Source organism: Citrobacter sp. Cm038 (assembly GCF_030333105.1).
Lineage (GTDB): Bacteria > Pseudomonadota > Gammaproteobacteria > Enterobacterales > Enterobacteriaceae > Citrobacter > Citrobacter murliniae.
In genome coordinates this window covers 230,687-346,029 of sequence record NZ_JAOWGO010000016.1, presented here as the reverse complement: position 1 = coordinate 346,029, position 115,343 = coordinate 230,687, and the positions used below count along the sequence as shown (strand labels likewise).

The 115,343-nt window shown below is 49.9% G+C and carries 104 protein-coding genes, 1 tRNA gene and 1 riboswitch (2 of these 106 running past the window's edge); of the genes, 53 read left to right on the top strand and 52 right to left on the bottom strand.

Going from position 1 to position 115,343, the window contains the following annotated elements:
* The 9 genes from OGY01_RS03910 to yegS all read left to right on the top strand — a co-directional run.
* A protein-coding gene (locus tag OGY01_RS03910) for a ClbS/DfsB family four-helix bundle protein (RefSeq protein WP_045444819.1) crosses the window boundary here: on the top strand, positions 1 to 77 show its 3' portion. It extends 442 nt beyond the left edge of the window; the window shows 77 of its 519 coding nt (coding positions 443-519); the start codon falls outside the window, past its left edge; the stop codon is at positions 75 to 77.
* Positions 78 to 238: 161 nt separating this feature from the next.
* Positions 239 to 568, top strand: coding sequence for a YkgJ family cysteine cluster protein (locus OGY01_RS03905; RefSeq protein WP_071828981.1), 330 nt, complete (start codon positions 239 to 241; stop codon positions 566 to 568).
* 205 nt (positions 569 to 773) lie between these two features.
* Positions 774 to 1,289, top strand: a complete 516-nt coding sequence (locus OGY01_RS03900; protein ID WP_045444822.1) for a lipoprotein — start codon at positions 774 to 776, stop codon at positions 1,287 to 1,289.
* A 227-nt stretch (positions 1,290 to 1,516) separates the two neighbouring features.
* Positions 1,517 to 2,245 (top strand): arginine ABC transporter ATP-binding protein ArtP, encoded by a 729-nt coding sequence (artP, locus tag OGY01_RS03895; protein ID WP_045444825.1) that lies wholly within the window; start codon positions 1,517 to 1,519, stop codon positions 2,243 to 2,245.
* A gap of 17 nt (positions 2,246 to 2,262) precedes the next feature.
* Positions 2,263 to 2,994 carry an arginine ABC transporter substrate-binding protein ArtI gene (gene artI, locus OGY01_RS03890; RefSeq protein WP_045449691.1) on the top strand — a complete coding sequence of 244 codons (732 nt, stop codon included), beginning with the start codon at positions 2,263 to 2,265 and terminating at the stop codon, positions 2,992 to 2,994.
* Between the two features lie 6 nt (positions 2,995 to 3,000).
* Positions 3,001 to 3,717: an arginine ABC transporter permease ArtQ gene (gene artQ, locus OGY01_RS03885; protein ID WP_045444828.1), complete on the top strand. Its 717-nt coding sequence runs from the start codon at positions 3,001 to 3,003 to the stop codon at positions 3,715 to 3,717.
* Positions 3,717 to 4,385: an arginine ABC transporter permease ArtM gene (artM, locus tag OGY01_RS03880; RefSeq protein ID WP_045444831.1), complete on the top strand. Its 669-nt coding sequence runs from the start codon at positions 3,717 to 3,719 to the stop codon at positions 4,383 to 4,385. The genes artQ and artM overlap by 1 nt, the downstream gene beginning before the upstream one ends.
* A 194-nt stretch (positions 4,386 to 4,579) precedes the next feature.
* On the top strand, positions 4,580 to 5,311 hold the full coding sequence (artJ, locus tag OGY01_RS03875) for an arginine ABC transporter substrate-binding protein ArtJ (RefSeq protein ID WP_045444834.1): 732 nt from the start codon (positions 4,580 to 4,582) through the stop codon (positions 5,309 to 5,311).
* 128 nt (positions 5,312 to 5,439) lie between these two features.
* Positions 5,440 to 6,339: a lipid kinase YegS gene (gene yegS / locus OGY01_RS03870; protein ID WP_200012742.1), complete on the top strand. Its 900-nt coding sequence runs from the start codon at positions 5,440 to 5,442 to the stop codon at positions 6,337 to 6,339.
* 21 nt (positions 6,340 to 6,360) lie between these two features.
* Here yegS and fbaB read toward each other — a convergent pair whose 3' ends face one another.
* Positions 6,361 to 7,413 (bottom strand): class I fructose-bisphosphate aldolase, encoded by a 1,053-nt coding sequence (gene fbaB / locus OGY01_RS03865; protein WP_045444840.1) that lies wholly within the window; start codon positions 7,411 to 7,413, stop codon positions 6,361 to 6,363.
* Between the two features lie 253 nt (positions 7,414 to 7,666).
* Between fbaB and OGY01_RS03860 the strand changes: the two genes are divergently transcribed.
* From OGY01_RS03860 to OGY01_RS03850, 3 genes are read left to right on the top strand one after another with little or no spacing between them, the layout of a single operon-like run.
* On the top strand, positions 7,667 to 8,944 hold the full coding sequence (locus OGY01_RS03860) for a nucleoside permease (protein WP_045444843.1): 1,278 nt from the start codon (positions 7,667 to 7,669) through the stop codon (positions 8,942 to 8,944).
* A complete protein-coding gene (locus tag OGY01_RS03855; RefSeq protein ID WP_286492457.1) occupies positions 8,941 to 9,945 on the top strand; it encodes an ADP-ribosylglycohydrolase family protein in 1,005 nt (334 codons plus the stop codon). Before OGY01_RS03860 ends, OGY01_RS03855 begins: the two co-directional genes overlap by 4 nt.
* Positions 9,942 to 10,907, top strand: coding sequence for a PfkB family carbohydrate kinase (locus tag OGY01_RS03850; protein WP_286492456.1), 966 nt, complete (start codon positions 9,942 to 9,944; stop codon positions 10,905 to 10,907). The genes OGY01_RS03855 and OGY01_RS03850 overlap by 4 nt, the downstream gene beginning before the upstream one ends.
* Here the strand turns inward: OGY01_RS03850 and OGY01_RS03845 are convergent.
* From OGY01_RS03845 to OGY01_RS03820, 6 genes are all read right to left on the bottom strand, one after another.
* Complete coding sequence (locus OGY01_RS03845; RefSeq protein WP_286492455.1) at positions 10,881 to 11,627, bottom strand: GntR family transcriptional regulator; 747 nt, start codon at positions 11,625 to 11,627, stop codon at positions 10,881 to 10,883. The two genes, OGY01_RS03850 and OGY01_RS03845, sit on opposite strands and share 27 nt — an antisense overlap.
* Before the next feature lie 114 nt (positions 11,628 to 11,741).
* Positions 11,742 to 12,542, bottom strand: coding sequence for a bifunctional hydroxymethylpyrimidine kinase/phosphomethylpyrimidine kinase (gene thiD / locus OGY01_RS03840; RefSeq protein ID WP_286492454.1), 801 nt, complete (start codon positions 12,540 to 12,542; stop codon positions 11,742 to 11,744).
* Positions 12,539 to 13,327, bottom strand: coding sequence for a hydroxyethylthiazole kinase (thiM, locus tag OGY01_RS03835; protein WP_286492452.1), 789 nt, complete (start codon positions 13,325 to 13,327; stop codon positions 12,539 to 12,541). The genes thiD and thiM overlap by 4 nt, the downstream gene beginning before the upstream one ends.
* 31 nt (positions 13,328 to 13,358) lie before the next feature.
* Positions 13,359 to 13,455: riboswitch (TPP riboswitch) on the bottom strand.
* Positions 13,456 to 13,651: 196 nt separating this feature from the next.
* Positions 13,652 to 17,041: an autotransporter outer membrane beta-barrel domain-containing protein gene (locus OGY01_RS03830; RefSeq protein ID WP_286492451.1), complete on the bottom strand. Its 3,390-nt coding sequence runs from the start codon at positions 17,039 to 17,041 to the stop codon at positions 13,652 to 13,654.
* A gap of 425 nt (positions 17,042 to 17,466) precedes the next feature.
* Positions 17,467 to 17,985: a helix-turn-helix domain-containing protein gene (locus OGY01_RS03825; protein WP_190284564.1), complete on the bottom strand. Its 519-nt coding sequence runs from the start codon at positions 17,983 to 17,985 to the stop codon at positions 17,467 to 17,469.
* A gap of 953 nt (positions 17,986 to 18,938) precedes the next feature.
* Positions 18,939 to 19,145: a hypothetical protein gene (locus OGY01_RS03820; RefSeq protein WP_045444908.1), complete on the bottom strand. Its 207-nt coding sequence runs from the start codon at positions 19,143 to 19,145 to the stop codon at positions 18,939 to 18,941.
* Between the two features lie 276 nt (positions 19,146 to 19,421).
* On the opposite strand from OGY01_RS03820, the gene OGY01_RS03815 reads away from it, so the two are divergent.
* Positions 19,422 to 20,504: a hypothetical protein gene (locus OGY01_RS03815; protein ID WP_286492450.1), complete on the top strand. Its 1,083-nt coding sequence runs from the start codon at positions 19,422 to 19,424 to the stop codon at positions 20,502 to 20,504.
* 109 nt (positions 20,505 to 20,613) lie between these two features.
* On the opposite strand, the gene OGY01_RS03810 is transcribed toward OGY01_RS03815, so the two are convergent.
* The 3 genes from OGY01_RS03810 to OGY01_RS03800 are packed head-to-tail and all read right to left on the bottom strand — an operon-like array spanning position 20,614 to position 23,069.
* Entirely contained in the window at positions 20,614 to 21,753 is a 1,140-nt protein-coding gene (locus OGY01_RS03810; RefSeq protein WP_048221063.1) for a M20 metallopeptidase family protein, read from the bottom strand.
* Positions 21,754 to 21,771: 18 nt separating this feature from the next.
* Complete coding sequence (locus OGY01_RS03805; RefSeq protein WP_045444921.1) at positions 21,772 to 22,230, bottom strand: hypothetical protein; 459 nt, start codon at positions 22,228 to 22,230, stop codon at positions 21,772 to 21,774.
* Positions 22,231 to 22,232: 2 nt separating this feature from the next.
* Positions 22,233 to 23,069 carry a DUF3100 domain-containing protein gene (locus OGY01_RS03800; protein ID WP_045444924.1) on the bottom strand — a complete coding sequence of 279 codons (837 nt, stop codon included), beginning with the start codon at positions 23,067 to 23,069 and terminating at the stop codon, positions 22,233 to 22,235.
* Between the two features lie 288 nt (positions 23,070 to 23,357).
* Here OGY01_RS03800 and tdcA point away from each other — a divergent pair, with 288 nt between their 5' ends.
* Together tdcA and OGY01_RS03790 are read left to right on the top strand one after the other, a co-directional pair.
* The gene (gene tdcA / locus OGY01_RS03795; protein ID WP_286492449.1) at positions 23,358 to 24,296 is read left to right on the top strand and encodes a transcriptional regulator TdcA; all 939 of its coding nucleotides are present in this window, start codon (positions 23,358 to 23,360) and stop codon (positions 24,294 to 24,296) included.
* Positions 24,297 to 24,466: 170 nt separating this feature from the next.
* Positions 24,467 to 24,799: an RcnB family protein gene (locus OGY01_RS03790; RefSeq protein WP_144243075.1), complete on the top strand. Its 333-nt coding sequence runs from the start codon at positions 24,467 to 24,469 to the stop codon at positions 24,797 to 24,799.
* Positions 24,800 to 24,866: 67 nt separating this feature from the next.
* Here the strand turns inward: OGY01_RS03790 and OGY01_RS03785 are convergent, their stop codons facing one another.
* The 6 genes from OGY01_RS03785 to apbC form a co-directional block, all read right to left on the bottom strand.
* Positions 24,867 to 25,850, bottom strand: coding sequence for a fimbrial protein (locus OGY01_RS03785; protein ID WP_286492448.1), 984 nt, complete (start codon positions 25,848 to 25,850; stop codon positions 24,867 to 24,869).
* Between the two features lie 11 nt (positions 25,851 to 25,861).
* Entirely contained in the window at positions 25,862 to 28,345 is a 2,484-nt protein-coding gene (locus OGY01_RS03780) for a fimbrial biogenesis outer membrane usher protein (protein ID WP_045444936.1), read from the bottom strand.
* Between the two features lie 14 nt (positions 28,346 to 28,359).
* Positions 28,360 to 29,040, bottom strand: coding sequence for a fimbrial assembly chaperone (locus OGY01_RS03775; protein WP_045444939.1), 681 nt, complete (start codon positions 29,038 to 29,040; stop codon positions 28,360 to 28,362).
* A 65-nt stretch (positions 29,041 to 29,105) separates the two neighbouring features.
* Complete coding sequence (yehD, locus tag OGY01_RS03770; protein WP_286492447.1) at positions 29,106 to 29,642, bottom strand: fimbrial protein YehD; 537 nt, start codon at positions 29,640 to 29,642, stop codon at positions 29,106 to 29,108.
* A gap of 274 nt (positions 29,643 to 29,916) precedes the next feature.
* The gene (locus tag OGY01_RS03765; RefSeq protein ID WP_045444945.1) at positions 29,917 to 30,198 is read right to left on the bottom strand and encodes a DUF2574 family protein; all 282 of its coding nucleotides are present in this window, start codon (positions 30,196 to 30,198) and stop codon (positions 29,917 to 29,919) included.
* 261 nt (positions 30,199 to 30,459) lie between these two features.
* Positions 30,460 to 31,569, bottom strand: a complete 1,110-nt coding sequence (apbC, locus tag OGY01_RS03760; RefSeq protein ID WP_200041992.1) for an iron-sulfur cluster carrier protein ApbC — start codon at positions 31,567 to 31,569, stop codon at positions 30,460 to 30,462.
* A gap of 164 nt (positions 31,570 to 31,733) precedes the next feature.
* Here apbC and metG point away from each other — a divergent pair, with 164 nt between their 5' ends.
* Positions 31,734 to 33,767, top strand: a complete 2,034-nt coding sequence (gene metG, locus OGY01_RS03755) for a methionine--tRNA ligase (RefSeq protein WP_045444951.1) — start codon at positions 31,734 to 31,736, stop codon at positions 33,765 to 33,767.
* Between the two features lie 66 nt (positions 33,768 to 33,833).
* On the opposite strand, the gene OGY01_RS03750 is transcribed toward metG, so the two are convergent.
* The 3 genes from OGY01_RS03750 to OGY01_RS03740 are packed head-to-tail and all read right to left on the bottom strand — an operon-like array spanning position 33,834 to position 36,752.
* Positions 33,834 to 34,304, bottom strand: coding sequence for a YehS family protein (locus tag OGY01_RS03750; protein WP_045449699.1), 471 nt, complete (start codon positions 34,302 to 34,304; stop codon positions 33,834 to 33,836).
* Positions 34,305 to 34,350: 46 nt separating this feature from the next.
* Positions 34,351 to 35,070, bottom strand: coding sequence for a two-component system response regulator BtsR (btsR, locus tag OGY01_RS03745; RefSeq protein ID WP_045444954.1), 720 nt, complete (start codon positions 35,068 to 35,070; stop codon positions 34,351 to 34,353).
* Positions 35,067 to 36,752, bottom strand: coding sequence for a sensor histidine kinase (locus OGY01_RS03740; RefSeq protein ID WP_045444957.1), 1,686 nt, complete (start codon positions 36,750 to 36,752; stop codon positions 35,067 to 35,069). The genes btsR and OGY01_RS03740 overlap by 4 nt, the downstream gene beginning before the upstream one ends.
* 225 nt (positions 36,753 to 36,977) lie before the next feature.
* Here OGY01_RS03740 and mlrA point away from each other — a divergent pair, with 225 nt between their 5' ends.
* Complete coding sequence (mlrA, locus tag OGY01_RS03735) at positions 36,978 to 37,709, top strand: HTH-type transcriptional regulator MlrA (RefSeq protein ID WP_045449701.1); 732 nt, start codon at positions 36,978 to 36,980, stop codon at positions 37,707 to 37,709.
* 51 nt (positions 37,710 to 37,760) lie between these two features.
* Entirely contained in the window at positions 37,761 to 37,868 is a 108-nt protein-coding gene (locus OGY01_RS03730; protein WP_003027354.1) for a protein YohO, read from the top strand.
* On the opposite strand, the gene OGY01_RS03725 is transcribed toward OGY01_RS03730, so the two are convergent.
* The 5 genes from OGY01_RS03725 to bglX form a co-directional block, all read right to left on the bottom strand.
* Positions 37,849 to 38,580, bottom strand: a complete 732-nt coding sequence (locus OGY01_RS03725; RefSeq protein ID WP_286492446.1) for an ABC transporter permease — start codon at positions 38,578 to 38,580, stop codon at positions 37,849 to 37,851. The genes OGY01_RS03730 and OGY01_RS03725 overlap by 20 nt on opposite strands.
* Entirely contained in the window at positions 38,564 to 39,511 is a 948-nt protein-coding gene (locus tag OGY01_RS03720) for an ABC transporter ATP-binding protein (protein WP_225761168.1), read from the bottom strand. The genes OGY01_RS03725 and OGY01_RS03720 overlap by 17 nt, the downstream gene beginning before the upstream one ends.
* The gene (locus OGY01_RS03715) at positions 39,504 to 40,670 is read right to left on the bottom strand and encodes an ABC transporter permease (RefSeq protein ID WP_502873404.1); all 1,167 of its coding nucleotides are present in this window, start codon (positions 40,668 to 40,670) and stop codon (positions 39,504 to 39,506) included. The genes OGY01_RS03720 and OGY01_RS03715 overlap by 8 nt, the downstream gene beginning before the upstream one ends.
* Before the next feature lie 15 nt (positions 40,671 to 40,685).
* Positions 40,686 to 41,603, bottom strand: coding sequence for a glycine betaine ABC transporter substrate-binding protein OsmF (gene osmF, locus OGY01_RS03710; protein ID WP_284096289.1), 918 nt, complete (start codon positions 41,601 to 41,603; stop codon positions 40,686 to 40,688).
* A gap of 196 nt (positions 41,604 to 41,799) precedes the next feature.
* Positions 41,800 to 44,097 (bottom strand): beta-glucosidase BglX, encoded by a 2,298-nt coding sequence (bglX, locus tag OGY01_RS03705; protein ID WP_200012772.1) that lies wholly within the window; start codon positions 44,095 to 44,097, stop codon positions 41,800 to 41,802.
* A gap of 231 nt (positions 44,098 to 44,328) precedes the next feature.
* Between bglX and dld the strand changes: the two genes are divergently transcribed.
* A complete protein-coding gene (gene dld, locus OGY01_RS03700) occupies positions 44,329 to 46,068 on the top strand; it encodes a D-lactate dehydrogenase (protein ID WP_045444972.1) in 1,740 nt (579 codons plus the stop codon).
* A gap of 66 nt (positions 46,069 to 46,134) precedes the next feature.
* Here the strand turns inward: dld and pbpG are convergent, their stop codons facing one another.
* Entirely contained in the window at positions 46,135 to 47,082 is a 948-nt protein-coding gene (gene pbpG / locus OGY01_RS03695; RefSeq protein ID WP_045444975.1) for a D-alanyl-D-alanine endopeptidase, read from the bottom strand.
* Between the two features lie 179 nt (positions 47,083 to 47,261).
* A complete protein-coding gene (locus OGY01_RS03690; RefSeq protein WP_045444978.1) occupies positions 47,262 to 47,849 on the bottom strand; it encodes a Yip1 family protein in 588 nt (195 codons plus the stop codon).
* Between the two features lie 163 nt (positions 47,850 to 48,012).
* On the opposite strand from OGY01_RS03690, the gene OGY01_RS03685 reads away from it, so the two are divergent.
* Positions 48,013 to 48,582 (top strand): DedA family protein, encoded by a 570-nt coding sequence (locus OGY01_RS03685; RefSeq protein WP_045444981.1) that lies wholly within the window; start codon positions 48,013 to 48,015, stop codon positions 48,580 to 48,582.
* A gap of 37 nt (positions 48,583 to 48,619) precedes the next feature.
* Here the strand turns inward: OGY01_RS03685 and mdtQ are convergent, their stop codons facing one another.
* Positions 48,620 to 50,059, bottom strand: coding sequence for a multidrug resistance outer membrane protein MdtQ (mdtQ, locus tag OGY01_RS03680; protein ID WP_286492445.1), 1,440 nt, complete (start codon positions 50,057 to 50,059; stop codon positions 48,620 to 48,622).
* 169 nt (positions 50,060 to 50,228) lie between these two features.
* Here mdtQ and OGY01_RS03675 point away from each other — a divergent pair, with 169 nt between their 5' ends.
* Complete coding sequence (locus OGY01_RS03675) at positions 50,229 to 50,963, top strand: class I SAM-dependent methyltransferase (RefSeq protein WP_286492443.1); 735 nt, start codon at positions 50,229 to 50,231, stop codon at positions 50,961 to 50,963.
* Between the two features lie 71 nt (positions 50,964 to 51,034).
* The gene (yohP, locus tag OGY01_RS03670; RefSeq protein ID WP_015572324.1) at positions 51,035 to 51,118 is read left to right on the top strand and encodes a small membrane protein YohP; all 84 of its coding nucleotides are present in this window, start codon (positions 51,035 to 51,037) and stop codon (positions 51,116 to 51,118) included.
* Between the two features lie 122 nt (positions 51,119 to 51,240).
* Here the strand turns inward: yohP and dusC are convergent, their stop codons facing one another.
* A complete protein-coding gene (dusC, locus tag OGY01_RS03665; protein WP_045444989.1) occupies positions 51,241 to 52,179 on the bottom strand; it encodes a tRNA dihydrouridine(16) synthase DusC in 939 nt (312 codons plus the stop codon).
* Positions 52,180 to 52,396: 217 nt separating this feature from the next.
* Here dusC and OGY01_RS03660 point away from each other — a divergent pair, with 217 nt between their 5' ends.
* The 7 genes from OGY01_RS03660 to preA all read left to right on the top strand — a co-directional run bounded on the left by OGY01_RS03660 (position 52,397) and on the right by preA (position 58,328).
* Complete coding sequence (locus tag OGY01_RS03660; protein ID WP_045444991.1) at positions 52,397 to 52,795, top strand: CidA/LrgA family protein; 399 nt, start codon at positions 52,397 to 52,399, stop codon at positions 52,793 to 52,795.
* On the top strand, positions 52,792 to 53,487 hold the full coding sequence (locus tag OGY01_RS03655) for a CidB/LrgB family autolysis modulator (RefSeq protein WP_045444993.1): 696 nt from the start codon (positions 52,792 to 52,794) through the stop codon (positions 53,485 to 53,487). The genes OGY01_RS03660 and OGY01_RS03655 overlap by 4 nt, the downstream gene beginning before the upstream one ends.
* Positions 53,488 to 53,635: 148 nt before the next feature.
* Entirely contained in the window at positions 53,636 to 54,520 is an 885-nt protein-coding gene (cdd, locus tag OGY01_RS03650) for a cytidine deaminase (protein WP_048221050.1), read from the top strand.
* Positions 54,521 to 54,650: 130 nt separating this feature from the next.
* On the top strand, positions 54,651 to 55,370 hold the full coding sequence (sanA, locus tag OGY01_RS03645; RefSeq protein WP_045449709.1) for an outer membrane permeability protein SanA: 720 nt from the start codon (positions 54,651 to 54,653) through the stop codon (positions 55,368 to 55,370).
* Between the two features lie 2 nt (positions 55,371 to 55,372).
* Positions 55,373 to 55,612: a DUF2542 family protein gene (locus OGY01_RS03640; protein WP_048221049.1), complete on the top strand. Its 240-nt coding sequence runs from the start codon at positions 55,373 to 55,375 to the stop codon at positions 55,610 to 55,612.
* 245 nt (positions 55,613 to 55,857) lie between these two features.
* Positions 55,858 to 57,099, top strand: coding sequence for an NAD(P)-dependent oxidoreductase (locus OGY01_RS03635; RefSeq protein WP_286492442.1), 1,242 nt, complete (start codon positions 55,858 to 55,860; stop codon positions 57,097 to 57,099).
* Complete coding sequence (gene preA, locus OGY01_RS03630) at positions 57,093 to 58,328, top strand: NAD-dependent dihydropyrimidine dehydrogenase subunit PreA (RefSeq protein WP_200012777.1); 1,236 nt, start codon at positions 57,093 to 57,095, stop codon at positions 58,326 to 58,328. The genes OGY01_RS03635 and preA overlap by 7 nt, the downstream gene beginning before the upstream one ends.
* Before the next feature lie 59 nt (positions 58,329 to 58,387).
* On the opposite strand, the gene mglC is transcribed toward preA, so the two are convergent.
* From mglC to folE, 6 genes are all read right to left on the bottom strand, one after another.
* Positions 58,388 to 59,398, bottom strand: coding sequence for a galactose/methyl galactoside ABC transporter permease MglC (gene mglC / locus OGY01_RS03625; RefSeq protein ID WP_003027393.1), 1,011 nt, complete (start codon positions 59,396 to 59,398; stop codon positions 58,388 to 58,390).
* Positions 59,399 to 59,413: 15 nt separating this feature from the next.
* Positions 59,414 to 60,934, bottom strand: a complete 1,521-nt coding sequence (gene mglA / locus OGY01_RS03620; protein WP_045445012.1) for a galactose/methyl galactoside ABC transporter ATP-binding protein MglA — start codon at positions 60,932 to 60,934, stop codon at positions 59,414 to 59,416.
* A 195-nt stretch (positions 60,935 to 61,129) separates the two neighbouring features.
* On the bottom strand, positions 61,130 to 62,128 hold the full coding sequence (gene mglB, locus OGY01_RS03615; protein WP_045445015.1) for a galactose/glucose ABC transporter substrate-binding protein MglB: 999 nt from the start codon (positions 62,126 to 62,128) through the stop codon (positions 61,130 to 61,132).
* A gap of 296 nt (positions 62,129 to 62,424) precedes the next feature.
* Positions 62,425 to 63,447 carry an HTH-type transcriptional regulator GalS gene (gene galS, locus OGY01_RS03610; RefSeq protein WP_045445018.1) on the bottom strand — a complete coding sequence of 341 codons (1,023 nt, stop codon included), beginning with the start codon at positions 63,445 to 63,447 and terminating at the stop codon, positions 62,425 to 62,427.
* Between the two features lie 144 nt (positions 63,448 to 63,591).
* Entirely contained in the window at positions 63,592 to 64,749 is a 1,158-nt protein-coding gene (yeiB, locus tag OGY01_RS03605; protein ID WP_286492441.1) for a DUF418 domain-containing protein YeiB, read from the bottom strand.
* 15 nt (positions 64,750 to 64,764) lie between these two features.
* Entirely contained in the window at positions 64,765 to 65,433 is a 669-nt protein-coding gene (gene folE, locus OGY01_RS03600; RefSeq protein WP_043000121.1) for a GTP cyclohydrolase I FolE, read from the bottom strand.
* Between the two features lie 321 nt (positions 65,434 to 65,754).
* Between folE and fghA the strand changes: the two genes are divergently transcribed.
* Both fghA and OGY01_RS03590 read left to right on the top strand, forming a co-directional pair.
* Positions 65,755 to 66,591 carry an S-formylglutathione hydrolase gene (gene fghA, locus OGY01_RS03595; RefSeq protein ID WP_284096298.1) on the top strand — a complete coding sequence of 279 codons (837 nt, stop codon included), beginning with the start codon at positions 65,755 to 65,757 and terminating at the stop codon, positions 66,589 to 66,591.
* A gap of 460 nt (positions 66,592 to 67,051) precedes the next feature.
* Positions 67,052 to 69,037, top strand: coding sequence for a ligand-gated channel protein (locus tag OGY01_RS03590; RefSeq protein WP_048221043.1), 1,986 nt, complete (start codon positions 67,052 to 67,054; stop codon positions 69,035 to 69,037).
* 106 nt (positions 69,038 to 69,143) lie between these two features.
* Here OGY01_RS03590 and lysP read toward each other — a convergent pair whose 3' ends face one another.
* On the bottom strand, positions 69,144 to 70,613 hold the full coding sequence (lysP, locus tag OGY01_RS03585; protein WP_045445033.1) for a lysine-specific permease: 1,470 nt from the start codon (positions 70,611 to 70,613) through the stop codon (positions 69,144 to 69,146).
* A 207-nt stretch (positions 70,614 to 70,820) separates the two neighbouring features.
* Positions 70,821 to 71,702, bottom strand: coding sequence for a DNA-binding transcriptional regulator YeiE (yieE, locus tag OGY01_RS03580; RefSeq protein WP_045445036.1), 882 nt, complete (start codon positions 71,700 to 71,702; stop codon positions 70,821 to 70,823).
* Between the two features lie 131 nt (positions 71,703 to 71,833).
* Here yieE and OGY01_RS03575 point away from each other — a divergent pair, with 131 nt between their 5' ends.
* Positions 71,834 to 72,883, top strand: coding sequence for a YeiH family protein (locus OGY01_RS03575; RefSeq protein ID WP_048221042.1), 1,050 nt, complete (start codon positions 71,834 to 71,836; stop codon positions 72,881 to 72,883).
* A 65-nt stretch (positions 72,884 to 72,948) separates the two neighbouring features.
* Positions 72,949 to 73,806: a deoxyribonuclease IV gene (nfo, locus tag OGY01_RS03570; protein ID WP_286492438.1), complete on the top strand. Its 858-nt coding sequence runs from the start codon at positions 72,949 to 72,951 to the stop codon at positions 73,804 to 73,806.
* Between the two features lie 47 nt (positions 73,807 to 73,853).
* On the opposite strand, the gene hypT is transcribed toward nfo, so the two are convergent.
* A complete protein-coding gene (gene hypT / locus OGY01_RS03565; RefSeq protein WP_286492437.1) occupies positions 73,854 to 74,759 on the bottom strand; it encodes a hypochlorite stress DNA-binding transcriptional regulator HypT in 906 nt (301 codons plus the stop codon).
* A gap of 339 nt (positions 74,760 to 75,098) precedes the next feature.
* Here hypT and cuyB point away from each other — a divergent pair, with 339 nt between their 5' ends.
* On the top strand, positions 75,099 to 75,818 hold the full coding sequence (gene cuyB, locus OGY01_RS03560; protein WP_045445049.1) for a cysteate racemase: 720 nt from the start codon (positions 75,099 to 75,101) through the stop codon (positions 75,816 to 75,818).
* A gap of 77 nt (positions 75,819 to 75,895) precedes the next feature.
* Positions 75,896 to 77,194 carry an anaerobic C4-dicarboxylate transporter gene (locus OGY01_RS03555; RefSeq protein WP_045445052.1) on the top strand — a complete coding sequence of 433 codons (1,299 nt, stop codon included), beginning with the start codon at positions 75,896 to 75,898 and terminating at the stop codon, positions 77,192 to 77,194.
* Positions 77,195 to 77,303: 109 nt separating this feature from the next.
* Here the strand turns inward: OGY01_RS03555 and fruA are convergent, their stop codons facing one another.
* The 3 genes from fruA to fruB are packed head-to-tail and all read right to left on the bottom strand — an operon-like array spanning position 77,304 to position 81,077.
* Entirely contained in the window at positions 77,304 to 78,992 is a 1,689-nt protein-coding gene (fruA, locus tag OGY01_RS03550) for a PTS fructose transporter subunit IIBC (protein WP_045445055.1), read from the bottom strand.
* Positions 78,993 to 79,008: 16 nt separating this feature from the next.
* Entirely contained in the window at positions 79,009 to 79,947 is a 939-nt protein-coding gene (fruK, locus tag OGY01_RS03545) for a 1-phosphofructokinase (protein WP_003027446.1), read from the bottom strand.
* Complete coding sequence (gene fruB, locus OGY01_RS03540) at positions 79,947 to 81,077, bottom strand: fused PTS fructose transporter subunit IIA/HPr protein (RefSeq protein WP_286492435.1); 1,131 nt, start codon at positions 81,075 to 81,077, stop codon at positions 79,947 to 79,949. Before fruB ends, fruK begins: the two co-directional genes overlap by 1 nt.
* A 368-nt stretch (positions 81,078 to 81,445) precedes the next feature.
* On the opposite strand from fruB, the gene setB reads away from it, so the two are divergent.
* The gene (setB, locus tag OGY01_RS03535; RefSeq protein ID WP_200010120.1) at positions 81,446 to 82,627 is read left to right on the top strand and encodes a sugar efflux transporter SetB; all 1,182 of its coding nucleotides are present in this window, start codon (positions 81,446 to 81,448) and stop codon (positions 82,625 to 82,627) included.
* Positions 82,628 to 82,646: 19 nt separating this feature from the next.
* On the opposite strand, the gene OGY01_RS03530 is transcribed toward setB, so the two are convergent.
* Positions 82,647 to 82,901: a YkgJ family cysteine cluster protein gene (locus OGY01_RS03530; protein WP_045445064.1), complete on the bottom strand. Its 255-nt coding sequence runs from the start codon at positions 82,899 to 82,901 to the stop codon at positions 82,647 to 82,649.
* A 281-nt stretch (positions 82,902 to 83,182) separates the two neighbouring features.
* Between OGY01_RS03530 and yeiP the strand changes: the two genes are divergently transcribed.
* A complete protein-coding gene (yeiP, locus tag OGY01_RS03525; protein ID WP_045445067.1) occupies positions 83,183 to 83,755 on the top strand; it encodes an elongation factor P-like protein YeiP in 573 nt (190 codons plus the stop codon).
* A gap of 55 nt (positions 83,756 to 83,810) precedes the next feature.
* Here yeiP and torD read toward each other — a convergent pair whose 3' ends face one another.
* The 3 genes from torD to torC are packed head-to-tail and all read right to left on the bottom strand — an operon-like array spanning position 83,811 to position 88,074.
* A complete protein-coding gene (torD, locus tag OGY01_RS03520; RefSeq protein WP_286492434.1) occupies positions 83,811 to 84,443 on the bottom strand; it encodes a molecular chaperone TorD in 633 nt (210 codons plus the stop codon).
* Positions 84,433 to 86,931, bottom strand: a complete 2,499-nt coding sequence (torA, locus tag OGY01_RS03515) for a trimethylamine-N-oxide reductase TorA (RefSeq protein WP_286492432.1) — start codon at positions 86,929 to 86,931, stop codon at positions 84,433 to 84,435. Before torA ends, torD begins: the two co-directional genes overlap by 11 nt.
* 3 nt (positions 86,932 to 86,934) lie before the next feature.
* Positions 86,935 to 88,074 carry a pentaheme c-type cytochrome TorC gene (gene torC / locus OGY01_RS03510; protein ID WP_286492430.1) on the bottom strand — a complete coding sequence of 380 codons (1,140 nt, stop codon included), beginning with the start codon at positions 88,072 to 88,074 and terminating at the stop codon, positions 86,935 to 86,937.
* A 166-nt stretch (positions 88,075 to 88,240) separates the two neighbouring features.
* Between torC and pdxR the strand changes: the two genes are divergently transcribed.
* Positions 88,241 to 89,713 (top strand): MocR-like pyridoxine biosynthesis transcription factor PdxR, encoded by a 1,473-nt coding sequence (gene pdxR, locus OGY01_RS03505; RefSeq protein ID WP_286492429.1) that lies wholly within the window; start codon positions 88,241 to 88,243, stop codon positions 89,711 to 89,713.
* A 45-nt stretch (positions 89,714 to 89,758) separates the two neighbouring features.
* Here the strand turns inward: pdxR and uxuA are convergent, their stop codons facing one another.
* Complete coding sequence (gene uxuA / locus OGY01_RS03500; RefSeq protein ID WP_048221030.1) at positions 89,759 to 90,949, bottom strand: mannonate dehydratase; 1,191 nt, start codon at positions 90,947 to 90,949, stop codon at positions 89,759 to 89,761.
* Between the two features lie 202 nt (positions 90,950 to 91,151).
* On the opposite strand from uxuA, the gene OGY01_RS03495 reads away from it, so the two are divergent.
* From OGY01_RS03495 to yejF, 9 genes are all read left to right on the top strand, one after another.
* Entirely contained in the window at positions 91,152 to 92,618 is a 1,467-nt protein-coding gene (locus OGY01_RS03495) for a mannitol dehydrogenase family protein (protein ID WP_286492428.1), read from the top strand.
* A gap of 267 nt (positions 92,619 to 92,885) precedes the next feature.
* Complete coding sequence (locus OGY01_RS03490; protein ID WP_286492427.1) at positions 92,886 to 93,872, top strand: CobW family GTP-binding protein; 987 nt, start codon at positions 92,886 to 92,888, stop codon at positions 93,870 to 93,872.
* Positions 93,873 to 93,905: 33 nt separating this feature from the next.
* Complete coding sequence (locus OGY01_RS03485; RefSeq protein WP_045445099.1) at positions 93,906 to 94,619, top strand: phosphatase PAP2 family protein; 714 nt, start codon at positions 93,906 to 93,908, stop codon at positions 94,617 to 94,619.
* A gap of 413 nt (positions 94,620 to 95,032) precedes the next feature.
* The gene (gene mepS, locus OGY01_RS03480; protein ID WP_045445102.1) at positions 95,033 to 95,602 is read left to right on the top strand and encodes a bifunctional murein DD-endopeptidase/murein LD-carboxypeptidase; all 570 of its coding nucleotides are present in this window, start codon (positions 95,033 to 95,035) and stop codon (positions 95,600 to 95,602) included.
* 184 nt (positions 95,603 to 95,786) lie between these two features.
* Positions 95,787 to 97,343: a cyclic di-GMP phosphodiesterase gene (locus OGY01_RS03475; protein ID WP_045445105.1), complete on the top strand. Its 1,557-nt coding sequence runs from the start codon at positions 95,787 to 95,789 to the stop codon at positions 97,341 to 97,343.
* A gap of 112 nt (positions 97,344 to 97,455) precedes the next feature.
* Entirely contained in the window at positions 97,456 to 99,270 is a 1,815-nt protein-coding gene (locus OGY01_RS03470) for an extracellular solute-binding protein (protein ID WP_286492425.1), read from the top strand.
* A complete protein-coding gene (locus OGY01_RS03465) occupies positions 99,271 to 100,365 on the top strand; it encodes a microcin C ABC transporter permease YejB (protein WP_045445111.1) in 1,095 nt (364 codons plus the stop codon). It begins immediately after the preceding gene.
* Positions 100,365 to 101,390, top strand: coding sequence for an ABC transporter permease (locus OGY01_RS03460; RefSeq protein ID WP_045445114.1), 1,026 nt, complete (start codon positions 100,365 to 100,367; stop codon positions 101,388 to 101,390). Before OGY01_RS03465 ends, OGY01_RS03460 begins: the two co-directional genes overlap by 1 nt.
* Before the next feature lies 1 nt (position 101,391).
* Positions 101,392 to 102,981, top strand: coding sequence for a microcin C ABC transporter ATP-binding protein YejF (yejF, locus tag OGY01_RS03455; RefSeq protein ID WP_286492423.1), 1,590 nt, complete (start codon positions 101,392 to 101,394; stop codon positions 102,979 to 102,981).
* Between the two features lie 3 nt (positions 102,982 to 102,984).
* Here the strand turns inward: yejF and OGY01_RS03450 are convergent, their stop codons facing one another.
* The 3 genes from OGY01_RS03450 to rsuA form a co-directional block, all read right to left on the bottom strand.
* A complete protein-coding gene (locus tag OGY01_RS03450) occupies positions 102,985 to 103,329 on the bottom strand; it encodes a YejG family protein (protein WP_045445119.1) in 345 nt (114 codons plus the stop codon).
* A gap of 328 nt (positions 103,330 to 103,657) precedes the next feature.
* On the bottom strand, positions 103,658 to 104,854 hold the full coding sequence (locus tag OGY01_RS03445) for a Bcr/CflA family multidrug efflux MFS transporter (RefSeq protein ID WP_045445122.1): 1,197 nt from the start codon (positions 104,852 to 104,854) through the stop codon (positions 103,658 to 103,660).
* Between the two features lie 15 nt (positions 104,855 to 104,869).
* The gene (rsuA, locus tag OGY01_RS03440) at positions 104,870 to 105,577 is read right to left on the bottom strand and encodes a 16S rRNA pseudouridine(516) synthase RsuA (protein ID WP_045445126.1); all 708 of its coding nucleotides are present in this window, start codon (positions 105,575 to 105,577) and stop codon (positions 104,870 to 104,872) included.
* A gap of 152 nt (positions 105,578 to 105,729) precedes the next feature.
* On the opposite strand from rsuA, the gene radD reads away from it, so the two are divergent.
* Complete coding sequence (radD, locus tag OGY01_RS03435) at positions 105,730 to 107,490, top strand: DNA repair helicase RadD (RefSeq protein WP_045445129.1); 1,761 nt, start codon at positions 105,730 to 105,732, stop codon at positions 107,488 to 107,490.
* Positions 107,491 to 107,614: 124 nt separating this feature from the next.
* A complete protein-coding gene (gene rplY, locus OGY01_RS03430; protein ID WP_045445132.1) occupies positions 107,615 to 107,899 on the top strand; it encodes a 50S ribosomal protein L25 in 285 nt (94 codons plus the stop codon).
* 110 nt (positions 107,900 to 108,009) lie between these two features.
* On the opposite strand, the gene yejK is transcribed toward rplY, so the two are convergent.
* Positions 108,010 to 109,017: a nucleoid-associated protein YejK gene (gene yejK / locus OGY01_RS03425; RefSeq protein ID WP_005129293.1), complete on the bottom strand. Its 1,008-nt coding sequence runs from the start codon at positions 109,015 to 109,017 to the stop codon at positions 108,010 to 108,012.
* A 134-nt stretch (positions 109,018 to 109,151) separates the two neighbouring features.
* Between yejK and OGY01_RS03420 the strand changes: the two genes are divergently transcribed.
* The 4 genes from OGY01_RS03420 (at position 109,152) to OGY01_RS03405 (ending at position 112,763) form a co-directional block, all read left to right on the top strand.
* Entirely contained in the window at positions 109,152 to 109,379 is a 228-nt protein-coding gene (locus OGY01_RS03420) for a YejL family protein (protein WP_003027506.1), read from the top strand.
* 31 nt (positions 109,380 to 109,410) lie between these two features.
* Entirely contained in the window at positions 109,411 to 111,171 is a 1,761-nt protein-coding gene (gene yejM / locus OGY01_RS03415) for an LPS biosynthesis-modulating metalloenzyme YejM (RefSeq protein ID WP_045445137.1), read from the top strand.
* Between the two features lie 74 nt (positions 111,172 to 111,245).
* Positions 111,246 to 111,322, top strand: a tRNA-Pro gene (locus OGY01_RS03410).
* 208 nt (positions 111,323 to 111,530) lie between these two features.
* Complete coding sequence (locus tag OGY01_RS03405) at positions 111,531 to 112,763, top strand: integrase domain-containing protein (RefSeq protein WP_286492421.1); 1,233 nt, start codon at positions 111,531 to 111,533, stop codon at positions 112,761 to 112,763.
* 140 nt (positions 112,764 to 112,903) lie between these two features.
* Here OGY01_RS03405 and OGY01_RS03400 read toward each other — a convergent pair whose 3' ends face one another.
* The 3 genes from OGY01_RS03400 to OGY01_RS03390 all read right to left on the bottom strand — a co-directional run.
* Positions 112,904 to 113,779 (bottom strand): integrase domain-containing protein, encoded by an 876-nt coding sequence (locus tag OGY01_RS03400; RefSeq protein ID WP_286492814.1) that lies wholly within the window; start codon positions 113,777 to 113,779, stop codon positions 112,904 to 112,906.
* An 847-nt stretch (positions 113,780 to 114,626) separates the two neighbouring features.
* On the bottom strand, positions 114,627 to 114,827 hold the full coding sequence (locus tag OGY01_RS03395; RefSeq protein ID WP_004900171.1) for a hypothetical protein: 201 nt from the start codon (positions 114,825 to 114,827) through the stop codon (positions 114,627 to 114,629).
* A 10-nt stretch (positions 114,828 to 114,837) separates the two neighbouring features.
* On the bottom strand, positions 114,838 to 115,343 hold the 3' portion of the coding sequence (locus tag OGY01_RS03390) for a hypothetical protein (RefSeq protein ID WP_286492420.1). It continues 178 nt past the right edge of the window; 506 of the gene's 684 nt are visible here — the last part of the coding sequence; its start codon lies off the right edge, out of view; it ends in the stop codon at positions 114,838 to 114,840.

The window sequence follows — 115,343 nt, the reverse complement described above, 5'->3', positions numbered from 1 at the left end:
ATACATCTTCACCTTATGCCAATGCTAATGGAAGATTAAGAAAATGGGCCAAAAATAAGAATATCAGCTTAAAGTAAACATCTGCGCAAAATAGCATGGATGAAAAATTATCCTGCCCCCCTATTTACAAATACCCAACTGGATGCAATATCAGTAACGTACACTTGCCCGGGTACCAAAGGCTGACATAATTTATATGTCGATTTAATTGATATGTAATGTTGTAACAGGTGAAGTAATGAGCAATCTGAACCCATGCATGACATGTGGCGCGTGTTGTGCATTTTTTCGTGTTTCTTTCTACTGGTCTGAAGGTGATGATGCTGATGGTGTAGTGCCAGCCCAATTAACCGAACAGGTATCCCCTTTCCTGCGCTGTATGACAGGCACTAACCAACCCCGCCCCCGCTGCGTTGCCCTTTGCGGAACGCCAGGACAATCTGCCCACTGTACTATTTATGAAAACAGGCCTACTACATGTAGAGAGTTTGCCATGACTGGTGAAAATGGTGGTGTGAATGAAGCGTGTAATCGTGCAAGGACATATTACGGACTCCCCCCACTTTGAACGTGGCTCCCCAGGGAGCGAGCAAAAACAATGCCTTAATCAATTATGCTATCATTGAAAAGATATGATTCATTATCGCTGTTGTAGAACGCTCATACTCTGAACCGTTCGAGCGCCGGTCACGCTGCTACGCAGTGACCGGGATGAGCGAGTATAGCCAACGCATCAGCAACTTGAAATATAACGAGTATATAAGGAAATCATTATGCGCTACTCAAAACTCTCTCTGCTGGTTCCATGTGCACTACTTCTCAGCGCCTGTACGACGGTGACTCCGGCCTATAAAGACAATGGTCCGCGTAGCGGCGCATGTGTGGAAGGTGGGCCGGACAGCGTGGCACAGCAATTCTATGATTACCGCATTCAGCATCGTAACAATGATATGACCGCCCTTCGTCCGTACCTGAGCGACAATCTGGCGAAACTGCTGACCGATGCCAGCCGCGACAACACGCACCGCGAACTGTTTAACAGCGATCTTTTCTCCAGCCGCACCACATTACCGGATAGCGCCAGCGTTGCCAGTGCATCGACCATTCCGAATAGTGATGCACGCAACATTCCACTGCGCGTAGAGCTTAAACAAGGGAATCAGACCTGGCGTGATGAAGTGCTGATGATCCGTGAAGGCCAGTGCTGGGTTGTGGACGATGTACGCTATCTCGGAGGCAGCGTACACGCGCCAGCCGGGACGCTGCGCCAGTCCATCGAAAATCGCTAATTACCACCATTCAACAGCTTAAATCATAACCCCCATAAATTGTCTGGCATTCTGCATAGAATGCCGACAATTATTCTTGCCCACTGGTGACCCCGCTATTTTGTGCTATGTTTAGATAAGAATGCGGTTTACATTTAACTTTTAACGCATAAATATTGCATAACTATTCTGTCAAAGGTAGTATCTGCGGCTTCAATAGCTATCAGACTGCCAGTATACGAGTGTCAATGAGTATTCAATTAAACGGCATTAACTGCTTCTACGGCGCCCATCAGGCGCTGTTCGATATCACGCTGGATTGCCCTCAGGGTGAAACACTGGTGTTACTTGGCCCAAGTGGAGCCGGGAAAAGCTCGCTACTGCGCGTACTCAATCTGCTTGAGATGCCGCGCTCGGGCACGCTCTCTATTGCGGGCAACCGTTTCGACTTCACGAAAACCCCTTCCGATAAAGCCATTCGTGAGCTGCGTCAGAACGTGGGTATGGTTTTCCAGCAATACAATCTTTGGCCGCATCTCACAGTGCAGCAAAACCTGATTGAAGCGCCCTGCCGCGTACTCGGTCTGACGAAAGAAAAAGCGCTGGCACGTGCCGAGAAACTGCTGGAACGTCTGCGCCTCAAGCCTTACAGCGATCGTTACCCACTGCATCTTTCCGGCGGTCAGCAACAGCGTGTGGCCATTGCTCGTGCGTTGATGATGGAGCCGCAGGTACTGCTGTTTGATGAGCCTACCGCGGCGCTTGATCCGGAAATTACGGCACAAATCGTCAGCATCATCCGTGAGCTGGCTGAAACCAACATTACTCAGGTGATCGTCACCCATGAAGTGGAAGTTGCACGTAAAACTGCCAGTCGTGTGGTGTATATGGAAAACGGTCATATCGTAGAGTTTGGGGATGCGAGCTGCTTTGCCAACCCGCAAACCGAAGCGTTTAAAAACTATCTCTCTCACTAAGATTCGGGACAATGACAATGAAAAAAGTTCTGATTGCCGCGCTAATCGCAGGTTTTAGCCTTTCCGCTACCGCAGCCCAAACTATTCGTTTTGCTACAGAAGCGTCTTATCCTCCGTTTGAATCCATCGATGCTAATAATAAGATCGTGGGCTTTGACGTTGATCTGGCGAATGCGCTGTGTAAAGAGATTGACGCTACCTGTACGTTCACTAACCAGGCGTTCGACAGCCTGATCCCAAGCCTGAAATTCCGTCGTTTTGACGCGGTAATGGCCGGCATGGACATCACTCCGGAGCGTGAAAAACAGGTACTGTTCACTACTCCTTATTACGACAACTCTGCGTTGTTTGTTGGTCAGCAAGGTAAATTTACCAGTATTGACCAGCTGAAAGGCAAAAAAGTCGGCGTGCAAAACGGCACCACGCACCAGAAATTCATCATGGATAAACATCCGGAAGTGACCACCGTTCCGTATGACAGCTACCAGAATGCCAAACTTGATCTGCAAAACGGTCGTATTGATGGCGTCTTTGGTGATACTGCAGTCGTGACTGAATGGCTGAAAGACAATCCGAAACTGGCCGCCGTCGGCGATAAAGTCACGGATAAAGATTACTTCGGCACCGGCCTGGGCATTGCTGTGCGCCAGGGTAATACCGAGCTGCAGCAGAAATTTAACGCTGCGCTGGAAAAAGTGAAGAAAGATGGGACTTACGAGACCATCTACAACAAATGGTTCCAGAAGTAATACTTAATGAATGAATTTTTTCCTTTAGCAAGCGCCGCCGGGATGACCGTCGGCCTTGCGGTTTGTGCGCTGATCATCGGCCTTGCGCTCGCCATGCTTTTTGCCGTCTGGGAGTCTGTAAAATGGCGTCCGGTGGCCTGGACGGGCTCAGCTCTGGTCACTATCCTGCGTGGGCTACCAGAAATTCTGGTCGTTCTGTTTATCTATTTTGGTTCCTCTCAACTTCTGCTGACGCTGGCCGATGGCTTTACGATCAATCTTGGGTTCGTACAGATCCCCGTTCAGATGCAGATCGAAAACTTCGACGTCAGCCCGTTCCTGTGCGGCGTCATTGCATTGTCATTGCTGTACGCGGCCTATGCCTCGCAAACGCTGCGCGGTGCGCTGAAGGCCGTTCCGCTCGGACAATGGGAGTCGGGTCAGGCGCTGGGGTTGTCTAAGACCGCCATCTTCTTTCGTCTGGTGATGCCGCAAATGTGGCGCCATGCTCTGCCAGGTCTGGGTAACCAGTGGCTGGTACTCCTGAAAGATACCGCATTAGTTAGCCTGATTAGCGTGAATGATCTGATGCTGCAAACCAAAAGCATTGCTACCCGTACTCAGGAGCCATTTACCTGGTACATCGTTGCAGCCGCTATTTACCTGGTGATTACGCTGGTGAGTCAGTACATTCTCAAACGCATTGACCTGCGCGCAACACGTTTTGAGCGGAGACCGGGCTGATGCTTGAGTATTTACCTGAATTGATGAAAGGGCTGCATACCAGCCTGACACTCACGGTCGCATCCATCGTTGTGGCTCTGGTTCTGGCGCTAATTTTCACCGTCATCCTGACGCTGAAAACCCCCGTGCTGGTCTGGCTGGTTCGCGCCTATATCACGCTGTTTACCGGTACGCCGCTGCTGGTGCAAATCTTCCTCATCTACTACGGGCCAGGACAATTTCCCGCGTTGCAGGAATACCCGGTACTCTGGCATCTGCTGTCAGAACCGTGGTTGTGCGCCCTGATTGCGTTGTCATTAAACAGCGCGGCCTATACCACGCAACTGTTCTACGGCGCTATCCGTGCGATACCGGAGGGCCAGTGGCAATCATGTGGTGCGCTGGGGATGAGCAAAAAGGATACGCTGGCAATACTGCTACCTTACGCCTTTAAACGCGCCCTATCCTCTTATTCAAACGAAGTGGTGTTGGTGTTCAAAAGCACCTCGCTGGCCTACACCATTACGTTGATGGAAGTCATGGGCTACAGCCAGTTGTTGTACGGTCGCACTTATGACGTGATGGTCTTCGGTGCAGCAGGCGTCATTTACCTGATCGTAAACGGGCTGTTGACGTTAATGATGCGCTTAATCGAGCGCAAGGCACTGGCGTTTGAACACAGAAATTAACCATATAATCCAGACCGTATAAACTGCATAAGACAATAACATCAAGACGGACAAGTCTCTCAACTGTCCGTCTTTTTTTATCCTATAAAAAATATTTAATCATTTTTATTGCATACAAATTCATTAAGTGGCATTGTAAATCTATGCCGCAGACACGGTAAATAATCATAAGATTGACAGACGGGAGTTCCACCATGAAAAAGTTAGTACTGGCCGCATTACTTGCTACTTTCGCCACCGGCGCCTCAGCTGCTGATAAAATTAATTTCGGTGTATCAGCGACCTACCCGCCATTTGAATCGCTGGATGCGAGCAATAAAATTGTCGGTTTTGACATCGACCTGGCAACAGCATTGTGCAAACAAATGCAGGCTGACTGTACTTTTACCAATCATGCTTTCGACAGTCTGATCCCCGCGCTAAAATTCAAAAAATATGATGCGGTGATTTCCGGTATGGATATCACCCCAGAGCGTAGTAAGCAGGTCTCCTTTACTCAGCCATACTATGCAAACTCTGCGCTGGTGATTGCGAAAAAAGATACCTATAAAACTTTTGCCGATCTAAAAGGCAAACGTATCGGAATGGAAAACGGCACCACACACCAGAAATACCTGCAGGACAAACATCCTGAAGTAAAAACTGTAGCCTATGACAGCTACCAGAATGCGATCATCGACCTGAAAAATGGACGTATTGATGGCGTATTTGGTGACACCGCGGTGGTTAATGAGTGGCTGAAAACCAACCCTCAGTTAGGTACGGCAACGGCAAAAGTAACTGACCCTGAATATTTCGGAACCGGCCTTGGTATCGCAGTTCGCCCGGATAACAAAGCCCTGCTGGAAAAATTGAATAATGCGCTGGCCGCCATCAAAGCTGACGGTACTTATCAAAAAATCAGCGACCAGTGGTTCCCGCAATAATCTCCCCTTGTCAGAAAAGCCGCAATCGCGGCTTTTTTTCTCTTTACGCTTCCGCTTTCAGTCTGTTCCTGGGTCATATCCCGATTCCTGGCATACACTTGTTAAAACGATAAAAGTGAGGCGAAAGGATGATAGCGTTCCCTGCCAGCTTACTGATCCTGAATGGAAAAAGTGCTGATAATCTCCCTCTACGTGATGCAGTCGCCCTGCTTCGCGATGAAGGCGTGGAAATTCATGTTCGCGTTACCTGGGAAAAAGGTGATGCCCGGCGCTACGTTGATGAAGCCCGTCAACTGGGTGTCGCAACGGTGATTGCCGGCGGGGGTGACGGCACCATCAATGAAGTCTCCACCGCGTTAATTCAGTCGGAGGATAGCCACGCTATCGCACTGGGTATTCTGCCGTTGGGAACAGCGAATGACTTCGCCACCAGCGCAGGCATCCCGGAGGCGCTGGATAAAGCGTTAAAGCTTGCTATCGCCGGGAATACGGTAGAGATCGATATGGTACAGGTGAACGATAAAACCTATTTTATCAATATGGCGACGGGGGGTTTTGGAACCCGGATCACCACCGAGACACCGGAAAAACTCAAAGCCGCACTGGGAGGCGTGTCGTACTTTATCCATGGACTAATGCGAATGGATACCCTCAAACCCGACAGTTGCGAAATTCGCGGTGAGGGCTTTCACTGGCAGGGCGACGCGCTGGTGATTGGCATCGGCAACGGGCGCCAGGCTGGTGGCGGACAGCAGCTTTGCCCAACAGCACTGATTAATGACGGTTTGCTACAGTTGCGGATATTTACCGGAGAAGAACTGCTTCCGGCACTGCTTTCGACGTTAACGCAATCCGATGACAACCCTAACATCATTGATGGAGCATCGGCATGGTTTGACATACGTGCGCCACATGAAATCACCTTTAATCTCGATGGTGAACCGCTCAGCGGACAGGAGTTTCATATTGAAATCCTGCCCGCAGCGTTGCGTTGCCGGTTACCACCAGATTGCCCGCTGTTACGTTAGTACAAAGCAATCCGCAATGATTCAGGCAATTGTGACTTTGCTATCCAGATAAACATCCTGCACGGCGTTAATCAGCTTAACGCCGTCTGCCATAGTTTTCTTGAAGGCTTTACGACCAAGAATTAATCCCATCCCACCGGCACGTTTATTAATCACCGCTGTGCGCACCGCATCGCTGAGATCGGTTTCGCCCCCGGCGGCCCCGCCTGAGTTAATTAATCCAGCCCGGCCCATGTAGCAGTTCGCTAGCTGATAGCGCACCAGATCGATAGGGTTGTCAGTCGTCAATTTGCTATAGACGCGATCGTCGGTGTAGCCGAAATTAACCGCTTTATACCCACCATTGTTTTCTGCCATTTTCTGCTTAACGATATCTGCACCGATAGTGGCAGCCAGGTGGTTAGCCTGCCCTGTCAGATCGGCGGAAACATGGTAATCCACGCCGTCTTTTTTAAATGCCGAATTACGCAGATAGGCCCACAGAACCGTCACCATCCCCAGTTCATGAGCACGCTCAAATGCCGCAGAAATCTCTTCAATCTGGCGACGCGACTCCTCTGAACCAAAATAGATGGTCGCTCCAACCGCTACCGCCCCCATGTTGAACGCCTGCTCCACGCTGGCATACAGCGTCTGATCAAAGGTATTAGGGTAACTGAGCGTTTCATTGTGGTTAATTTTCACAAGGAATGGGATACGGTGCGCGTAGCGGCGAGAAACGGAAGCCAGCACACCATAGGTCGATGCCACGCAGTTACAGCCCGCTTCGATAGCCAGCTCAACGATATTCTTTGGATCAAAGTACAACGGATTAGCAGCAAACGATGCCCCGGCGGAATGCTCCACGCCCTGGTCCACCGGCAAAATAGACAGATATCCCGTCCCGGCGAGTCGGCCTGTGTTGTACAGCGTCTGCATATTACGCAGCACGGCAGGCGGACGGTTATTATCCACCATCACTCGGTCGACGTAGTCATGTCCAGGCAGGTAAAGTTGATCAGAAGGAATGGTCATACAACGATGCTGTAAAAGGTTGTCGGCGTCTTTGCCAAGCAACTGCGCAATATCAGTCATAGCTATGCTCCCGTAAGTTCCGGCCAGATACCGGAATATGGATTGTCCTGACCCGCCTTGTTGCGGGCAGCAATAAGTCTGGTACTGACTGCGCATTTTTTCCATCTTTAGCGCACTTTTCAGCGGTTTCCGCTGGCTCGATTCAGGCAGAAAAAAATGTTACAGCGGTCAAATTTAAGCCACAAAGGTATTTTAAAGGTATTATCAAGTGGTACTATCGAGGCGTACCTTACCTGTCATGAAGGATTTAAAGATGAAAACTACAGTTAAGCTGTCGTTCATGATGTTTGTAGAGTGGTTTATCTGGGGCGCCTGGTTTGTACCTCTCTGGCTATGGCTGAGTAAAAGCGGATTTACCGCCGGTGAAATTGGCTGGTCCTATGCCTGTACAGCGATTGCTGCCATTCTCTCACCAATTTTTGTTGGCTCGTTAACTGACCGCTTTTTCTCCGCGCAAAAAGTTCTGGCCGTGCTGATGTTCGTCGGGGCAATTCTGATGTACTTTGCGGCGCAGCAAACGACATTTAGCGGATTCTTCCCGTTATTACTGGCGTACTCGTTAACCTATATGCCGACCATTGCGCTCACTAATAGCATCGCTTTTGCCAACGTACCGGACGTCGAACGCGATTTCCCACGCATCCGTGTTATGGGGACAATTGGCTGGATTGCTTCCGGTTTAGCATGCGGATTCTTACCGCAAATGCTCGGCTACAACGATATCTCACCAACCAATATTCCTCTGCTCATCACCGCCGGAAGCTCTGCTTTACTCGGTGTTTTTGCCTTCTTCTTACCGGATACTCCACCGAAAAGTACCGGCAAAATGGATTTCAAAGTCATGCTGGGGCTGGACGCATTAATCCTGCTGCGTGATAAAAACTTCCTCGTCTTTTTCTTCTGTTCGTTCCTGTTTGCTATGCCACTCGCGTTTTATTACATCTTCGCCAACGGCTACCTCACGGAAGTCGGGATGAAAAACGCTACCGGCTGGATGACGCTGGGCCAGTTCTCTGAAATCTTCTTTATGCTGGCGCTGCCGTTCTTCACGAAACGCTTTGGCATCAAAAAGGTATTACTGCTTGGTCTTATTACCGCGGCGATCCGTTACGGATTTTTCGTTTACGGCGGCGCGGAAGAATATTTCACTTACGCACTGCTGTTTCTCGGCATTCTGTTGCACGGGGTCAGTTACGACTTCTACTACGTGACGGCCTATATCTATGTCGATAAAAAAGCGCCAGTACACATGCGGACTGCCGCCCAGGGGTTGATCACTCTCTGTTGTCAGGGATTCGGCAGCCTGCTTGGGTACCGTCTGGGCGGGGTGATGATGGAAAAAATGTTTGCCTATAAAGAACCAGTAAATGGTCTCACTTTCAACTGGGCAGGTATGTGGGGATTTGGCGCGATTATGATCGCCGTCATTGCTGTACTGTTTATGATTTTCTTTCGCGAATCAGACAAAGAAATCACCGCAATTAAGGTGGACGATCGCGATACTGCGTTGACACAAGGGGAAGTAAAATGAAAGCAGAACGTATTCTCGGTGCTCTTTATGGGCAGGCGTTAGGGGATGCGATGGGTATGCCGTCGGAACTATGGCCAAGAAGCCGTGTTAAAGCACACTTTGGGTGGATCGACCGCTTTTTGCCTGGCCCTGCGGAAAATAACGCTGCCTGTTATTTTAACCAGGCAGAATTCACTGATGACACATCAATGGCATTGTGCCTGGCTGACGCCCTGCTTGAATGCAACGGGGAAATCGTACCAGACGTGATTGGACGCAATATTCTGGCCTGGGCCGAACGCTTTGATGCCTTCAATAAAAACGTACTCGGCCCCACGTCTAAGATTGCGCTAAACGCTATTCGCGATGGTAAGCCGGTCGCCGATCTTGAAAATAACGGCGTAACCAACGGCGCAGCGATGCGCGTTTCTCCGCTGGGTTGTCTGCTGCCAACACGCGATCTCAATGCTTTTATCGATGATGTGGCGCTGGCATCCAGCCCGACGCATAAATCAGACCTGGCGGTGGCCGGTGCAGTGGTGATCGCATGGGCGGTTTCGCGTGCGATCGACGGAGCGAAATGGGCGGATATTGTCGAGGCTCTCCCAGCCATTGCCCTGCATGCACAACAAAAGCGGATCACTACCTTTAGTGCATCGCTCTGCGCACGTCTGGAGCTGGCGCTTAAAATCGTCCGCAACGCAGACGGTGCAGAATCGGCCAGCGAGCAGTTGTATCAGGTCGTTGGAGCCGGTACCAGTACCATTGAATCCGTCCCCTGCGCAATCGCCATGGTTGAACTGGCGGGGACCGACCCCAACCGCTGCGCCATTCTGTGCGCTAACCTCGGCGGCGATACGGACACTATCGGCGCAATGGCGACAGCTATTTGCGGCGCGTTGCACGGCCCTGACGCTATTGATTCGATGTTGAAACTGGAGCTGGATACCGTTAATCAACTGGACTTTACACGCTACGCCACGGAATTGACGCGCCTGCGCGAACAACGGGAGGCATTATGAGCATCACGCGTCTGCGAGATCTTCTTCCGCAATTACACACTCAGCAGCCGGTAACGGTGGTGGGCGCGGCGGTAATTGATGTGATTGCCGATGCGTATGCCCTTCCCTGGCGCGGTTGTGACATTGAGCTGAAACAACAGGGCGTTAACGTTGGCGGCTGTGCGCTGAATATTGCTGTAGCGCTCAAGCGTTTAGGTATCAACGCCAGTAATGCTCTACCGCTAGGCCAGGGCGTGTGGGCCGATATTATCCGCAACCGGATGGCAAAAGAGGGATTACACAGTCTGATCGATAATGCTGAAGGCGATAATGGCTGGTGTCTGGCACTGGTGGAGCCGGATGGTGAACGCACCTTTATGTCCTTCAGCGGCGTAGAAAATCAGTGGAATGCTGACTGGCTGGCACAATTGAACATTCCGCGCCAGAGCCTGGTTTACCTGTCAGGCTACCAGCTGGCCTCACCGTGCGGCGAGTTGCTTGTGCAATGGCTGGAGGGTCTGGAAGAGGTGACGCCGTTTATCGATTTTGGTCCACGGCTCAGCGATATTTCTGATGCCCTGATGGCACGAATTATGGCCTGTCATCCGCTGGTGTCACTGAATCGCCAGGAGGCAGAAATCGCCGCCGGGCGGTTCAGGTTAAGCCCCGATGTTGAAGGTTTTGGTGCCGAGTGGGTGAAGCGCTTTACCACACCGGTTGTGGTCCGCCACGATAAAGAGGGTGCATGGTATTTCAGCGAGCAAACGTCCGGTTGCGTTGCCGCATTCCCCACGACGGTCGTGGATACTATTGGCGCGGGTGACAGCCACGCAGGAGGAATGCTGGCTGGACTGGCATCGGGCTGGTCGCTGGCCGATGCCGTACTCCTTGGCAACGCAGTGGGATCGTGGGTGGTCGGTCATCGCGGCGGTGATTGTGCCCCCTCACGTGACGCATTACTCCTCGCACACAAAGACGTATAGATCGCTTCGACAGTAGCTAATACTGTACTCAATGGGCCGTTGCTGCTGGTCGAGCGCTACCTGCTTGATCACCAGTACCGGCACTTTGCTATCCATCTGAATATGCGACTGAAATTCCGCATCTGGCATCCGCGCGCTGACGCGTGAGCGCGTACGCTGCGGGAAAATATGCTGGCTGCGGAAATAGTCATAAAGAGAAACACCGATGGAATCCACATCATGAATAAGATGCGCGGGAACCCACGATTCTTCAATTGAAACGGCATCTTCATCCACGTAGCGAATACGTTTGAGCAGGAAAACTTCACTTCCGACGGCAATTGCCAGTTGCTGCGCCACCTCTTCCGGGCATGCCACCACACGTTTGTTAACCCACAGCGTATCCGGCTTTTTACCGCGTAAAACCACCTGCTGCGAAAAACCGCGTGCTTCTTTTAGCGAATACTCGAAGATATTATTAATCTGCGTCCCGTAACCACGGGCGCGGGTTACCACACCTTCTTCTTCCAGCGCCTGCATCGCTTTGCGCACCGTAATTCGTGAAACACCAGTCAACTGGCTGAGATCGCGTTCACCAGGCAGAATATTGCCATGTTCCAGGATCCCGCTGCGCACAGCGTCCTTAACCGTTTGAGCGAATTTCATATACAGCGGCGTGTTATCTGCCGCTGAAATACGTTCATTCAGTTGCGCGATAAGCTGGGTATGCGCTTGTTCCATTTATCTTTTTCCTGGCTGCCAGTACTGCAGTCAGTATATACAAAAAATCATTCAAGATGCATCGTGGTGCCGAATGTGAAATCGACCGGGAGCAATATTGAAAGATAATCTGTGTTACCACCACGCATGGAAATGATGCACCGGACCAATCCCCTCCCCCACCTCAAGCGTATCCGCCTGAGCCAGTGCTGCAGAGAGCCACAACTTAGCCTCCTGTACCGTGTCGGCCCAACTGGAATGACGCGGACGCAGTGCCGCCAGCGCCGCCGATAGCGTACAACCAGTACCGTGGGTATTTTTGGTCATCACCCTTGGGGCGGTAAAACGCTGTTCACCATCGCGGATAAAAAGCCAGTCCGGGCTTTGTTCGTCATCCAGATGACCACCTTTCATTAATACTGCATCACAGCCTAACGCACGAAGTGCACGCCCTTGTTCGAGCATTTCCAGTTCCGTTCGTGCGTGCGATGCCCCTAGTAACGCCGCAGCTTCTGGCAAATTCGGCGTGATAATTGACACCTGCGGCAACAAACGGGTACGTAGTGTTTCAACCGCAGAAGACGAAAGTAATGGATCGCCGCTTTTCGCCAGCATGACCGTGTCCAGCACCACGTTCTGCACCTGATGACGGCGCAGGCGTTCAGCGACCGCCTCAACAATGTCCGTTTCAGCCAGCATGCCAATTTTGGTGGTATCGATACGCACATCATTGAATACGGAGTCCAGCTGCGCGGCGACAAAATCAGGTTCGATCCGATAAACCGACTGCACCCCGCGCGTATTTTGCGCCACTAACGCCGTAATTACAGAGCAACCATATGCCCCGAGCGCTGAGAAGGTCTTCAAGTCAGCCTGAATACCTGCGCCGCCGCTAGGGTCGGTTCCGGCTATCGTTAATGCGTTAATGCGTTTCATGCTTGCTCCTGCATTTCCAGGTTATAGAGGGCATCGAGAAATGCCGGGATAAAACTTCCCGGTCCGATTGCTTGTTCAGAGGCTATTTTTCCAGCCTGCTTCATCCAGCTACAGGCGGAAGCCACGTTATCAAGCCGATCACCATGCAGTGCGCAACTGGCTGCCACCACCGCCGACAGAGCACATCCAGTGCCAACCACACGCGTCATCAGCGGATCACCTCCGCTCACGCTGACGGTGCGCTGGCCATCGGTGACGTAATCCACTTCCCCGGTGACCACAACAATAGTTCCAGCCTGGCGCGCCAGCGCCTGTGCCGCCGGAAGTGCTGCGACTGCCGTATCGGTGGTATCCACCCCTCGCCCACCGCTGTTCATCCCCGCGAGGGCAAGTATTTCCGAGGCATTACCGCGAATTGCGGCAGGCCGAAGCGTCAGTAAATCCAGACAAAAATAACGACGATAGTCCAGAACACCCACGGCAACGGGATCGAGAGTCCAGGGGGTTTTAGCAAGATGCGCCCGCTCGGCTGCAGCACGCATTGCCGTGGCGCGACGTTGAGTGAGAGTACCTACATTAATCAGTAACGCACTGGCGATAGCTGCAAACTGGCTCGCTTCTTCCGGTTCAATCACCATTGCAGGCGACGCACCTAAAGCCAGTAATGTATTGGCAGTAAAACTCTGTACGACCTCATTGGTCATACAATGTGTGAGCGGGGAAAGTGTTCTAAATTGGTGAAGGGTATGGGCCGCGAGCGTGCGGCTGTGCAGGTCAGGCTGCATGGTTCAGCTCCTGCCCGCGCGAAGAAGGGACACGAGCAGTGTCAGACTTCCCTACGCTGGCATTATCCAGATCAGGTGGTACGGGTATTTCTCAGCCTTCACAAGGAAGGGCACCCCGAGTCGTTGTCACATAAAATTTTGTAACACTGGCAGCGTAGAGGAAGTCGTTTGCTGATGCAAGCTCCCACTGCTTGCTCGCCAGTCTTCACACCTTATCTCTTTTCTGCCTCTGCGTATCCACACCCAGTGCGACCTTACCCTCAGCGATGAGAAAGGTAAGGCCGTGTACGGGTTTATCAGGCATGTTGTTTATTTACGTCATATTTACCACGTGTAACTGATACCTGCATTCAGTTGCCACGGAGATTCATTGTTGTCCTGACCCTTCGCGTAGTTTGCGCCAGCCCAGGAGCTAAGGTTTTTGGTGAACTTCACATCTGTTCCCAGTCCGACAATGCCTTCTGCACCATCGGTGCTGTCATCAATGTTCACACCGTTGATGTTCATGGTGTTGTCATTCTCGGTTTCACCCGCAGCCGCAAGATGCAGGTATGGTCTGATTTCTGCGCCGTTATGTAACGCAACCGATGTACCAATATTTGCACCACCTTCAAGGCGTACGGAGGTGTAATCATCATCTTTCGCACGCATGCCGTTTTCCAGGCTGTAGTCAACACCGTTGTAACGGGCATAAGAAACCTGAGTATACGGCTCGATATAGAACGAACGGAGCGCCAGATGATACCCTCCTTTAAGCGCACCGCCGAAGCCGTTGGTCGAGTAATCCCCGCTGGTTTTACCGCCATCAACAGAGACCACGCTCAGGTCATTCTTCAGATGCGTCCCTTTTAGACTGGCATCCAGGAACAGGCCATTATTCATCCGGTATGAGGCATAAATAGATGCACCGTAGCTGTCGATATCCGAGCCAACACTCCCTTCGTCATGCATGTTCACATCAGAGAATCCGCGCATAACAGCCACGCCAAACAACCACTCTCCGGAGGACGCACCGACTCGCTTATCCGCCCCGACCATAAACCCATTGTTGGTCTGGTCATAACTGGAGCTGGCCATATTCATCTGCTGACGATGGTAGCCGCCGTAGTAGCTGCCCCAGGCATTTAGCGTGCCGTCACTGCTGCCGGTTCGACGCTCGTTGTCCATACGCAGATTCAGCGCATCCTGTTCATCATTCCATAGACTGACTGCCGCCGCACGGGTATCAACCACAGCCTGGGCTGCGGTGGAAATTGTAGGCCCAGGGGAAATGTTGTCCAGAATCACACTGGTAGAACCGTCCGCATTCTCGACTGTCGCGGTCTGATAACGGTAAACACCGACATCGCTCTGCATGGCGTTAAAGGTCGCACCGGAGGCGTCATCAACATGAATGATAGTATCGCCGGTCATGTCACCGGCGGCACCACTGGAACTGGAGGTCACACCGGTATTGAAGGTTCCAATCGCGGTATCAGCCGTTAGAACATATGCCGAGCCAGTTGCTGCGTTCCAGGTGGAATAAATAGTGGAGGCTGCCGAATCTGTTGCTGCCAGAGGGGTGGTGGAAGACGATGAGCCATCGCTGAGCGTGGTGGTGTTGATGTTGCCGCCGTCCATGGTGAGAGCGCTCCCTCCAGAGAGAGTGACAGATGACACACTGGTATCGGCAGTATTGACCCACGCGGAAGCATTGCCAATCTTAAGATTTAAAGCGCCTGTACCGCTTTGCGATGCACTGCCACTCCAGGCGGTATGATCCATACTCACGGTTTGCGCGGCATCTGAAGCGGAGGTAATGGCGCCGTGGGCAATGGAATTTGTAAAGCTCACGTTATTAGTCGCATTCTGACCAGTGATAGCGAGCAAACTGGTGGTGCCATTAATCGTGGAATCCGTGATATCAACAGTTGCGGCATCGGCATTTCCGGCCAGGACAATGGCATTGTCACTGTTGATAAGCGCCCCTGCGCTGATATTAAGCTGGTTGTTGTCCGTCAGAAGAATACCGGTCACACCCGCTGTAACCGTTGCCCCTGCAATATTTATTGTTGTATTCGGCGTCATTGAAGCATTGATTCCCGTGACGCCACCCGAAACGCCCGCACCACTGGAAAGATCAATCTCAACAGTCCCTGACCCCGCTTCGCTGGTTACAATACCCGTGTCATCACCGTGAACCAGAGCACCATCTAAAACACGCAGAACCACGTTCGAGCCGGGGCCATCCAGGTCAGTATCGCCGGTTCTGACACCTGTATTTCCCCCGCTGACCTGCGTTCCCGTACCACTGATGGTGATATCTGCTGCCATACTGTGATGGGTATCAATACCATCATCAGAACCGGTGACAATTGCACCATCAGTAACGGTAATCGTATTACCTGATAAATCACCCGCATAAGTGAAAATACCGTCACCCGCCGTTGCCTGTACTGTACTATCGCTAATAAGTAATGTTGTATTATTGCCAACAGAATCTAATCGAATTCCTGAGGAAGATCCCGTTATGGTTGAACCTCCAGTGACAGAAATATTGTCACCAAATCCATAAACATAAATCGCATCATCACCTGTTACTGTTGCACCATCGGAGATGTTTATTGTTGTATCCGTACCATTATAGAGATAGATCCCCTTCTCCTTCCCAGCAACGCTAGCGCCAGCAATATTGACTGTGGCACTGTCCCCGTCATTAATTTTCACACCCGCAGTATTTCCTGATACTTCTGCTCCATCGCTGATATTAATGGTGGTGTTACTGCTTTCAGCATCGGCAATAATGCCACTATTGATACCACTTACAGAGGTACCCTGACCTGAAACATTAATTGTCGAACCCGATGCGTCGGTTCTCACGCCATTATCCGTACCAGACACAGTGGAGCTACTGGATATATTGATCTCGCCAGTCCAGTTTCCGGTAGTCCCGATATTAATACCGTTGCCATTTGTACCTGTAACAGTACCACTATCAATATTGATGGAGCTGCCTGAATCACTGGCATTGAAAGTGATACCGGTGGTACCCGTCACAGTGGCCCCGTCATCAACATTAATGGTGGTGTTGCTGCTTTGAGCATCGGCAATAATACCGGAACCACTGGTACCAATGACGGAGGTTCCCTGACCAGAAACATTAATGGTTGTATTATCGGCGTCGGTTCTCACCCCAACAGCACCAGTAACAGTGGCACCACTGTTCACATCGACAGTAATATCGTTTCCACCATCAATAGCCACACCATCACGGGTAGTGCCTGTGACAATAGTACTCGCACCGCTTACAGACAACGAAGAACCTGTACCAAGGCTAATACCGTTATATCCGCCGGTGATACTGGCCCCATCAGAAACAGTAATTTGAGCTTGAGCATTATTACCCCAAATACCATTAGAAGACCCATTTATGCTCGTGTCTTCACCGCTTACATTAAGAGTAGCGCTCTCGCCATCTGCAATGTTAAAAGTAACAGGATTACTTCCGCCGGTAATTGTACTTCCGCCATCAATATCAACAGTGATATCAGGGGCAGTAAAATGTACACCATCTGTAATTGTTTGATTTGTTATTGGTGTATCTTTATCAACATCCAGCGCGTAAACTGAAGGTGTACTTAAAACTCCCAGCACGACTAAACATACTGGAGACAGACGGCTAACTGTCGAAGTTGCGTGTTTAATTTCAAAAATTTGTCTCGACTTTTTTTGCATGGACTCTCACCTGTTGAATAATATTATTTATACATGGTATTTTGTTAGCGGATATATATTTAAAAAATCATCACAGTCAATAAATAAAACAACCCAGCAATCAGGCATCGATGACAAAGCATGAAAAAAACATAACATTCAAGCTCCTATCAAAAAGAACAGGACGTTTCAAAAAACAACCAAGCGCCCATCAAATTCAAATGATGTAATTTTCAATTGCGCATCGCATGTATTCAATAGAATAAAACCTAACAGTAAAACAATATTAAATTTTATCGATACATTCCACTTAAAAAATTAGCAAATTTAATACTATTATTGAGTGTAAAAATGGATTCAAAATTACATTTTTAATTAACTGCCAGACGTACAGGTAAGTCTGTTCAAAGGTACAAACGCTCAGGGCAGCTGGTTCTAGCATTCAGCTATGATTCATCATGGTCCAGATGTCTCAAATCCATCAGCAGACCTTTGTTAAGTGTAATTTTGCCATCATCCCTGAACTGAGCCAGCATTTTCATGACTGTACTTCGGGACAGACCACTTTTATCAACGATATAATCAGCAGCAGTGCGATGTAAACGGATGATATCTGGCTCTGCCTGCAACTGATAAAGACAGCTAATCACCAGGGTATAACTAGATACCCCGGCCATGTTATGTACGTATCTGAGCATATGAGAAGTAATCAGCATCTGATTGACAGAGACGTCTTTCCACAGTTTTTTCTCATCAATAACCTGTTCCGCTTCCGCCAAAGGTATAAATTCGTAGCTGATATCAGTACAGGCTCTGAAGTACATCAACTCAGTATCAACAAAATAATTGATACCGAAAATCCGGGGCGCAATAAAATTGACCAGCAGACGGTCATCGCTCGGTCTGCTACCTGATATAATGCCCTGATGGAAGATGAGAATATTTTTCTCAGTGAATCCATCCATTGTGACAATCTGATTTTTTCGTTTAGTAAAGATATGTTCACGTCTGGACAGGTTATCAATTAATCGCTGAATGCTTTCCCTGGATCTCACCATAAAATATCGTCCGTTCATTGATGTTACAATTAAAAGAAGTCTGAGTTTGAAGATAAACCTTTTTCATCATCGGTGGTCATAGTGGCGCACTTAACTACAACTGGATATGCGTACCAAGCGATTAGCTACCCCGGGTAAACTTCTCTGTTTTGGGCAGGTAGTAAACCATAGTATTTCAATACCGGAATTCCTTCATCCGGCATAATGATAAACAAACTGCTGCTCCGTTCAATGATTCATACATCCGGCAGTCGTGTTGAGCCATTACCCATCTCGCTATGCTCATCGAAATGAAATCATCCCAGATCTCCGTAGGTTAACCATAGAGAATCTCAAAATCACCACAAAGATGAAATAAAATTGTATCTAATTTTGCGACGAATTTATTTTAAGAAGTAAAAAATATACGTACAGGAGAGTTTTTTCTATGTCAAATCCGAAGAAAGAGAGATGGAGATCCGGGAAATAAAGATAGTAACAAAACGAGATAATTTGCAGTCGATAGAATTGCCTGGCTATCGACTGGCTAATCCTTCTTTTGAACAATCCGATATTGCGATACGAATCGACTCGCTGAAAGTCCGTTTTTTCTTCGCTTCAACACGAAAAATCCTTGCTTGCCGGAGTAATATTGCCAGGTTAGTAGCCCGCACCCTCTACATGATTACTAATAGAGCATTATCCAGAGCAGCTTAAAGGGCATTTCTCAGCTTTCACAAAAGGGTACCCCGAGTCATCATCAGATATACTTTTGTCACACTGGCAGCGCAGAGGAAGCCGTTTGCTGATGCAAGTCCTCGCCAGGTATCCCATCTTTATATCTGATACAAGCCAACAGCAGAAACATCAACATCTAATAATCACTTATTGTTAGCATTCCTGTTTCTGTGAAAATCGAGACGCGCCAGAAAAATTTCTTTTTGTTCATCGGTCATATTCCCGGCGACTTCCTCGGGACTCAATTGAGTCCCGTTTGATTCCATCATAACCAGGCTGCGCGCGATGAAATCCAGCCCGGTAAAAGTTTTGGCACTGTCGAATTTTTCAGCGGTGAGCGTTTTTGACATTTTGGCAGCTTCCTTACATTTTATGATGCGTCTTAATCTGATAGTACATCGTCAGGCTTAGAAAAATGCTCAGTGGCTCTCAGTTCTGTTCTACCGAACTCACTTTGATACTTAGTAAAGAAGCGAAATACCTAAATTTATCGCCCTGAACGTCAAAAATAACATTCGCAACGTCTCACATCTCCATTCATTCGTTTGAGATTAAAAACAACTCGCTTTTAAGTTTCCTACTGGTTCTGTCGTTTTACTTCCAGAGATAAATTGGAAATTTAAATCATGATGACACCACTTCGTCCAGCCAGAGCCATTGCTCAGCGTTTATTTGTTGGCTCACTGCGCTCGGCCTTTTCATCAGAAAATGCAAATGGCAATAAAACCGTACAAACTGACAGTGCCATCGTCACATCAGTTGTTGAGATAGCGGAATCTTCGCTACAACCGCCTCAACCGGAAACGATAAAAAGAGAGGTATTGCTGGCAGCGACAAAATATCTTCTGGATGAGGATATTCAGCCTGAACCTGAACCTGAACCTGAACCTGAACCTGAACCTGAACCTGAACAGCATTATTCAGCATCTCCATCGCTGATAAAATCCACTCGTTTGCAATTAGCACCGCCGCCAACAGCTCCAACATTACCAAACCGGTCCCCTGCTCCTTCAGATAAAATATCGCCACAACCCGCAACGCCAGACCGCACCCAACCCGCTGGCACTGAAAAACCTGGCATAGAGGGGGGCAAGCGGGAACAAACTGCGGCCCCCATTGTGTTAACGGGTAAAATCAGTACGTTGAGGTTACCAGATGAAACTCTTGCCGCTTCTCGCCGCTCGCCCGAACTCGTCACCACACAAGCACCGATGACTCGTATAGCCACCGACAGTTTGTCGGTGACAACAGAAAGTACTCAGAAACTCCCCCCGAATGAGGAAAACCAGCAACCCATTCAATTTCCGGCACTATTTTCCAGAATAAAGGTTCACTCCACTCAGGAGGCACGCCCTTCAGCCAATCCTGAAAAAGCAGGAACGGCGGAATTTCCAGAGATAAAAGAACAAACGGTGCTGGTCAAAGAACGACGCGAAAGTACGCCATCTCAGCGCCCTAAAGAGTGGCTCGATATATTGGATAAGATGCAACAGGAAGAGACAAAAATGTACGAATCTCGCAATAGTGCCAAAAAAACGCGCAAAGAAGAGAACGCTCATAACGGTGAAATGCCCAAAGGCGAGTATTACCCTTATCCACCAGCAACGCAGCAGGAAAACACACTATCCCCTTCCAGTATGTTGCATCTTCCCATTATCGCCGGGTTCACTTTTTTAGTCGTGACGGTACTGTTTCTTATTCTGAATTAACATAAACCCCTGGTTATGCTTTCTCTGAGAATAAAATCGGCGTTACTTTCACTGAGAAATGAGGCCACAATTGTAGCCTCTTAAGTGTATTAGTGGGTTGCCGGGATCGTCACAAACCAGCAAGCATGGCAAACAGTGTGGCACCAGTAAGAATGCAATTCTCATTAACAATAAAGGGATTAGAATGCAGCGGGTTGCTAATTCCTTTGCTGTGATCGCCACTGCCAAGAAAGAAAAAGGCACCTGGCTTTTCTTCCAGGAAAAACGAGAAATCCTCAGATCCCACCATTGGCGGATGCCCGGTCAGGACATTTTCACTCCCAAGGAACTGACGGGCAATATCTATCAATTTCTGGGCCTCTGCTGGATGATTACTGATAGCCGGGTAACCCTTCATTTCAAGTTCTGCGGTATACCCTCTCCGACGAGTCTCCTGAATTTCTTCCATAAAATGCCGAATCATTGTTTTTTGGACATCTTTATCAAATGAACGAATAGAACCCTGCAACTCTGCCGTTCGGGCTAAAATATTGGGCGCTTCACCAGCTTTAAGCATACATGTGGAAATCAGTGCGGCTTTGTTGGGATCAACGTGATCAGTAATAATTGCTCTGAACTCATTCAGCAGACGGACGGCTTCCGACAACGCATCCAATCCCAGATGGGGGGCAGAAGCATGAGCACTCTTGCCTTCAATCATCAACCTGAACTGATCGCCGTTAGAGGACATGATGCCCGGACTAATGGCTATCTGACCGCAATCTATCTGCGGGTCATTATGCAAACCGTAAACCTGATCAACTCCGTCCAGGCAACCTTTCTCGATCATTCCTTTTGCCCCTCCACGGAACATTTCTTCCGAAGGTTGGAACAAAAAGCGTATGTTAGCCTTAAGGTTCATCCGCTGATCGCTCATGATCTTCGCGGCAGTCAGTGCGATAGCCATATGCAGATCATGTCCGCACAGATGCGCAGCCCCAGGATACTGAGAGATAACCACCTCACCGGGTTTTTCTGTTGCCGGTAAAGCATCCATATCAGCGCGGAATGCAATCACTGGAAAAGCCGTATCGACATATAGGTCGGCATAAAAACCCGTATGAAAACAATCAGTAACTGTATACCCCATATCTTTGAGCTGATGAATACAAAAACTCCGGGTTTCACATTCCTCTCGGCCCAGTTCCGGGTACTGATGAAAATGTCGACGCATGCTGATGCCGTAATCAAGGTAGGTTTGATATTCCATAATTTACTCGCTTGTTAATCAGATAATGCCCTGGATGTTCAGGATGAACTGGGCCACAAAAGCAGCACCGAAGAAGGCTGTGGTAAAGACCAGTAATGAAATGATGACAATGCGCCAGCTGAGAGATTTCAGTTTGTCGAGACTGTTTCCAACAGACAGTCCTGCGAACGCCAACAAGGGTGTAGTCGTGGCCAGAAAATCAATCCTGTTGGTGTAACGCATGAATATTTCACTCACTGGTGAGTATGGAATGCTGAGTAAGAGTGCAATCAGTGTGGCCCATGCAAATGCAGGAAGCGGCAGTCTCGGCAGCCAGGCTTTGATTTGCAGTGATACCAGAATAATGGCCAACATCATCAACGCACCGGGGATTGCAGCCAGTGGGGACATCCCTTTTCCAACCCACTGAGCGACCAGAACCAGGGCAATGCACGGAATAATGATGCGGGTACTCGCAAGGTGTTCTTTAAGTGTCATGGTTATTTCTCCGCTGGGATCTGGGTATTTTTATGAGGTAACACGCGATACATCAGGTTACTCAGGGGAAGAGCGAGAAAGATCAGTGCATACATACCCGTGAATGCGGCCAGCATGTTACTTGTTGCAGCGAATGCCAGAATTTGCGAGGACATTGCAGGTACGGCGGCGGCAAGTGAGGCGGAAGCTGCGGCCATCATACTTCCGGAGCCCAGTCCACAAGCGACAGCCAGAGATAAGGGGTTCAGTCCAATTTGCAGCCCTAATGGACTAATGATCCCGAAATAGACTGTTCCGATAACCGAGCCGACGAGGTAAGTACCAAGAACACCAGTGCCTTCCGGACTCTCGATACCATATTTTTCGCCAATAACGCCCAGTGAAGGTTCACGAGAAATACTTGAGCAAGCACCAATAGACTCCCGGCGCATCCCTAGCATCAGGGCAACTGGCATGGCGATTAACACTGAACCAAGGTTGCCAATTTCCTGGAGGATAAGAGCAGGCCCCGCATTAATCACCGCCCTAATGTTTGGTCCCACCAGAGTGCCATATTTAACGCCCAGGGGAAGCAATGCCAGCATCACCACATTGCCGGTGATGCTTATTTCTTTACGAGAAATAAATTTCCCGAGTGGTTTTATATAGTTGCCCAACAAATCAGGGGTTATTATAACGCCAAGGATAACGGCGTAGAGCATCGGTAAAAAATTAATAGTTGTTTTACCGATGTGTATTGAAGTCACTCCAATCCATTCAGATACAACCACGATAATTAACACTGCCATTATTATTTTAACCAATGAACGTTCATTTTCACTTTTATCATATGAACTCATAATCAGACTCCATGATAGAGAACTAAGGGGTACGGGTTTATCATGAAGTCAAATAATTCAGAGCATAAGACTGTGAAAAACTATAGTGATAAAAAAAAGTTATCACTGCTTCCGTTATTTTGATTTAAGTCAAAAATGAAGAAAAAATAGATATTATTTTACGAGTAAAATCAACACTATAAAGCAAATCGTTATCTGTATCACAAAATAAAAAAAGCCATTTTTGCTTAGTCTGCGCATTTGTTTTATGGGAATATAAGTATAATTACTTTGTATGAGATCTTATTTATGCATGCCCTGCCAAAGACACAATATTTTATCGTGTTTCAGGAAGTCGTTCGCTGTGGGAGTATCCGGGCTGCAGCAAGATCGCTGGGACTCACACAGCCCTCGGTCACTAAAACCATTCATGATATTGAAGACTATTTTGGTACAGAGCTAATAATCCGAAATAACACCGGCATTGAATTAAGTGATGCTGGCAAAATATTACTTCCGCATGCCAGAACGGTTCTTAAAGATTTATCGCTGGCCGTCAATGATATGCGCAGGATCCTCGATGAACCGGTTATGGAACTCGCTTTTGGATTTTCATCTCTGATCGGTTTTACCGCAATGCCGGATATTATTACGCAGTTTACCCGGCGCTATCCGATTGCTCAGATATCAATGAAGGAAGCCCAACTCTCATCCCTGCTACCGGATTTGCGGGAAGGCAGACTTGATTTCGCTATTGGAACAGTGACACCAGATATGCCAGTTCAGAATTTGTATGTCTGGCCACTCTTTAGTGCAGAGTTTGCATTCATTTCCCGGCAAGATCACCCCCTTGCAGCATGTGAAACATTGAACGCTCTGCGACAAGCTCGCTGGGTATTGCCCCAGACAGATATGGGATACTACCAGGCGTTGTCCGAGTTGTTAGAGCATAACGTCGTCAACACTGACCGGGTAATACATACTGACTCAGTGATCACTATTTTTAATCTGGTGATGCATGCTGGGTATATCACGGTACTGGCGCGAGCAATGTCATCCCCTTTCGAAGGATTTCAGTTGCGGGAGCTACCTGTCAGGGAAATTCTTCCTCAGGCCCGTTACGCCCTGGTTTGTCCCCGGAATAAAAGAATGAGTCCAGGCGTTGAGGCACTGGTTTCCGTTATCCGAAATTATGACTGGTCGCGGTTTGCTGGACTCAATGTTAAGGAGAATTCTCCCTCATCCTGATTAGCCCGATTCAACGCCTTACCGACCTACATCATGAGTGGCGTATCTCTACGTTTTTATTTACACTTTTTACGAAATTCTGGGAGTCATAACAAAATAGTGCTTGTCAGACGCCCTGTACGATGAGAATGATACACGACTGATTTTGACGACCCGAATAAGTAGAGAGGATGGGTATGAAGAACAAAATGTTGTTGGGTGCATTATTACTCACGACCAGCGTTGTTTGGGCCGCGCCAGCCGCAACAGCTGCCCCCAAGGGGATTGATAAGTATGAGCTAAGTGGTTTTATTGCCGACTTTACCCATTTCAAGCCAGGAGACACAGTCCCTCAGTTGTACCGTACTGATGAGTACGCCATTAAGCAGTGGAATCAGCGCAACCTGCCAGCACCAGCCGCAGGCACACACTGGACCTATATGGGTGGCGCATATGTACTGATTAATGATGCCGACGGGAAGATCATTAAAGCCTATGACGGCGAGATTTTTTATCACCGGTGATAAAATACATACACGTACTTTCGGAATGAAAGTACGTGAGTTCACCAGACTGTCATAATAATATTAATTAATCATAGGATACAGCAAATATCACTTTGCTCTGCATTTCACCTGGTTGCAATGGTTCCTCTGCGACTCGCACGTACTTTGCGATAATCGGAAACGTGTACTGATTACTGATTGCTGCCATTTTAACAATCCTGTTCATTAATATATCTCCGCGTCTTAATGGCGTAGTCGCAGTGCCATTATATATCTGGAAGCCAACGCCTTTTGCACCATTAATGAAGGTATTTTTCAATATTGTACCACTCTCGTCCCAGTCACCACGTGAAACGATAAAACTTACCGGATTAGTAGTAACGTTGTACACACTATCGCAGTTCAATACCAGATTTGCAGTACCTGATTTGGTATTAGTTGTGCCTACTATGTCATTTAATGTGGTCTCTGGCATTTGGATTTTGTATGCAGATTCTGAAAACCGGCAGGTTGTAGGTTTGTGTGTCACAGTAAAATTAATATTCTGAGTAAAGGCTGAAGAGTTTGACAATCGTCCAGTGATCCAACAATAGAGATAACTTAACCAGTTGGATGTACAGGTGTTTTCTGAGGTAATGCTCACAGCGGGATCGCTCAGGTTAAATGCATTGCCAGATACCGTCTGCTTTGCAGTTCCTGAATTTACATAAGATGCCGTCACTGTAAAAACTTTATCATTCAGTATTTCTCCGGCACTAACCGTTCTATTTCCTATGCTTACAGGAAAACCATCTCCGGTTAAGTTAATCTTAATTAAAACTCTATTACCACTACTACCCTGAAAAGCAACAATATAGTCCTGCAATGGCGTGGCGTAATATAAATTATCACTATTGGCATTGCATTTTATATTACCAGTAGCGTTGATATTTAGTTTCAATACCGCAACTCCTGTGGTCATATCCAGATTAACTACTGGCGTTGCCGCGTTTGAATTATCAAAAGTACATTTCGCCTGTAACCCAAAGGATGACAACAGCAAAAATATTAGACATATATACTCTTTCATATTTATCATCCTTACTGGCAAATATAGACTTTGCTCTCATCAATCATCTTCTCAAAGATAATTGTGCAGAATTGTCCCTGTTGTTTATTAACCGCAACACGTACAGAAGCAGGAATGTCGTCGGTGCGAATAAATAATCGACTGCCCTGGCCGACCAAACCAACGTTATTGCCGGTATTATCCTCCACTTCATAGCCAAACGATAATGGAGAACCATCCGTCCGTTGAGCACGGAAGTTCCAGGATTTACGCCGGTCAGTTTCAAACTCCGCCATCACAACCGCGCCACGATAAGGCACTGTGCCTTTGTGATTTCCCAGTAATGTCACATCGCTGTTGCTGTCGGAAAGATCCAGCATCAGCATATTTTCGCGGTATGGAGTCAGACTGTCATAAACAGCATAGCCTTTGCTGTCCGTCGTTAAATAACGCTGTCCCTGCACCGCCGCACCCTGCAGGCCTGGGGCTTTTATAATGGCGAAAGTATCTGAAAGTCGGGGAGTTAGGGCGACACCGTCAGACCACGCCACAATCCCTCCCTGAATATTGCCGCTGACCTGTTGATATTGATTCGATTGACTGTAACTACCGCCGAGCGTCGCCACTGGCATGCGCCATACTAAACTGCCGCTCGCCGCGGTCTCACTTCCCTGCTGCTGATGACTGAAATTAGCACCGTAGCTGAATTGATCACGGTTACCCGCCACCCCACTTAAACTGGTGTTATTCGACTGATAGCCGTCATCATCGAACGTCGTTGAATTGGAAACAAACAGATCGCGCCGCCGAGTGGCAATCCCATCGCCCCAGGAGAATGGAATAGAGATATACAGGTTAAAACGTTTATCCTGACGGTTTTCTTCATCATACGTCTGGCTGGCAGATAAGGTATAACTGATACGTTGCCAAGTGTTCGAGTAGCTCAACTGATAATCTTTACCGGTTCCGCTACGGCCCCAGTAATCGCGCCACAGGCCGCTAACGGCCAGAAATCCCCAGCTATCAGGTAATGCCTGGTTGATGTTGAGGGAAAAGCTATTCTTACGACCAAAGTCATATTGGTAGTAGTCTGCAATGTCATACGCATCATTTTCGTCTCGATCATAACTATTTTTGTTATTCGCCCACACATGATCGTTGAAAGTACGGTAATCCCGCGAAGAGTAGCGATAGGCCGCCAGCGCAAACTGAGTTCCGGTCTGCGCGACATATTTGTTCCACGCGACCTGATAACTCTGCCCGTCAAAAACGCCGTTATCCTGTTCACTGTGTGAGCGAGTTCCATCTACCGAGATCGCACCAATCGGCGTGTTCCATCCAGTACCGAGCACAAATGAATAGTAGTTCTCCGACAACATTGAACCACCATATGCAGTTAGCAGATTATTCAATCCATACTGATAACTACCCTGGATAAAATCAGACTGATTGCTCGCACCTTCAATATTGCTACGTCCGGCAGCGAAATCATATTTCGCTACCCCAGCCTGCAACATATTGGGTACCGATGAATAAGGCACCAGATAATGTCTTATCGAACCATCGGCCTCTTTCACACTAACATCCAGATCCGCTCCACCACCGGCAAGCTGCAAATCATCAATAGCGAAAGGCCCCGGAGAGACCTCTTTCTGATAAATAACAAAACCGTTTTGTTCAATAGACACCAGCGCGTTGCTCTGCGCTATGCCACGTACCACCGGTGTAAAGCGCTGTTTCGAGTTTGGCAACATTTGCATATCACGCCAGATACGTACGCCGCGAAACCGTACAGCGTCAAAAATATCCGAACTGGTATACATGTCTCCAGCGCGCAACGTGCTAAGGATCGACGGAATACCACGTTCCACATATAAGGTATTACTTTTCCACTCACCTCTGCCCTCGTTGCCTTTCGTATAGTTAGCATTCGAATGCAGCTGCCAGTCCAGTACGTTCAATCCGCTGTTCAGACTCACATAACTGCTTTTATCATCGCCACCATGTTTATAATTACTGTAATACTGGCTGGCATAATAAGAAGTGTAAAATGCGTTAATCCCTCGTTCCCAGGTTTCGGGAGGCATATAACCCGACTCATATTCATTCACATATGCCTGAGGCACGTTCAAATTCAGTACAAATTGCCCGATATCATACCCAATGCTACCACCCTGTACTGCCGCACGTAGCGGTACGCAATCTTCATTTTTATCAGCTTTAATACCTTCAGTACGAATACCAATTTGCTGCAACTGCACCCATGATAAGCATGTCATCTCCGGGTCAGCTTTAATATTGATATCGTAATGCCCGCGCCACTGCTTATTTAGATAGACATCCATTTCATACATGCCGGGCATCGGCTTATCGCCATCAATCTGATAGTGAGAAATTTTCTCACCATTTAAACCGCCGATCATAAAATGAGTATCAAACGATTCCTCTTCAGCCCATACGGCTGGATTCGTTAGCACTGACAAAATGGCCAGTGTAATAGAATTTATCTTTGACATAGCCAGTCCTTGAGCTATTTATCGACTTTTATATTTTCACTCAAGTAATTGCCGTGATCATCAATAAGAGTAACTTTGTAATAATTAACAATAGTGGTGGTATTCAGCGTTTTATCCGACCATGGCGCCAGCATCAACGTTTCTGTATTGATTTTTTTATTTCCCATTAACTCAGGAATAGTTATCCAGTTAGCCGAATCATTTTTTATATTTAAACCAACACCGACATACCTGATCTTCAGATGGGCAAAACTATCTTTAGTTACACCAGCAACACTTTGTGGACGGTAAATAAATTTAATACGATTTTGCATAGCAAATTTAATTATATTCTTACTTTCGGAGTCTGATGAATTAGGAGGAATATCTAATACATTAAGGAAAAATAAGCTTTCTCGATCTTTCGGTAGAGTATTTGCCAGTTGTTTAATTTTCAGTTGCTGACCGGAACCGCCACTGACACGAACTACCGGCGGAGTCATCACAAACGGCACCTGAATTTTCTCTGGTGGCAGACTGGTATCACCATCGTCAATCCACGACTGGACAAGTGCGCTGCGATTACCTTCATTCATTAACTGTACAATAATCTCTTTTTTTTGCGCCGGATAAATAACACGGGTGCCGTAAATATAGATGCCCCCCCACGCTGGCAATACTGTGCCAAGCAACAATAAGACTAATATTTTTTTCATTATAATTATCCTTGCTACAGAAATAACCGGCGGCCATAGCCGCCGACAAAAAGGATATTAATCAATTAATCAGTAACAACGGTCATTGTCAGTGAAGAAGCAACATCACCAGCAGTAACAGCATTGCCAGCTTTCGCATAACGAGCTTTAAAGTTCAGAATATATTTGTTATCACTTGTCTTGGTTAAATTAATACCCGTGCCAGGGTTAACCTGTTGAGTAAAATCATTACCATAGTAAACTGCAAAACCAGCACCATTACTCGATGCCGTATTCCGTGTAATGTACTTATTTGCGCTGTCGAATTGAGAACTGGAGAAAGTAATTCTTGGCGCTTCAGTACCCGTACATTCAACTGTCAGAGGTGTTGTTGTCTGATTAGAATATCCATCATAAACTCCCCCCAGAGTCAGAGCATTCAACCGGTCAGCACCAATCTGGTTCATGCCGATTGTCGCAGTAGTATCTCCCACAAATTTACATGTCGTTCCTGTTACCTTACCGGTAATAACCAACTCGCCCTGGTCAGAATCAACAGCAAAAGCCCCAGCGCTCATAAATACAGCAGTCAGCACAGCAGCAGAAATAACTGAACGTTTCATAGTATCTTCCTTAATGAATTAATTTCTATTTGTAAGAGCTGTTAACTCCGGGAATTAAATTCTCATAGGAAGATCGTTAACGCAATGTAAACGCATTGTTTTATTGATTTAAAACAAATGAAATCCAGCAATATAATTGCAACAAATAAATTTCATTTAACAATATATTAAGAATTAATAAATCGATGCAATTAACTGTTCGTAATTATCCATTAAGCAAATAAAAAATACACACATTATTCATTGAAATAATATGTGCTGAATAAAATAGATATTAGTCATAACGATTTAGCACAATCTGTCGCGTTGCATCACCCTGGACGGCAACGACTTCGGTCATCACGCCTCTGGCTGGCGCTGAAACCACATCGGATGTACTGGAAAGGTGGGTGGTATTACCACATCGCTGTTGGAGTTGATTTTCCACAACATCGGTACTGCAGGTGGGAGCGGTGACCGTTCCGCTAATGGTTAATGTCGCAGTATCAGAAGCAAAGGCAGGTGAGCCTATTCCATAACCCAGAACTATTATCCCCATCAGCAAACGGTTTTTCATTTTTAACGTTATTCCTGTAGTTAACGTAAAACGGCATAAACACAGTTTGTTCAGTGTCCTGTGAGCGAAAGTATCCGCCCCGACCAATAGAAATTGTAGATTAAGGGAATAGATTTGATCAATTTAAATGATGGGTTACAGATTTATTTTTGGATAAAATTGAGGTTTATTAACTCAGGGTAAACAATAAATCGCGACTATTTATTTAAAATATTCACCGCATCAATAATTCATTAATGCGGTGAATATGTGCAGCGTAAATTACACGGCGCGGAAAGCAATCTCACCCGGGATCACTTCTCCCTGCCAGTAAAGCTGTGCTGCCACACGTCCCGCCAGGTCGCGGTAAATCGCCGTGAATTCGCTGTCAGGGCGGCTGATAACCGTCGGCGTGCCACGATCGAGATCTTCGCGCAGGGTAATATGCAGCGGCATTTGTCCCAGTAGTTGGGTATGGTACTGTTCTGCCAGTTTCTGCGCACCACCAGTGCCAAAAATCGGCTCGTGGTGGCCACAGTTACTGCAGATATGCATACTCATGTTCTCAACAATGCCTAATACCGGCACTTCCACTTTTTCAAACATGACGATGCCTTTTTTAGCATCGATTAGCGCGATATCCTGCGGCGTAGTCACAACAACTGCCCCTGTCACCGGAATGTTCTGCGCCAGCGTCAACTGAATGTCACCAGTACCCGGCGGCATATCCAGTACCAGATAATCAAGATCCGGCCATAAGGTCTCCTGCAGCATCTGCAGCAACGCCTTGCTGGCCATTGGGCCTCGCCACACCATCGCGTTGTCGTCCGTTACCAGATAACCAATGGAGTTGGTTGCCAGGCCATGAGACATAATCGGCGCCATATGAGTGCCATCTGGCGAGGTCGGACGCTGATTTTCTGCACCGAGCATGGTCGGAATAGAGGGACCATAAATATCGGCATCAAGAATACCGACTTTCGCCCCTTCTGCCGCGAGCGCCAGTGCAAGGTTAACGGCAGTAGATGATTTACCTACCCCACCTTTACCTGAACTAACGGCGATGATGTTCTTCACACCATTAATACCCGGCTGGTTTTTCACGCGCTTCAGCGTCGCAATGTTATGCGACAGCTTCCAGTCAACCGCTTTCGCACCAGTGATACGTAGTAAATCGGCACTGCACTGCTCTTTTAATACCTCAAACGCACTGTGCCAGACGAATGGCATGACCAGCTCTACGTGCAACGTGTCATCCATCCAGGCGACATGATGCAACGCTTTAAGCGTCGTCAGATTATGCTTCAGGGTTGAATGCTGAAAATTCGCCAGCGTCCCGGCGACCATGGCGCGCAGGGTTTCTGGTGATTTGGCCTGGGATTGTGGGTTCATCCCGACTCCTTTTTGTTGTTCTGAAAATACGATTGTCATCGGGTAGTTTACTCCAACCGTCGCAATTATTCATTTGTGGATAAATGTCCTTATCGCTTGGCGCAGTAATTACCATTTTGGTACTATCAAAGCCCTTTTCACTACAAAAGAAGTAATTGCCCACTATGACTCAAGTCGCGAAGAAAATTCTGGTAACGTGCGCGCTGCCGTACGCCAACGGCTCTATCCACCTCGGCCATATGCTGGAGCACATCCAGGCTGATGTCTGGGTCCGTTACCAGCGAATGCGCGGCCACCAGGTTAACTTCATCTGCGCGGACGACGCACACGGTACGCCAATCATGCTGAAAGCACAGCAACTTGGTATCACACCTGAGCAGATGATCGGTGAAATGAGTCAGGAGCATCAGACTGATTTTGCAGGTTTTGACATCAGCTACGACAACTACCACTCAACGCATAGCGAAGAGAACCGCGAGTTGTCCGAGCTGATTTACACACGCCTGAAGGAAAACGGTTTTATTAAGAACCGTACCATCTCCCAGCTTTACGATCCGGAAAAAGGCATGTTCCTGCCGGACCGTTTTGTAAAAGGCACCTGCCCGAAATGTAAGGCTGCGGATCAGTACGGCGATAACTGTGAAGTATGTGGCGCGACCTACAGCCCAACCGAACTTATCGAACCGAAATCCGTCGTTTCCGGCGCGACGCCGGTAATGCGTGACTCCGAACACTTCTTCTTCGACCTGCCGTCGTTCAGCGAAATGCTGCAGGCATGGACGCGCAGCGGCGCGCTGCAGGAACAAGTGGCAAATAAAATGCAGGAATGGTTTGAATCCGGCCTGCAGCAGTGGGATATCTCCCGCGACTCGCCGTACTTTGGTTTTGAAATACCGAACGCTCCAGGCAAATATTTCTACGTCTGGCTGGACGCGCCGATTGGCTACATGGGCTCCTTCAAGAACCTGTGCGACAAGCGCGGCGATACCACCAGCTTTGACGAATACTGGAAGAAAGATTCCGACGCCGAGCTGTATCATTTCATCGGTAAAGATATCGTCTATTTCCACAGCCTGTTCTGGCCTGCCATGCTGGAAGGCAGCAACTTCCGTAAGCCGACCAACCTGTTCGTACACGGTTATGTCACGGTAAACGGTGCGAAGATGTCCAAGTCTCGTGGTACGTTCATTAAAGCCAGCACCTGGCTGAAGCATTTTGATGCCGACAGCCTGCGCTACTACTACACAGCGAAGCTCTCTTCGCGTATTGATGACATCGACCTGAACCTGGAAGACTTTGTTCAGCGTGTTAATGCCGATATCGTCAATAAAGTGGTGAACCTGGCTTCTCGTAACGCAGGTTTTATCAGTAAGCGTTTTGATGGCGTACTGGCGGCAGAACTGGCCGATCCGGCGCTGTACAAAACCTTTACCGACGCCGCAGCAGTTATTGGTGAAGCATGGGACAGCCGTGAATTTGGTAAAGCCATTCGTGAAATCATGGCGCTGGCAGACGTAGCAAACCGCTACGTCGACGAACAGGCTCCGTGGGTTGTCGCGAAACAGGAAGGCCGTGACGCCGACCTGCAGGCGATTTGCTCTATGGGGATCAACCTGTTCCGTGTACTGATGACGTACCTGAAACCGGTTCTGCCAACGCTGAGCGAGCGTGTCGAAGCGTTCCTGAACACAGAACTGAGCTGGGATGCCATTCAGCAGCCTCTGCTCGGCCACAAGGTCAACACCTTTAAGGCGCTCTACAACCGCATCGACATGAAACAAGTTGAAGCGCTGGTTGAGGCGTCCAAAGAAGAGGTGAAAGCCGCAGTTGCACCGGTTACCGGTCCGCTGGCGGATGACCCGATTCAGGAAACCATCACCTTTGACGATTTTGCCAAAGTTGACCTGCGCGTAGCGCTGATTGAAAACGCTGAGTTCGTTGAAGGTTCCGACAAGCTGCTGCGCCTGTCGCTGGACCTGGGCGGTGAAAAACGTAATGTCTTCTCTGGTATTCGTTCTGCTTATCCGGAGCCACAGGTGCTGATTGGTCGTCTGACCGTGATGGTTGCTAACCTGGCGCCGCGTAAAATGCGCTTCGGTATTTCGGAAGGGATGGTAATGGCCGCAGGCCCTGGCGGGAAAGATATCTTCCTGTTAAGTCCTGACGAAGGTGCAAAACCTGGTCAGCAGGTGAAATAATCCGCATAAAAAAACGCTGCTTCGGCAGCGTTTTTTATATCGCGGTTCAGTACAGATAAATACGCGCTACGCTTTCTTTGCGTGTTCGCGAATCACCAAACCACGCAGGAAATAACGCAGGAACTGATCCCCACACTCACGATAGTTTTTGTGGTCCGGCGCGCGCATCATCGCGGTGATCTCCGGCATCGACACGCGAAACTTCTGCTGGGTCATAATGGCCAGAATGTCATCGGTTTTCAGTGAAAAGGCGATACGCAGCTTTTTCAACACCGTGTTGTTATTAACGCGGCGCTCAAGTGCCAGTTCAGGTGCAGAATCATCTTTACCGCGCTTATGGTAGATAAGGCCGTTTAAAAAACCGGAGAGGATGATATCAGGGCAGCGAACAAAACCCTCTTCATCTTCTTTCGTCATCCAGGTGTCGAAACCTGCGGAGGTGGATTCCATGTCGGCGAGCGCAAGAATACGCACCATGTCATTATTATTCGCTTTCAGGGTGTAGCGCAGGCTACGAAGAATGTCGTTACTTAGCATAGAGTCTTCAACTGTCGGTGATGCAATGGCGCGCAGTGTATCAGTTTTACAGTCCAATCGCCTCTTTTAGACTTTTAAGATAACGACGACTTACCGGGACCGTCAGTCCGTTGCGTAAAATCAATTCTGCCTGGCCGTTATCTTCCAGGCGGATCTCCTGTAATTGCGCCATGTTAACCAGGTATTGTCGATGGCAGCGCAACAGCGGAGTACGGCTTTCCAGTGTTCTCAATGTAAGTTCAGTAAAGCCTTCTTTACCATCGCTGCTGGTGACATAGACACCGCTCATACGACTGCTGATAAACGCCACATCATCCATTTGCAGCAGATAGATACGGCTATGGCCAGTACACGGAATAAACTTAAGCATCTGCTGGTTTTCCGGCAGCAGCGACACATCCTGCTTGGTACGTTCCTGACGTAAACGGATCAGCGTTTTCTCCAGCCGCGTTTCCTCTATCGGCTTGAGCAAATAATCAAAGGCGTGTTCTTCAAAAGCTTTAACCGCATATTCATCGAAAGCGGTCAGAAAAACGATATACGGACGATGCTCCGGATCAAGCATACCGACCATTTCCAGGCCACTAATCCGCGGCATCTGAATATCGAGGAACAATACATCCGGGCGCAATTTATGTACTGCACCGATGGCCTCAACCGCGTTCGAACACTCCCCCACAATCTCAATGTCACTTTGCTCCTGCAACAGGATCCGCAGATTCTCCCGCGCTAACGGTTCATCATCCACAATCAACACCTTGATCATGCCAGTTCCTCCAGAGGAAGTCGTAAAGTGATTCGGGTAAAATGGTCGGGTTCGCAGGCTACGCTGATGCCAAAATCATCACCAAACCGCTCCCGCAGTCGTTTATCTACCAGATTCATACCCAGTCCGCTGGCTTCTGTTGTGGGCTGATACAATCCGGCATTATCTTCGATATCCAGCATCAGATACTGCCCTTCTCGTCGGGCAGTAATCGACACCTCACCGGTATCAAGTAGCTGTGAAGTACCGTGCTTAATGGCATTCTCCACTATCGGCTGCAAGGTAAAAGCCGGTAATTGCTGGTGAGAAAGCTCTTCCGGAACCGTTAGGGTCACCTGCAAGCGTGACTGGAATCGCGCCTTTTCAATTTGTAGATAAGCATTAACGTGCTCAATTTCATCGGCCAACGTCACAATCTCTGATGGCCGTTTTAAGTTTTTGCGAAAGAAGGTCGAGAGATACTGCACCAGTTGGCTGGCCTGTTCGCTGTCGCGTCGAATCACGGCTTTAATGGTATTGAGCGCATTAAACAGAAAATGTGGATTTACCTGAGCATGCAAGAGCTTAATTTCTGACTGCGTGAGCATCGCTTTTTGACGCTCGTACTGTCCGGCCAGAATCTGCGCCGACAGCAGTTGGGCGATCCCTTCTCCCAGCGTGCGGTTAATTGAGCTAAAAAGACGATTTTTAGCTTCATACAGTTTAATGGTCCCCATCACACGCTGATTTTCACCACGTAGCGGGATCACCAGCGTAGAGCCTAATTTGCATTGCGGATGCAGCGAGCAGCGGTACGGCACTTCGTTACCATCGGCATAAACCACCTCTCCGGTATCAATCGCCCGTTGCGTATACGAGGATGAAATGGGCCGGCCTGGCAGGTGATGATCGTCGCCAATGCCGGTAAACGCCAGGAGCTTTTCGCGATCGGTAATCGCCACTGCGCCGATATCCAGCTCTTCGTACAACACCTGGGCGACCTTCATGCTGTTAACCTCGTTGAATCCCTGACGCAAAATACCTTCCGTCGAGGCAGCAACTTTTAGCGCAGTAGCAGAAAACGCTGAAGTGTATTTTTCAAACATGGCTCGCTTATCGAGCAAAATACGCATAAACAACGCCGCACCCACAGTATTGGTGACCATCATCGGTGCGGCAATGTTACTGACAAGGTGCAACGCATTTTCAAAAGGACGCGCAATCAATAAAATGATCAGCATCTGTACCAGTTCAGCAACAAAGGTAATCGCACCTGCCGTCAGCGGGCTAAATACTTTATCAGTGCGACCGCGGCGGGTAAGCACACTGTGTACCAGCCCTCCGAGCAGGCCTTCCACGATGGTCGAAATCATACAGCTGAGGGCCGTCATTCCGCCCATCGAGTAACGATGAAGGCCACCGGTCAGCCCAACTAAACCTCCGACAACCGGGCCACCCAATAAGCCGCCCATCACCGCACCGATAGCTCGGGTATTCGCAATCGAGTCTTCAATATGCAGACCAAAGTAGGTGCCCATAATGCAGAAGATGGAGAAGGTAACATAACAGAGGAGTTTGTGAGGCAGCCGGATGGTGACCTGCATCAGCGGGATAAACAGGCGTGTTTTGCTCATCAGCCACGCGATAACGAGAAACACACACATCTGCTGAAGCAGCAGCAACACCAGATTAAACTCGTACATACCCGCCAACCACACTTCACTTAAAAGGGCGTAACATACATGGGCTACGCTTAACTTTCTTTGAACTGTTGCAAAAAAAAAAGAATTTGTGAGAACGATCACTCAAAAGCGCCCGTCCGGACACAATATCACCCACATTGTGATCAAAAAACAATCAAAACTACCTGGTTCGCAAAAGAGCGTCTAAAGTAAAACTGGGACCTCGCGAGCATGAGTGAGACAACGATGGCGCTTTACACAATAGGTGAAGTGGCTTTGCTTTGTGATATCAATCCTGTCACTTTACGCGCATGGCAGAGACGTTATGGATTACTAAAACCGCAACGGACAGACGGCGGTCATCGCCTGTTTAACGATGCTGACATCGACCGGATCCGCGAAATCAAACGCTGGATAAATAATGGGGTACAGGTCAGCAAAGTAAAAATGTTGCTCAGTAATGAAAATATTGATGTGCATAACGGCTGGCGTGAACAACAAGAAACCTTATTGAGCTATTTGCAAAGTAATAATTTGCATAGCCTCAGAGTATGGATAAAGGAGCGTGGCCAGGATTATCCCGCGCAGACGCTTAACACACATTTATTCATTCCTCTGCGGCGGCGTCTGCAATGTCAGCAGCCTGTACTCCAGGCGTTACTGGGTATCCTTGATGGCGTCCTCATCAACTACATTGCTATTTGCCTTGCGTCGGCGCGTAAAAAACAGGGGAAAGATGCACTGGTCGTCGGCTGGAATATTCACGATACCACCCGATTATGGCTGGAGGGTTGGGTTGCCAGTCAGCAGGGATGGCGGGTTGATGTGCTGGCACATTCGCTAAACCAGCTACGACCGGAACTGTTTGAAGGTCGGACTTTACTCATCTGGTGTGGAGAAAGTCAAACCCCCGCTCAGCAACAGCAACTGGATGAATGGCGGGCGCTGGGCCACGATATTTATCCACTTGGCATTTAATATTCTATTAACAAACGTGTACAATCCTTTAATCAACATAAGGAGTGCATAATGAGCGCAGCTAAAATCGGTGTAATAACCCTCTTCCTGCTGATGGCCATCGGCGGTATCGGCGGTGTAATGCTGGCAGGCTATACCTTTATTTTACGTGCCGGGTAAGGTAGTGCGATAAGCGCTCAAACCCGCGATCGACAATGACTGCGGCCAACGCGACCAACAGCGCTCCCTGAATTACATAAGCAGTATTGAATCCGCTTAGTCCGATGATAATCGGCGTTCCCAGCGTGTTTGCCCCAACGGTCGAAGCAATTGTCGCGGTGCCAATGTTAATAATCACCGACGTGCGAATTCCCGCCAGAATGACCGGAGCCGCCAGCGGAAGCTCCACTTTACGCAGTCTCTGCCCATCGCTCATCCCCATTCCGCGGGCGATATCCATCACGCTGCCAGAAATTTCCCCCAACCCCGCCAGCGTTGCCTGTAAAACTGGGAGCACACCATACAAGGTCAGCGCAATAATGGCAGGCTCCGGACCAAAACCCATTACGGGTACGGCGATCGCCAGTACAGCTACCGGTGGAAAAGTTTGCCCCACGGCGGCGATTGTTTCCACCAGGGGGCGAAACTCAGTCCCCCACGAACGGGTTACCGCTATCCCCGCACCTGTACCGATGATCACGGCAACCAGGCTGGAGCTCCCCACCAGCGCAAAATGGGCCAGCGCCAGCGCTATAAAACTTTCCTGCTGATAAACAGGACGAGGTAACTGTGGAAACAGCGCGCCAAACAGTGCCTGGCTGTGCGGTAAGCCTGCCAGCAGGAACAGAAAAAGCGCAATCAGCCAGAGCAGCGGGTCAGACAGACGTTTCACGGTACGGTATCTCCGTAAGCAAATCGTGAAAATGAAGCGTACCGCAGGCAACGCCCTGTGAATTAACCACCGGTAAGACTTCACAACCGCGAGCCACGAAAACGGAGAGCGCATCACGTAACGTCATCTCATCGACCAGTGGTTCCCCGCACAGTTGCGTATCATGTCGCATAAAATCGCCCACAGTTCGCAGCGACAGGAGCCGCACGCCAAGTTCGCTGCGACCAAAAAATGTTTGAACGAAATCATTAGCCGGAGCGGTCAACATCGACAGCGGTGTTCCTTGCTGCACGACCTCACCCGCATCCATCAATACCAGATGTTCCGCCAGCCTCAACGCCTCGTCGATATCGTGAGTCACCAGCACAATAGTGCGACCAAGCAAGCGATGAATACGGGTCATCTCTTGCTGCAAGGCACCGCGCGTCACCGGATCCAGCGCGCCAAAAGGCTCATCCATCAAAAGAACCTGAGGATCCGCCGCCAGAGCACGTGCCACCCCCACCCGCTGCTGCTGCCCACCGGAAAGCTGATGCGGATATCGGTGACGCAACTCTGCTTCCAGTCCCAGTAAAGCCATCAGTTCTTCTGTTCGTTCATCAATACGCGAACGCGACCATTTTTGCAGTTGTGGTACGGTGGCAATATTCTGCGCGACAGTCCAGTGTGGAAACAATCCGATAGATTGAATGGCGTACCCCATACGCCGTCTTAACTCCAGCACCGGCAGACTGCGGATCTCCTCCCCGGCAAAGCGGATCTGACCGCTGTCATGTTCCACCAGTCGATTTATCATTTTCAACGTGGTGGATTTCCCCGAACCTGACGTGCCAATTAATACTGAAAAGCTGCCTTCGCGAAAATGCAGGTTAAGATCGTTGACCGCCGTTTGTTGACCATAGGTTTTACTGACATGGCTAAATTCAATCATCGTTTGTCACCTTCAGCAGAGCTAAGCCTAAATCAAACAGCGCATCAATCAACACCGCCAGCACAACTACCGGAATCACGCCCAACAGCACCAGATCTACAGCGCTACTGAGTAGTCCCTGAAAAACCAGCGCGCCAAATCCCCCCGCGCCAATCAGTGCGGCAATGACGGCCATCCCCACCGTCTGCACCATCACCACGCGCAAACTGCGCAAGAAAACGGGCAGCGCCAGCGGGAGCTGTACCGCGCTAAAACGTTGACGCGAACTCATCCCCATTGCCCTGGCGCTTTCCAGTACATCACGAGGAACCTGGTTCAGTCCTGCCACGACGCCGCGCACCAGCGGTAATAATGCGTACAACACCAGAGCAATGAGCGCCGGTGTCAGACCGGTTCCCGCAATCCCAAGCCTGCCTAGCCAGGGAAAATGATTAACCAGACCGGCGAGCGGTGCGATCAGCAGGCCGAACAACGCCACAGAAGGAATGGTTTGAATGATGTTCAGTACGGCAAATACCGGCCCCTGCCGCGATGCAGATAAAGCGCACCAAATCCCCAGCGGCACGCCAATCAACAGCGCAGGAACAACGGTTCCAACCAGGATAGTCAGATGCTGCGCCAGTGCATCATCGAAGACGTCCTGGCGATTGGTATACTCTTTGAGCAGAGAAAGATCGTTGAATGTGCCGAAGAACAGCAGCGCCAGCGGTACGACAGCAATTTGTGTATGCAGAATCCAACGCCAGAGTGGCTGAGATGTGATACGGCGAATGGCGTCACTGCATGCCAGCAGCATTAAACCCAGTCCAAGCCAGAACCCACTACCGAGGCTGGTTCTGGCCAGCGGGCTTCCCGTCTGAGCAAGCCAGGTTGCTATTTTCCCGGCGGTCATCAGTGCTGCAATCACCAGCAGTTGCATGACGACAAGCGTGAATACGCTGCCGGACTTACCGGGTTGCAAGCACAAAAAAAGCAGCAGTAAAAATAGAACCACCAGCCCCCACGCACTTGCGGGCCAGATATCCCAGAGCTGGCGACCTTCGCCGGAGACCAGGCGATTAGGGGCATAGCTGATGAAAGGAAGCGCCGCGGCAGCCATCATAAGAAGAACCAGCAGCAACAGCACCCGGTTGACTGATATCTTTGACACCACACTCACCTGCTGCAAAATCCGTTACTTCACCCATCCTTTTTGCTTCAGGTAGTCTGCTGCAACTTTTTTCGCATCCAGCCCTTCAACGGCGATACTGGCATTAAGTTGTTGCAGCGTTTTTTCATCCAGGCTGGCGAATACCGGTCGCAGCCATTCCTCCATTTGCGGATAAGTCTTCAATACCGATTCACGCACGACTGGCGCAGGAGCATAAATTGGCTGAACACCTTGCGGATCACTTAAAGTTTGTAATCCCAGCGCGGCAACGGGACCATCGGTTCCATAAGCCATTGCTGCATTAACGCCCGATGTCTGCTGCGCAGCGGCTTTAATTGTCACCGCCGTATCTCCCCCAGCCAGCGATAAAAGCTGGTTCTGATTAAGCTTGAAGTCATACGCTTTTTCAAAGGCGGGAAGTGCGTCAGTCCGTTCAATAAATTCCGCGGAGGCAGCCAGTTTGAATGTTCCGCCCTCTTTCAGATAGCGCCCCAGATCGGCCAGTGAAACGAGTTTGTTCTTTTCAGCAACGTCCTGACGTACCGCGATGGTCCAGGTATTGTTAGCAGGCGCTGGTGTTAACCAGACCAGTTTATTCTGTTCTGCATCCAGCTTTTTGACCTTTTCAAATCCAGCCTGAGCATTTTTCCAGGCCGGATCATTTTCATCTTTAAAGAAGAAGGCACCATTTCCAGTATATTCCGGGTAAATATCCAGCTCACCAGACGTTATTGCCCCACGCACCACTGGTGTGGTACCCAGTTGCACTTTATTGACAGTTTTCACGCCGTGGCTTTCAAGTACCTGCAAAATAATATTGCCGAGCAGCGCCCCTTCGGTATCAATTTTTGAACCGACCGTTACGGGTGACGCGGCCTGCAAGGGTAAGCTCACCGCAGCTAACAACACCAGCGATCCCGCCCATACCTTTGAGATTGTCATGCTGCTCTCCTCATCCTTTTATTGCCCTTTTCAGAGACTTGAGGAAAAAGCATAGACGAAAAATCTGGCATTAACCTGCCAGCTAAGAGGTCACGAAGGAAATTATTCGCACTAACCCGGTGATTAATCCCCCCTGACGCAATATCTGCGCCCATAAAAAAGGCCGGTTTCCCGGCCCTTTATTCATCTCTAATGCTTACAGTAGCTCAAACTCACCCTGTTTCACCCGGGCGGAATCAACGCCGATGAAGACGTTAAATTTGCCCGGTTCAGCATCATATTTCATGCGCTGGTTCCAGTATTTCAGTGCCTCAATATCAATCGGGAAACTGACGGTCTGAGTTTCTCCAGGTTTAAGGTTCACTTTCTCAAACCCTTTCAGTTGTTTTACCGGACGGCTCATTGACGCGGTAACATCCTGTAAATACATCTGGATCACCGTCGCACCTTCGCGCTTACCTGTGTTGGTCACCTGCACGCTGGCCGTTACTGTTCCGTCACGTTTCATCGTCGGCGAAGAGAGCTTCACATCAGAAACCGTAAACGTGGTGTAGCTCAAACCATAGCCAAATGGATACAACGGGCCATTCGCTTCATCAAAATAGCGCGAGGTATATTTATTTGGCTTATCAGCGTTATATGGACGCCCGGTATTCAGGTGGCTGTAATAGACCGGGATCTGCCCGACAGAACGCGGGAAGGACATCGGCAATTTTCCAGACGGGTTGTAATCGCCAAACAGCACGTCAGCGATGGCGTTACCGCCTTCCGTTCCGGCAAACCAGGTTTCCAGAATCGCATCGGCCTGCTGATCTTCCTTCACCAGCGCCAATGGACGACCGTTCATCAGCACCAGTACCAGCGGTTTACCGGTTGCTTTCAGCGCGGTAATCAGATCGCGCTGACTCTGCGGGATAGTGATATCGGTACGACTGGATGCCTCATGCGCCATACCCTGCGCCTCGCCGACCACTGCGACAACCACATCGGACTGCTTCGCCACATTGACTGCTTCATCAATCATCGCCTGCGGCGAGCGCGGGTCAATTTTCACCGCCTCTTCATACAGATTGAGGAAGTCGACAATACCTTTATCGTTGGTGATATTCGCCCCTTTGGCATACACCACTTTGCCCTTCTCACCCAGTGCATTTTTAATACCTGTCAGCACCGTCACGGACTGGTCGGCAACACCGGCAGCGGACCAGCTTCCCATCACGTCACGTTTGCTGTCCGCCAGCGGCCCGATAACAGCAACGGTACCTGATTTTTTCAGCGGCAACGTTTCCAGACGATTTTTCAGCAGCACCAGGCTTTCACGCGCCACGTCACGCGCTTCTTTACGGTGTAAACGACTTTCGGCGTTTGTGTCCTGCGGGTCTGACTCTTTTGCCCCCAGATGGCTGTAAGGATCGTTAAACAACCCCATATCGTATTTCACATTCAGCACGTGACGCGCAGCATCATCCAGTTCTGCCATAGTGACTTTTCCTGATTTAATCAGGCCTGGCAGATACTTACTGTAATACTCATCGCTCATGCTCATGTTAATGCCGGACTTGATCGCCACGCGCACAGCATCTTCAGGATCGGACGCGGTGCCGTGCTTTATCAGCTCTTTAATTGCACCGTGGTCGGAAACGGTGATGCCTTTAAAGCCCCAATCGTCACGCAGTACGTCTTTTAGCAGCCAGGCATCGGAAGTCGCAGGCGTGCCGTTAAGTGAATTAAGTCCCACCATCACTGCACCGCTCCCGGCGTCAAGTCCGGCTTTGTACGGCGGCATATAGTCGTTAAACAAACGCTGCGGACTCATATCCACGGTGTTGTATTCTTTGCCGCCCTCTACTGCACCATAGGCGGCAAAGTGCTTGACGCTGGTCATCACGGAATAGCGATCGGCCGGGCTTTTACCCTGCATCGCTTCCACCATGGTTTTCCCCATCGTGGCGGTTAAATAGGTATCTTCCCCAAAACCTTCAGAAGCGCGTCCCCAACGTGGATCGCGCGAAACATCGACCATCGGCGCCCAGGTCATATTCAGGCCATCGTCTGCGGCTTCATAGGCGGAAATACGCCCCACCGTTCTGACGGCATCCAGATTAAAAGACGATGCCAGGCCGAGGCTTATCGGGAATACGGTACGTTGGCCATGCAATACGTCATAGGCGAAAAAGAGAGGGATTTTCAGGCGACTGAGTTCCATCACCTGATCCTGCATTTTGCGGATATCCTGGCGCGTAACGGTGTTAAAAATCGCCCCTACCTGCCCGTCTTTGATCATCTCGCGGATGGCTTCTTTCGGGTTATCAGGCCCGACGCTTATTAAACGTAATTGCCCGATCTTCTCATCCACGGTCATCTGTTTGAGCAAATCGGTAACAAAGGCATCCCGCGCGTCAGGCGTCAGTGGATGGTTACCAAACAGGGAGCTCGCCAGCGCTGGTTGCAACGCCAGGCTCACCGCGACACCTACAGAACATAGCCATTTCATGTTGATTCTCTCTTTATTTTTTCCCGATGAGGCAGCGAAAATATAACAAAAACCGCAGTTTGCCGTAAGCCTAAACGTGAGAGGCAAAGAAAGCTAAGGTTATTCTCTGAATTTTCAAAACCGTGGTGAATGAACACAGCCAACCAAGAGACAAGCTGAATGAGAAAGCGTATTGTCATACAAAGCGCTATGCTTGTTCCTGATATTGAGTCCCACCACAAGGAGTGGAGAATGTCTTCCATTACAACAACTGAAAATAAAGCTTTTCTGAATGAACTAACCCGCCTGGTGGGTCATTCTCACCTGCTCACCGAACCTGCTAAAACCGCCCGCTATCGCAAGGGCTTTCGCTCCGGTCAGGGCGACGCATTAGCCGTTGTCTTTCCGGGTACGTTATTAGAACTGTGGCGTGTCCTGAACGCCTGCGTCAACGCCGACAAAATTATTCTGATGCAGGCCGCCAATACCGGTCTGACAGAAGGCTCTACGCCGAGTGGTAATGACTACGATCGCGACATTGTCATTATCAGTACCCTGCGCCTCGACAAGCTACACGTCATTGGCAAAGGCGAGCAGGTGCTGGCCTATCCGGGCACCACGCTTTACTCGCTGGAAAAAGCGCTTAAGCCTTTTGGTCGTGAACCGCATTCGGTTATCGGTTCTTCGTGCATTGGCGCATCTGTTATTGGCGGCATCTGCAACAATTCCGGCGGCTCGCTGGTGCAGCGTGGTCCGGCATACACTGAAATGTCGCTGTTTGCACGCATTGATGAGCAGGGAAAATTACAGCTGGTAAACCATCTGGGTATCGAACTGGGCCAGACACCGGAACAAATCCTCAGCAACCTTGATGATGAACGCATCAAAGATAACGATGTACGTCATGATGGCCGTCATGCACACGATCATGATTACGTCACTCGCGTCAGAGATATTGAGGCCGATACCCCGGCACGTTATAACGCAGATCCGGATCGTCTGTTTGAATCATCCGGCTGTGCGGGAAAACTGGCGGTATTCGCCGTGCGTCTGGATACGTTCGAGGCCGAGAAAAATCAGCAGGTCTTTTATATCGGCACCAATCAGCCAGAAGTGCTGACAGAAATCCGCCGCCATATTCTGGCAAAGTTTGAGCATCTGCCGGTCGCGGGTGAATATATGCACCGCGATATTTACGACATCGCAGAGAAGTACGGCAAAGATACGTTCCTGATGATCGACAAGCTCGGCACCGATAAAATGCCGTTCTTCTTTACTCTGAAGGGCCGTACCGATGCGATGCTGGAAAAAGTGAAAATTTTCCGCCCGCACTTCACCGACCGGGCGATGCAGAAGTTTGGCCATTTATTCCCCAGCCATTTACCGGCAAGAATGAAAAGCTGGCGCGATAAGTACGAACACCACCTGTTGCTTAAAATGGCAGGTGGCGGTGTAGCAGAAGCGCAAAACTGGTTGACCGAGTTTTTCAAAACCGCCGAAGGTGACTTCTTTGCCTGTACACCGGAAGAAGGCAGCAAAGCCTTTCTGCATCGCTTCGCGGCGGCTGGCGCGGCAATCCGCTACCAGGCCGTTCATGCGGATGAGGTGGAAGATATTCTGGCGCTGGATATTGCATTGCGCCGTAATGACACCGAATGGTACGAACATCTGCCGGCAGAAATTGACAGTAAGCTGGTACACAAACTCTATTATGGTCACTTTATGTGCTACGTCTTCCACCAGGATTACATTGTGAAGAAAGGCGTGGATGCTCATGCGTTGAAAGAGCAAATGCTTGAATTACTGCATGCGCGCGGGGCGCAGTACCCAGCAGAACATAATGTGGGACATTTGTACAAAGCACCGGAAACACTGGCTCGTTTTTACCGCGAAAACGACCCTACCAACAGCATGAATCCGGGTATCGGTAAGACAAGTAAGCAGAAGTTCTGGAAAGAAAACGTTTCGGACGAAACAAAACTTTCTGATTGATTTTTCTGTAAAAAGGCCTGACAGCGTTATGCTATCAGGCCTCTTTTTATTACCATCCCACGCTATTTAATCGTTCTGCGCAGTTTGCTCGCCCGTTGCCGAACCAGTTGCCGCCATCTGTGCGGCTTTCTGTTTTTTATAGCTCAGCGCCGCCGCCGGAACCGGCATCACTTTACCGGTCTCGATCCAGGTACGTAAGCGGCTGGCATCGGCAAAGTGGGTATATTTACCGAAGGCATCCATCACCACCAGCGCAACCGGTTTGTTATTGATAACCGTACGCATCACCAGACAGTGGCCTGCAGCATTGGTAAAACCTGTTTTGGTTAACTGAATATTCCAGTTATCGCGATAAACCAGATGGTTAGTGTTGCGGAACGGCAACGTATAAGCCGGATTAGCAAAGGTCGCCATGTCTTCACGCGTCGTACTTAGCTGACCAATCAGCGGATATTGTTTGCTGGCAATCAGTAGTTTAGTTAAGTCACGGGCGGTCGAAACGTTGTGAATGGATAACCCTGTAGGCTCCACAAAACGTGTCTGGGTCATACCCAGCGCTTTTGCTTTAGCGTTCATCGCTTTGATAAATGCGTTATACCCGCCAGGGTAATGATGCGCCAGGCTTGCCGCCGCACGGTTTTCTGATGACATCAGCGCCAGCAGCAGCATGTTTTTACGGCTGATTTCACTGTTCAAGCGCACGCGGGAATAGATACCTTTCATTTCCGGCGTCTGGCTGATATCAACTTTTAGCTTTTCATCCAGCGGCAGTCGTGCATCAAGCACCACCATCGCCGTCATTAATTTGGTAATCGACGCAATCGGACGCACAAGATCCGGGTGGTTCGAATAGATCACTTTGTTGGTATTCAGATCGACAATCATCGCACTACCAGACGCAATCTCAGGTTGAGAGGCGCTCGCGGTAGTCGCCGTTTTCGCCACGGCTTGAGGTGCAAAAGGAACGGCCAGCACCAGGGCAAGACTTAATAATGAAACTCGGAATTTCAGCATGATGAGATTTCTGATAATGGTTCACGCACGTCACAACGCACACCGCCAGAAGTAAGGGTTACCTCTGGCTAGCTCAGGCATCATAACGACCCGACAGCGTCACCGCTACTGGATAATCATCTCGAAATGCTGCGTTGCTGGCTTTTACAGCAGCAACGCAGCGTAGACAGGTTTGAACGTCAGAATAACCGATAGCCGTAACCCCACAGGACCACCGTAATCGCCAGCAGAACTTCCAGCACCAGCACACCAATCGCCAGTGTCGAACTGGAAAAACTTAGACCTTCCTCTTTGCTGATATTCAGGAATGTTGGAATGCCGAGATACAGTAAATATCCGGTGTAAAACAGCGCGATAGTCCCAATTAAGGCGCACAACCAGACCAACGGATAAAGCGCTACAAGCCCGCTTAAAAACAGCGGCGTGGCAACATATCCGGCAAAGACCATACAGTGCGCCAGCGATGGACGCTGCGGATAATTGCGCGCCATCCACCAGATCACCCGGCCCATAACGGCCACGCCCGCCAGCATCACACCGTAGAACAGAATTGCCATCGCAAATCCGGTAAACAGGGATAGTTGCAGTATGTTTCCGTCGCCAAAATTCCAGCCGATCTGTGTCGTACCAATAAAGGCACAAATAACCGGGATTGCCGCCATCAGCAGTACATGGTGAGTATAGTGATGCGAAACACTTTCGTTTTCGCTGTTGATCACGTGCATTTCACGATCGGGATGGGAAAACAGCCCCCAGACATGGTTCATACCGCCCCCTTCTTGTCAGCTCCGGACCTCAACACTTCAAGTATAATTCACCTTTTGATTATTTTATGTACACAACAAAAATACCGATGCGCTACGCTGAGGCTTTTCCGGCATCAACAATTTATAGGGTGTATGCTAAGAGTTGTGGAGGTCATACAGACGTATGGATATAAACAGTCTTATTGCGCAGTACGGCTATGCGGCGCTAACTATTGGCAGCCTGGCCGAAGGTGAAACAATTACCCTGTTAGGTGGCGTTGCAGCACATCAGGGATTGCTCAAATTTCCACTGGTTGTCATCTCCGTCGCGCTGGGTGGGATGATAGGCGATCAGTTACTTTATTTACTTGGACGGCGTTATGGCGGCAAAATTTTACGTCGTTTCTCGCGTCATCAGGCAAAAATTCATTACGCACAGAAAATGATCCAACGACGTCCCTACCTCTTTGTGGTCGGGACACGTTTTATGTACGGATTCCGCGTCATTGGTCCCCTGCTGATTGGCGCCAGCCACCTGCCACCAAAAATCTTTTTACCGTTGAATATTCTGGGAGCGCTCGTCTGGGCACTGCTGTTCACTTCGCTCGGTTACGTGGGTGGTGAAGTGATTGCCCCGTGGCTGCACAGCCTCGACCAGCATATTAAACACGGAATATGGCTGGTTCTGGTTGTCGGCCTGGTGGTGGCTGCCCGTTGGTGGATGAAGCAGCGAAATAAACAAAAAACGCAATGAAACTGGCCCGACAACAAATATCTGCCGGGCCGGAAAGTCAGGAGGCGTGGTATCCGCCACCCAGGGCGCTGGTTAACTGAATAGAAGCATCCAGCCACTGACCTTGTAAAATCAGAGCGTTACACTGCTCACGTAATGCCGGAATTTTTGCCTCGCTGACGCGGGACCCCGCAATGATACCGGCATTAAACCGTGCCTGGGCGAGTCCCACTATACGCTGCGCGTCATGTTCAATCTGCTGCTGATGCTGATTCTTCTGCGCCAATGTTTCCACCTGCGTTGCCGCACGTGCCACATCATTCACCGCGTCCACTACGGCTTTGTTGTAACTGGCAACCGTCAGATTGCTTTGCGCGGTGGTCATATCGAGATTTGCATTCAGTCTGCCACTATCAAAGACAGGCAACGTCAGCCCGGCAGACACCCCCATTTGTTGCGCGGAATGACGGAACAGATCGCTCAGATGTAACGCGTCCTGCTGTAAAAATGCCATCAGGTTAACGTCGGGATAAAACGCAGCTTTCGCCGCATCAATACTGCTCATCGACGATTCAATATACCAGTGTGCAGCCTGTAAATCAGGGCGGCGAGCCAGTAGTGAGTAACCTAACCGGGACGGCAACCGACTTTCCACCACCGGCATAGTCGCGGCATTAAGCTTCAGGGAGGTGGATTGTGTATTGGTCAGGGCGAGCAGTCGCGCCTCGATCACCTTCATTTTTCCACTGACATCGTTCAGTTGCTGCTCTGTTTTGCTGGAATCGATATCGGTTTCCACCCCCTCCACCGAAGAGGTAATACCGTTTTGATACAGTTGGCGATCCGCTGTGATGACATTCTGTTGCTCATTTTTAATCTGCGTTAGCACGGTTTTCAGCGCCGCCTGTGTCTGCCACTCCCAGTACAGACGAGACACACTGCTTGCCAGCAGTTGTCGGGTTTGCTCACGCTCGGCCTCACGCGCTTTAACCTCACCAATGCGCGCCGCGACTTCTGCCCGGTTTTTGCCCCATAGATCCAGGTCCCAGCCAGCGGTTAAACCAAATGTTCCATTGGTGTACCACGGCCCCGTAGTACCAGCCGCGGGATCGGTAATGGCAAACGGTCCCATCACACCTTCGGCGGACATTTTCTGACGCTCAACGCCTGCGGAAAAATCAATCTGCGGTCCATCCTGCGCTTCTATGGCCTGAGCCTGCGCTTCCGCCAGCTGAATACGCTGCTCCGCCACTTGCATATCAGGAGAGTTCTGTAACGTACTGTCAATCAACGCATTAAGCTGTGGATCGTGATACGCCTTCCACCACTGGCTATCTGGCCAACCGTTTTTCAATGCCGCTGGTAATGTGGAATCAACGTTTGCAGAGGGGGTCTGCTGTGACAGTAGCTGGCGGTTATCGTGCATAGGGGCGCAGCCCGCCATCAGAATAAAAAGCGGCAAACATGCCGTAGCGACAAGAACAGAATTACGATTCATGGAGGTACGCAGATAAGAAAAGAGGTGCAGAGATTACGACTTGTCGCACTCGCTTTTTTAGTTACGCGTGGCAATACATCTTTGGAAATTAAAATATATAATCAGAAAAATATATACCAGTTAAATATTATGGATAATATTATTCTAATAATTTATGAATGGAGCCGATATGTCACAAAATATCTATGATGATCCTGAGTTCTTTGCCGGATATGCCACACTGGATCGTTCAGTAAAGGGGCTCGACGGTGCACCAGAATGGCCAACAATACAAACGCTGCTTCCTCCGCTACAGGGTAAAAATATTCTTGATTTAGGCTGCGGATATGGCTGGTTTTGCCGCTACGCGAGAAATAATCACGCTGCAAGCGTTGTGGGTCTGGATATTTCAGAGAAGATGTTAGCCAAGGCGCGCAGTATGACCCATGGCGATGGGATCGTGTACCAGCGCGAAGATCTTGAAACACTCACGCTCTCGCCGGGTTCATTTGATCTGGTCTATAGCTCACTCGCCCTGCACTATTTGCAGAATATTGAACGATTACTGACAACGATTTATCAGTCACTAACACCGCGCGGAATGCTGGTATTTTCTGCCGAGCACCCTATTTATACCGCACCACTGACCCAGGGCTGGATCAAAGATAAAACCGGGCAACAATCCTGGCCGGTTAATCACTATCAGCAGGAAGGCGAACGCATCAGTAACTGGTTCGCCGAAGGCGTCAAAAAACAACACCGTAAACTGGCCACGTGGATTAATGCGCTGATTGCCGCCGGTTTTCAGATCATAAGCCTTAATGAATGGGGTCCGTCTGCTGAACAGATTGCCGCTAACCCGGCGCTGGATGAAGAGAAAGAGCGTCCAATGATATTTCTTCTCAGCGCACGTAAGCCGGAGTAATGAAACCGCCAGGCAGAATTGCTGATGCTTTCCTATACTCAACCTGAACTTACCAAAAATAAGGAAAGTTAATGAAAATTCTGCTGTGGGTTATTTTAATTATTTTTCTGATTGGGCTGTTGGTGGTGACGGGTGTGTTTAAGATGATTTTCTGATGTCGATTCCGGATCCAACACGCCTGATAAGCGAATTGCCATCAGGCAATATCTCAACTCTGATGCCGGATGGTGGCATAACCGCCATATCCGGCTTACTAAACAGAGGTATCAGCGCTCAGTTAACACTCAATGGCCTGAATCGCACGCGCGATATCCGGTGAATTATTTAATGCGCGAATTTCCTGAAACAGCGTTGTCGCCTCTGAATACTCTTTACGTAAATATCCCAGCCACTGTTTGATACGCGCCACGTGGTATAGACCGGTATCGCCCTGTTTTTCCAGCCGGGTATATTTTTTCAGCAACGTCACCACATCAGGCCACGGCATACGCGGTTCGTTGTATTTCACCACACGACTAAGATTAGGGATGTTGAGTGCACCACGTCCTATCATCACGGCGTCACATCCGGTAATAGCCATGCAATCCTGGGCACTCTGCCAGTCCCAGATTTCTCCATTAGCGATAACCGGGATAGTGAGACGTTTGCGAATTTCACCAATAGCCTGCCAGTTAATGTGCTCAGCCTTGTAGCCCTGCTCTTTGGTTCGGCCATGAACCGCCAGCTCGCTGGCACCTGCCTGCTGAACGGCATCGGCAATTTCAAACTGTCTGTCGCTGCTGTCCCAGCCGAGGCGTACTTTTACCGTCACCGGCAAATGGTCCGGAACGGCCTCGCGCATCGCTTTTGCCCCCCGGTAGATAAGCTCCGGATCCTTTAATAACGTTGCGCCGCCGCCACTGCCGTTAACCAGTTTCGACGGGCAGCCACAGTTCAGATCGACACCAAACGAGCCCAGTTCAACCGCGCGGGCCGCATTCTCCGCCAGCCACTGCGGATACTGCCCCAGCAGTTGTATGCGCACCCGTGTGCCGGATGTCGTACGGCTGGCGTTGAGCAACTCAGGACAAATGCGATGGAACACTTTTACCGGCAGGAGTTGATCCACCACCCGGACAAATTCGGTGATACAGAGATCATAGTCATTGACTTCAGTCAGCAACTCGCGAACCAGTGAGTCGAGCACACCTTCCATCGGCGCCAGTAAAACACGCATATTGTTACCCGCAAAAAAGAGAGGCGCTATGGTAACTTCTCTGAGATAGGGTTTAAAGCACAGAGAAGCTGTTACTTACCGCTATTCTGTATTCAGCGCAGAGTTTAGCCGATGTTCCCGTTATCTATTTCCACTATGCTTAGAATTCATGATGTGATCGGTAGCACGTTTTAAAGTTTAATTGTATGATGAATCAGTCTCGTCAAGGGTTTCTACTATGAGCAAGTCACTGAATATTATCTGGCAATATATACGCGCTTTCGTACTGATTTATGCCTGCCTCTATGCAGGTATTTTTCTTGCTTCCCTGCTCCCCATAACTATTCCGGGCAGCATTATCGGCATGCTAATCCTGTTTGTCCTGCTGGCGCTGCAAATCTTGCCTGCGAAATGGGTTAATCCGGGTTGCTATGTCCTGATTCGCTATATGGCCCTTCTGTTTGTCCCAATTGGTGTAGGGATCATGCAGTACTTTGACTTGCTCCGTGCGCAATTTGGTCCGGTGGTGGTGTCCTGCACCATTAGTACACTGGTCGTTTTCCTGGTAGTGAGCTGGAGCTCGCATCTTGTGCACGGTGAACGAAAAATCGTTGGGCAGAAAGGATCTAAAGAATGATGTCGTATATCTGGTGGTCGTTACCCCTAACGCTGGCGGTATTTTTTGCCGCTCGTAAGCTGGCTATGCGGATCAAAATGCCGCTGCTGAATCCACTGCTCGTCGCCATGGTGGTCATTATTCCCTTTCTGATCCTGACCGGTATTCCCTACGATCACTATTTTAAAGGCAGCGAGGTTCTCAACGATTTACTGCAGCCTGCGGTGGTCGCGCTGGCCTATCCGCTGTATGAGCAATTGCACCAAATCCGCGCCCGCTGGAAGTCCATTATTGCTATCTGTTTCGCAGGCAGCGTAGTGGCGATGGTTACCGGCACATCTATTGCTTTGCTACTGGGGGCTTCACCGGAAATTGCCGCGTCTATCATGCCTAAATCAGTGACAACACCTATCGCCATGGCGGTAGGAGGAAGTATCGGCGGCATCCCGGCAATCAGCGCTGTCTGCGTTATTTTTGTCGGCATCCTCGGTGCCGTATTTGGCCATACTCTGCTGAATGCAATGCGGATTCGCACCAAGGCTGCACGTGGGCTGGCAATGGGTACTGCCTCGCACGCCCTGGGCACCGCACGCTGTGCTGAGCTTGACTACCAGGAAGGCGCATTTAGTTCTCTGGCGCTGGTCATTTGCGGGATAATCACTTCACTGGTGGCTCCGTTCCTGTTCCCGGTTATTCTGGCACTGTTCGGCTAATCCTGATTTTTAGGTCATTTATTTGCGATGCGTTGCACATTTTTAATTTAAGTTTCATAAGTTGCATACATAATGAGATATGAATCACATATAAAGGCGTAACAGGCCCGTAAACTACGATTCCATTACATTGTTATGAGGCATCGCCATGCATCCACGTTTTCAAACTTCTTTTGCCCAACTCGCGGATAACTTGCAATCAGCCCTGGCTCCCCTTCTGGCGGATGTTCATTTCCCCGCCATGTTAACTGCTGAGCAGGTCTCTGTGCTTAAACGCGAATCGGGACTGGACGAAGACGCGCTGGCATTCGCTCTGCTGCCGCTGGCTGCTGCCTGCGCTCGTACCGATCTCTCCCATTTTAACGTTGGCGCAATTGCGCGTGGTATCAGTGGTACCTGGTATTTCGGTGGGAATATGGAGTTCCTTGGCGCGACGATGCAGCAAACTGTTCATGCCGAGCAAAGCGCCATCAGTCACGCCTGGTTACGCGGTGAAAAGGGACTCGCCGCCATCACCGTAAACTACACCCCTTGCGGTCACTGCCGTCAGTTTATGAATGAACTGAACAGCGGGCTGGATTTACGCATTCACCTGCCAGGACGTGAGCCGCACGCCCTGCGCGACTATTTGCCGGATGCTTTCGGCCCGAAAGATTTAGACATCAAAACTTTGCTGATGGATGAGCAGGATCACGGCTTCGCGCTGGAAGGCGATACGCTGACCCAGGCGGCGATTACCGCCGCTAATCATTGTCATATGCCATACAGTCACTCCCCGAGCGGTGTTGCGCTTGAGTGCAAAGATGGTCAAATCTTCAGTGGCAGCTATGCTGAAAACGCCGCCTTCAACCCAACTCTGCCTCCGCTGCAGGGCGCATTAAACCTGTTGAACCTCAACGGCTATGATTACCCGGACATTCAACGCGCGGTGCTGGCAGAAAAAGCCGATGCGCCATTAATCCAGTGGGATGCCACTTCCGCTACCCTGAAAGCATTGGGATGCAATAACATCAGTCGCGTACTGCTGGGTTAATTTCCTGATGGCTCGACGCTTATCACGGCTGGATTGTTGAAAATCCCCTCAATCAGGTTGCTGTTTCTTGCGCTACGCCGTCGGGTACAGTAGCCTGATTGAAATTCCATCCAATTATCGAGTTTTCCGCATGTTAAAGCGCGTGTTTTACAGCTTGTTAGTCCTGATCGGCTTGCTGCTGTTAACTGTGCTTGGTCTCGACAGATGGATGAGCTGGAAGACAGCACCTTACATCTACGACGAATTGCAGGATTTACCCTATCGCCAGGTCGGCGTGGTATTAGGCACAGCGAAATACTACCGTACCGGCGTCATTAACCAGTATTACCGCTACCGCATTCAGGGCGCATTAAACGCTTATAACAGCGGTAAGGTGAATTACCTGCTACTCAGTGGCGATAACGCACAGCAAAGTTATAACGAACCGATGACGATGCGTAAAGATCTGATTGCCGCAGGCGTCGATCCTGCCGACATCGTGCTCGATTATGCCGGATTCCGCACGCTCGACTCCATTGTGCGGACCCGCAAAGTGTTTGATACCAATGATTTCATCATCATTACCCAGCGATTCCACTGTGAACGCGCCTTGTTTATTGCACTTCATATGGGCATTCAAGCCCAGTGCTACGCGGTGCCTTCACCTAAAGATATGCTGACCGTACGGGTACGTGAATTCGGCGCCCGTTTTGGGGCGCTGGCCGATCTCTATCTCTTTAAGCGCGAGCCTCGTTTTTTAGGCCCGCTGGTGCCGATCCCGACAATGCATCAGGTACCGGATGATGCTCAGGGTTATCCGGCGGTAACGCCAGAACAGTTACTTGAATTACAAAAGAAACAAGGAAAATAAGCATGGATGTGCAAACACTCTTCGTCGTTTTGGCCTTTCTTCTCATCCCTGTGTTTTGCTTTCGTGAAGCATGGAAAGGCTGGCGCTCTGGGGCCGTTGATAAAATAAAGAAGAACGCACGTGAACCGGTATATGCCTACCGCAATGAAGATCCACTGCAATTCTGGTGTTATGTTCTTGTTTATGCCGGGTGCGGATGCTTATCTTTTGGGATGGTTATTTATTTAGTCTTTTATCGATAAGGACATTTATGTAATATTAGTGTTTGAGAATAACTAATATTATGAGAACAATTGTTATTTCAACATAAGGGATAAATGCTGTCCACCAGCATTTCCCTGACACTGTCCTCTATTTGTGAATCCTTTCACAGAATACTCTTCCTGCAGTGCTAGCCTTGAGAATAGCCTTAGAAATTATTTTTTCTAATTTTATATTTTGTTATTAACGGTTCGCCTTAATTTACTCAAGCATTAAGGAAGAAAATATGCCACAACAAAATTATCTGGATGAGCTGACGCCTGCTTTTACGCCATTATTAGCAATAAAAGAGGCCTCCCGCTGTTTATTATGTCACGATGCCCCCTGTAGCCAGGATTGTCCGGCGCAAACCGATCCCGGGAAATTTATTCGCTCTATTTATTTTCGCAATTTTAAAGGCGCAGCCGAAACGATCCGTGAAAATAATGCGCTCGGAGCCGTATGCGCCCGGGTATGTCCAACCGAAAAATTATGTCAACGCGGGTGTACGCGTTCAGGAATTGATAAACCTATCGATATCGCACGTCTGCAACGTTTTATTACCGATTTTGAACAGCAGACGGCAATGAAAATTTATCAACCCGGAACGAAAACGCTGGGCAAGATTGCCATTATCGGCGCAGGCCCGGCAGGGTTGCAGGCCAGTGTAACCTTGAGCAATCTGGGTTACGACGTGACAATTTACGAAAAACAGCCTCAGCCAGGCGGCTGGCTGCGCTATGGCATTCCTGAGTTTCGGCTGCCGCAATCTGTTCTGGATGTCGAGATTGCTCGTATCGTTGAAATGGGCGTCACCATTAAATGCCATTGTGAAGTCGGCAACGCCCTCTCCGTTGAGCAACTTAAAGCGGAAAATCGCGCTGTGCTGCTTACCGTAGGCATGTCCTACGGCTCGACCCTGCCATTGTTTAACAATGCAAATAATGTCGAGATTGCCGTCGATTTCCTGCAACGTGCCCGCCAGTCCGGCGGCGATATTGCCGTACCGCAAAGTGCGTTGATCATCGGTGGCGGCGATGTGGCAATGGATGTCGCCAGTACGTTAAAACTCCTTGGCTGTCCGTCAGTCACCTGTGTCGCACGTGAAGAACTCGCTGAATTCCCCGCCAGCGACAAAGAGTTCACCAGTACGCAAGCGTTAGACGTATCGATCATTGACGGCTTCACACCCGTAGAGGTTACCGGGAATAGAGTCAGCTTTCAGCATGTTCGTCAGCCAGGAGAACTCACGTTTGAAGCCGAAAAGATTATTCTCGCCGTTGGCCAACACGCTCAACTTGATGGTTTCGCGGCGTTAAAGCCAGAGCGTAATCTTATCGATACGCAAAATTATCAAACCGCCGATCCGGTTCTGTTTGCCGCGGGCGATATCGTTAAAGGCGATAAAACCGTCGTCTATGCCGTGAAAACCGGGAAAGAAGCCGCTCAGGCTATTCATCACTATTTAGAGGGAGCTTGCTCATGTTAACAAAAGATCTTTCTATTACTTTTTGCGGCGTAAAATTTCCCAACCCGTTTTGCCTCTCTTCTTCTCCGGTGGGTAACTGTTATGAGATGTGCGCCAAAGCCTACGATACCGGCTGGGGCGGAATTGTTTTTAAAACAATTGGTTTCTTTATCGCCAATGAAGTCTCCCCACGCTTTGACCATCTGACCAAAGAAGATACTGGCTTCATTGGCTTCAAAAATATGGAGCAAATTGCTGAACACCCACTGGAAGAGAATCTGGCCGCCATTCGTAGGCTGAAGCAAAATTACCCGGATAAAGTGCTAATCGCATCGATCATGGGGGAAAATGAGCAGCAATGGCAGGAGCTGGCACACCTGGTCGAAGAAGCGGGTGCGGATATGATCGAGTGCAACTTCTCGTGTCCGCAGATGACATCTCATGCGATGGGCAGCGATGTGGGACAAAGCCCGGAGCTGGTCGAGAAATATTGTCGGGCAGTTAAACGCGGTTCTTCACTGCCAATGTTAGCCAAAATGACACCCAATATTGGCGATATGTGTGAAGTGGCTCTGGCGGCTAAACGCGGAGGTGCCGACGGTATTGCCACCATCAATACCGTAAAATCTATCACCAATATCGACCTGAACCGGAAAATCGGCATGCCAGTAGTCAACGGCAAATCCAGTATTTCCGGCTACTCCGGCAAGGCAGTAAAACCCATCGCCCTACGTTTTATACAACAACTGCGTACCCACCCTGAACTACAAGATTTTCCGATTAGCGGCATTGGTGGCATTGAAACCTGGGAAGATGCTGCTGAATTCTTGCTCCTGGGTGCCGCTACGCTGCAGGTCACTACCGGGATCATGCAGTATGGCTATCGGATTGTGGAGGATATGACCAGCGGGCTGTCGCACTATCTTGCCGATCAGGGCTTTGATTCGCTGGAGGATATGGTTGGCCTTGCCAATACCAATATCATTCCCGCCGAGGATCTTGACCGCAGTTATATTGTCTACCCACATATCAACCTCGATAAATGCGTTGGCTGCGGGCGCTGCTACATCTCCTGCTATGACGGTGGACATCAGGCGATGGAATGGAATGAAGAAACCCGTACACCACACTGCAACACCGAAAAATGCGTGGGTTGTCTGCTGTGCGGTCACGTCTGCCCGGTAGCCTGTATCGATTTAGGGGAGGTAAAATTTAAAGCCGGTGAGAAAGAACATGCGCTAACGCTGTAACACGAAGAACATAAAAGCCCGGGGCAGAGAAATCTGCCCCGGGCTTTTGCATAGTTACGTTACTTCTTACGTGCGTATTTCAGTGAGTCCAGCGCCACCGCGAAGATGATAATGCCGCCCTTAATAATGTACTGCCAGTAAGGGTTCACGCCGATATAGGTCAGACCGTAGTTGATAACGGTGAAGATAATAACACCGGTCACAACACCAAATACGGTACCGACACCACCACTGAACGACACGCCGCCGACCACGCACGCCGCAATCGCATCCAGCTCATACATAAAGCCGAGGTTGTTGGTCGCAGAGCCGATACGTCCGGCTTCCAGTAAGCCACCGAAAGCATAGAACACGCCAGACAGCGCATAGATAATCAGCAGGTTCAGCGCGACGTTAACGCCAGATACTTTCGCCGCTTCGGGGTTACCGCCGATAGCGAAAATGTTTTTACCAAAGCGGGTCTTGTTCCAGAGTACCCAAACAAAGGCCACTGCAATCAATGCGTAGAAAGTGATATAGGAGAGTCGGAAACTACCCAGCGCAATAAAGCCCTGCGCAAAGGTGGAGAATCCGCTGTCAAAGCCAGAAATTGGCGAGGCCCCGACAAAGTCGTAATACAGTGAGTTGATACCGTAAACGATGATCATCGTACCGAGAGTGGTAATAAACGGGGTCACATTCAGGTACGCAATGATGATACCGTTCACCAGACCAATAATGGCACCGATAACACAGACAATCAGCACCACCACAATGATCGGCATGGTGGCCATTTCCGGGAACACCTTATTGGCATTCTCCATCGACTGCAGCAAGGTAGCAGCGACCACCGCAGCCAGACCAACCTGACGACCTGCAGACAGGTCTGTCCCCTGGGTGACAATCAGTCCGGCAACACCCAGTGCGATAATAATACGCACCGAGGATTGCGTCAGAATATTACTCAAGTTCAGCAAACTTAAGAAAGTAGGGTCCTGGAAAATAATAATCGCCAGCAAAACTAAAAGAACAACGTAAATTCCGCCTTCTTTCAGGTAAGTAAGAAAACTTTTCTTATTTAACGCACTCATGAGGAGCCCCTAATCTTAAAGGTGCAAAGACGCAAGACGGAGAATTTCGTTTTGCGTTGTCGTTTTAGTTTCAACAATTCCAGCCACAAGACCATTGCTCATAACCAGAATACGATCGGTAATACCTAACAGCTCCGGCATTTCGGAGGAAATAATGATAATCCCCTTCCCTTTTTTCGCCAGCTCCGCAATTAACTGATAAATTTCAAATTTTGCACCAACATCGATCCCACGTGTTGGCTCATCCAGCATCAGTATTTCTGGCTGTGTTAACAACCAACGGCCAATAACTACCTTTTGCTGGTTGCCACCGGACAGTGAACCAATTTGTGTACGGTGACCTGGTGTTTTCACCCTCATGGAGTCAATTACCCATTGGGTATCGCTTTTCATACGGGTATTATCCAACAGGCCAACTTTATTTTTATAGTTTTGGATATTGGATATTAACGAGTTAAAACCGATATCCAGATAAGCATAAATGCCCGTTGAGCGACGTTCTTCCGTCACCAGCGCAAAACCATGGTTAATGGCTTCATTCGCACTGTGGTTATTAATTTTTTTGCCGTGTAGCGTAATCGTACCTGATGATTTCTCACGAATACCAAAAAGTGTTTCAACAATATCTGTGCGTTTTGCACCAACCAGACCGGCAATGCCAAGGATCTCCCCTTTATGCAGGTCAAAAGAGATATCACGAATCGACGGCTGACGCAGAGATGTCAGGTTACGCACTTCCAGAATCACTTCGCCAGGCTTGTTCTCTTTATCCGGGAAACGTTGGTTCAGCGAACGTCCCACCATCATGGCGATGATCTTATCCATATCCAGCCCTTCCAGTGGCTGGGTCGCAATCCACTGACCATCACGTAGCACGGTAATTTCATCGCACAACTGGAAGATTTCTTCCATTTTGTGAGAAATATAAACGATACCGCATCCACGCTCTTTCAGTTTACGAATAATCGTGAACAGATGATTAACCTCTTTCTCCGTCAAAGACGAGGTAGGTTCATCCATGATGACGATTTTGGCATCGTACGAAAACGCTTTAGCAATTTCTATCATCTGCATTTGCGAAACTGACAATGTACCGACGCGCGCACGCGGATCGATATCAATATCCAGTTCATCAAATATCGCTTTGGTATCCCGGTACATTTTATCCTGGTCAACAAACATGCCTTTGGTGGGATAACGCCCTAGCCACATGTTGTCCATTACGGAACGTTGTAATACCAGGTTCAATTCCTGGTGTACCATCGAGATACCATTTTCAAGCGCTTCTTTAGCAGAATGAAAATCGATTTCTTTACCCTGAAATAAAATACTACCGGAATCTTTTTGATAGATTCCAAAAAGACATTTTAATAATGTTGACTTTCCAGCTCCATTCTCCCCCATTAAGGCGTGAATAGAATGTGGGCGGACTTTTAAATTGACATTATCAAGAGCCTTAACGCCGGGAAAGGACTTGTTGATGCCGCTCATTTCCAACAAGTATTCGCCTGACGACTGAGTATTAGTGCTGACCATAATTATACCTTGTTGGCCTTGCTGAGTGCGTAATTGAGGGCGCAACAGAATTGCGCCCACAGACATATACACTAAAAAATTCGAGTTGCAGGAAGGCGGTGAGTGAGTGAGTCCCCAGCCACATAGATAACTATGTAACTGGGGTGAACGAGCACAACCAACGCACAGGCAACTTGATGTATGGTGTGTATAGACTTATTTATTGGTGAACTCAGCCAGATTGTCTTTATCGACACCTACATACGGAACGCGAACAATTTTGTTCTCAATTTTCCAGGTTGTGCCGTCTGCCGCACCTTTGCCTTCAGCCAGGTTTTTCGCCAGATCGAAGGTTGCTTTCGCCTGGTTATTGGCGTCGTTCAGCACGGTACCGGCCATTGCGCCAGATTTCACCAGAGCCAGAGCTTCAGGCAACGCATCCACGCCAAATACCGGAACGCTGGTTTTGTTGTGTGCTTTCAGCGCTTCAACTGCACCCATTGCCATTGCGTCATTATTCGCAATCACAACTTCAATTTTGTTGGCGTTTGGACCGGACATCCACGCATCCATTTTATCTTTCGCCTGAGCGGTATCCCACATGGCGGTATCTAACTGCAGCTGCTCAGTTTTAATGCCTTTGTCGTTCAGCTCTTTAATCACGTAGGTAGTACGTGCTTCAGCATCCGGATGTCCCGGCTCGCCTTTCAGCAGAACAAACTGAATTTTACCGTCTTTGTTCAGATCCCAGTTCGGGTTTGCTGCCCAGTGTTTAGCAATCAAATCACCCTGGATGATGCCAGATTCTTTAGAGTCGGTACCGACATAGAAGGCCTTGTCATAGCTGTCCAGCGCTTTACGTGAAGGTTCTTTGTTGAAGAACACAATCGGTACGTTCTGACCACGAGCTTTCTCAATTACCGTGCCTGCTGCAGCCGGGTCAACCAGGTTGATAGCCAGTGCTTTAACGCCTTTAGCCAGCAATACATCAATCTGATCGTTTTGCTTGGATTGATCGTTCTGGGAGTCGTTCATCAGCAACTGGACATCTGGCGCCGCTTTGGCATCTTTCTCAATAGCCTTACGCACCACAGACATAAAGTTATCGTCATACTTATAAATCGTCACACCAATGCGGGTATCAGCAGCGTGCGCAGCCGCGCCGAATAACATGCTTGCCATTACAGCAGACAGGGTCAACACCTTCTTATTCATGGTATCTCCGGTTTTATTATGCAGGGTAGTACTTGAGATAAATGCTCGGCAGGGCAGAACGTTACTAAACTGTTACTGAACGCCGAAGCTCACTTTTAAAAATATTTCTTCCGTGTCTGGCAACGCTCCAAAAACAGGCTTTAATTTTTGTTTAAGACGCCTATACCTCGATGAAAGTGATTATTCACCGTTACATAGTAGTTACAGCGCAACAAACAGTGTCATCATAGCTATGGCATTGTTAAGATACTGTGAATTTACTCACATATTGAAAACGGTTACATCGAGTGACATTATCAGTTAGTGATCGGTGCCGCATTCTGCCGCAACGCCACAGAATGACGACGCACCAGCGTTGGCATAAAGCAATGGGTCGCCGCAGGATCCAACGTACCCGCAGCGCCTTGTAGTGCGAGCTCTGTCGCCATTTTTGCCATTGATGCAATAGGATAGCGCACGGTCGTCAGCTGCGGATCGGTGTAACGCGCAATAGGGATATCATCGAAACCAATGATAGACAGATGTAACGGAATGGCGATACCGTTGTCTTTTAGCGCAGTAAGCGCCCCGGCGGCCATATTGTCGTTGTAAGCGAAGACCGCCGTCAGTTGCAAATTACGTCCCAGCAGTTCCACCATCGCTGATTCTCCGCCCTGCATATCGGGCGAACCGGTGCCAACCCAGCTTTCTGCCGGAGTAATTCCGTTTTCTTTCAACGCGCTTAGCCACCCTTCTCTACGCATCGCGTCATCTTCAATACGATGACTTGACGCCAGATACCCTATGCGTTGGTGCCCGTTATTGAGCAGCATACGGGTCGCCATTTTGGCCCCGCTGATATTGTCCAGGCAGACACAACGGTGGGCGTAGCCCGGCACAATACGGTTGATCAATACCATTCCGGGGATCTGATCCATAAACTCCCCCAGTTCCTGGTCACTCAACGCTTTTGAGTGAACAATCAGCGCGTTACAACGCTGACGGATCAGGACTTCGATGGCATGACGTTCTTTTTCTGCTTCATGATAACTGTTACCAATCAGCACATACTTCTGATGCTGCTGGGCAACCATATCTACGGCTTTCACCAGCGCACCAAAGAACGCATCTGAAACATCCATCACCACTACACCAATAGTGTCACTCACCTGCGTGGCCAGCGCTTGCGCATTAGCATTGGGCCGATAGCCTAGCTGAGTCACTGCCTTCATTACCGCTTCGCGAGTATCTGGACTCACCAACGCGCTGTTATTCAGTACGCGGGAAACGGTCGCCACAGAAACGCCAGACTGACGTGCCACATCACGTATGGTGATCATATTCACTACCCTGTTTGAGATTGCGGTTGCCCACAGACACCCTGGATTGTGTATTTTGTCAGCACGATGAATAGCACTGCGTGAGTCATGTCACAGGAATGAAAACGCTTACATCCGTTTTGTTAATGAATGTGATCCAGATCGTTATCTGGATGTTCCCGGCAATGACGACCCTGAGGCACGCAGGGTTAATTGACGCCACAGCCACTCCACCGGACCTTGCCGATAAAAACGTAGCCAAATGACGGAGAAAAGAAGGTTTATAGTCCAAACAGGGATAACGAAATACAGCAGTTCCAGCCGGTCAAACTTCATAAACAGACCAAACTGATAGAACAGTGTGGTGCAGATGAGCGTTTGCAGAAGATAATTGGTCAATGCCATGCGTCCTACGCAGGCAATGGCAATAACAAATTTAAAGCGGTTAAGTTGCGGCCAGAAACCAAACATCAATGCGGCGTAACCGATAGTCTGAAACGGTGCGCTCAGTTCTCGCGGGGCTTGTAACAGAAAAGCACACCAGCGATATGCCCACTCCAGATGCCATTGGGCGACGATAGCCGGCAGGTTAATCGCCATTCCGATGATGACCAACAACGCGCCGGTACGACGATAATGCGACAAACTGTATTGTCCTTTCAGCCAGCCGCTGCGCATCAATGCCGCGCCGAGCAGCATCATTCCCGCAAGCTGCCAGCCGTACTGCGCCCCCAGTGCCAGCAGGCTGTTCGACAGCATATCCACGCGGTTACTGACCGCTTCCATACCGCCGTTAATCTTCCAGAACTTTTCATACAGCAGTGCAGAGGCATCCGGCGTCCAGGCCCGGCTGGTTTCGCCCCCGGAAATAACGCCAAGCAGCAGCAATACGCCGATACCTACGAGGTAGAGCAGCACACCGGTATTAAACAGGCTTTTGACCGAAGGAGCGTCGCGGATCAGCCGCCAGCAGATAAGACCAATTAAGCCGTATGCCAGCAGGATATCGCCATCCCATAATAATAAGCCGTGAATAAAACCCAGCAAAACTAGCAGAGTGAGTCGCGACTGGATCCAGCGTTTGCCGCGCGGCAACAGCATTTGCAGGCCTGCGCCGAACAACAGCGCAAAAAGAGTAAGGAACTTCACCTGCGCGAAGAGATCAAGCACCGCCCAGGTCCAGGCATCCGACAGGGTAATGTTGCCATACCAGGCAGGGTTCAGGTATGCCGCCTTCGGCAAACCAAAGGCGCTAATATTGAGAAGCAGGATACCAAGGATGGCAACGCCACGAATAAAATCCAGCGTGACATTACGCTCCATGGTTCCCTGCCCTAATCAGTTGTGGTGACGCACGGCGCGCAGGAATTCCTGACGCGTATTCTGGCTGGACTTAAACAGCCCGCCAAGCGAGGTGGTAGTGGTCGCACTGGTCGCATCACGGATACCGCGCGCTTTCACGCAGTAATGCACCGCATCAATTGAAACCGCCACATTATTAGTACCGAGCAGCGTTTGCAGCGCGGTCAAAATTTGCTGAGTCAGACGTTCTTGTACCTGTGGACGCTGCGCAAAGAATTGCACAATGCGATTAATCTTCGACAGGCCAATCACAGACTCTTTCGGGATGTACGCCACCGTCGCTTTGCCATCAATTGTGACAAAGTGATGCTCACAGGTGCTGGTCAGCGTGATATCACGAACCGTGACCATCTCATCAACCTTCATTTTATTTTCAATGACGGTAATTTTCGGGAAGTTCGCGTAATCGAGACCGGAGAAAATCTCATCAACATACATTTTAGCGATGCGATGTGGGGTTTCCATCAGACTGTCATCGCTCAAATCAAGATTGAGCAATTGCATAATCTCGGTCATATGGCCGGAGATAAGACGTTTGCGCGTTTCGTTATCCATCTCATGCACGGGCGGGCGCAACGGGGTTTCGAGACCACGTGCGACCAGCGCTTCATGAACCAGGGCCGCTTCTTTACTGAGTGATGACATTTCTTCTTCTCCTGCAGGTGTGGCGCCTCTGCCCTGCGTGGGGCAAAGTTTTTAGGCTGTGTCACAGCCAGAACATTGTGCGTGAGGCGGCGCACATAATCCAGTATTCACCGCGATAATTATTGAAATTGGCGCAGCCTGTTAATGCACAGATCCTACTTGCCGTTCAACCCGGTGAGTATGAGTGTTAATGTAAAGTTATATAGATGATGAAGTATGTTTGCCCAATGCGGAAGTGAAAGTTACTCACAGTGCAATGAATAATCTGTATTATGATGGGTTCGCAAACACATTCAGATTCGACACAACAAGGAGCCACGCATGGAAATGCTTGAAGAGCACCGCTGTTTTGAAGGCTGGCAGCAACGCTGGCGTCACGACTCCGCTACGTTAAATTGCACCATGACTTTCAGCATTTTTCTCCCTCCGCCGCGCGATAACACCCCGCCTCCGGTACTGTATTGGTTGTCGGGTCTGACCTGCAATGATGAGAATTTTACTACCAAAGCAGGCGCGCAGCGTATTGCAGCTGAGTTGGGGATTGTTCTGGTGATGCCAGATACCAGCCCGCGCGGTGAACAGGTGGCCAATGATGACGGGTACGATTTAGGTCAAGGTGCCGGATTTTATCTCAATGCCACACAGCAGCCATGGGCTTCGCATTTCCGCATGTATGACTACTTGCGCGATGAGCTTCCGGCACTGGTTCAGTCACAGTTTAACGTCAGCGATCGCTGCGCCATCAGCGGACACTCCATGGGCGGTCACGGCGCACTGATTATGGCGCTGAAAAACCCCGGTAAATACACCAGTGTTTCCGCGTTTGCGCCAATCGTAAACCCATGCCGTGTTCCGTGGGGAGAAAAGGCATTTAGTGCCTATCTGGGCGATGATAAGACGACCTGGGCCGCATGGGATAGCTGCGCGTTAATGTTAGCCAGTAAGCCAGAAGATGCCATTCCAACACTCATCGATCAGGGTGACAGCGATCAGTTCCTTGCCGATCAACTTCAACCTGCGGTGCTGGCAGAAACGGCTCGTCAGACGGCGTGGCCGATGACGTTACGCATTCAGCCCGGATACGATCATAGCTATTATTTTATTGCGTCGTTCATTGAAGATCATCTGCGCTTCCACGCACAATATCTGTTGAAGTAACGCACTGAGGGCGTCCGCCCTCTTTGTTTCTCCATCATTTCCTCATTTTTTCTCCATTTTTATTTTGCCGCTATCTCATTGACTGAAAAAGCTTTTCCTTGTCAATCATATCAAACACAAATGATTCCAATTATCATTTGTGTTTACAAACATTCACACTTTTGTACAATCTCCTAGCTTCTTTACTTAAAAGAGTCCTTAAAAGACAAATACATATAATTGTCATGGCCTTTGTCATGACGAGTTGATCGTTACCCTAAGAATTCGAGTTGTAGGACAAAATGCAATTGCATTTTGAACAGTGCTGGCCCCGAAGGGGTGAGGCCCTCTTGCCGGATCATGCGGCAGGGGAGTAAATCCCAGGAACGCACATAATTACGTTCCTGGGGTGAACGAGCTTAGTCAGCACACCTGCAACTTGAAGTATTACGGGTAAATTCATTTAAATGGAATGATACAAATGACTATACCTCACGTTAAGGCTGTTGCTGCCGCAGTATGCGTCGCCAGTCTCCCATCACTCGTCTATGCTGCTGACCAGGATACCGTCGTTGTTACAGCCACCGGGTTTGAGCAAAAAATTCAGGACGCCCCCGCCTCTATTTCTGTGATCACCAAGCAGCAGATAGAGGATAAAGCTTACCGTGATGTCACCGATGCGCTAAAAGATGTACCTGGCGTCGTCGTAACAGGTGGTGGTAGCAGTAGCGATATCAGCATTCGCGGGATGGCTTCGCAATACACGCTTTTCCTGGTAAACGGTAAACGTATCAGCACGCGTGGTACACGTCCCAACAGCGATAACTCTGGCATTGAGCAAGGCTGGCTCCCCCCGCTGGAATCCATTGAACGTATCGAAGTGATCCGTGGCCCTATGTCTTCGCTCTACGGCTCTGATGCAATGGGCGGCGTCATCAACGTAATTACCAAAAAAGTCTCGAATACCAAAGCCTGGACCGGCTCCTTGCATGGCGATGCAACTTTCCAGGAAGACCGGGATTCTGGCGATATTTACCAGACTAACGCCTATGCTTCCGGGCCGCTGATTGACGGGTTACTCGGCGCAAAAGTCACCGGTTTATTCTCTCACCGTGCGGAAGATGAAATCGTCAATGGTTACAATGAGCAGCGTATGCGTAGCGGGGGATTAACCCTGAACTTTACGCCGGATGATAAAAACGATATTGACTTCGATTACGCACGTGAACTGCAGGATCGCGACAGCACGCCAGGCAAGTCAATGGCCGCAGAGAGCTGCCGCAACGGCACCTGTAAGCCAAACAGCAAAAGCGAAAGCAAGTATGTGCACACCACCTATTCATTAACCCACAGCGGTTACTATGACGACTTCAATACCACCAGCTATGTTCAGCAGGAAGAGAGCGAGAATCCCGGTCGCCAGATGAAGTCCTACAACACCATCTTCAATAACCAGAACCAGATCTTCCTCGGGGCACATACCCTGACGGCGGGTGGACAGTACCGTTATGAAAAACTGCGCGATAACGGTAACCAGTTGCAAGCGGCAGATGGTCTGAACAAGCTAACTCGCTGGAGCTGGGCGCTGTTTGCCGAAGATGAATGGGCCGTTACCGATACCTTTACGCTGACCGGTGGTCTGCGTATGGACAAAGATGAAAACTACGGTGATAACTGGACGCCGCGTGGCTATGGCGTATGGCATCTTAGCGATCAATGGACCTTAAAAGGCGGTGTTTCAGCAGGCTATCGTGCACCAGACCTGCGTCAGTCATCTGCCAGTTGGGGACAGGTCACCGGCGGTGGTCGCCTGAACGGTATCATTGTAGGTAACCCGGATCTGAAACCGGAGAAAAGCCTGAGTGAAGAAATCGGGTTGCTGTGGGACAACGGTAACGACCTCAACGCAGGCGTCACTCTGTTCAACACTGACTTCAAAAACAAAATTACCGAAGTTCGCCGCTGTAACAGCAGTTCCGATCCTGCCTGCACCATCGGCACAACCAGTTACGATTTTGTCAGCGATCGGGTTAACGTTGATAAAGCCAACATGCGCGGCGTAGAGTCCACCTTCGGCTGGAAGATTACCTCTGACCTCAACTGGACAGCTAACTACACCTACACCGAGTCTGAGCAGAAAAGCGGTCAGTTCTCTGGTCAGCCGCTGAATAAAATGCCAAAACATATGTTTAACACTACGCTGGACTGGCAGGCTACGCAGGATATCGGCTTCTGGAGCCGTCTGAACTTGCGCGGTAAAACATCCGAGTACCTGAGCCGTACCTCAATGGCACAAGGAACCCCTTCCTATACTCAGGTTGACGTCGGCTTGCGTTACTACGCCAACAAAGATCTGTTGCTGACTGCTGGCGTGTATAACGTTCTGGATAAGCAAATCAATTACGATACCTACGACACCGTTCTCGATGGTCGTCGCTATACCGTTGGCCTGACTTACAACTTCTAAGTACAGTGCAATAAAAAACCCCGGCACGAATAATGCCGGGGTTTTTGTTATTTTGTCTGCCGGATGACGGCATAAATGCTGGATCCGGACAGGTCTGTCTAACAGGTTATTTCTTCACTCGCCCCGGGAAGTGCATTTCGCTGTAGCGAACAAAATGGGTTCCTTTTGTCAGCTTGTAGCCAAACCAGATAATCAGGAACAGCGGGATACCGATATAGGTTGCCATCACACCGCCCCAGTCAATGGTATCTTTCAGGAATGCTTCGTAGTTTTGTCCCAGCGTAATAATCAGGCACAACACGAAAGCAAAGATCGGACCCAGCGGGAAGAAACCTGAACGATACGGCAGATCCTTCACATCATGCCCCTGCAGCACATAGCCACGACGGAAACGATAGTGGCTAATGGCAATCCCCAGCCAGGCGATAAAGCCCGTCATCCCGGAGGTATTCAGCAGCCACAGGTACACAGTCTGGTTGCCAAACATTGAAGTCAGGAAGCACAACCCTGCCACCACCGTGGTCGCATATAACGCATTACGCGGTACACCGCCACGAGACAGCTTAGCGAAAATACGCGGCGCTTTACCATCACATGCCAGGGTATAAAGCATACGCGTTGACGCATACATCCCGGAGTTACCCGCCGACAATACCGCTGTCAGGATAACGGCGTTCATCACCGCCGCCGCAGAAAGCAGGCCGGCGTGCTGGAATACCAGCGTGAACGGACTGACGCTGATGTCTTTAACATCATTGCGCAGCAGGCTTGGGTCAGTGTATGGAATAATCAGGCTGATGATCAAAATAGCGAACACATAGAACAACAGGATTCGCCAGAACACCTGACGCACAGCGCGAGGAATGTTCTTCTCAGGATCTTCAGATTCGCCTGCAGCGATACCAATCAACTCGGTGCCCTGGAAAGAGAAACCGACGATCATCGCCACGCCAATCATCGCCGCAAAACCACCGGCAAAAGGAGCCTCACCTGTCGTCCAGTTGCTCCAGCCCACCGGTTGAGCGCCTTTAAAGATACCGACGATCATCATCACGCCAACCACAATGAAGATAATAACGGTGGTAACTTTGATCAGCGAGAACCAGTACTCCGCTTCACCAAAACCCCTGACCGAGATGTAGTTCAGCAGGAAGATGACGCACAGGAACAACGCACTCCAGATCCAGCCGGGCGTATCCGGGAACCACCAGCTCATCACCAGTTGTGCAGCCACAAGGTCAACGGCAATGGTTACCGCCCAGTTGTACCAGTAGTTCCAGCCCAGCGCGAAGCCAAAGCCTTCTTCTACATAGTTCTGACCGTAGGTGGAGAACGAACCGGAAACCGGCATATACGCGGCTAATTCACCAAGACTGGTCATCAGGAAGTACACCATCAGACCAATCAGAATATAGGAAAACAGCGCGCCGCCAGGACCCGCCGCAGAAATGGTTGCACCAGATGCAACGAAAAGACCCGTACCGATGGAGCCACCAATGGCAATCATCGTCAGGTGACGCGCTTTCAGTTCACGACGTAGCGTGGGCGCTTCTGTGGTTTTAGTTTCGGAAACCATGTGAAAATGCTATCCATCCAAAAAATGAGGCGCGATTGTAGCAGACGAAACGGCATTCTTCCGGCACAAATGCGCTGTTATAAGAGACCTTCATGACTGGCCGCGGATTATAAGTAAAGCAGAGATTTGAAAGCGTGCAGACCAGATAAACATAGCCCCATCAGGTAAGAGCGTGTCGGCACTACCTGCTTCCGCCACACCTGCGCCTTACCCGGCCTGTTCCACCTGATCGCTATAACGTAAAAAACGCAGCAGCGCATTGGAGAGGTGTTTTTGACGATGATGGACACGCCAGAGAGTGCGAACTAACCGCGGTAGTGGCACGGGAACTTCGCTCAGCGTTCCGGCCCGCAACTGTTCCTCAATGACACGACGCGACAGACAGCTAATACCTAATCCATGACGCACAGCATGTTTAATCGCTTCTGAATTACCCAGCTCCATGGCCATTTGAAACCTCGGCAAATGCGACAACAGCAGGTAATCAACAAGCTCACGCGTACCGGAACCACGCTCGCGGAGGATCCAGGGCGACGCTGCCAGTTGTTCCAGCGTAACGGGCCCCTTCGTTAATGGCGAAGACGGCGCAGCAAAGACCACCAGCTCATCTTCCAGCCACGGTTCAGAGATAATTTCCGTGCTGTGGCAAGGGCCTTCGATAAGCCCAATGTCTACCCGAAAATCCAGTACCGCGTTGATAACATCCTGACTGTTGCCCACGCTCAGCTCCAGTGGCAAATCAGGAAAATCCTGCCGGTAGCGGGCGATCATGGCAGGAAGAATGTAATTACCAATGGTGCTGCTGGCGTATACGCGAATAGCGCCATTATCTTCACGAAAAAGCTGCTCAATTTCAGTTGTTTGCTCAAGCAGCGCCAGCGCGCGAGGATAGAGTAATCGCCCGTGCTCATTAACGACCAGGCGCTTACCCACGCGGTCAAATAGCTGGACACCAAGTTGCCCCTCTAAATCGGTAAGCGCGGCGCTAACCGCCGACTGCGACAATGACAACATCACAGATGCCTGAGTCGTCGAGCCGCTTTTCAGTACCTCAGCAAACACTTCAAGTTGTCGTAGGGTGATATGCATAGTCATTTTCCACCAGGTAGCCGTGCTTACCACTTATAAAGATTAATTATAAATATATAATCAATTTTATTTTTAAGCCACTTCACCTTACTATTTTGTCAAAGATTTCATTCCAATTCACAGGAGGGGTCATGACAGAACTCGCCCTACAGAATCATCGACGTACAGTGTGGCATTTTATTCCGGGGCTTGCCCTGAGTGCAGTTATCACCGGGGCCGCTTTGTGGGGTGGTTCCATTCCCGCCGTAGCGGGTGCCGGGTTCAGCGCCCTCACCTTAGCCATTTTATTGGGGATGGTTCTCGGTAATACCGTCTATCCACACATCTGGAAAAGCTGTGACGGTGGCGTACTGTTTGCCAAACAACATTTATTACGCCTGGGGATAATCCTCTACGGCTTTCGCCTCACATTCGCGCAGATTGCTGACGTTGGCGTCAGCGGTATCGTGATCGATGTGTTGACGCTGACCAGTACCTTTATGCTTGCCTGTTTCCTTGGGCAGAAAGTGTTTGGCCTGGATCGGCACACCAGCTGGCTCATTGGTGCCGGGAGCAGCATTTGCGGTGCAGCCGCGGTGCTGGCAACAGAACCGGTAGTCAAAGCAGAAGCCAGTAAAGTGACGGTCGCTGTCGCAACTGTGGTTATCTTCGGTACGATTGCAATCTTCCTGTACCCGGCAATGTATCCACTGCTGGCGCACTGGTTTAGCCCGGAAACCTATGGGATTTACATTGGCTCTACCATGCATGAAGTAGCACAGGTTGTCGCCGCCGGACATGCAATTACCCCGGACGCAGAAAACGCGGCAGTGATTGCAAAAATGTTGCGCGTTATGATGCTGGCTCCATTCCTCATCATCCTGGCTGCCCGTGTGAAACAGCTGTCTCCGGCGACCGGAGGGGAAAAAAGTAAAATCACTATTCCGTGGTTTGCCATCCTGTTTATTGTGGTTGCGATTTTCAACTCGTTCCACCTGCTACCGAAGTCCGTAGTGGACATGCTGGTTACGCTGGATACAGTTCTGCTGGCGATGGCGATGGCCGCACTTGGGCTTACCACTCACGTCAGTGCACTGAAGAAAGCAGGTGCTAAACCCTTACTGATGGCGCTTGTTCTGTTTGTCTGGCTGATTGTGGGCGGCGGTGCGATTAACGTTGCCATCCACGCGCTGATGGCATGATCGATCACGACTAACCCTTGTTAACCCGCTATACTCTCCCCTTTTGAGTATGGCGGGTTTAACTTATGAAATATATTGGAGCGCACGTAAGCGCCGCTGGCGGTCTGGCTAACGCCGCTATTCGAGCCGCGGAAATCGAAGCGACCGCATTCGCCCTGTTCACCAAAAATCAGCGCCAGTGGCGCGCCTCGCCGTTGACGACCGAAGTCATAGATGACTTTAAGTCAGCCTGCGAGAAGTACCATTTTTCTCCGGCACAAATCCTGCCTCACGACAGCTACCTGATTAACCTCGGACACCCGGTGAGCGACGCGCTGGAAAAATCACGCGATGCCTTTATTGATGAAATGCAGCGCTGTGAGCAGCTTGGCTTATCTCTGCTTAACTTTCACCCTGGTAGCCATTTGATGCAGATCCCGGAAGATGAGTGCCTGGCGCGGATCGCGGAGTCGATCAATATTGCCCTCGCTCAGACTCAGGGCGTGACGGCAGTCATTGAGAATACCGCCGGGCAGGGCAGTAATCTTGGGTTTAAGTTTGAGCATCTGGCGGCCATTATTGATGGCGTAGAAGATAAAACCCGTGTCGGTGTCTGCATCGATACCTGCCACGCCTTCGCTGCCGGATACGATCTACGCACTACTGCCGAGTGCGAAAAGACCTTTGCGGAATTTGAACGCATCGTCGGCTTTAATTATTTACGCGGGATGCATCTCAACGATGCCAAGAGCACATTTGGCAGCCGTGTTGACCGCCACCACAGCTTAGGCGAAGGCAACATCGGTCACGATGCCTTCCGCTGGATCATGCAGGACAAGCGTTTTGACGGTATTCCACTGGTACTTGAGACCATCAACCCTGATATCTGGGCAGAAGAGATAGCCTGGCTGAAAGCCCAGCAAACAGAAAAAGCAGTCGCGTAACATCGTTCCCGCGCGCCAGACTAACTGGCGCGCCTCAGAAGCGAAAATCAAAGCTCTGGCATATGGTTACGCAAGATGCCCCAGAAATTTTCAGCTGTTTTATTCAACCGGGTATCCATCCTGTAAATATAGGCCTGAATTGGCACCATTAGCTCCGGTACCGCCAGTGAAACCAACCGTTTTGTGCGCAGTTCGTTAACAATCGACCATGCGGGTAACCAGGCGATACCATGTCCATCAAGCGCCATATTTTTCAGCAACTCACTCATCGAAGACATAAATAACGTGCGTCCCGTAATTCTGCCCACTTCCGCCAGATGGCGGTTAACCAACCGCCCCATATAAGATGTACTGGTGTAGTTCAATATCGGCACCTGCGGCTGCCAGATATCAAACAACGGTTTACCCTGCTCATCAGCAGCACAAACAGGGTACAGCTCTGATTCAAAAACTTTCAGGCCACAAAAAGGTGACTGCATCAGGTCTTCATCGCGAAATGAGATAATAAAATCACTTTTCCCTTCTCGCAGGGTGTTAACCGCCTGCACAACATCAATGGCCTCAACGTGATAAACAAATTCTTCGCCGTAGGCTGCCATCGAGTGAACTAATCTGGGTAGCATGGTAAGCGACAGCGAATGTGCCGCCGCAACTTTAATATTCGGCACGCCTAGCAAGTTATGACCGCTTAGCTCATCCAGATTACATTCCAGCTGTTGCAATAAGCTTCGTGTCTGCGAGTGAAACAACTTCCCCTCTTCCGTGAGTTGCAACGGCGAAGTGGTGCGATCAAATAACATGACTCCTACTGCCGACTCGAGCGCTTTGATCCGTCGGCTAAATGCTGGTTGAGATATATTACGTTGCTCAGCAGCCTGGGAAAAATGACGACAGGCTTCCAGTGTCAAAAAATCATATAACCATTTTGTCTCGATGTTTTTCATATCGGTCACACAGGTATTTAAATATGTCCATGAGCATATAACATCATGCCTGAGAATTTCAGGACATATCATTGACTCTCAGCAATTAGTGATTCGTTTTTTGCATGACACCTTCGTTTTTGACATTAACCTCCTGATGGTTTCTCCCATATGTTCGCGCTCGATTCTGACCAGAACCCATACTCTTTGCCGGGCGCTGGCATTCTGCCCCTGACTCAACACTCACAATCATGCGGTTTTTGCATTACAGCAAACATTATTGCATTTCTCATCGCCGTCATCAGCTGTTAAACATTAGCGAAAGAAAAAATACAGATTATTTATTAACGGTTAAATGAGGTATAAATCGTGAAAGGTTTAATTGGCGTACTTGGCGGAATGGGTCCTGCTGCAACCGTCGATCTTTTTAATAAATTTGTCACTTATACGGCAGCACAGTGCGATCAGGAACATATTCCATTAATTATTTCATCTATTCCTGATATTCCCGACCGGACCGATGCTCTGATGCATCATGGTCGCTCCCCTCTTCCCGCTATGCGTGATTATCTGCATAAACTGGAAGATGCCGGGGCGGAGTGTATTGTGATTCCCTGTAATACCGCCCATTTTTGGTTCAACGAATTAAAAGATTCCTGCCATATAGACCTGCTAAGCATTGTTGATACAACGATGAATGAGGTTGAAAAATGCAGAAAAACCCGTATTGGGCTGCTGGCAACCAACGCCACACTCTACATGGGACTTTATCAAAAAGGTATAGAATCTCTTGGCTTAAGCTGCATCAGTCCTGATACGTCCAGTCAGGAAAAAGTGATGGAAAGTATTTATTGCTTAAAAGCAGGTGATCTTAAGCACGCGCAAAAAATGATGCTTGAACAAGCCGAAATACTTTTCTCACGCGGTGCTGAAGTTATCGTTCTGGGCTGTACGGAAGTTCCTGTGATCCTTGCCGAAGCGGTTAAACAGTCACCGGATAAATATATTGATTCAACCGGATCATTAGTTCGTGCAGGTATTAAGTGGTACGAAAAAAGAGTAGGAAAGCACCATCTCCTGGCGCAATAAAAAACAAACCTAACTAAATAAACATATTAACTAAACACTCACCTTTAACGACAAATTATTGTCTGGCGGAGATCATTATGATTTGGCTAGAAATTATCGTGGTATTAGGATCAATATTTTTTGGTATTCGTCTCGGCGGGATTGGCATTGGTTTATGCGGTGGACTGGGACTGGCAATTCTGACGCTGGGATTTGGTCTTTCCATCGGTTCCCCGCCCGTAGATGTTATTCTTATTATTATGACGGTTGTTGTAGCAGCATCTGCACTACAGGCCGCAGGAGGCATGGATTATCTGGTACGCATCGCCGGCAATTTTATGCGACGAAATCCAAAATATATTAATATTATTGCGCCAATTATTACCTGGTCGATGACCATTATGGCGGGAACCGGGTTTATCGTCTTTTCTACCTTGCCGGTAATTGCAGAAGTGGCAAAAGAATCCGGCATACGTCCCTCTCGCACGCTAGCTGGCTCCGTAGTCGCCTCCCAAATTGCGATATCTGGCTCGCCGATTAGCGCCGCCATGGCCGCGATGCTGACGATCATGGAAGGGAATGGCGTCAGCTTTATTCAGGTAATGGCGGTTTGTCTTCCGGCCTCATTCGTTGCCGCGATGGTTGCCGCATTAATCGCTTCACGCCAGGGATGCGAGCTGGAAGATGACGAAGTATATCTGGAGCGTCTGCAAAAAGGTCTGGTCCGTAAATATGAAGGGCAGCACAGCACTACGCCGGGAGCCAGGCTTTCTGTCGGCCTGTTTATGCTGGCAACAGTCGTCATCGTTATTCTTGCCGCATGTCCTCAGCTACGCCCCGGCTTCGACATCGGTAGCCCAATGAATACGCGGGATATCATTATTATCTGCATGCTGTCCGCCGCTTGCCTGATGGTGGTGTTGTGTAAAACATCCACAGATTCCATTGTGCTGACATCCACTTTTCGCGCGGGCATGAGCTCACTGGCAGTAATTCTCGGGATCGTAACGCTGGGCACAACATTTATTGATGCGCATCTGGCGGAGATTAAAAGTATCGCGGGCGATATTCTGCAGGCCTATCCGATGCTGTTGGCACTGGTACTCTTTGGTACCTGCGCGCTCCTCTATTCACAAGGAGCAACCACGCCACTGATTATCCCTCTTGCCGTCGCCCTCGGTGTACCAACCTGGGCCATACTAGCTTCGTACGTCGCGGTAACCGGGGTGTTTGTTCTGCCAACTTACCCCACGTCGCTGGCAGCAATGGAATTCGACACCACAGGGACAACGCGGGTTGGCAAGTATGTCTTAAACCATCCGTTTATGTTGCCAGGGTTAGGCGGCATTATTGCTGGTGTTGCCTTTGGCTTTATCATTGCACCCATGATTGCCTGAACCGCATAGCAAAAGGATTCGTTATGCCTCGCCCCATAGAATTTCAATGGATAACGCTTTAAGCATAAAAAAAGGGCAGAGAAATCTCTGCCCTTTGATGAGAGGAGGGTTATGCCGCTTTAGCGACAGCGTCCTCTTCCGGACGTTTCAGGAACGCATAGGCCAGACCCGCAACCAGCGTACCTGCGATAATTGCCAGCAGATATCCAAGAACCGGTGTAATTGCGCCAGGAATCAGCAGTACGAACAGACCACCGTGCGGAGCCATCAGCTTAGCACCTACCGCCATGGAGATTGCTCCGGTCAACGCACCACCGACGATACAGCACGGCAGAACACGCATCGGGTCACGGGCTGCGAACGGAATCGCCCCTTCGGTAATGAAGCACAGACCCAGAACCAGAGCGGCTTTCCCCCCTTCCTGTTGTGCTTTGTCGAATTTACGACGCGCAACAAGGGTAGACAGACCCAGTGCCAGCGGTGGCACCATACCCGCAGCCATGATTGCAGCCATTGGCGCATACGTTTGTGTACTCAGCAGACCCACACCGAAAGCATATGCGGCTTTGTTTACCGGTCCCCCCATGTCAGTACACATCATACCGCCAAGAATTGCACCGAGTAGTACCGCATTCGCCGTCCCCATGGTTTGCAGCCAGTGAGTCAGACCTTCCAGGATGCCAGCAACCGGTTTGCCAATGAGGTAAATCATCGCCAGACCCACCACCAGGCTCGAGAGCAGTGGAATGATCAGGATCGGTTTCAGCGCTTCCATACTTTGCGGCAGTTTCAGCTTAGTGCTGATTAACTTCGCCAGGTAACCCGCAAGGAAACCGGCAATGATCCCGCCGATAAAACCGGAACCGGTGCTTACCGCCAACATACCGCCGATAAGACCCGGCGTCAGGCCAGGACGGTCGGCAATAGAGAACGCAATGTAACCCGCCAGAACCGGAACCATCAGCGCAAAGGCTGAGCCACCGCCAATCTGCATCAACGCCGCTGCCAGCGTGTTAGGCTCTTTAAATGCTTCAATACCAAACGCGAAAGACAGCGCAATACACAGGCCACCGGCAACCACCATTGGCAGCATGTAAGAAACGCCCGTCAGCAGGTGACGGTATGCGCCAGCACTCTCTTTCTTACCCTGTGTCGCTGTAGACTGTCCTTTCCCCGCAGGCTGGTAGAGGGTCGCTTCGTCGACGGCTTTATCCAGCTCTTGCTTCGTTTTCTTCAGTGCCAGACCGGTCGAGGTACGGTACATCGGTTTTCCGGCAAATTTCGCCAGATCCACTTCAATATCAGCAGCCACGATCACCAGATCAGCTTCGGCAACTTCTTCCGGGGTTATGGCATTACCCGCCCCAACAGAGCCACGGGTTTCAACCTTCACCCACCAGCCGCGTTTTTTGGCCTCGGTTTCAATGGCTTCAGCAGCCATAAAAGTATGCGCTACGCCCGTTGGGCAGGCCGTTACCGCAACCACACGTTTCGGACCACTGCTTGCCACAGGTGCGGCAGCAGCTGGCGCGCTGTAGGGTTTTGCATGACTTTTCGCTTCGCTAAGGAATAACTCAGGATGAGCAACCGCACGACCAATATCACCCAACCAGACATTTTTTCCGTTCAGCGAAGTGTCATTCGGGAGTTTGTCGCCCAGAACAATCGCCAGCTCAGCATCATTAGGATTATCAATAATATCCAGATGCGCCTTATGCGCCGCCGCTCCAAGCAGGGTTTTCGCCATGTAAGCACGAGCCTGGCCGAGATTAGCGTCAATAATCAGCAGCGTTTTCATTATGCCTCTCCTGCTGTCAGTTAAACGGTTTTAAGTCGACACGCGCCATCATTGCGGCCAACTGAGGACGATCGGTAATACCCACATTACTTTGACTTACGGCCAGTGCAGCCACAGCGGTCGCCAGACGTAAGGTGTGTTCACTGGACTCACGCATCAGCAGGCCGTAAATCAGGCCGCCGACCATTGAGTCTCCCGCACCTACGGTGCTGACCACCTCAACGGATGGCGGTTTCGCAATCCATTCGCCTGAAGCGTTAACCCACAGCGCACCTTCCGCACCGAGTGAAATCACCACATGAGCGATACCCTGCTCGCGCAGTGCATGTGCAGCATCAATAACATCTTTCATTTCCGGCAGTTTACGGCCAGCCCAGATCTCCAGCTCGCGGCGGTTAGGTTTTACCAGCCACGGCGCCGCTTTCAGACCCGCGACCAGTGCTTCACGGCTACTATCAAAGATAATGCATGGACACTGGCTGCGCAGGCGCGTCATCCAGTCGGTGAATGCTTCCGGACTAACACCGGTTGGCAAGCTGCCGCTGACACACACCATGTCGAACTGCCCCAACCAGCTCAAGGAGTCATTCACAAAGCGTTCCCAGTCGGCTGGGGTGACTTCAAAACCAGAGAAATTGAAGTCTGAAACTTCGCCGTCTTTTTCAGTCAGTTTGACGTTAATACGGGTACGCCCCTGCACCACCTGAAAACGGTTAGCAATACCCAATTCGCTGAACAGTTGCTGAAAGCCATCCTGGTTGTCTTTACCCAGGAAACCGCCAACCGTAACGTCGATACCCAGATCTTTCAGAACTTTCGCGACGTTGATGCCTTTTCCAGCCGCGTGCAGACCGGTCGTTTTAACCAGGTTAACTTCACCGCGTTCAATTTCCGGGCAAAAACCGACAAGGTCGTAAGCCGGGTTCAGGGTGATAGTTGCAACACGTCTGCTCATTACGCGCCCTCCCCAAGACCTGCCGCGATAGCATCGCCAATCGCTTTCAGCGCCTGTTCAGCATCATCACCCTGTGCGGTAAAGCGCAGGTGATGTCCTTTCTTCACGCCTAAGGCAACGACTTTCATCAGACTACGTCCATTTGCCGGTTTTCCGGTTCCATCAAGATTTGTCACGGTAATTTCACTGTTAAATTGTTTAATCGTATTCACCAGCATGGTGCCCGGACGGGCGTGTAAACCATGCTCATTGCGCACCACAAACTCAGCGCTCAATACATCGTCAGTTAATGCGTCATCGCTGGTCAGCAGCGCCAGCACGGTAGCTGCGTCAGCTTTCAGTAAACGTTCAGCTTTATTGTTCAACAACAGATCGCCAAGGCGCTTCAGCACCGCAACGGGCTGCTCATCATTCATAGCAACGGTAATCAACGCCGCAGCCGTTTCACCTTGAACCTCAAATGCGTTGGCCGCACGACTGACCGCGATCGCGCTGCGCACATTGCCTTCAGCACAGTCATTCAGCCAAATCCCTTGACCGAGATTCATCGGTTGTTCGTTAATCGCTCTGGTGACGAATGTCGCATCGACCGCTCCAGCTTCTTTCAGCCGTGCAGCATTCAGCGCCTGCAGCGTCATCAGAGAGTTGGCGGCAACGTCCAGCGTCAGCATGTCATTATCAAGCTTCAGCTGTTCACTTTGCTTTTCGCCCATCAGTAAGGCGCGCAGTTCTTCTGCTGTAGTGGCTGATTTCAGTTGCTCAGCCACCGAATCATCACTCAGCACGTGCGTCAGTTGGCGCAGTAAACCGAGGTGTTCATCCGAGCTGGCTGCAATACCGATAGCCACATACGCGACCTGGTCTTCACCCCAGGTCACGCCTTGCGGGAACTGAAATACCTGCACACCGGTTTTCAGCACGCGGTCGCGCGTATCCGTTGTACCGTGAGGTATAGCAATACCGTTGCCAAGGAAAGTGGATGTCTGTTGTTCGCGTGCCAGCATGCCATCGACGTAGCCCTCCGCGACGTTGCCCGCTTGAACTAACGCGGCTGCAACCTGACGAATGGCCTCTTCTTTGTTTCCGGCCTGCTCGCCCGGGTGTATATCCTGAACAGATAACTGGAACATGGTTCTCCTCTCCTGCTGAATTGAAACGATTCAGCTAACATGAGAAAAAAGGCGCCACCCGACTCCATCATTTAAAATCTGATAGCGCTGAAACGTTTCAAGAAGTTTTGCTCTTTCTGCTTCAGCACGCAAGTAAAGTTGTAGATTTGCTTGCTGAATTTAGATGTAACGCACATTTTTTCTTCTATGTGTGAAAATTGCTGACGCAAAAAACAGGGTTACCCTATCAGGTTCAGCATCGTCAGCATGCTGTTTTCTCAGACTGAAATGCGATTTTGATTTTTCATGCTGATTTTGATTTAGCTCCTTGTTTGTTTTCTGACAAGCAGCGTAAACTCCGCCTCTCTTCACACCACTGATATCGAAACATGCATAACACCCCCGTAGCCGCCACACCAAAGGCGTTTGATTTAACGTCTTCGGCGTTTTTGCTTGTCGCTTTTCTGACGGGTATTGCTGGCGCATTGCAGACTCCTACACTCAGCCTTTTTCTGACCGATGAAGTCCATGCCCGCCCAGGGATGGTGGGTTTCTTTTTTACCGGCAGTGCCGTCATCGGCATCCTGGTAAGTCAGTTTCTGGCCGGGCGCTCTGATAAAAAAGGCGATCGCAAGAACCTGATTGTTTTTTGCTGTGTGCTGGGGATGCTGGCCTGCGTGTTGTTTGCCTGGAACCGTAACTATTTTATTTTGCTGTTTGTCGGTGTTTTTCTCAGTAGCTTTGGCTCTACCGCTAACCCACAAATGTTTGCCCTCGCCCGCGAACATGCCGACCGCACAGGCCGGGAAGCCGTGATGTTCAGCTCAATTTTACGCGCACAGGTTTCACTGGCATGGGTGATCGGTCCCCCTCTGGCCTACGCACTGGCGATGGGGTTCAGCTTTACGGTGATGTATCTCAGCGCTGCGGTCGCATTTATTATCTGCGGCGTCATGGTCTGGCTGTTCTTACCGTCCATGAACAAAAACGTCCCACTGGCAACCGGCGTAGTCGAGGCTCCAAGGCGTAATCGTCGTGATACGCTTCTGCTTTTTGCAATCTGCACATTAATGTGGGGCACCAACAGCCTCTATATTATTAATATGCCGCTGTTCATCATCAACGAACTGCACCTGCCGGAAAAACTCGCAGGCATCATGATGGGTACCGCCGCCGGGCTGGAAATACCGACAATGCTGATCGCCGGATACTTTGCTAAACGGCTGGGCAAACGCCTGTTAATGCGGTTCGCTGTAGTCGCCGGTTTTTTATTTTATGCCGGTATGTTGCTGGCGCACTCACCGGTTATTTTGCTCGGTTTGCAACTATTGAACGCGATTTACATCGGCATTCTCGGCGGAATTGGGATGCTCTATTTTCAGGATTTAATGCCGGGACAGGCTGGTTCAGCCACCACCCTGTATACGAACACCATCCGCGTGGGGTGGATTATTGCAGGTTCGCTGGCGGGCATTGCCGCTGAAATCTGGAATTATCATGCCGTGTTCTGGTTCGCGCTGGTGATGATTATCGCCACCGTATTTTGCCTCGCGCGCATCAAAGACGTTTAAGAGCCTGATGGGACTGGCTCTAGGGTGCGGTCAGCGCTTCGAGTTCAATAAGATACAGCATTGCCTGGTGCGTTGTTTGCCCGCACATTTCCGCGCTGGGCTGCAAACCTGCACACACTTTTGGGCGCAACTCAGAACCAAAGAGTTTACAGCGCAGTGATTCATCAAGCTGAACGCACGGTGTATTGGCAGGCTTGCCATCAGGCATGCCAGGGATAGGGCTGGAGATAGAAGGCGCAGTGCAACATGCACCACAATCCGGACGGCATTCCATACAGTATTCTCTTTAACGTAAACCATCGGATGGTGCAGGTAGCGAACAGTATACACACAATCACTCAATAAGCATCGGGGCAGCAAGTGAATGAGTCCCGGAAGCGTACACGTAAGACGCCCCTGGAGTTATAAGCGCAGCCAACAAAGAGGCAACGTCAAGGATGATGTGTGTATCCCCTTTTTTGCACCAGCAAAAGTGACAATTCCGCTTGCCTGAATGGCCCGGCGCGAGTAGTTTGACGCGATATTTTAGACACTCCCCACTACAGGATTTTTTCGATGCCAAGAGCGAACGAAATTAAAAAAGGTATGGTACTGAACTACAACGGCAAACTGCTGATTGTAAAAGATATTGATATTCAATCACCAACCGCACGCGGTGCAGCTACGCTGTACAAAATGCGTTTTTCTGATGTCCGTACCGGTCTGAAAGTTGAAGAGCGCTTCAAAGGCGACGATATCGTAGATACCGTTACGCTGAGCCGCCGTGGCGTTGATTTTTCCTACGTTGATGGCAACGAATATGTCTTTATGGATAAAGAAGACTATACCCCGTATACCTTCACCAAAGACCAGATTGAAGAAGAGCTGCTGTTCATTCCGGAAGGCGGGATGCCGGACATGCAGGTTCTGACCTGGGACGGCCAACTGCTGGCGCTTGAACTGCCACAGACCGTAGATCTGGAGATCGTTGAAACGGCACCGGGCATCAAAGGCGCTTCAGCAAGTGCGCGTAACAAACCCGCCACTCTGAGCACTGGTCTGGTGATCCTGGTTCCTGAATATCTGAGTGCGGGTGAAAAAATCCGTATTCACATTGAAGAACGCCGCTATATGGGCCGTGCAGACTAACTTTTCGCAGCGACACAAGCTAAAAGGGACAGCATCTGCTGTCCCTTTGTTATTTTCAGCTCTGGCTGCTGAGGTAAAAATCGTCCATCAAAAGAGATTCCAGATACAACTCATCTTCACGCATAAAATGCGTTATGACATTAACCGCCTGAGGATAAAATCCCTCTTCGTCCCGGTGCAAGCAGCTTTCCCGTAACAGCGGTGCCCAGCACATGATGTGATGATGCAAAAAGTAATATTGCGCGGACAGCTTCTCTTTATTGGCAACCATTCTCGCCATCAATGACAACTGTACAGCAATATGGTCGGCAGGCTCATTTTCATGCGGTGTCAGCCCATACTCAACTAACAGCACATTCATTTCCCTGCGTTCTTCGGCCGCCGTCGTATGTGGATAATGTCCCGCATAGGGAGAAACACCGCCGGGAGGCGCCAGCAAAAACAACGAGGCAAAATCCGCCGCCAGCTCCAGTTGTCGGTCTTCACGGCGCAGCACCCGGGCAAGGCTGCGTTCCAGATTTTTGATATCAAAAGACAACCCAGGGATCGCCGTTAGCGACGCCAGCCACTTTCGGTTTTCCCCACTTTCCAGGCTGGTGAGTTGCTCCTCGTTCAGCTCACGGAACAGCAGTTGCGAAAACCACTGGTATACCGCTGCACGCTGCTGAAAAATGTGATTATGCTGCACTAACCTTCTCCTCTTTCACGACCTCCGGACCACCGAAACCCGTGACCTGTGGGGCACTCCCCTGGTATCGTTCCACCTCGACCAGTACCGTATGCGCTGAAGGTCCCTGCGCCAGTTGCGATGTACCGACATCCGCACTCAACACATTCGGATCGCCATAGGTGCATAACGTGCCCGATTTCCCACCTTCTTGCGGCGAATACCACGCTCCCTCATGAATTCGGATAACGCCAGGCGCGTAGTCAGGGCTGATTACCACGCCCGCCAGCACCTGACCACGGGCATTAAATACGCGCGCAATATCCCCGGCTTTTAAGCCACGCGCACGGGCATCCGCCTCGCTCATGTACAACGGCTCTCTTCCAGCAACCGCATAGGTATTACGAAACGCATCGCTGGAACAGAGCTGGGAATGAAGGCGTTTATCCGGGTGGCAGGATTGCAAATGCAGCGGATATTTATCTTTCTTACCAGAATGGCTGCGCTCAAATGGCTCCATCCACACCGGATGTCCAGGACAATCCTGATACTGGAAACCAGCGATGGTTTTACTGTAGATTTCAATCAGACCGGAAGGCGTTCCTAACGGATTGATATCCGGCTGTTCGCGAAATTCTCCATGTCGCACCCACGGCTTCCCGACAGGATATTCAATGTATCCTTCGCCCTGCCAGAAGGTTTCAAAGTCCGGCATACTGACGCCAAGTGATGACCCGGTTTTCACGCCCTCTTCATAAATGGATTTTATCCACTGCATTTCATCGCGCTTTTCGCGATATGTCTCTTCCTGACCAAAGCGTTTGCACAGACCGGCAAAGACATCAAAGTCGTGTCGCGCTTCAAACTGGGGTTTGACAACCTGGCGGACGGCCATCAGCCCTTTATTCGAATGTGTACCAAACTGCTCAATGTCGTTACGCTCAAAGCGCGTTGTCACGGGCAGGACGATATCTGCAAAACGACAAGATGCCGTCCACTGATGATCGAGAACTACCACGGTTTCCAGCTTCTTCCAGGCATCGATCATCCGGTTGCGATCCTGCTGGGCATGGAACGGATTGGCCGCGCTGAAAATCGCCATTTTGATGTCAGGAAAAGTTAATGTTTCACCATTGAAAGCGATCTTCTTGCCCGGCTCCAGCAGACAATCGATCATTCGTGAGGTAGGAATATGCTCCGAAGCGCCGCGAAAGTCCGCTTTGTATTTCGCAGCAGGCGGGTTGTTGATACTGCCGAGGCCACTCAGTACGGGGCCCGCAGAGGTGACTGTACCGCCACCGTTGTAATGCCAGCCAAAGCCCACACCGCCACCAGGCAGCCCAATTTGTCCGGCCATGCTGGCCAGTACCACCAGCATCCAGGGATATTGTTCGCCATGGTGCATACGCTGCACGCACCATCCACCCATAAATTGTGTGCGCCCCTTCACCAGCAAACGGGCAAAATCGCGAATTTGCTCCGCAGTCAGGCCGCAAATTTCCGCCGCCCACTCAGCGTTTTTCGGCTGTTTGTCGCTCTCTCCCGTCAGGTACGGCAAAAACTGCTCGAACCCAACGGTGTAATCGCTGATAAACGCGGCGTCGTATAGTTTTTCTTCGTACAAGGTATGTGCGAGCGCCAGTAGCAAAGCAACATCAGTTTGCGGTCTTATCGCCAGTTGTTCACAGCCAAGATAGTTTTGCGATTTGCTGCGTACGGGATCGACGCTGATAACCCGCATTTTACCCTGCGCGACGGCCTCTTTAATCTGCTGCCAGTATCCAAATGCGTCGTGATCGGGAACGAGGAATTCGATCTGTAAGTTCTTGATAGGATCGCAACCCCATAGCACGATTGTATTGGTATTTTCGATAACCAACGGGAGCGAAGTTTGCTGTTCATAGACTTCAAGCGAGCCAATCACGTGAGGCAAAATCACCTGCGCCGCTGCAGCTGAATAGTCGCCAACGGTAGTGACATAGCTTCCATGCAAGCCAAGTCCCCGGTCCATCGCGCCGCCGGCCTTATGGTATTTTCCAACCATTTGCCAGTCCGCCAGTCCGGTAAATACGCCAGAAGAACCAGAGATCTTTTGTACCCGCTCCAGCTCCTCATAGAACAGATCCAACGCCTGATCCCAGCTCACACGGACAAAACGGTTATCGCCACGTTGGTTGCGATCTGACTTTTCACGCTTGCGTAACCAGTCCAACCGCACCATCGGATAGCGCACGCGCGATGGGTTATAGACCACTTCCCGAACGGCATTGAGCATATCGCAGGGATATTTATCATGTTTGAATGGACGGGTATCTATCCATTCACCGTTCACGACTTTGGCTTCAAAAGCGCCAAAGTGCGAACCAGACTGGATCCATTGCTCAGGATTTTCACCTGCAGCCCAGACCTTTGAGATCAGGGGATTCGGCCCTAATGCGCTGGCGGCGCCAACGGCTAACATTCCGGTCAAAAACCGTCGACGTGACGGGTTAAAATCATGAATATCCATAAATTATCCTTTTGTATTGTTAGATTCAGGTACATCGCTGGCGTGAGTCTGGAGATATTTCAACAGCGTGCGATCTTCCACCGGATTAAGCCGGTAGTAGGTGGACATGGATTTCAAGCCGGCGATCCAGCCATTAGCGGTATAACGACTCGTTGGCGGTGTGCTATGACAGGCGCTACAGGTGGACTGCAACATCTGATCGGCGTATTGCCAGATGGAGTCAACATTGTCGGTAAAACCATCCGCAGAACTCCAGGCAATCACGCTCACCAGTTGCCATTCCTGATGTGACTCAGGATCAACCTGAGTTTGCTGAATCTTCACATTATTCATCAGCGAAGCATCTAATACGGCAGCGAAAACGCGTTTGCCCATATACTGAGTTATCACCCGACCACGTCCTTTGCTTTCCCGCCAGCCGGTCAGTTCTATCTGAACGTTTTTCCCCTCTCTTTTCAGCACACGCACTTCCGTTGCCGGGTACAGCATGGCTTTACCTGCAGCACTCTCTGCTGTGGCAGCCAGTGATTTTTCACCTAACGAATACAGCGTCGTCGCCGTGGGTAATTGTTCACCCTGACTCTGCAATTGCTTGTAACGATCGCGAAAACCGCTGCTCATATCGGGTTTGTGATGTGCAATGCCTTTGTGGCAGTCAATGCAGTTACTGTTCTTTGCTGCAGCCGCCGTCATTTGTGCCACCGCATTAGCAGACTGTTTAGCGTGATCCATCGCTTCATAGCTATGACACGATTTACAGGCCGCGGAATTGTTAGCGCTCATGCGCGCCCATTCCCGTTGCGCCAGTTCCGCACGCTTTAGATTGAATTTCTCAGGCGTATCGATCGAAGGAGAGATAATGGTGTGGTATAGATCGTTTAACGCTTCCGTCTTACGTATCAGAGTTGGAACAATACCCGGTGGAATGTGGCAATCCTTACATTCCGCGCGAACGCCAGAGGCATTTCGAAAATGCACGCTGGTTTTATATTCCTCCCCTGCAGTACCCATCGCGTGGCACGATAAACAAAACTCAGTGGTGCTGGTGTAATGTACGCCCTGCCACGTTCCCCAAATGACGAAGGACATTACTACTGCTCCGCCGAATACGCACCAAAGCGCGTTTTTTCTTATCCACGACATACTTGCCTCCATTATTTTAATAGCGACACGCTAAGGGATATTAAAAATCAAAAATAGAGACACTGAAGGTGGGGCGTAGGAACAGCACCGACTCTATGAGGCGCGTCAAAATAGTGGAAAGCCGAAAGTCGTAATATGCCAATAATGTTTTAATAAGGAATTTCTCATGCTGACACTGTCTCTCAACAGAGAAAGCCGTACTCCACTGCAATTGCAGATCTTTCAATTTTATTTCCAGGCTATTCAGCAGGGAGATTTGCTTTGCGGTGACAAACTGCCCTCTATCCGTGAGCAAGCCCAGACGTTAAATGTTGCCAAGATTACGATAGTTATGGCGTATGAAAAGCTCATGACGGCGGGCTTTATTAAGAGCCGGCAGGGTATTGGTTATGAAGTGATCTTTACGGCTCCGGTGCGTAGCCCCCCAACACACGTGACCTCTGCAGAAGGCTCTCCGCCAGTAAAGCCCAAGCCTGCGGGGGCTTCCACCGATGTCTACGGTGAGATGGGTAGAGAGTTCTATTGCCGGATGGGCGTTCCCGATCCCAATGCCTTTCCCTGGGCAAGTTGGCGAAAATGGAATAATGCTCCCAGTGTACTTAAGGAACAATTGCTTACTCGTTATCATTCACCAAATGGATTATTTCCATTACGTGATCAAATGGTCAGATACCTTAATTTATCCCGAGGTATTAATACTCGTGCAGAGAACATCATTATTACCAATGGGATTCAGGAAGGATTATCTCTGCTTAGCCAAATATTTATTATTCATCATGCTGTATCACAGAAAAAAAAGTGTCATGTTGTGACCGAATCCCCTTGTTATTCTGGCGCATGGCACCTGTTTAATTATTACGGCGCGGATATTACCCCTGTTGCAGTCGATAGCCATGGCCTACGCACTGATAATTTACCCGAAGTTGAAACCCAGCTTTGTTATGTGACACCAGCTCATCAATACCCGATGGGAAATGTTCTGTCGTTAGAACGACGAAAGTCATTACTGACCTGGGCACAGCGCGTTGGAGCCTACATCATTGAAGATGACTATGATGCCGTTTTTACCTACGGAGAGAATCCTCTTCCGGCACTGAAAGCCATGGACTATCACGATCGGGTTATCTATATGGGGACATTCTCAAAAACGCTGGGGCCGGGGGTGCGTCTCGGCTATCTCGTTTGTCCTGATGAGCTTCTACCGGCTGTACAGAATATGAAAGCGCTAAATAACAACGGCAGCCAGTGGTTATTGCAGCAGTTTTTAGCTGAGCTCATGCAAAATCAGGTGTTTTATACCCATCTTGGCAAACTTGCCTGCAGCTATGCAGCACGTCTTACCCTATTGCGTGACGGCCTTTCAGTTTTGTTTCCTGAAGGGAAAATCGATGGTGCGACGGCAGGCCTGCACCTCTCTTTGCGCATAGCCAGATCACCCGAGGTTATCGCAAAACTGCAAGCGCGCTGTCTGCAGGCAGGTATCCGTTTTGATACGCTGGAGAACATTGAAAATGGTTCGGAAGATGCCTGGCGTAAAGAGAACAGCGACGCTGTCATGTTTTTCGGTTTTGGTGGGTTGCAAATACAGCAGATAAACAAGGTACTGACGGTGCTGGAGCAGGCATTATTGCAGCCCTGATGATGAACAGGGATCGAGCCTGACGCCCAATCCCTGTTAGCGACATTACAACAGATCGCGGAACTGTGTTTGTTTCAGTGCCAGTTCAACACCACGAACTTCAGCCAGCCCTTTCAGACGACCAATAGCAGAGTAGCCTGGGTTGGTTTTTTTGTGCAGATCGTCAAGCATCTGGTGTCCATGATCCGGACGCATCGGGATTGGACGCAGATCGCCCGCCTTCTTACGACGCTGTTCTTCGGTCAGAATGGCAGCCACTACCGATACCATATCCACATCACCTTGTAAGTGTGCGCCTTCATGGAAAGTTTTCGGGTTTTCTTCACGGCAGGTTGAGCGCAAATGCGTAAAGTGGATACGATCGCCAAAGGTTTCAATCATTTTCACCAGATCGTTATCCGCACGCACACCGTATGATCCGGTACACATGGTGAAACCGTTATAGATGCTGTCTACCGTTTCTTTCAGCCACTGCATATCTTCAATCGTAGAAACGATACGTGGCAGGCCGAGGATCGGGCGTGGCGGATCGTCAGGATGTACGGCCAGGCGCACGCCAACTTCTTCTGCTACCGGTACGATCGCACGCAGAAAAACAGCCATATTATTACGCAGATCATCTTTGCTGATGCCGTCGTATTCCGCCAGACGCGCGCGGAATTGATCCAGGGTATAACCTTCTTCAGCACCTGGCAGACCAGCGATAATATTGCGGGTCAGCTTTTCAATATCAGCGGCGCTCATGGAATTGAAATAGTCCCGGGCCTGGCGCTGCTCTTCCACGGTGTAATCCGCCTCAGCACCTGGACGTTGCAGGATGTGCAACTCAAAGGCTGCAAACGCTATCTGATCAAAACGCAACGCTTTAGAGCCGTCCGGCAACTGATATTCAAGGTCAGTACGCGTCCAGTCGAGAATCGGCATGAAGTTATAACACACGGTATCAATGCCGCAGGTCGCCAGATTACGGATACTTTGCTGATAATTCGCAATCCACGTTTGATATTGCCCGGAGAGCGTTTTGATATCTTCGTGAACCGGAATACTTTCCACCACCGACCAGGTCAGCCCCTTTTCAGCCAGAATGGCCTGGCGTTTTTGAATCTCTTCGACGGGCCACACTTCACCGTTGGGAATATGGTGCAAGGCGGTCACAACACCAGTTGCGCCAGCCTGACGCACATCATCAAGCGATACCGGATCGTTAGGTCCGTACCAACGCCAGGTTTGTTCCATTGGTTCACCTCATAAGTTGTTATACCAAATTAAGTTGCGCGAATGACGACTACCATACAGGCATCCGTTGAATGATCAACAGAACGCCGATGATTGATTGATCAAGCTCACATTCCCCGGATAAATAAGGCACACCAATTTAATTTGCTGTCATATAACTTTATACTGGCATTGTTAATTAATGGTTAATCAGGTGTATTTAATGAAAACTATTGCCTCCGCCCAACTCCCGGAAAATGTACTGATGCCTCAGTACGATCGACAACAATTAAAAACGCGGATCGTACATTTTGGTTTCGGGGCATTTCACCGTGCTCATCAGGCCTTATTGACCGATCGGGTACTGAATGCACAGGGTGGCGATTGGGGAATTTGTGAGATCAGTCTGTTCAGTGGCGATCGACTGATGAGTCAACTTCGTGAGCAGGATCATTTATATACCGTGTTAGAAAAAGGCGCGCATGGCAATCAGTCAATTGTTATTGGCGCCGTCAAAGAGTGTCTGAACGCTAAGCTGGATTCACTGGCAGCCATTATTGAAAAATTCTGCGAGCCACAGGTGGCTATTGTTTCCTTAACCATCACCGAAAAAGGTTACTGTATTGATCCGGCGACAGGGACGCTTGATATCTCCAACCCGCGCATTGTTCACGATTTACAGACGCCGGATGAACCGCACTCAGCACCAGGTATCATTGTTGAAGCCCTGCACCGCCGACGCGAGCGAGGAGTGCCACCTTTTACCGTACTCTCCTGCGATAACATCCCGGACAATGGCCATGTGGTAAAAAATGCCGTACTGGGAATGGCAGAAAAGCGATCGCCTGAACTGGCGCTGTGGATACAAGAGCATGTCAGTTTTCCTGGCACCATGGTAGACCGCATTGTCCCGGCCGCGACCGAAGAGTCACTGGATGAAATTGCCCATGAATTGGGCGTTGCCGACCCTTGTGCAATCAGCTGCGAGCCTTTTATCCAGTGGGTCGTCGAAGATAACTTTGTCTCTGGTCGCCCCCAGTGGGAGCGCGCGGGCGTACAGATGGTCGATAACGTTCTGCCGTGGGAACAAATGAAACTGCGAATGCTCAACGGCAGCCATTCGTTTCTGGCCTATCTCGGTTATCTGGCCGGATTTCAACACATCAGCGACTGTATGCAAGACAGTGCGTTTCGTAAAGCCGCTTACTGCCTGATGCTCAATGAACAGGCCCCCACGCTGCAAATCACCGACGTTGATTTAGACCTGTACGCCACCAGCCTGCTGGAACGCTTTGCCAACCCGGCGCTAAAGCACAAAACCTGGCAAATCGCGATGGACGGGAGCCAGAAATTACCGCAGCGCATGCTGGAAAGCATCCGCGTACATTTAGCGCGCCAAAGCGAATGGCCCTTGCTGGCACTCGGTATTGCGGGCTGGATGCGTTACGTTAGCGGGGTGGACGATGCAGGCTCAGCCATAGATATACGCGACCCGATGAGTGAAAAAATCCGCACAATTGTCGAGCGCAGTACGGAATCAGAACGTGTCACCGCATTACTTTCCTTGCACGAAATTTTTGCCACCGATCTGGTGCAAAATTCGCAATTTGTCAGCGCCATTGAGCAGGCATGGCAACGTATTGCCCAGCACGGTGCGCACCAGGCCGTAATTGATACGTTAAAAAATTAACGATCTCTGCCATTAAGAGCCTATCCCATTAGGCGTAGATTGTTGCAGTCAGTTTGGATACGAACAGCGCGGAACAACCGAAGCGTGCATGCAGTACGTGAGGATTATGGGCACTGCCAGGATACAAAATGACAAATAAAATAGCCTAATGGGATAGGCTCTAAACAGGACGAAGCATTCCTTCGTCCTCTCTCCCCTTCTCTTTTTCATTTTTTTTCGCCAGGATTATTGAACGCTATCACGGCATTTTATAATTCTGGAGCAAACGTGACTAAAACCAACCTCATTACCGGTTTTCTCGGCAGTGGCAAAACCACCTCGATTCTTCATTTACTGGCGAACAAAGCTCCCGCAGAGAAGTGGGCCGTGCTGGTCAATGAATTTGGTGAAGTCGGCATTGACGGTGCATTGTTGGCTGACAGCGGAGCGCTGCTAAAGGAGATCCCCGGTGGCTGCATGTGCTGCGTTAACGGTTTACCGATGCAGGTTGGTCTCAATACGCTGTTGCGCCAGGGAAAACCTGACCGGCTGCTGATCGAACCTACCGGTCTTGGGCACCCAAAACAGATTCTGGACTTACTCACCGCTCCGGTTTACGAACCATGGATCGATCTGCGCGCCACGCTTTGCATCCTTGACCCACGCCTGTTACTGGACGAAAAAAGCGTCGCTAATGATAACTTCCGCGATCAGCTAGCTGCCGCAGATGTCATTGTCGCCAACAAATCAGATCGCGCCACAATGGAAAGCAAGAATGCCCTGCAAACCTGGTGGCAGCATTACGGCGGAAATCGCCAGTTGATTCATGCCGAGCACGGAAAAATTGACGGGCAGTTACTGGATTTACCGCGACTGAATCTGGCTGAACTTCCCTCCAGCGCAGCGCACACCCACCAACATGCTGACAAAAAGGGGTTGGCGGCGCTGAGTCTGCCTGCACAACAACGCTGGCGTCGTAGCCTGAACAGTGGGCAGGGTCATCAGGCCTGCGGCTGGATTTTTGATGCTGATACCGTGTTCGATACCATCGGCCTGCTGGAATGGTCACGTCTTGCCCCGGTCGGGCGCGTAAAGGGCGTTATGCGTATTAAAGAAGGACTGGTGCGGATTAATCGTCAGGGCGACGACTGGCATATTGAGACACAAAATGTCGCACCGCCGGACAGCCGTATTGAACTCATCTCAGACACTGAGACCGACTGGAATGCGTTACAGAGCGCATTGTTGAGGCTTCGTTTAGACGGTTGCGCGTAAGGTTGCCTGCGTTTTTAGCAATGGAAAACGACGATGAAAACTCGATACCCTCTTATCCTTATGCTCAACATCGCTGGCCTGGCGCTGTTTCTGTCATGGTACATTCCGACCGGGCATGGTTTCTGGTTTTCTATTGATTATGGCGTCTTCCACTTCTTTAATCAGAAACTGGTTGAAAGCCCGCTCTTCCTGTGGATTGTTGCAATCACCAACAATCGGGCATTTGACGGCTGCTCATTGTTGGCGATGGGCGCACTAATGCTGAGTTTCTGGTTAAAAGAAACACCAACCGGGCGCCGGCGTATTGTCGCTATTGGCCTGGTGATGCTGCTCACTGCGGTGGTATTAAACCAGTTGGGCCAGGCGCTTATTCCGGTTAAACGCGCCAGCCCCACCCTGATGCTGGATAATATTAATCGCGTCAGTGAACTGCTGCATATTCCAACCAAAGATGCGTCAAGAGACAGTTTCCCTGGCGATCACGGTATGATGCTGCTTATTTTTTCCGCATTTATGCTGCGTTATTTCGGAAAAGTCGCAGGATTAATCGGCCTTATTATCGCTGTGGTTTTTGCATTTCCGCGTGTAATGATCGGCGCTCACTGGCTCACTGATATCGTGGTCGGTTCAATGACGGTAGTATTGATTGGACTGCCCTGGTGGCTAATGACGCCATTAAGCGACCGGATGGTGACTCTTTTTGCTAATTATCTTCCGGGTAAAAACAAACATTTTTTAAACAAATAACGCAAAGTAATTAACATCATCAGGGATACTTCTGATTCCCTGATGATGTTGAACAATAATTCATCATTTTAACTGTCATTCTCCTGTCATCTTATTCCTGTTGAAAATGAATGGATTGCATGTTTCCCACCCTGATTGTTCTTATTTTGACCAATGCCGTTTATTCACTTTCTGTATCACTTTTTCTTATAAAAAATCACATAAAATGACTCGCAATGACCGTAGCGATCGGGTAATCTCGAACTCGTTTTGCCTCGCGGGATAATTATTCTCTTTATGAATAAATTTGTGCGTTCTGCCACAGATTTGACCTTAAAGAATTGTCTCATCGTGCGTGGGTAATTAGTCTCGTCACGTTTGGCATTTTTTATAACGATATTTATCGTTAAGGACTTCAAGGGAAAACAAACAAAATGGTCAAATCTCAACCGATTTTGAGATATATCTTGCGGGGTATACCCGCGATAGCAGTTGCGGTTCTGCTTTCTGCATGTAGCACAACGAACACCGCCAAGAATATGCATTCTGAGACGCATGCTGTGGGCAATGGAGATAACTCTTCACTGCAAGCCTCTCAGGATGAATTTGAAAATATGGTTCGTAATATCGATGTTAAATCACGAATCATGGATCAATATGCTGACTGGAAAGGTGTGCGTTACCGCCTTGGCGGCAGCACCAAAAAAGGCATCGATTGTTCGAGTTTTGTACAGCGTACATTCCGTGAACAATTTGGTTTAGAGCTTCCTCGCTCAACCTACGAACAACAGGAAACGGGTAAATCCGTTTCGCGCACCAATCTGCGCACAGGCGATCTGGTTCTGTTCCGTGCTGGCTCCACTGGACGTCACGTCGGTATTTATATCGGTAACAATCAGTTTGTCCACGCCTCGACCAGTAGTGGCGTTGTTATCTCCAGTATGAATGAGCCTTACTGGAAAAAACGCTACAACGAAGCTCGCCGGGTCCTGAGCCGCAGTTAATTTTCGTTTGGCAGCTATCCCTTGGCTATCCTGATGAGACTTTTAAAAAGCACTGCTTAGGCAGTGCTTTTTGCTTTACGCCTTCACTTAAGAAAAATCTCACTATGTGAGTCATTCCAGGTTATAGTCATACAGATTAAGCGGTTTAATAATAAGCGGTTACTTCGGGTAAACATCAGGAACTATGTTCAAACGCGCCTCTTCTTCCGGTCGGAAAATCCTGCTCACCTGTGTTTTAACGGGGTTAATCGTTGCATTATTCGTCAGCATTCTGCAATTTTTCATGTCATGGCATAATCGAGAAGTTAAGTACGATACGCTGGCGTCCGATATACAGCATCATGTGGAAAAATACTTCGCAGAACTCAGCTATACAGCCCAGGCACTACAGCCTCTGATCCCCAAAAGCTGTCAGCAAGTTTCATCTAAGCTCACTTCCAGCGCGGCTTTTAGCCTGAATGTTCGCGCTTTTTTGCTGGTAAAAGACGGCATCGCGTTCTGCTCGTCAGCGACCGGCGCGATGGACTCCCCTATTCAGTCCTTGATACCCGGCCTGGATATCAGTAAAAAAATCGATATGGAGATCCAGTCTGGTACACCGATGATGCCGACCAAACCAGCCATAATGATTTGGTACCCTCATCCATCACTGGATAATAGTGGCGTATTTGCCTCTCTGAATATCAATCTGGCCCCTTACCTTCTCTATACTGCCCGGCAGGATGATTTTAAAGGTTTTGCCCTGCTCATCGGCAACACCGCAATCTCGACATTTTCTGCGCGATTAATGACGCTTGCCGATCTCCCCGATACCCCCTCACGTGAGGTGGCAATAGGTGACCTGCCGCTAAAGATACGGTTGTATACCGATGAATGGACATACAACGACGTATGGTATGCCGTCATGTTGGGCTGCATGGGCGGGGTCATTGCCGCTTTACTCTGCTATTACATTTACTCAGTCCGTTTACGACCGGGTAAAGAGATCCTGGCAGCGATCAAGCACAATCAGTTTTATGTGGTCTACCAGCCCGTTATGGATATGCAGACGCTGGAAGTTAAAGGTGTCGAAATATTATTGCGCTGGCGCGATCCTACCGCAGGCGAAATTCCCCCCGATGCGTTTATTCACTATGCCGAATCACAGCAGATGATTGTGCCGTTGACCCAGCACCTGTTCGAACTGGTGTCCCGGGATGCGCCTGTGCTGCAAAAAGTGTTACCTGTTGGGGCCAAATTAGGGATCAATATTGCACCGACTCATCTGCACGACGAAAGTTTTAAAGACGATATTCAGCAACTGAAATCCTCGATGCCTGCGCAGCATTTTCAAATAGTCCTGGAAATTACCGAACGCGATATGCTTGATCAGCATGGAGCGACTCAAATATTTGAGTGGTTGCATTCCGCCGGGTTCGAAATTGCCATTGATGATTTTGGCACCGGCCATAGCGCACTCATCTATCTGGAACGTTTCACCGTCGATTACCTGAAAATCGATCGCGGTTTCGTCAAAGCTATTGGTACAGAAACCGTGACATCCCCGGTACTGGACGCCGTATTGACTCTCTCCAGACGCCTCAATATGCTGACGGTTGCTGAAGGGGTGGAAACCCTGGAGCAAGCCCGTTGGTTACGCGCCCATGGGGTTAATTTTTTTCAGGGATATTGGGTCAGCCGTCCGCTGACTCTTGATAATTTCGTACGCTGGATGGCTAAACCCGATATGCCAAAATGGTGATGGCGTCATGTAATGTGTACAAACACGATACAATAGCCGACGAATCCCTTATTGTTCAGGCATGATATCTGTTGGATAGCGACAGGTGACTGGAAAAGGAAACCATCTTCATATGCTCCGACGCGTATTATTACTTTTCATCGCCCTGATTGGTTTTAGCGTACAGGCCCAAACCATCAAAGAAAGCTATGCGTTTGCTGTGCTGGGCGAACCAAAATACGCGTTCAATTTTAATCACTTCGATTATGTTAATCCTGCAGCCCCCAAAGGGGGACAGATCACCCTCTCAGCCATTGGTACATTCGACAACTTTAACCGCTATTCAGTGCGTGGCAATCCCGGTGCGCGCACCGAAACGCTCTATGACACCTTATTTACCACGTCTGACGATGAACCAGGCAGCTACTACCCGCTCATCGCCGATAGCGCACGCTATGCTGACAACTACTCATGGGTAGAAATCACTATTAATCCACGCGCGCGATTTCACGATGGTTCACCCATCACCGCCGCAGACGTCGCATTCACCTTCCAGAAATTTATGACAGAAGGCGTGCCGCAGTTTCGTCTGGTCTACAAAGGCACGACCGTCAAAGCAATCGCCCCGTTAACCGTACGGATTGAATTAGCCAAGCCAGGCAAAGAAGACATGCTCAGCCTGTTTTCATTACCCGTTATGCCAGAGAAGTACTGGAAAGATCACAAGCTCAGCGACCCGTTGCCCTCCCCTCCACTCGCCAGCGGCCCTTACCGCATCACCCAGTGGAAAATGGGACAGTATATAGTCTATTCGCGCGTCAAAGATTATTGGGCCGCTGACCTGCCGGTCAATCGCGGGCGCTGGAACTTTAATACCATTCGATACGATTACTATCTTGATGACAACGTCGCCTTTGAGGCGTTTAAAGCCGGGGCTTTTGACCTGCGCCTTGAGAGCGATGCTAAAAACTGGGCAACACGCTATACCGGTAAAAACTTTGCTAATCACCACATCGTCAAAGATGAACAAAAAAACGAATCCGCACAGGATACTCGCTGGTTAGCCTTTAATATCCAACGTCCGGTATTCAATGACCGGCGTGTACGTGAAGCCATTACGCTGGCTTTTGATTTTGAATGGATGAATAAAGCTCTGTTTTATAATGCCTGGAGCCGAACAAACAGCTATTTTGAGAATACGGAGTATGCCGCGAGAAATTACCCTGACGCGGATGAACTGGTCATACTCGCACCAATGAAGAAAGATCTGCCAACCGAGGTTTTCAATCAAATCTATCAGCCCCCGGTATCTCAAGGCGATGGTTACGATCGTGAGAATTTGTTGAAAGCTAGTGCGTTACTGGATCAGGCTGGATGGGTGTTGAAGGGCCAGCGGAGGATTAACAGCACCAACGGCAAACCACTGGCATTCGAACTGTTACTCCCGGCAGGCAGTAACAGTCAGTGGGTATTACCGTTTCAACACAACCTGCAACGGCTAGGCATTACCATGAATATCCGCCAGGTCGATAACTCGCAAATCACTAACCGCTTGCGCAGTCGCGACTATGACATGATGCCGAGGTTATATCGCGCGACGCCATGGCCAAGTTCGGATCTGCAAATCCTTTGGGCCTCAGAATATATCGATTCCAGCTATAACGCCCCTGGCGTGCAAAGCCCGGTCATTGATAAGTTGATTAACCAAATCATTGCGGCACAGGGTGATAAAGCAAAGCTGATCCCTTTGGGACGCGCGCTGGACAGGGTATTAACCTGGAACTATTACATGCTGCCGATGTGGTTTATGGCAGAGGATCGCCTGGCCTGGTGGGACAAATTTTCACATCCGGCCATCCGCCCCATTTATACCATTGGTCTGGATACCTGGTGGTATGACGTTAACAAAGCGGCAAAACTTCCCGCAGCCAGACGACAGGGAGAATAAATGGGCGCTTATCTGATACGACGTCTGCTGCTGGTGATCCCGACACTTTGGGCCATCATTACTATCAACTTTTTTATCGTGCAGATTGCACCTGGCGGCCCAGTCGAGCAGGCAGTTGCCGCCATTGAATTCGGTCAGTCCGGGGCATTGCCAGGCGCGGGTAGTGAAGGAGTTCGCGCCAGTCATGCGCAAACTGGCGTCGGGAATATCAGTGACAGTAATTATCGAGGCGGACGCGGCCTTGATCCGGAAGTGATCGCCGAAATTACCCGCCGTTACGGATTCGATAAGCCCATTCACGAGCGTTATTTCAAAATGCTCTGGGACTATGTTCGTTTCGACTTTGGCGATAGCCTGTTTCGTAGTGCCTCGGTAATCACGTTGATTAAAGACAGCCTGCCTGTTTCAGTTACTCTGGGGTTATGGAGTACGCTCATCATCTACCTGGTGTCGATTCCACTCGGGATCCGTAAAGCGGTGTATAACGGTAGCCGCTTTGACGTGTGGAGCAGCGCATTCATTATTATCGGCTATGCGATCCCCGCCTTCCTGTTTGCTATTGTATTGATCGTTTTCTTTGCTGGCGGCAGTTACTACGACCTCTTTCCCTTACGGGGCCTGGTTTCCGCTAATTTTGACACACTGCCCTGGTATCAGAAGGTAACCGACTATCTCTGGCACATCACCTTACCGGTGCTGGCAACGGTGGTTGGCGGATTTGCCGCGCTGACCATGCTGACCAAAAACTCATTTCTGGATGAGGTTCGTAAGCAGTATGTTGTCACCGCACGAGCCAAAGGCGTTAGCGAAAAGAATATTCTGTGGAAACACGTTTTCCGTAACGCCATGCTGTTAGTGATAGCAGGCTTCCCAGCTACCTTTATCAGCATGTTTTTCACCGGTTCGCTGCTTATTGAAGTGATGTTTTCGCTTAATGGCCTGGGATTACTAGGTTATGAATCTACCGTGTCACGCGACTACCCGGTGATGTTTGGCACACTCTACATCTTCACCCTGATCGGCCTGCTGCTCAATATCCTGAGTGATATCAGCTATACACTGGTCGATCCTCGTATAGATTTTGAGGGACGCTAATGCCGCGATTAAGCCCCGTCAATCAGGCCCGCTGGGCACGTTTTCGCCATAATCGTCGCGGTTACTGGTCGCTATGGATTTTTCTGGTGCTGTTCGGGCTCAGCTTGTGCTCCGAACTGATTGCGAACGATAAGCCATTGCTGGTGCGCTATGAAGGCGGCTGGTATTTCCCTCTCGTCAAAAACTACAGCGAAAGCGACTTCGGCGGACCGTTGGCAACCAAAGCCGATTATCAGGATCCGTGGCTACAGCAGCGTCTGGAAAGTCAGGGATGGATCCTGTGGGCTCCCGTACGCTTTGGAGCCACCAGCATTAACTTTGCCACCGACAAGCCCTTCCCTTCTCCACCGTCGGTACAAAACTGGCTGGGTACGGATGCAAATGGTGGCGATGTGCTGGCACGGATCCTCTATGGCACACGTATTTCGATTCTTTTTGGTTTGATGTTAACCCTGTGCTCCAGCGTCATGGGCGTTATGGCGGGTGCGCTACAGGGCTACTACGGCGGAAAAGTGGATCTGTGGGGGCAACGATTCATTGAAGTGTGGTCAGGTATGCCGACGCTGTTTCTGATTATTTTGCTATCAAGCGTCGTACAACCGAACTTCTGGTGGCTGCTGGCCATCACGGTACTGTTTGGCTGGATGAGTCTGGTTGGTGTGGTACGCGCCGAATTTTTACGCACGCGAAACTTTGATTACATTCGCGCCGCTCAGGCTCTAGGCGTGAGCGATCGCAACATTATCCTGCGCCATATGTTGCCGAATGCAATGGTCGCCGCCCTGACCTTTTTACCGTTTATATTATGCGCCTCAATCACTACGCTCACATCACTGGATTTTCTGGGATTCGGCTTACCGCTCGGCTCACCATCGCTGGGAGAACTCCTTTTACAGGGTAAAAACAATTTGCAGGCGCCGTGGCTTGGGATCACAGCCTTTGTGTCCGTAGCCCTCTTACTCTCGCTACTGATTTTTATTGGTGAAGCGGTGCGTGACGCGTTTGACCCCAACAAGGCGATATAAGATGACACAACCTCTGTTAGCCATTGAGAATTTGTCGGTTGGTTTTCGCCAGCAGGAAACCGTGCGTACCGTGGTCAATAATGTCTCGTTGCGTGTTGAAGCAGGTCAAACCCTGGCACTGGTGGGTGAATCTGGCTCGGGTAAGAGCGTCACCGCGCTGTCGATTTTACGTTTATTGCCCTCCCCTCCGGCGGTATACCTCTCCGGCGATATCCGTTTTCACGGTGAACCATTACTCCACGCTAACGAGCAGACGCTACGCGGCGTACGGGGAAATAAAATCGCAATGATTTTTCAGGAGCCGATGGTGTCGCTGAACCCGCTCCATAGTCTGGAGAAACAACTCTATGAGGTGCTGTCACTTCACCGGGGAATGCGTCGGGAGGCTGCACGGGCAGAAATCCTGAATTGTCTGGATCGCGTAGGGATACGTCAGGCGGCAAAACGTCTGGCGGACTATCCGCACCAGCTTTCCGGCGGCGAACGCCAGCGCGTCATGATCGCGATGGCGCTACTAACACGTCCGGAGCTGTTAATTGCCGATGAGCCCACTACCGCGCTGGATGTGTCCGTGCAGGCACAGATCCTGCAACTGCTACGGGAATTGCAGCGCGAATTGAACATGGGTCTGCTGTTTATCACCCATAATCTCAGCATTGTGAAAAAACTGGCAGATTCCGTTGCAGTTATGCAAAACGGTCAGTGTGTTGAACAAAATCAGGCCGGGATACTGCTTTCATCCCCTTCCCATCCCTACACGCAAAAATTATTAAACAGCGAACCTTCCGGCGAGCCGGTACCGTTACCGGCCGGACAATCTCCCTTGCTGGAAGTTGAGCGTCTCTGTGTCGGTTTTCCCGTTCGTAAAGGCATCCTCAAACGCGTCGTGGACCATAATGTGGTGGTTAATAACGTCAGCTTTTCTTTGAAAGCTGGGGAAACGTTAGGGCTGGTAGGTGAATCAGGCTCAGGCAAAAGCACCACTGGCCTGGCTCTACTGAGGCTAATCGCATCACAAGGGAGTATTGTATTTGATGGTCACGCGCTGCATACGTTAAATCGTCGTCAGCTGTTGCCGGTGCGCCATCGCATTCAGGTTGTCTTTCAGGACCCAAATTCTTCACTGAATCCGCGTTTGAGTGTTTTACAGATCATTGAAGAAGGATTGCGGGTTCACCAGCCAACCCTTTCGGCAGAACAACGCGAAGCACAAGTGAAAGCGGTCATGGCAGAAGTGGGGCTGGATTCTGAAACGCGACATCGCTATCCTGCGGAATTTTCCGGTGGTCAACGCCAACGCATCGCAATTGCCAGAGCCTTAATTTTAAAACCATCACTTATCATTCTGGATGAGCCAACATCCTCACTCGACAGAACCGTACAGGCGCAAATCCTGACGCTGCTGAAGTTATTACAGGAAAAGCATCGCCTGGCTTATATCTTCATCAGCCACGATTTACATGTTGTACGTGCGTTGTGCCATCAGGTGATTGTGCTAAGGCAGGGAGAGGTCGTGGAACAGGGGCAATGCGAGCACGTATTTAACGCACCACAACAGGAATATACGCGTCAGCTGCTCGCGCTAAGCTGACGCTCAAAATGGATTGTTGTTTGAAAAAGGTTCCGCGATCGCCACACCGAAATTTTTCAGCCTGCAGGTTGCGGCAAATTCATCCTGGCGATTTACAAACAGGCACGGTTCCCCTTCACATTCCAGAACGGAACAAGGAACCTCAATGTCGCTGAGCGCCTGACTGAGTTTATGCATTACCGACCACGCGCTGTCACCGTCGGGACTGAGCAATTTGAGCGCCACCAGGCTGTTCTCCGTGCTCTGACCGTTTTGCGGAATCGGTTCAACCTTTGAACCTGCGAAACCCACCGACCAACGATAGCACTGCGGCAGACGATGAACGATTGAGAGTTGTAATGTAGTCACTTTTATTCCCCGGAAGCACAATTACTTCACAATTATTTTACACCAATATTAACACATCATTGACATCACGTCTTTAGAGAGTTAGTAAACGTTTACATCCAGTCCGTATGCGGCTTACTTAGCCAGGTATTTAAATTTATTTATCAATTCGGACATCTTTGCGGGCTATATGTACTCGTTTCTGCGATCTAACTCAACCTTTTTAACTACAATGGTGTGACTTTTTACATAAATTGATTTTACATAAAATAAACATAAGCTGGGGAAATGATAGATTTGCTGTTGATGTACATCAACTCTGAAGGCCTTGTGGCCTCCAGGTTGTGTATTAGATCACCGTTTTTTTTGCACGGCTGGCATAGAGATAGAAAAGAATTGAACTGGTAGCACAAAATGCTATCGACCAGATCATCGGCCAGGCTGAATTAAAGGTCGCCAGTGACAACAGCGCACCAACAATAGCGCCAATGCCAAAGCGGAAAGTCCCGGCCAGCGATGACGCCGTACCTGCCATATGCGGGAACTCATCCAGAATGACTGCCATCGCGTTTGATGACACCATCGACACGCAACCGACAAACGCAGCAACACCAACCACCAGCGCCCAGAACCCTAGCCCGAACAACGCGCTGAATACCATCCAGCCTGCCATAACGAACTGGATCCATAGCCCGGTGCGGAACATATTTAATGCCCCAACCCGACGGACAAATCGGCTGTTGATAATTGTCATCACAAACAGGAAGACGATGTTCAGCGCAAAGTAATAGCCGAAATTCTGTGGCGAAACATGGTTGATCTCAATGTAGACAAAGGGTCCGGCGCTAAGGAATGAGAACATCCCAGCAAAACTAAACCCACTGGCCAGCATGTAGCTCAAGACCCGCTTGTGTCGAAACAACGAGGCGAAGTTCCCCATTGTCGTGCGCAGGCGAAAAGGCTGACGGCGCTCGACGGGCAGAGTCTCTTTGATAAGGGTAAAAATCATCACCGAGGCCAGAATTGCTGCTACGGCCAGGATCCAAAAGATGTAGTGCCAGCTTAACCATACTAACACCCAGCCCCCCACAATCGGGGCCATCAACGGAGCAATTGTCGTGACCAGCATGACGAATGACATCATGCGCGAAAATTCTTCTTTCGGATAAATATCGCGCATCAGAGCATTGATAACCACGCTCGCTGCCGCTGCCGCCAGGCCGTGGAAGAAACGCATAATGATCAATTGATCGATAGTTTGCGCCAACGCACAAGCAACGGCCGCCGCGGCGAAAACCAGCGTTCCCCCCAAAATCACCGGCTTGCGCCCAATGCTGTCTGCCATTGGGCCATAGAGCAGCTGCCCTACCGCGAATCCCAGAATATAGGTACTGAGAGTCATTTGCGCACTGCCCGCAGGCACGCCAAACTGAGCTGAAATCACCGGCAGAGCCGGAAGATACATATCGATCGACAACGGCATCAACATGGCCAACAAGCCAAGGATAAAAACAATGGCAATTGAAGAGTTCTGCCGGGTGGTCACATTTAGCTCCTGAAATTAACGAGGGGTTAAGTTAACGCTGGCAATTTCTTCTTCGGTCAATGGACGGTACTCACCAGGCGCAAGATCGTCATCAAGCTTGATGGCACCGATTCGCTCACGATGCAGCGCCACAACGTGGTTCCCCACGGCAGCAAACATACGTTTAACCTGATGATAGCGCCCTTCACTGATGGTCAAACGGACCTGCGTAGGCGTAATGACTTCCAGCACCGCCGGTTTAGTGAGATCTTTCTCATTATGCAGTTGAACACCCCGGGTAAACTGTTCGGCGGTATCTTCTGCCACCGGCGACTCCAGCGTCACCAGATAGGTTTTCTCACAATGGTGACGCGGAGAAGTGATGCGATGTGACCACTGTCCATCATCGGTCATCAGTACCAGCCCGGTCGTATCAATGTCCAGACGCCCAGCCGCATGCAGTTTGTAGGCAACAGGCTCATCAAGGAAATAGAGCACCGTCGGATGATCCGGGTCATCCGTTGAGCAAACATAGCCCTGAGGTTTATTAAGCATAAAATAGCGCGGGCCATTTTGTTGAACCAGGGAATTGCCGTCATATTCAACGTCATGTTCTGGCAGCAGTTTAAACGCGCTATTTCTGACGATTTCACCATCAACGGTAACACGGTTACCACGGATTTCACGCCCGGCAATAGCGCGGCTGACGCCGAGTTGCTGAGCGATAAATTTATCAAGTCGCATGAGTGTGATTTTGCCTGTAACAATACGGAAATCGAGCGTTATGCCCGAAAAGTGGAGCCGTTTTCCGCCCAGTATAACGAGCTAACAACTTCCCTCAAGGGAAAAAGATTCGTGGCATACTATTCATCGTTACCATTTATCACAGTGAGACCATGACTTTTACACTTCGTCCCTACCAAAAAGAAGCCGTGGATGCCACGCTCAACCACTTTCGCCACCACCGCACACCTGCGGTAATCGTCCTGCCAACCGGAGCCGGTAAAAGTCTGGTGATTGCCGAACTGGCTCGCGTGGCGCGTGGGCGCGTGTTAGTGCTGGCACATGTAAAAGAACTGGTCGCGCAAAACCACGCAAAGTACTGCGCACTAGGGCTGGAAGCTGATATTTTTGCCGCGGGTCTGAAGCGTAAAGAGAGTCATGGAAAAGTGGTTTTCGGTAGCGTGCAATCAGTCGCACGCAATCTTGAGGCGTTTCAGGCTGAGTTTTCCCTGTTAATCGTCGATGAGTGCCATCGCATCGGTGATGATGAAGAAAGTCAGTATCAGCAAATCCTTACTCACCTGACCAAAGTAAACCCTCACTTGCGCCTGCTCGGTCTTACCGCCACACCTTTTCGTCTCGGTAAAGGCTGGATTTACCATTTTCATTATCATGGCATGGTGCGCGGAGATGAAAAGGCGCTGTTTCGTGACTGCATTTACGAATTACCGCTGCGCTACATGATTAAACATGGCTATCTGACGCCACCAGAACGCCTTGATATGCCAGTAGTCCAGTATGACTTTAGTCGCCTGCAGGCGCAGAGTAATGGCTTGTTTAGCGAAGCTGACCTTAACCGGGAGCTGAAAAAGCAGCAGCGAATAACGCCGCATATCATCAGCCAGATTATTGAGTTTGCCCAGACGCGCAAAGGGGTAATGATTTTCGCCGCCACCGTTGAGCACGCTAAAGAGATTCTCGGGCTGTTACCTGCTGACGATGCTGCTCTCATTACTGGCGATACACCAGGAAGCGAGCGCGACGTACTTATTGAAAACTTTAAAGCACAACGCTTTCGCTACCTGGTCAACGTGGCGGTATTAACCACCGGATTTGATGCCCCGCACGTCGACCTCATTGCGATCCTGCGCCCTACCGAGTCAGTTAGTCTTTACCAACAGATTGTCGGGCGCGGGTTACGACTGGCACCAGGCAAGACCGATTGTCTGATCCTCGACTACGCAGGTAATCCACACGATTTGTACGCCCCGGAAGTCGGCGCGCCGAAAGGGAAAAGCGACAATGTCCCGGTACAGGTTTTCTGTCCAGCCTGCGGGTTTGCAAACACCTTCTGGGGAAAGATGACCGCCGATGGCACGCTGATTGAACATTTTGGCCGACGCTGTCAGGGCTGGTTTGAAGATGATGATGGCCATCGTGAACAGTGCGATTTTCGTTTCCGCTTTAAAAATTGTCCGCAGTGCAATGCTGAAAATGACATCGCCGCCCGGCGCTGTCGTGAGTGCGATACCGTCCTGGTCGACCCGGATGATATGCTAAAGGCGGCGTTGAGGCTCAAAGATGCGCTGGTCCTGCGTTGTAGCGGAATGGTGCTACAGAATGGTCAGGATGACAAAGGCGAATGGCTGAAAATCACCTATTACGATGAAGATGGCGCAGATGTCAGCGAGCGCTTTCGCTTGCACACTCCCGCTCAACGCACTGCGTTTGAGCAGCTATTTATTCGCCCTCACACCCGAACACCGGGTATTCCATTACGCTGGATAACCGCCGCAGATATTCTTGCGCAACAGGCCCTGTTACGGTATCCCGATTTTGTGGTCGCACGCATGAAAGGTCAGTACTGGCAAGTCCGAGAAAAGGTCTTCGATTATGAAGGCCGCTTCCGGCGAGCACATGAATTACGTGGTTAATTGTACTTTTGATTGATGTACCAGCCGTTTGAGTATAGAATCTCGCCCGCTTTTGCATACGCAAAGCAGATCACTTACCTGTTGCTGGGTCGCCTGTAACAGGACTTAATTAAGAGAGATTTAAATGTTTACTATCAATGCAGAAGTACGTAAAGAGCAGGGTAAGGGTGCGAGCCGCCGCCTGCGTACCGCTAACAAGTTCCCGGCAATCATCTACGGTGGCGCAGAAGCCCCGATTGCTATCGAACTGGATCACGATTCAATCATGAACATGCAAGCTAAAGCTGAATTTTACAGCGAAGTTCTGACCATCGTTGTTGACGGTAAAGAAGTTAAAGTTAAAGCTCAGGCAGTACAGCGTCATCCGTTCAAGCCAAAACTGGCTCACATCGACTTCGTTCGCGCGTAATCGCCAACAAGTTGAAGAAAAACCCCGCCTCGGCGGGGTTTTTTTATGGCATCTTGTGAACGATGATGACACAGGCCGGGGAGATGTTTACATCACAGCCCGGCATCCACTTATTTTCCGCCCGAAGTCCGACGCTGTAGCTGATCGCGCAGATTCGGTGGAGTACCTTTGATGGTTAAGGTATCCGTTGCCGGATCCCAGAAGATACGCTCACCCAACAGCATGGCATCAAAGTTAATCGTCAACCCACCGCCGCTCCCGGCAAACTTGGTTAACTGGCGCAGTGTACTGCGATCCGCCGGGAAGCTCTCTTCCAGCTCATACCCTTTGTCAGCAGTAAACTCACTGAAACTGACTTCACTGACGCCGGAAAGCTCTTTCGACAGTGACTCCAGCTCAATCTCTTCACCCGCCTGGAGCTGCTCGTTACAGTAGCTGTAAACCTGCTGACGCACATTCTGGCGCTCGGCTTTGTCCAGTTGAGCTTCGGCGGTAAAGTCATCCACAGCTTGCAGTAAGCCTCGGTTTTGCGCTTTGGCGTTCAGCCCTTCGCTGGCACCAAGAAAATCCATAAAGAAATCAGCAACTTTACGCCCTACCCGACCTTTCAGGAAAGTCAGGTAGCGTGTGGACTCGGGATTAGTCTCCCACTCGGTTAAATCAATGCGTGCCACGATGTCTGCATGATTGATATCCAGATAGTGCGTCGGGTTGATATCCAGGTTTTCATTGACGCGCATGCTGCTCAAATTGTTCAGCACTGCGACCAGCAGGTACTCTACCGCCAGATAGCGATAATGGCAGAACAGTACGATCCCACCGTCGGCAAACGGATATTTCGCCAGTTCGTCACGCAAACGCCCCGTCGCAGCACGACTAAACGCCAGAAAATCCTCTTCTCCCTGGCGCTGCAAACGCAAGGTTTGCGCCAGTTCGCTCTCTTCGCTAAAGAGGCCATACGCTTTGTTCTTAGCGCTGTACACCCGATGCAGTTCAGCCATCATCTCGACAACGGTCGCTGTCGGTTCCAGTAATGAATCGCGCAAGACCAGCTCAAGGTTCTGCTCATCACGCTTGATAAGCTGGTGCAGGGCAATCTGGTTGATATCCAGACTCATGATAAACTCTCCTTTAAGACCGGGCGGTATTCAACCACCTGCCGGGCAGTGACGCAATAGAAGATAAAAAAGCAGAAAAAAAACTGTCGCTACGGTAATATGTTGCCCTTTCATGAACAGACTGATTTCGATTTATGCCACAAATTTCCCGCTATAGTGATGAACACGTTGAACAATTGTTGAATGAGATGCTCAACGTACTGGAAAAACATAAGGCGCCGACCGATCTTTCCCTGATGGTGCTGGGAAACATGGTCACTAACCTTATCAATACAAGCATCGCTCCGGCCCAGCGCCAGGCGATTGCAAACTCTTTTGCCCGCGCATTACAGTCTTCGGTAAACGACGACCAAGCGCATTGAGAGCCTGCTCCGGGGAAACGAACAACAGTTTATGCTAACTCATCGTCAGCGCTACCGTGAGAAAGTCTCCCAGATGGTTAGCTGGGGACACTGGTTTGCCCTGTTCAACATTCTGTTGGCCATGGTGCTCGGTAGTCGGTACCTGTTTGTCGCCGACTGGCCGACTACGCTTGCAGGTCGTGTCTATTCTTACCTGAGCATTGTCGGGCATTTTAGCTTCCTGGTGTTTGCCACCTACCTGCTGATACTGTTTCCCCTGACGTTTATCGTCATGTCCCAGAGGCTGATGCGATTCTTATCAGCCATCCTGGCAACGGTAGGTATGACGTTGCTGTTAATTGACAGCGAAGTTTTCACTCGTTTCCACCTGCACCTCAATCCCATTGTCTGGGAACTGGTCATTAACCCTGACCAGAACGAAGCTGCACGCGACTGGCAGCTGATGTTTATCAGCGTGCCGATAATTCTGCTAATAGAAATGCTGTTTGCGACCTGGAGCTGGCAGAAGCTGCGCAGTCTGACGCGTCGCCGTCATTTCGCTAAGCCGTTAGCAGCATTCTTTTTCGTTTCATTTATCGCCTCCCATGTGGTGTATATCTGGGCAGATGCTAACTTCTATCGCCCAATTACCATGCAGCGCGCTAACCTGCCACTTTCCTATCCGATGACAGCGCGTAAGTTTCTGGAAAAACATGGTCTGCTGGACGCGCAAGAGTATCAGCGCCGTCTGATCGAGCAAGGAAACCCGGAAGCTGTTTCTGTGCAGTATCCACTTAGCGAACTACGTTATCGTGATATGGGAACCGGCCAGAATGTCCTGCTGATCACTGTCGACGGCCTGAACTACTCACGCTTTGAAAAGCAGATGCCAGCACTGGCTGAATTCGCCGGACAGAATATCTCTTTCACGCGCCACATGAGTTCAGGGAACACCTCGGATAACGGTATCTTTGGCCTGTTTTATGGCGTTTCGCCAAGCTATATGGATGGCATTTTGGCGACCAGAACGCCTGCTGCGCTGATCTCCGCGCTGAATCAACAAGGTTATCAGTTGGGGTTATTCTCTTCTGATGGCTTCACCAGCCCGCTTTATCGTCAGGCGCTACTGTCGGATTTCTCCATGCCGAGCGTGCAAACACAATCTGACGAACAAACGGCAAACCAATGGATCAACTGGCTGGGCCGCTACGCGCAGGAAGATAACCGCTGGTTCTCATGGGTCTCCTTTAACGGTACCAACATTGACGACAGCAACCAGAAGAATTTTGTTAAACGGTACGCCAACGCGGCTCAGGACGTAGACGCGAACATTAACCGAATCCTTAGCGCCCTGCGTGAATCAGGTAAGCTGGACAATACGGTTGTCATCATTACCGCGGGTCGCGGTGTACCGCTGTCTCAGGAAGAGAACAACTTCGACTGGTCTCGTGGTCATCTACAGGTTCCGCTGGTGATTCACTGGCCTGGTACACCCGCACAGCGTATTAATAGCCTGACCGATCATACCGACCTGATGACCACGCTCATGCAACGCCTGCTGCACGTCAGTACGCCTGCGAACGAATATTCTCAGGGGCAGGATCTGTTCAATGCCACGCGCCGCCATTATTGGGTAACAGCAGCCGACGGCAATACGCTGGCGATTACCACACCGGAGATGACGCTGGTGCTCAACAGCAACGGTAATTACCAGACGTATAATTTGCACGGCGAGAAAATCAAAGATCAGAAACCACAGCTAAGCCTGCTGCTGCAGGTATTGACGGATGAGAAACGATTTATTGCTAACTGATTAATTATAAATCAGTTAGCAAGGTCTCCCCTTGCATTCGTGGTGGAAAGCAGTAGTATTAGCAGCCATAGCGTCGGCACGTAGCGCAGCCTGGTAGCGCACCGTCATGGGGTGTCGGGGGTCGGAGGTTCAAATCCTCTCGTGCCGACCAAAATCATAAAAAGTGTCAGTTATGAATTATCATAAAGTGGCATTTCCCCAATAAGAACAGCAGGTTATTATGACCTGCTGTTTTTTTATTGCTCATATCCAGCCATGTGAGTACATTGAAATTCACCGTTTTAGGCATATAGCAAGGCATAGATTAATCCTTATGGTTTTCTCTATGCCTACGCATCATAGCTTGCGGAGGAATGACAATGGCCAGACAAACCAGACCGCTTACCGCAACTGAAGTCAAAAATGCCAGGGCCGCTGATAAGGCCACCGTGCTTTATGACGGCAGTGGGCTTGAGTTACAAATCACCTCTTCCGGTTCAAAACTATGGCGTTTTCGCTACTACAAGCCGCACAGTCAGAAACGAGCCATGATGAGTTTTGGCTCTTATCCTGCCGTGACGCTGGATGACGCTCGCGTCCTGCGAGAAAATGCCAGAAGTCTGCTGGCAAAATATATTGATCCACTCGAAGAACAGCGCGCCAGCCAGGAGAAAACCCGCCGCACCAGAGAGAATACCTTTAAAAATGTCGCCACAAACTGGTATGAACTGAAGAAAGCCGCGGGCCTGAAACCCCATACCCTGCAGGATATCTGGAACTCGTTAAACCGTTATGTGTTTCCCCACATTGGGGAGATTGGCATTGATGAACTCACGGCACAGCAGGTTATTGCCGCATTGGAACCTTGTCGTGCAGGCGGTAAGCTGGAAACCGTAAAGCGTATGACGCAGCGGATTAACGAAGTGATGGACTATGCCATGAATGCGGGCCTGATTGTGGCTAATCCGGTTGCCCGCGTTGGCCGGGCTTTCCCCCGCCCGGTGGTACACCACAGACCTTCACTCCCCCCTGAGCAGTTACCGGAACTGATGCGCGCACTGTCTGTCGCCAGTATCCGGTTACAGACGCGCTGTCTGATTGAATGGCAACTTCTTACTATGTGCCACCCTGCCGAGGCATCCGGTGCCCGTTGGAACGAAGTGGATATGAAGTCACGAGAGTGGCGTATTCCGGAAGGTCGCATGAAGATGCAGCGTCAACACATCATTCCGCTCAGCGAACAGGCCATGAGACTGCTTGAAGTCATGAAACCCATCAGCCAGCACGGCGAGTTTATTTTCCCTGCTCTCGGACACCCGAAAAAGCCGATGAACAGCCAGACGGCGAATATGGCGTTAAAACGGATGGGGTTTAAAGGATTGCTGGTGGCGCATGGGATGCGGGCGATTGCCTCCACTACGCTGAACGAAGCGGGTTTCCCGCCGGATGTCATTGAGTCGGCGCTGGCGCACATGGATACCAACGAAGTTCGACGAGCTTACAACCGGGCAAATTACCTTGAGCAGCGACGTGAAATGATGGTCTGGTGGGGAAACTATGTGGATCGGGCGGCAACGGGACGATTCGGGCTTTCATGTCTTGATGAAAAATAAAAATGCTAAACACCTGTTTTAGCTGCACCAGCTGTACCACCTGAACTTAATTAGCTGTATTTATTGTTGTTATTGGTGGTACAGGTCGGTTAAAGACCTGTCTCATTATGCCGCCAGCCTGTGCCACAATGCAGGTCTTATTAATCCATCTGGCCGTACACCTGCTCGATATACCTCCCCCGCCCATCACCGTGGCCCAGATCCGTTGATGTCACCGCCAGCGCCTCTTTATGGCTCAGTCCCTGCTCCTCGTAATAGCGGATCGCGTCCTGCGCCCATGCATAGCGAAGAGAGTGAGGGGCGTATTCGCCTGTCAGCCCGGCATCGCGGAGATGGTTGTGCCAGTAGTCCATCGCGGATTTCAGATCCGGCTTGTCAATCAGATGTCCGTTACGCTCCCCAGCAATATTCAGTGCCTCTTTCACCGCCTGACGAACCGCTTCCCGGTCCGTCACCTGCGTCATGCGTGGTCGTCCGCCCTTGGTGCCGAAAATTACGGGCAGACGTTCAGCCCCTTTTTCCAGCTGTTTATCCCAGGTTTTCAGTGACTGGCAGCACTGTACCGCCTCCTGACCACGCAGGCCCATCACCCTTGCCAGTTGCAGGCTGGCCGCGAGACCAGCGTCGGTTTGCTGTATCCGCTCCAGCACCTGCTGGTAAAACGCATCCGGAATAGCCCGGTGTGTTCCGTCGCGGCAGGCACCGCTGATACCGAGCGACTGGTTGCTGATTAATTCTGACTGGCTGAGCTGTGTACGCCCGGCTTCAGTCAGAATAGAGCGCAACATCGCCATCTCATTCTGTAAGGTACGCGGGGAAATGCCCTGCGCCAGTCGTTCATTGATATAGCCTGTGATGTGCCTGGCCTTAATATGGTCGGTTCGGGTTATCTGGATATTCTGCGCCAGCAAATGATGTGCAAAACGCTGCGCCATCTGTTCGCGGTCATGGACCGTTTTATGGCTACCACCCGCACGGTGCGCCAGTTTTTTCATATCCTGCGCCAGACGTGACATGCAGACCTCCCCCCGCAGTGACAGGCTTACTCCATTTTTCCGGCGCGTGGTGAATGTACGGCGCAGAAAACTGCGCCATGCTGAACAATACCGGTGCGCCGGAAGGCGAAAGTTGAGGTATGGCGGGGTACGGTGCTGCACGATGTGCAGGCCGCCTGCGTCAGCAGGGATGCCCCCGGATCGTCGTGATCCGCCTCCGGTACTGTTCATTCCTCCTTTTTGTAACGATTGACGCACGTACTGGCCGTCTTCAGCAGGTAAAAATAGAGCGGCGTGCCTGAAATTTCGGGGCTGGCGCAGCGGAGTGAGCCGGCGTCACTTTGTGCATCAGGCGCATCCAAAGTGACGCCCCGGCCAGATACACTGGCGTTTGTCGGGCGAATTCCAGCGTTTTGGGCGCAGGACTAGCAGATTATTGTTGCTGGGATCTGTCACCGTTTTGGCGCAGACATACTTGAAAAACTTCAGGTGCGTGCGATCGTTGCTTTCGGCAACTGCCCTTTTTGCATGTATCGCCTTAGGGCTCTTTTTGCAGTCCCAGGACTGCGTCAGTTGCTGTAAACATAGCATTCTGAGTGCAATGATCAAGCAATAATATTATTTAATTACTTGATAATTAATGGTTTTATCTTTCATGCGATAACATGATGCATTATGCCCTTTGGGGACTGATACTGTTTTCGCCAGAAGTTCTTGCTAACTATCACCAGGCTGCTGGCGCAGGCGGCCTTTTGGCCTTTTCGGGCAGGGCCGTTCCCCCTTAATGCCATTCCCTTTGCCTTCAATACAGCTAAGGTGAACTTACCGCTTTGTTCACCTTAACTGGCAGTACTTACTCTTTCTGTCATTATTCCGGCAGCTTTTCACGCCGCATTTCCAGTTCCTCGGCTTCTTTAAACGCTTCGTAGAGCAAATGAAGCTGATCGGCGAGGATCAGGAGCAGGACATAGTTGGGGCCATGCTCATCGATCTCAAGCATGGAATGCGTCAGGATACGGCAGCGGTCCAGGAGATCTCTGGCTGTAGGTTTATCCGGTGTAAGATTCATGATGTTCTCCTTATTGCTGCCAGCAACCACTGCGCATTCTGGCGATATCCAGCAGCAGCGATTTCATGGCATTACTGACGGCACAGAGTTCGTTTATCACCGACTCATCCCGCAGAAGTTTATCCGGCTGCCGAAGCCATTCATCCAGGCGGATCTGTATTACGGTGAGTGACATCGCCACACTGTCCAGCCGACAGCGTTCCACGGGGCGGAGATGTCGATGGTCGGCAAGGATGCTGTCCGCAAGCTGGCGCAACGATTCAGTCAGCATAAAAAGACTACCCCCCGTTTCCTGGTACGCGCTGGCGATACGGATTTCGGCTAGCCGGAAAGCAAATCCGTACACCACAGAAGCTAGGAGCTGACGGATATGACGTAACCCGCCGGGAGAATAAAAATCCCCTTCGGTCAGTGTGCTGAGGACTTCTGACTGATTGAGGGCATGGCTGCTAAGGATTTCGAGGGCAAGACGGAGAGAGGCGTTATCGTGGGGAGAAAGTGGCTTTTCGGGGAAGC

Bases quoted from the DNA above. Each gene is read 5' to 3' on its own strand.
- OGY01_RS03905 (WP_071828981.1), top strand. From the start codon at position 239: ATGAGCAATCTGAACCCATGCATGACATGTGGCGCGTGTTGTGCATTT.
- OGY01_RS03900 (WP_045444822.1), top strand. From the start codon at position 774: ATGCGCTACTCAAAACTCTCTCTGCTGGTTCCATGTGCACTACTTCTC.
- artP (WP_045444825.1), top strand. From the start codon at position 1,517: ATGAGTATTCAATTAAACGGCATTAACTGCTTCTACGGCGCCCATCAG.
- artI (WP_045449691.1), top strand. From the start codon at position 2,263: ATGAAAAAAGTTCTGATTGCCGCGCTAATCGCAGGTTTTAGCCTTTCC.
- artQ (WP_045444828.1), top strand. From the start codon at position 3,001: ATGAATGAATTTTTTCCTTTAGCAAGCGCCGCCGGGATGACCGTCGGC.
- artM (WP_045444831.1), top strand. From the start codon at position 3,717: ATGCTTGAGTATTTACCTGAATTGATGAAAGGGCTGCATACCAGCCTG.
- artJ (WP_045444834.1), top strand. From the start codon at position 4,580: ATGAAAAAGTTAGTACTGGCCGCATTACTTGCTACTTTCGCCACCGGC.
- yegS (WP_200012742.1), top strand. From the start codon at position 5,440: ATGATAGCGTTCCCTGCCAGCTTACTGATCCTGAATGGAAAAAGTGCT.
- fbaB (WP_045444840.1), bottom strand. From the start codon at position 7,413: ATGACTGATATTGCGCAGTTGCTTGGCAAAGACGCCGACAACCTTTTA.
- OGY01_RS03860 (WP_045444843.1), top strand. From the start codon at position 7,667: ATGAAAACTACAGTTAAGCTGTCGTTCATGATGTTTGTAGAGTGGTTT.
- OGY01_RS03855 (WP_286492457.1), top strand. From the start codon at position 8,941: ATGAAAGCAGAACGTATTCTCGGTGCTCTTTATGGGCAGGCGTTAGGG.
- OGY01_RS03850 (WP_286492456.1), top strand. From the start codon at position 9,942: ATGAGCATCACGCGTCTGCGAGATCTTCTTCCGCAATTACACACTCAG.
- OGY01_RS03845 (WP_286492455.1), bottom strand. From the start codon at position 11,627: ATGGAACAAGCGCATACCCAGCTTATCGCGCAACTGAATGAACGTATT.
- thiD (WP_286492454.1), bottom strand. From the start codon at position 12,542: ATGAAACGCATTAACGCATTAACGATAGCCGGAACCGACCCTAGCGGC.
- thiM (WP_286492452.1), bottom strand. From the start codon at position 13,327: ATGCAGCCTGACCTGCACAGCCGCACGCTCGCGGCCCATACCCTTCAC.
- OGY01_RS03830 (WP_286492451.1), bottom strand. From the start codon at position 17,041: ATGCAAAAAAAGTCGAGACAAATTTTTGAAATTAAACACGCAACTTCG.
- OGY01_RS03825 (WP_190284564.1), bottom strand. From the start codon at position 17,985: ATGGATGGATTCACTGAGAAAAATATTCTCATCTTCCATCAGGGCATT.
- OGY01_RS03820 (WP_045444908.1), bottom strand. From the start codon at position 19,145: ATGTCAAAAACGCTCACCGCTGAAAAATTCGACAGTGCCAAAACTTTT.
- OGY01_RS03815 (WP_286492450.1), top strand. From the start codon at position 19,422: ATGATGACACCACTTCGTCCAGCCAGAGCCATTGCTCAGCGTTTATTT.
- OGY01_RS03810 (WP_048221063.1), bottom strand. From the start codon at position 21,753: ATGGAATATCAAACCTACCTTGATTACGGCATCAGCATGCGTCGACAT.
- OGY01_RS03805 (WP_045444921.1), bottom strand. From the start codon at position 22,230: ATGACACTTAAAGAACACCTTGCGAGTACCCGCATCATTATTCCGTGC.
- OGY01_RS03800 (WP_045444924.1), bottom strand. From the start codon at position 23,069: ATGAGTTCATATGATAAAAGTGAAAATGAACGTTCATTGGTTAAAATA.
- tdcA (WP_286492449.1), top strand. From the start codon at position 23,358: ATGCATGCCCTGCCAAAGACACAATATTTTATCGTGTTTCAGGAAGTC.
- OGY01_RS03790 (WP_144243075.1), top strand. From the start codon at position 24,467: ATGGGTATGAAGAACAAAATGTTGTTGGGTGCATTATTACTCACGACC.
- OGY01_RS03785 (WP_286492448.1), bottom strand. From the start codon at position 25,850: ATGAAAGAGTATATATGTCTAATATTTTTGCTGTTGTCATCCTTTGGG.
- OGY01_RS03780 (WP_045444936.1), bottom strand. From the start codon at position 28,345: ATGTCAAAGATAAATTCTATTACACTGGCCATTTTGTCAGTGCTAACG.
- OGY01_RS03775 (WP_045444939.1), bottom strand. From the start codon at position 29,040: ATGAAAAAAATATTAGTCTTATTGTTGCTTGGCACAGTATTGCCAGCG.
- yehD (WP_286492447.1), bottom strand. From the start codon at position 29,642: ATGAAACGTTCAGTTATTTCTGCTGCTGTGCTGACTGCTGTATTTATG.
- OGY01_RS03765 (WP_045444945.1), bottom strand. From the start codon at position 30,198: ATGAAAAACCGTTTGCTGATGGGGATAATAGTTCTGGGTTATGGAATA.
- apbC (WP_200041992.1), bottom strand. From the start codon at position 31,569: ATGAACCCACAATCCCAGGCCAAATCACCAGAAACCCTGCGCGCCATG.
- metG (WP_045444951.1), top strand. From the start codon at position 31,734: ATGACTCAAGTCGCGAAGAAAATTCTGGTAACGTGCGCGCTGCCGTAC.
- OGY01_RS03750 (WP_045449699.1), bottom strand. From the start codon at position 34,304: ATGCTAAGTAACGACATTCTTCGTAGCCTGCGCTACACCCTGAAAGCG.
- btsR (WP_045444954.1), bottom strand. From the start codon at position 35,070: ATGATCAAGGTGTTGATTGTGGATGATGAACCGTTAGCGCGGGAGAAT.
- OGY01_RS03740 (WP_045444957.1), bottom strand. From the start codon at position 36,752: ATGTACGAGTTTAATCTGGTGTTGCTGCTGCTTCAGCAGATGTGTGTG.
- mlrA (WP_045449701.1), top strand. From the start codon at position 36,978: ATGGCGCTTTACACAATAGGTGAAGTGGCTTTGCTTTGTGATATCAAT.
- OGY01_RS03730 (WP_003027354.1), top strand. From the start codon at position 37,761: ATGAGCGCAGCTAAAATCGGTGTAATAACCCTCTTCCTGCTGATGGCC.
- OGY01_RS03720 (WP_225761168.1), bottom strand. From the start codon at position 39,511: ATGATTGAATTTAGCCATGTCAGTAAAACCTATGGTCAACAAACGGCG.
- osmF (WP_284096289.1), bottom strand. From the start codon at position 41,603: ATGACAATCTCAAAGGTATGGGCGGGATCGCTGGTGTTGTTAGCTGCG.
- bglX (WP_200012772.1), bottom strand. From the start codon at position 44,097: ATGAAATGGCTATGTTCTGTAGGTGTCGCGGTGAGCCTGGCGTTGCAA.
- dld (WP_045444972.1), top strand. From the start codon at position 44,329: ATGTCTTCCATTACAACAACTGAAAATAAAGCTTTTCTGAATGAACTA.
- pbpG (WP_045444975.1), bottom strand. From the start codon at position 47,082: ATGCTGAAATTCCGAGTTTCATTATTAAGTCTTGCCCTGGTGCTGGCC.
- OGY01_RS03690 (WP_045444978.1), bottom strand. From the start codon at position 47,849: ATGAACCATGTCTGGGGGCTGTTTTCCCATCCCGATCGTGAAATGCAC.
- OGY01_RS03685 (WP_045444981.1), top strand. From the start codon at position 48,013: ATGGATATAAACAGTCTTATTGCGCAGTACGGCTATGCGGCGCTAACT.
- mdtQ (WP_286492445.1), bottom strand. From the start codon at position 50,059: ATGAATCGTAATTCTGTTCTTGTCGCTACGGCATGTTTGCCGCTTTTT.
- OGY01_RS03675 (WP_286492443.1), top strand. From the start codon at position 50,229: ATGTCACAAAATATCTATGATGATCCTGAGTTCTTTGCCGGATATGCC.
- yohP (WP_015572324.1), top strand. From the start codon at position 51,035: ATGAAAATTCTGCTGTGGGTTATTTTAATTATTTTTCTGATTGGGCTG.
- dusC (WP_045444989.1), bottom strand. From the start codon at position 52,179: ATGCGTGTTTTACTGGCGCCGATGGAAGGTGTGCTCGACTCACTGGTT.
- OGY01_RS03660 (WP_045444991.1), top strand. From the start codon at position 52,397: ATGAGCAAGTCACTGAATATTATCTGGCAATATATACGCGCTTTCGTA.
- OGY01_RS03655 (WP_045444993.1), top strand. From the start codon at position 52,792: ATGATGTCGTATATCTGGTGGTCGTTACCCCTAACGCTGGCGGTATTT.
- cdd (WP_048221050.1), top strand. From the start codon at position 53,636: ATGCATCCACGTTTTCAAACTTCTTTTGCCCAACTCGCGGATAACTTG.
- sanA (WP_045449709.1), top strand. From the start codon at position 54,651: ATGTTAAAGCGCGTGTTTTACAGCTTGTTAGTCCTGATCGGCTTGCTG.
- OGY01_RS03640 (WP_048221049.1), top strand. From the start codon at position 55,373: ATGGATGTGCAAACACTCTTCGTCGTTTTGGCCTTTCTTCTCATCCCT.
- OGY01_RS03635 (WP_286492442.1), top strand. From the start codon at position 55,858: ATGCCACAACAAAATTATCTGGATGAGCTGACGCCTGCTTTTACGCCA.
- preA (WP_200012777.1), top strand. From the start codon at position 57,093: ATGTTAACAAAAGATCTTTCTATTACTTTTTGCGGCGTAAAATTTCCC.
- mglC (WP_003027393.1), bottom strand. From the start codon at position 59,398: ATGAGTGCGTTAAATAAGAAAAGTTTTCTTACTTACCTGAAAGAAGGC.
- mglA (WP_045445012.1), bottom strand. From the start codon at position 60,934: ATGGTCAGCACTAATACTCAGTCGTCAGGCGAATACTTGTTGGAAATG.
- mglB (WP_045445015.1), bottom strand. From the start codon at position 62,128: ATGAATAAGAAGGTGTTGACCCTGTCTGCTGTAATGGCAAGCATGTTA.
- galS (WP_045445018.1), bottom strand. From the start codon at position 63,447: ATGATCACCATACGTGATGTGGCACGTCAGTCTGGCGTTTCTGTGGCG.
- yeiB (WP_286492441.1), bottom strand. From the start codon at position 64,749: ATGGAGCGTAATGTCACGCTGGATTTTATTCGTGGCGTTGCCATCCTT.
- folE (WP_043000121.1), bottom strand. From the start codon at position 65,433: ATGTCATCACTCAGTAAAGAAGCGGCCCTGGTTCATGAAGCGCTGGTC.
- fghA (WP_284096298.1), top strand. From the start codon at position 65,755: ATGGAAATGCTTGAAGAGCACCGCTGTTTTGAAGGCTGGCAGCAACGC.
- OGY01_RS03590 (WP_048221043.1), top strand. From the start codon at position 67,052: ATGACTATACCTCACGTTAAGGCTGTTGCTGCCGCAGTATGCGTCGCC.
- lysP (WP_045445033.1), bottom strand. From the start codon at position 70,613: ATGGTTTCCGAAACTAAAACCACAGAAGCGCCCACGCTACGTCGTGAA.
- yieE (WP_045445036.1), bottom strand. From the start codon at position 71,702: ATGCATATCACCCTACGACAACTTGAAGTGTTTGCTGAGGTACTGAAA.
- OGY01_RS03575 (WP_048221042.1), top strand. From the start codon at position 71,834: ATGACAGAACTCGCCCTACAGAATCATCGACGTACAGTGTGGCATTTT.
- nfo (WP_286492438.1), top strand. From the start codon at position 72,949: ATGAAATATATTGGAGCGCACGTAAGCGCCGCTGGCGGTCTGGCTAAC.
- OGY01_RS03555 (WP_045445052.1), top strand. From the start codon at position 75,896: ATGATTTGGCTAGAAATTATCGTGGTATTAGGATCAATATTTTTTGGT.
- fruA (WP_045445055.1), bottom strand. From the start codon at position 78,992: ATGAAAACGCTGCTGATTATTGACGCTAATCTCGGCCAGGCTCGTGCT.
- fruK (WP_003027446.1), bottom strand. From the start codon at position 79,947: ATGAGCAGACGTGTTGCAACTATCACCCTGAACCCGGCTTACGACCTT.
- fruB (WP_286492435.1), bottom strand. From the start codon at position 81,077: ATGTTCCAGTTATCTGTTCAGGATATACACCCGGGCGAGCAGGCCGGA.
- setB (WP_200010120.1), top strand. From the start codon at position 81,446: ATGCATAACACCCCCGTAGCCGCCACACCAAAGGCGTTTGATTTAACG.
- OGY01_RS03530 (WP_045445064.1), bottom strand. From the start codon at position 82,901: ATGGAATGCCGTCCGGATTGTGGTGCATGTTGCACTGCGCCTTCTATC.
- yeiP (WP_045445067.1), top strand. From the start codon at position 83,183: ATGCCAAGAGCGAACGAAATTAAAAAAGGTATGGTACTGAACTACAAC.
- torA (WP_286492432.1), bottom strand. From the start codon at position 86,931: ATGGATATTCATGATTTTAACCCGTCACGTCGACGGTTTTTGACCGGA.
- torC (WP_286492430.1), bottom strand. From the start codon at position 88,074: ATGTCGTGGATAAGAAAAAACGCGCTTTGGTGCGTATTCGGCGGAGCA.
- pdxR (WP_286492429.1), top strand. From the start codon at position 88,241: ATGCTGACACTGTCTCTCAACAGAGAAAGCCGTACTCCACTGCAATTG.
- uxuA (WP_048221030.1), bottom strand. From the start codon at position 90,949: ATGGAACAAACCTGGCGTTGGTACGGACCTAACGATCCGGTATCGCTT.
- OGY01_RS03495 (WP_286492428.1), top strand. From the start codon at position 91,152: ATGAAAACTATTGCCTCCGCCCAACTCCCGGAAAATGTACTGATGCCT.
- OGY01_RS03485 (WP_045445099.1), top strand. From the start codon at position 93,906: ATGAAAACTCGATACCCTCTTATCCTTATGCTCAACATCGCTGGCCTG.
- mepS (WP_045445102.1), top strand. From the start codon at position 95,033: ATGGTCAAATCTCAACCGATTTTGAGATATATCTTGCGGGGTATACCC.
- OGY01_RS03475 (WP_045445105.1), top strand. From the start codon at position 95,787: ATGTTCAAACGCGCCTCTTCTTCCGGTCGGAAAATCCTGCTCACCTGT.
- OGY01_RS03470 (WP_286492425.1), top strand. From the start codon at position 97,456: ATGCTCCGACGCGTATTATTACTTTTCATCGCCCTGATTGGTTTTAGC.
- OGY01_RS03465 (WP_045445111.1), top strand. From the start codon at position 99,271: ATGGGCGCTTATCTGATACGACGTCTGCTGCTGGTGATCCCGACACTT.
- OGY01_RS03460 (WP_045445114.1), top strand. From the start codon at position 100,365: ATGCCGCGATTAAGCCCCGTCAATCAGGCCCGCTGGGCACGTTTTCGC.
- yejF (WP_286492423.1), top strand. From the start codon at position 101,392: ATGACACAACCTCTGTTAGCCATTGAGAATTTGTCGGTTGGTTTTCGC.
- rsuA (WP_045445126.1), bottom strand. From the start codon at position 105,577: ATGCGACTTGATAAATTTATCGCTCAGCAACTCGGCGTCAGCCGCGCT.
- radD (WP_045445129.1), top strand. From the start codon at position 105,730: ATGACTTTTACACTTCGTCCCTACCAAAAAGAAGCCGTGGATGCCACG.
- rplY (WP_045445132.1), top strand. From the start codon at position 107,615: ATGTTTACTATCAATGCAGAAGTACGTAAAGAGCAGGGTAAGGGTGCG.
- yejK (WP_005129293.1), bottom strand. From the start codon at position 109,017: ATGAGTCTGGATATCAACCAGATTGCCCTGCACCAGCTTATCAAGCGT.
- OGY01_RS03420 (WP_003027506.1), top strand. From the start codon at position 109,152: ATGCCACAAATTTCCCGCTATAGTGATGAACACGTTGAACAATTGTTG.
- yejM (WP_045445137.1), top strand. From the start codon at position 109,411: ATGCTAACTCATCGTCAGCGCTACCGTGAGAAAGTCTCCCAGATGGTT.
- OGY01_RS03405 (WP_286492421.1), top strand. From the start codon at position 111,531: ATGGCCAGACAAACCAGACCGCTTACCGCAACTGAAGTCAAAAATGCC.
- OGY01_RS03400 (WP_286492814.1), bottom strand. From the start codon at position 113,779: ATGTCACGTCTGGCGCAGGATATGAAAAAACTGGCGCACCGTGCGGGT.
- OGY01_RS03395 (WP_004900171.1), bottom strand. From the start codon at position 114,827: ATGAATCTTACACCGGATAAACCTACAGCCAGAGATCTCCTGGACCGC.